The 113520-nt window shown below is 64.6% G+C and carries 108 protein-coding genes and 1 pseudogene (1 of these 109 only partly in view); 51 read left to right on the top strand and 58 right to left on the bottom strand.

Translation table 11 applies throughout. The features are described from left to right. The 5 genes from ASG57_RS00540 to ASG57_RS00520 form a co-directional block, all read left to right on the top strand. Positions 1-2177 carry the 3' portion of an RNA degradosome polyphosphate kinase gene (locus tag ASG57_RS00540; protein ID WP_024338093.1) on the top strand. 13 nt of this gene lie to the left of the window's left edge, so the window shows 2177 of its 2190 coding nt (coding positions 14-2190); the start codon falls outside the window, past its left edge; its stop codon occupies positions 2175-2177. A gap of 15 nt (positions 2178-2192) precedes the next feature. Then, a complete protein-coding gene (gene ppx, locus ASG57_RS00535; protein ID WP_057195491.1) occupies positions 2193-3695 on the top strand; it encodes an exopolyphosphatase in 1503 nt (500 codons plus the stop codon). Positions 3696-3902: 207 nt separating this feature from the next. Further along, positions 3903-5036, top strand: coding sequence for an efflux RND transporter periplasmic adaptor subunit (locus ASG57_RS00530; RefSeq protein WP_024338095.1), 1134 nt, complete (start codon positions 3903-3905; stop codon positions 5034-5036). Then, positions 5037-8111 carry an efflux RND transporter permease subunit gene (locus ASG57_RS00525; RefSeq protein WP_024338096.1) on the top strand — a complete coding sequence of 1025 codons (3075 nt, stop codon included), beginning with the start codon at positions 5037-5039 and terminating at the stop codon, positions 8109-8111. Next, positions 8108-8419: a DUF3240 family protein gene (locus ASG57_RS00520; protein WP_024338097.1), complete on the top strand. Its 312-nt coding sequence runs from the start codon at positions 8108-8110 to the stop codon at positions 8417-8419. The genes ASG57_RS00525 and ASG57_RS00520 overlap by 4 nt, the downstream gene beginning before the upstream one ends. A 377-nt stretch (positions 8420-8796) precedes the next feature. On the opposite strand, the gene ASG57_RS00515 is transcribed toward ASG57_RS00520, so the two are convergent. Continuing rightward, positions 8797-9657: a TerC family protein gene (locus ASG57_RS00515; protein ID WP_024338098.1), complete on the bottom strand. Its 861-nt coding sequence runs from the start codon at positions 9655-9657 to the stop codon at positions 8797-8799. A gap of 44 nt (positions 9658-9701) precedes the next feature. Beyond that, positions 9702-10124: a nucleoside-diphosphate kinase gene (ndk, locus tag ASG57_RS00510; RefSeq protein ID WP_024338099.1), complete on the bottom strand. Its 423-nt coding sequence runs from the start codon at positions 10122-10124 to the stop codon at positions 9702-9704. A gap of 306 nt (positions 10125-10430) precedes the next feature. Here ndk and ASG57_RS00505 point away from each other — a divergent pair, with 306 nt between their 5' ends. From ASG57_RS00505 to ASG57_RS00500, 3 genes are all read left to right on the top strand, one after another. Beyond that, the gene (locus ASG57_RS00505) at positions 10431-10676 is read left to right on the top strand and encodes a hypothetical protein (RefSeq protein ID WP_024338100.1); all 246 of its coding nucleotides are present in this window, start codon (positions 10431-10433) and stop codon (positions 10674-10676) included. Positions 10677-10886: 210 nt separating this feature from the next. Then, entirely contained in the window at positions 10887-11060 is a 174-nt protein-coding gene (locus ASG57_RS38515; protein ID WP_196232359.1) for a hypothetical protein, read from the top strand. Positions 11061-11106: 46 nt separating this feature from the next. Beyond that, positions 11107-12966: an ABC-F family ATP-binding cassette domain-containing protein gene (locus tag ASG57_RS00500; RefSeq protein WP_024338101.1), complete on the top strand. Its 1860-nt coding sequence runs from the start codon at positions 11107-11109 to the stop codon at positions 12964-12966. Positions 12967-13036: 70 nt separating this feature from the next. Here ASG57_RS00500 and ASG57_RS00495 read toward each other — a convergent pair whose 3' ends face one another. The 3 genes from ASG57_RS00495 to ASG57_RS00485 form a co-directional block, all read right to left on the bottom strand. Beyond that, the gene (locus tag ASG57_RS00495) at positions 13037-13522 is read right to left on the bottom strand and encodes a hypothetical protein (RefSeq protein WP_024338102.1); all 486 of its coding nucleotides are present in this window, start codon (positions 13520-13522) and stop codon (positions 13037-13039) included. A 165-nt stretch (positions 13523-13687) separates the two neighbouring features. Further along, positions 13688-14140, bottom strand: coding sequence for a DNA polymerase III subunit chi (locus tag ASG57_RS00490; protein ID WP_024338103.1), 453 nt, complete (start codon positions 14138-14140; stop codon positions 13688-13690). Positions 14141-14146: 6 nt separating this feature from the next. Next, entirely contained in the window at positions 14147-15646 is a 1500-nt protein-coding gene (locus ASG57_RS00485) for a leucyl aminopeptidase (protein ID WP_024338104.1), read from the bottom strand. Between the two features lie 334 nt (positions 15647-15980). On the opposite strand from ASG57_RS00485, the gene lptF reads away from it, so the two are divergent. The 9 genes from lptF (at position 15981) to ASG57_RS00440 (ending at position 25923) form a co-directional block, all read left to right on the top strand. Beyond that, a complete protein-coding gene (gene lptF / locus ASG57_RS00480; protein ID WP_024338105.1) occupies positions 15981-17150 on the top strand; it encodes an LPS export ABC transporter permease LptF in 1170 nt (389 codons plus the stop codon). Next, the gene (lptG, locus tag ASG57_RS00475; RefSeq protein WP_024338106.1) at positions 17147-18244 is read left to right on the top strand and encodes an LPS export ABC transporter permease LptG; all 1098 of its coding nucleotides are present in this window, start codon (positions 17147-17149) and stop codon (positions 18242-18244) included. The genes lptF and lptG overlap by 4 nt, the downstream gene beginning before the upstream one ends. Continuing rightward, positions 18244-20730 carry an LPS-assembly protein LptD gene (locus ASG57_RS00470; protein WP_024338107.1) on the top strand — a complete coding sequence of 829 codons (2487 nt, stop codon included), beginning with the start codon at positions 18244-18246 and terminating at the stop codon, positions 20728-20730. Before lptG ends, ASG57_RS00470 begins: the two co-directional genes overlap by 1 nt. 59 nt (positions 20731-20789) lie before the next feature. Then, positions 20790-21725, top strand: a complete 936-nt coding sequence (locus ASG57_RS00465) for a peptidylprolyl isomerase (protein ID WP_024338108.1) — start codon at positions 20790-20792, stop codon at positions 21723-21725. Further along, entirely contained in the window at positions 21725-22750 is a 1026-nt protein-coding gene (gene pdxA, locus ASG57_RS00460; RefSeq protein ID WP_024338109.1) for a 4-hydroxythreonine-4-phosphate dehydrogenase PdxA, read from the top strand. The genes ASG57_RS00465 and pdxA overlap by 1 nt, the downstream gene beginning before the upstream one ends. Further along, positions 22750-23604: a 16S rRNA (adenine(1518)-N(6)/adenine(1519)-N(6))-dimethyltransferase RsmA gene (gene rsmA / locus ASG57_RS00455; RefSeq protein WP_024338110.1), complete on the top strand. Its 855-nt coding sequence runs from the start codon at positions 22750-22752 to the stop codon at positions 23602-23604. The genes pdxA and rsmA overlap by 1 nt, the downstream gene beginning before the upstream one ends. Positions 23605-23629: 25 nt before the next feature. Beyond that, entirely contained in the window at positions 23630-24688 is a 1059-nt protein-coding gene (locus tag ASG57_RS00450) for an alcohol dehydrogenase (protein ID WP_024338111.1), read from the top strand. A 76-nt stretch (positions 24689-24764) separates the two neighbouring features. Continuing rightward, positions 24765-25001, top strand: coding sequence for a hypothetical protein (locus ASG57_RS00445; RefSeq protein WP_024338112.1), 237 nt, complete (start codon positions 24765-24767; stop codon positions 24999-25001). Positions 25002-25206: 205 nt separating this feature from the next. Beyond that, positions 25207-25923: a Crp/Fnr family transcriptional regulator gene (locus tag ASG57_RS00440; protein ID WP_024338113.1), complete on the top strand. Its 717-nt coding sequence runs from the start codon at positions 25207-25209 to the stop codon at positions 25921-25923. 13 nt (positions 25924-25936) lie between these two features. Here the strand turns inward: ASG57_RS00440 and ASG57_RS00435 are convergent, their stop codons facing one another. After that, positions 25937-26674 (bottom strand): Crp/Fnr family transcriptional regulator, encoded by a 738-nt coding sequence (locus tag ASG57_RS00435; protein WP_024338114.1) that lies wholly within the window; start codon positions 26672-26674, stop codon positions 25937-25939. Positions 26675-26828: 154 nt separating this feature from the next. On the opposite strand from ASG57_RS00435, the gene ASG57_RS00430 reads away from it, so the two are divergent. Further along, a complete protein-coding gene (locus ASG57_RS00430) occupies positions 26829-27068 on the top strand; it encodes a hypothetical protein (protein WP_024338115.1) in 240 nt (79 codons plus the stop codon). 17 nt (positions 27069-27085) lie between these two features. Next, entirely contained in the window at positions 27086-27787 is a 702-nt protein-coding gene (locus ASG57_RS00425) for a Crp/Fnr family transcriptional regulator (protein ID WP_057195490.1), read from the top strand. 18 nt (positions 27788-27805) lie between these two features. Here ASG57_RS00425 and ASG57_RS38510 read toward each other — a convergent pair whose 3' ends face one another. Together ASG57_RS38510 and ASG57_RS37455 are read right to left on the bottom strand one after the other, a co-directional pair. Continuing rightward, a complete protein-coding gene (locus ASG57_RS38510) occupies positions 27806-28093 on the bottom strand; it encodes a hypothetical protein (protein WP_024338117.1) in 288 nt (95 codons plus the stop codon). An 82-nt stretch (positions 28094-28175) separates the two neighbouring features. Then, entirely contained in the window at positions 28176-28367 is a 192-nt protein-coding gene (locus ASG57_RS37455; RefSeq protein ID WP_155251388.1) for a hypothetical protein, read from the bottom strand. A 174-nt stretch (positions 28368-28541) separates the two neighbouring features. Between ASG57_RS37455 and ASG57_RS37450 the strand changes: the two genes are divergently transcribed. Together ASG57_RS37450 and ASG57_RS00410 are read left to right on the top strand one after the other, a co-directional pair. Then, positions 28542-29210 carry a helix-turn-helix transcriptional regulator gene (locus ASG57_RS37450; RefSeq protein ID WP_155251389.1) on the top strand — a complete coding sequence of 223 codons (669 nt, stop codon included), beginning with the start codon at positions 28542-28544 and terminating at the stop codon, positions 29208-29210. A gap of 762 nt (positions 29211-29972) precedes the next feature. Then, a complete protein-coding gene (locus ASG57_RS00410; RefSeq protein WP_024338119.1) occupies positions 29973-31217 on the top strand; it encodes a hypothetical protein in 1245 nt (414 codons plus the stop codon). On the opposite strand, the gene gmk is transcribed toward ASG57_RS00410, so the two are convergent. From gmk to ASG57_RS00365, 9 genes are all read right to left on the bottom strand, one after another. Further along, positions 31150-31809, bottom strand: coding sequence for a guanylate kinase (gmk, locus tag ASG57_RS00405; RefSeq protein ID WP_024338120.1), 660 nt, complete (start codon positions 31807-31809; stop codon positions 31150-31152). The two genes, ASG57_RS00410 and gmk, sit on opposite strands and share 68 nt — an antisense overlap. A 3-nt stretch (positions 31810-31812) precedes the next feature. Then, on the bottom strand, positions 31813-32700 hold the full coding sequence (locus tag ASG57_RS00400) for a YicC/YloC family endoribonuclease (RefSeq protein ID WP_024338121.1): 888 nt from the start codon (positions 32698-32700) through the stop codon (positions 31813-31815). Positions 32701-32814: 114 nt separating this feature from the next. Beyond that, on the bottom strand, positions 32815-34092 hold the full coding sequence (mltG, locus tag ASG57_RS00395) for an endolytic transglycosylase MltG (RefSeq protein ID WP_024338122.1): 1278 nt from the start codon (positions 34090-34092) through the stop codon (positions 32815-32817). Positions 34093-34219: 127 nt separating this feature from the next. Continuing rightward, positions 34220-35485 carry a beta-ketoacyl-ACP synthase II gene (fabF, locus tag ASG57_RS00390; RefSeq protein ID WP_024338123.1) on the bottom strand — a complete coding sequence of 422 codons (1266 nt, stop codon included), beginning with the start codon at positions 35483-35485 and terminating at the stop codon, positions 34220-34222. Between the two features lie 109 nt (positions 35486-35594). Further along, complete coding sequence (locus ASG57_RS00385) at positions 35595-35834, bottom strand: acyl carrier protein (RefSeq protein WP_008551805.1); 240 nt, start codon at positions 35832-35834, stop codon at positions 35595-35597. A gap of 311 nt (positions 35835-36145) precedes the next feature. Continuing rightward, a complete protein-coding gene (gene fabG / locus ASG57_RS00380; RefSeq protein ID WP_024338124.1) occupies positions 36146-36883 on the bottom strand; it encodes a 3-oxoacyl-[acyl-carrier-protein] reductase in 738 nt (245 codons plus the stop codon). Positions 36884-36896: 13 nt separating this feature from the next. Continuing rightward, a complete protein-coding gene (gene fabD / locus ASG57_RS00375) occupies positions 36897-37856 on the bottom strand; it encodes an ACP S-malonyltransferase (protein WP_057195594.1) in 960 nt (319 codons plus the stop codon). A 174-nt stretch (positions 37857-38030) separates the two neighbouring features. Then, a complete protein-coding gene (locus tag ASG57_RS00370) occupies positions 38031-38963 on the bottom strand; it encodes a fatty acid desaturase family protein (RefSeq protein ID WP_230646522.1) in 933 nt (310 codons plus the stop codon). 96 nt (positions 38964-39059) lie between these two features. Then, positions 39060-39764 carry a TetR/AcrR family transcriptional regulator C-terminal domain-containing protein gene (locus tag ASG57_RS00365; protein ID WP_024338127.1) on the bottom strand — a complete coding sequence of 235 codons (705 nt, stop codon included), beginning with the start codon at positions 39762-39764 and terminating at the stop codon, positions 39060-39062. A gap of 335 nt (positions 39765-40099) precedes the next feature. Here ASG57_RS00365 and rpsF point away from each other — a divergent pair, with 335 nt between their 5' ends. The 4 genes from rpsF to rplI all read left to right on the top strand — a co-directional run bounded on the left by rpsF (position 40100) and on the right by rplI (position 42580). Further along, positions 40100-40567, top strand: coding sequence for a 30S ribosomal protein S6 (rpsF, locus tag ASG57_RS00360; protein WP_024338128.1), 468 nt, complete (start codon positions 40100-40102; stop codon positions 40565-40567). Positions 40568-40572: 5 nt separating this feature from the next. Beyond that, positions 40573-40812, top strand: a complete 240-nt coding sequence (rpsR, locus tag ASG57_RS00355) for a 30S ribosomal protein S18 (RefSeq protein WP_007592020.1) — start codon at positions 40573-40575, stop codon at positions 40810-40812. 134 nt (positions 40813-40946) lie between these two features. Then, positions 40947-41933: a DUF2232 domain-containing protein gene (locus tag ASG57_RS00350; RefSeq protein WP_024338129.1), complete on the top strand. Its 987-nt coding sequence runs from the start codon at positions 40947-40949 to the stop codon at positions 41931-41933. A 47-nt stretch (positions 41934-41980) separates the two neighbouring features. After that, positions 41981-42580: a 50S ribosomal protein L9 gene (gene rplI / locus ASG57_RS00345; protein ID WP_024338130.1), complete on the top strand. Its 600-nt coding sequence runs from the start codon at positions 41981-41983 to the stop codon at positions 42578-42580. A gap of 127 nt (positions 42581-42707) precedes the next feature. Here the strand turns inward: rplI and ASG57_RS00340 are convergent, their stop codons facing one another. The 3 genes from ASG57_RS00340 to ASG57_RS00330 all read right to left on the bottom strand — a co-directional run bounded on the left by ASG57_RS00340 (position 42708) and on the right by ASG57_RS00330 (position 44816). Next, positions 42708-43175, bottom strand: coding sequence for a PaaI family thioesterase (locus ASG57_RS00340; RefSeq protein ID WP_024338131.1), 468 nt, complete (start codon positions 43173-43175; stop codon positions 42708-42710). Positions 43176-43186: 11 nt separating this feature from the next. Further along, positions 43187-43783 carry a TetR/AcrR family transcriptional regulator gene (locus ASG57_RS00335; protein ID WP_024338132.1) on the bottom strand — a complete coding sequence of 199 codons (597 nt, stop codon included), beginning with the start codon at positions 43781-43783 and terminating at the stop codon, positions 43187-43189. Between the two features lie 100 nt (positions 43784-43883). Then, positions 43884-44816: a hypothetical protein gene (locus ASG57_RS00330; RefSeq protein ID WP_024338133.1), complete on the bottom strand. Its 933-nt coding sequence runs from the start codon at positions 44814-44816 to the stop codon at positions 43884-43886. A gap of 277 nt (positions 44817-45093) precedes the next feature. On the opposite strand from ASG57_RS00330, the gene ASG57_RS00325 reads away from it, so the two are divergent. The 3 genes from ASG57_RS00325 to alr all read left to right on the top strand — a co-directional run bounded on the left by ASG57_RS00325 (position 45094) and on the right by alr (position 49934). Next, positions 45094-46344: a cyclopropane fatty acid synthase gene (locus ASG57_RS00325; protein WP_024338134.1), complete on the top strand. Its 1251-nt coding sequence runs from the start codon at positions 45094-45096 to the stop codon at positions 46342-46344. A 769-nt stretch (positions 46345-47113) separates the two neighbouring features. Then, the gene (locus tag ASG57_RS00320) at positions 47114-48619 is read left to right on the top strand and encodes a replicative DNA helicase (protein WP_024338136.1); all 1506 of its coding nucleotides are present in this window, start codon (positions 47114-47116) and stop codon (positions 48617-48619) included. A gap of 67 nt (positions 48620-48686) precedes the next feature. Then, positions 48687-49934, top strand: a complete 1248-nt coding sequence (gene alr / locus ASG57_RS00315; RefSeq protein ID WP_024338137.1) for an alanine racemase — start codon at positions 48687-48689, stop codon at positions 49932-49934. A gap of 24 nt (positions 49935-49958) precedes the next feature. Here alr and ASG57_RS00310 read toward each other — a convergent pair whose 3' ends face one another. Next, complete coding sequence (locus ASG57_RS00310; RefSeq protein WP_024338138.1) at positions 49959-50177, bottom strand: hypothetical protein; 219 nt, start codon at positions 50175-50177, stop codon at positions 49959-49961. A 40-nt stretch (positions 50178-50217) separates the two neighbouring features. On the opposite strand from ASG57_RS00310, the gene ASG57_RS00305 reads away from it, so the two are divergent. Then, positions 50218-50988 carry an exodeoxyribonuclease III gene (locus ASG57_RS00305; protein WP_024338139.1) on the top strand — a complete coding sequence of 257 codons (771 nt, stop codon included), beginning with the start codon at positions 50218-50220 and terminating at the stop codon, positions 50986-50988. Positions 50989-51209: 221 nt separating this feature from the next. Here the strand turns inward: ASG57_RS00305 and ASG57_RS00300 are convergent, their stop codons facing one another. Then, positions 51210-52016: a potassium channel family protein gene (locus ASG57_RS00300; protein ID WP_422867487.1), complete on the bottom strand. Its 807-nt coding sequence runs from the start codon at positions 52014-52016 to the stop codon at positions 51210-51212. Positions 52017-52143: 127 nt separating this feature from the next. Here ASG57_RS00300 and ASG57_RS00295 point away from each other — a divergent pair, with 127 nt between their 5' ends. Further along, complete coding sequence (locus tag ASG57_RS00295) at positions 52144-52869, top strand: sulfite exporter TauE/SafE family protein (protein WP_057195489.1); 726 nt, start codon at positions 52144-52146, stop codon at positions 52867-52869. Positions 52870-52879: 10 nt separating this feature from the next. Here ASG57_RS00295 and ASG57_RS00290 read toward each other — a convergent pair whose 3' ends face one another. After that, entirely contained in the window at positions 52880-54949 is a 2070-nt protein-coding gene (locus ASG57_RS00290; protein WP_024338142.1) for a putative bifunctional diguanylate cyclase/phosphodiesterase, read from the bottom strand. Continuing rightward, a complete protein-coding gene (locus ASG57_RS00285; protein ID WP_029673992.1) occupies positions 54949-56097 on the bottom strand; it encodes an ABC transporter substrate-binding protein in 1149 nt (382 codons plus the stop codon). The genes ASG57_RS00290 and ASG57_RS00285 overlap by 1 nt, the downstream gene beginning before the upstream one ends. 193 nt (positions 56098-56290) lie before the next feature. Between ASG57_RS00285 and radA the strand changes: the two genes are divergently transcribed. From radA to ASG57_RS00260, 5 genes are all read left to right on the top strand, one after another. Then, positions 56291-57736, top strand: a complete 1446-nt coding sequence (gene radA / locus ASG57_RS00280) for a DNA repair protein RadA (RefSeq protein ID WP_024338144.1) — start codon at positions 56291-56293, stop codon at positions 57734-57736. Positions 57737-57905: 169 nt separating this feature from the next. After that, on the top strand, positions 57906-58535 hold the full coding sequence (locus ASG57_RS00275) for a CvpA family protein (RefSeq protein ID WP_024338145.1): 630 nt from the start codon (positions 57906-57908) through the stop codon (positions 58533-58535). A 28-nt stretch (positions 58536-58563) separates the two neighbouring features. Further along, positions 58564-60087, top strand: coding sequence for an amidophosphoribosyltransferase (gene purF, locus ASG57_RS00270; protein ID WP_024338146.1), 1524 nt, complete (start codon positions 58564-58566; stop codon positions 60085-60087). 148 nt (positions 60088-60235) lie between these two features. Continuing rightward, positions 60236-60976 carry an SDR family NAD(P)-dependent oxidoreductase gene (locus ASG57_RS00265; RefSeq protein ID WP_024338147.1) on the top strand — a complete coding sequence of 247 codons (741 nt, stop codon included), beginning with the start codon at positions 60236-60238 and terminating at the stop codon, positions 60974-60976. Between the two features lie 282 nt (positions 60977-61258). Next, entirely contained in the window at positions 61259-62485 is a 1227-nt protein-coding gene (locus tag ASG57_RS00260) for an ABC transporter substrate-binding protein (protein ID WP_024338148.1), read from the top strand. Positions 62486-62601: 116 nt separating this feature from the next. Here the strand turns inward: ASG57_RS00260 and ASG57_RS00255 are convergent, their stop codons facing one another. From ASG57_RS00255 to ASG57_RS00220, 8 genes are all read right to left on the bottom strand, one after another. Continuing rightward, complete coding sequence (locus ASG57_RS00255; protein WP_024338149.1) at positions 62602-63855, bottom strand: TCR/Tet family MFS transporter; 1254 nt, start codon at positions 63853-63855, stop codon at positions 62602-62604. Beyond that, the gene (der, locus tag ASG57_RS00250; protein WP_024338150.1) at positions 63852-65234 is read right to left on the bottom strand and encodes a ribosome biogenesis GTPase Der; all 1383 of its coding nucleotides are present in this window, start codon (positions 65232-65234) and stop codon (positions 63852-63854) included. The genes ASG57_RS00255 and der overlap by 4 nt, the downstream gene beginning before the upstream one ends. Before the next feature lie 49 nt (positions 65235-65283). Continuing rightward, positions 65284-65811: a hypothetical protein gene (locus ASG57_RS00245; protein WP_024338151.1), complete on the bottom strand. Its 528-nt coding sequence runs from the start codon at positions 65809-65811 to the stop codon at positions 65284-65286. A 42-nt stretch (positions 65812-65853) separates the two neighbouring features. Next, entirely contained in the window at positions 65854-66507 is a 654-nt protein-coding gene (locus ASG57_RS00240; protein WP_057195488.1) for a tetratricopeptide repeat protein, read from the bottom strand. Positions 66508-66675: 168 nt separating this feature from the next. Next, positions 66676-68268, bottom strand: a complete 1593-nt coding sequence (locus ASG57_RS00235; protein WP_057195487.1) for a class I adenylate-forming enzyme family protein — start codon at positions 68266-68268, stop codon at positions 66676-66678. Between the two features lie 73 nt (positions 68269-68341). Beyond that, positions 68342-68926, bottom strand: coding sequence for an NnrU family protein (locus ASG57_RS00230; protein WP_024338154.1), 585 nt, complete (start codon positions 68924-68926; stop codon positions 68342-68344). A 197-nt stretch (positions 68927-69123) separates the two neighbouring features. Next, positions 69124-69702 carry a UCP034077 family protein gene (locus tag ASG57_RS00225; protein WP_024338155.1) on the bottom strand — a complete coding sequence of 193 codons (579 nt, stop codon included), beginning with the start codon at positions 69700-69702 and terminating at the stop codon, positions 69124-69126. Between the two features lie 100 nt (positions 69703-69802). After that, positions 69803-71425 (bottom strand): peptide chain release factor 3, encoded by a 1623-nt coding sequence (locus tag ASG57_RS00220; protein WP_024338156.1) that lies wholly within the window; start codon positions 71423-71425, stop codon positions 69803-69805. Between the two features lie 157 nt (positions 71426-71582). Between ASG57_RS00220 and sugE the strand changes: the two genes are divergently transcribed. Then, complete coding sequence (sugE, locus tag ASG57_RS00215) at positions 71583-71897, top strand: quaternary ammonium compound efflux SMR transporter SugE (RefSeq protein ID WP_024338157.1); 315 nt, start codon at positions 71583-71585, stop codon at positions 71895-71897. On the opposite strand, the gene ASG57_RS00210 is transcribed toward sugE, so the two are convergent. The 7 genes from ASG57_RS00210 to ASG57_RS00180 form a co-directional block, all read right to left on the bottom strand. Further along, positions 71890-72894, bottom strand: coding sequence for an inorganic phosphate transporter (locus ASG57_RS00210; protein WP_024338158.1), 1005 nt, complete (start codon positions 72892-72894; stop codon positions 71890-71892). The two genes, sugE and ASG57_RS00210, sit on opposite strands and share 8 nt — an antisense overlap. A 99-nt stretch (positions 72895-72993) precedes the next feature. Further along, entirely contained in the window at positions 72994-73638 is a 645-nt protein-coding gene (locus ASG57_RS00205; protein ID WP_024338159.1) for a DUF47 domain-containing protein, read from the bottom strand. Between the two features lie 156 nt (positions 73639-73794). Continuing rightward, a complete protein-coding gene (locus ASG57_RS00200; RefSeq protein WP_024338160.1) occupies positions 73795-74763 on the bottom strand; it encodes a branched-chain amino acid ABC transporter permease in 969 nt (322 codons plus the stop codon). Between the two features lies 1 nt (position 74764). Further along, entirely contained in the window at positions 74765-75628 is an 864-nt protein-coding gene (locus ASG57_RS00195) for a branched-chain amino acid ABC transporter permease (RefSeq protein WP_008551982.1), read from the bottom strand. A gap of 72 nt (positions 75629-75700) precedes the next feature. Further along, a complete protein-coding gene (locus tag ASG57_RS00190; protein ID WP_024338161.1) occupies positions 75701-76924 on the bottom strand; it encodes an ABC transporter substrate-binding protein in 1224 nt (407 codons plus the stop codon). A gap of 35 nt (positions 76925-76959) precedes the next feature. Next, the gene (locus ASG57_RS00185) at positions 76960-77706 is read right to left on the bottom strand and encodes an ABC transporter ATP-binding protein (protein WP_024338162.1); all 747 of its coding nucleotides are present in this window, start codon (positions 77704-77706) and stop codon (positions 76960-76962) included. After that, positions 77699-78454 (bottom strand): ABC transporter ATP-binding protein, encoded by a 756-nt coding sequence (locus ASG57_RS00180; protein ID WP_008551999.1) that lies wholly within the window; start codon positions 78452-78454, stop codon positions 77699-77701. Before ASG57_RS00180 ends, ASG57_RS00185 begins: the two co-directional genes overlap by 8 nt. Before the next feature lie 306 nt (positions 78455-78760). On the opposite strand from ASG57_RS00180, the gene ASG57_RS00175 reads away from it, so the two are divergent. Next, the gene (locus ASG57_RS00175; protein WP_024338163.1) at positions 78761-79441 is read left to right on the top strand and encodes a PAS domain-containing protein; all 681 of its coding nucleotides are present in this window, start codon (positions 78761-78763) and stop codon (positions 79439-79441) included. A 3-nt stretch (positions 79442-79444) separates the two neighbouring features. On the opposite strand, the gene ASG57_RS00170 is transcribed toward ASG57_RS00175, so the two are convergent. Further along, positions 79445-79804: an ArsC family reductase gene (locus tag ASG57_RS00170; protein ID WP_024338164.1), complete on the bottom strand. Its 360-nt coding sequence runs from the start codon at positions 79802-79804 to the stop codon at positions 79445-79447. A 103-nt stretch (positions 79805-79907) separates the two neighbouring features. Here ASG57_RS00170 and ASG57_RS00165 point away from each other — a divergent pair, with 103 nt between their 5' ends. Continuing rightward, entirely contained in the window at positions 79908-80279 is a 372-nt protein-coding gene (locus tag ASG57_RS00165; protein ID WP_024338165.1) for a tRNA-binding protein, read from the top strand. 7 nt (positions 80280-80286) lie between these two features. Here the strand turns inward: ASG57_RS00165 and ASG57_RS00160 are convergent. After that, a pseudogene (locus ASG57_RS00160) lies at positions 80287-80990 on the bottom strand (glutathione S-transferase family protein). 293 nt (positions 80991-81283) lie between these two features. On the opposite strand from ASG57_RS00160, the gene ASG57_RS00155 reads away from it, so the two are divergent. Then, positions 81284-81601, top strand: a complete 318-nt coding sequence (locus ASG57_RS00155) for a hypothetical protein (protein WP_155248329.1) — start codon at positions 81284-81286, stop codon at positions 81599-81601. 5 nt (positions 81602-81606) lie between these two features. On the opposite strand, the gene ASG57_RS00150 is transcribed toward ASG57_RS00155, so the two are convergent. Continuing rightward, a complete protein-coding gene (locus tag ASG57_RS00150) occupies positions 81607-82275 on the bottom strand; it encodes a DUF429 domain-containing protein (RefSeq protein WP_024338167.1) in 669 nt (222 codons plus the stop codon). Between the two features lie 1224 nt (positions 82276-83499). Here ASG57_RS00150 and ASG57_RS00140 point away from each other — a divergent pair. Both ASG57_RS00140 and ASG57_RS00135 read left to right on the top strand, forming a co-directional pair. After that, on the top strand, positions 83500-84825 hold the full coding sequence (locus ASG57_RS00140; RefSeq protein ID WP_057195486.1) for a TROVE domain-containing protein: 1326 nt from the start codon (positions 83500-83502) through the stop codon (positions 84823-84825). 113 nt (positions 84826-84938) lie between these two features. Further along, positions 84939-86279, top strand: a complete 1341-nt coding sequence (locus ASG57_RS00135) for an RtcB family protein (protein WP_024338170.1) — start codon at positions 84939-84941, stop codon at positions 86277-86279. An 81-nt stretch (positions 86280-86360) separates the two neighbouring features. On the opposite strand, the gene ASG57_RS00130 is transcribed toward ASG57_RS00135, so the two are convergent. From ASG57_RS00130 to ASG57_RS00115, 4 genes are all read right to left on the bottom strand, one after another. Next, the gene (locus ASG57_RS00130) at positions 86361-87548 is read right to left on the bottom strand and encodes a serine hydrolase domain-containing protein (RefSeq protein WP_024338171.1); all 1188 of its coding nucleotides are present in this window, start codon (positions 87546-87548) and stop codon (positions 86361-86363) included. 69 nt (positions 87549-87617) lie between these two features. Then, positions 87618-88310, bottom strand: coding sequence for a GNAT family N-acetyltransferase (locus ASG57_RS00125; protein WP_024338172.1), 693 nt, complete (start codon positions 88308-88310; stop codon positions 87618-87620). A gap of 4 nt (positions 88311-88314) precedes the next feature. Then, a complete protein-coding gene (locus tag ASG57_RS00120; RefSeq protein WP_024338173.1) occupies positions 88315-88662 on the bottom strand; it encodes a Lin0512 family protein in 348 nt (115 codons plus the stop codon). Positions 88663-88842: 180 nt separating this feature from the next. Then, positions 88843-90507 (bottom strand): acetolactate synthase large subunit, encoded by a 1665-nt coding sequence (locus ASG57_RS00115; protein WP_024338174.1) that lies wholly within the window; start codon positions 90505-90507, stop codon positions 88843-88845. 158 nt (positions 90508-90665) lie between these two features. Here ASG57_RS00115 and ASG57_RS00110 point away from each other — a divergent pair, with 158 nt between their 5' ends. Together ASG57_RS00110 and ASG57_RS00105 are read left to right on the top strand one after the other, a co-directional pair. Then, positions 90666-91538, top strand: coding sequence for a bifunctional helix-turn-helix transcriptional regulator/GNAT family N-acetyltransferase (locus ASG57_RS00110; protein ID WP_024338175.1), 873 nt, complete (start codon positions 90666-90668; stop codon positions 91536-91538). A 55-nt stretch (positions 91539-91593) separates the two neighbouring features. After that, complete coding sequence (locus ASG57_RS00105) at positions 91594-91980, top strand: ester cyclase (RefSeq protein WP_024338176.1); 387 nt, start codon at positions 91594-91596, stop codon at positions 91978-91980. Positions 91981-92001: 21 nt separating this feature from the next. On the opposite strand, the gene ASG57_RS00100 is transcribed toward ASG57_RS00105, so the two are convergent. The 3 genes from ASG57_RS00100 to ASG57_RS00090 all read right to left on the bottom strand — a co-directional run bounded on the left by ASG57_RS00100 (position 92002) and on the right by ASG57_RS00090 (position 94801). Then, positions 92002-93219 (bottom strand): MFS transporter, encoded by a 1218-nt coding sequence (locus ASG57_RS00100; protein ID WP_024338177.1) that lies wholly within the window; start codon positions 93217-93219, stop codon positions 92002-92004. Positions 93220-93563: 344 nt separating this feature from the next. Next, positions 93564-94136, bottom strand: a complete 573-nt coding sequence (locus ASG57_RS00095) for a hypothetical protein (protein ID WP_057195485.1) — start codon at positions 94134-94136, stop codon at positions 93564-93566. Between the two features lie 80 nt (positions 94137-94216). Then, positions 94217-94801, bottom strand: coding sequence for a TetR/AcrR family transcriptional regulator (locus tag ASG57_RS00090; protein ID WP_024338179.1), 585 nt, complete (start codon positions 94799-94801; stop codon positions 94217-94219). A gap of 77 nt (positions 94802-94878) precedes the next feature. On the opposite strand from ASG57_RS00090, the gene ASG57_RS00085 reads away from it, so the two are divergent. Further along, positions 94879-95388, top strand: a complete 510-nt coding sequence (locus ASG57_RS00085) for a peptide deformylase (RefSeq protein ID WP_057195484.1) — start codon at positions 94879-94881, stop codon at positions 95386-95388. Between the two features lie 54 nt (positions 95389-95442). Here the strand turns inward: ASG57_RS00085 and ASG57_RS00080 are convergent, their stop codons facing one another. Both ASG57_RS00080 and ASG57_RS00075 read right to left on the bottom strand, forming a co-directional pair. After that, the gene (locus ASG57_RS00080; RefSeq protein WP_024338181.1) at positions 95443-95805 is read right to left on the bottom strand and encodes an ArsR/SmtB family transcription factor; all 363 of its coding nucleotides are present in this window, start codon (positions 95803-95805) and stop codon (positions 95443-95445) included. Further along, positions 95805-96467, bottom strand: coding sequence for an SRPBCC family protein (locus tag ASG57_RS00075; protein WP_024338182.1), 663 nt, complete (start codon positions 96465-96467; stop codon positions 95805-95807). The genes ASG57_RS00080 and ASG57_RS00075 overlap by 1 nt, the downstream gene beginning before the upstream one ends. 175 nt (positions 96468-96642) lie before the next feature. Between ASG57_RS00075 and ASG57_RS00070 the strand changes: the two genes are divergently transcribed. Beyond that, positions 96643-96987, top strand: a complete 345-nt coding sequence (locus tag ASG57_RS00070; protein WP_024338183.1) for a EutQ-related cupin domain-containing protein — start codon at positions 96643-96645, stop codon at positions 96985-96987. A 105-nt stretch (positions 96988-97092) separates the two neighbouring features. On the opposite strand, the gene ASG57_RS00065 is transcribed toward ASG57_RS00070, so the two are convergent. From ASG57_RS00065 to ASG57_RS00035, 7 genes are all read right to left on the bottom strand, one after another. Continuing rightward, a complete protein-coding gene (locus ASG57_RS00065) occupies positions 97093-98352 on the bottom strand; it encodes a serine hydrolase domain-containing protein (RefSeq protein ID WP_024338184.1) in 1260 nt (419 codons plus the stop codon). Positions 98353-98524: 172 nt separating this feature from the next. Then, positions 98525-99568 carry a linear amide C-N hydrolase gene (locus ASG57_RS00060; RefSeq protein ID WP_024338185.1) on the bottom strand — a complete coding sequence of 348 codons (1044 nt, stop codon included), beginning with the start codon at positions 99566-99568 and terminating at the stop codon, positions 98525-98527. A gap of 189 nt (positions 99569-99757) precedes the next feature. Next, positions 99758-100825 (bottom strand): linear amide C-N hydrolase, encoded by a 1068-nt coding sequence (locus tag ASG57_RS00055; protein ID WP_035697904.1) that lies wholly within the window; start codon positions 100823-100825, stop codon positions 99758-99760. Between the two features lie 236 nt (positions 100826-101061). Continuing rightward, entirely contained in the window at positions 101062-102168 is a 1107-nt protein-coding gene (locus tag ASG57_RS00050; RefSeq protein WP_230646506.1) for a thioredoxin domain-containing protein, read from the bottom strand. Positions 102169-102628: 460 nt separating this feature from the next. Next, positions 102629-103639, bottom strand: coding sequence for a cytochrome d ubiquinol oxidase subunit II (gene cydB, locus ASG57_RS00045; RefSeq protein WP_024338188.1), 1011 nt, complete (start codon positions 103637-103639; stop codon positions 102629-102631). Further along, positions 103636-105084, bottom strand: coding sequence for a cytochrome ubiquinol oxidase subunit I (locus tag ASG57_RS00040; protein WP_024338189.1), 1449 nt, complete (start codon positions 105082-105084; stop codon positions 103636-103638). The genes cydB and ASG57_RS00040 overlap by 4 nt, the downstream gene beginning before the upstream one ends. A gap of 258 nt (positions 105085-105342) precedes the next feature. Continuing rightward, positions 105343-106650 (bottom strand): cation:proton antiporter, encoded by a 1308-nt coding sequence (locus tag ASG57_RS00035; RefSeq protein ID WP_024338190.1) that lies wholly within the window; start codon positions 106648-106650, stop codon positions 105343-105345. 563 nt (positions 106651-107213) lie between these two features. Here ASG57_RS00035 and ASG57_RS00030 point away from each other — a divergent pair. The 6 genes from ASG57_RS00030 to ASG57_RS00005 all read left to right on the top strand — a co-directional run bounded on the left by ASG57_RS00030 (position 107214) and on the right by ASG57_RS00005 (position 113410). After that, positions 107214-107807 (top strand): DUF6088 family protein, encoded by a 594-nt coding sequence (locus tag ASG57_RS00030; protein ID WP_057195593.1) that lies wholly within the window; start codon positions 107214-107216, stop codon positions 107805-107807. Beyond that, positions 107800-108834 (top strand): nucleotidyl transferase AbiEii/AbiGii toxin family protein, encoded by a 1035-nt coding sequence (locus ASG57_RS00025; RefSeq protein WP_057195483.1) that lies wholly within the window; start codon positions 107800-107802, stop codon positions 108832-108834. The genes ASG57_RS00030 and ASG57_RS00025 overlap by 8 nt, the downstream gene beginning before the upstream one ends. A 103-nt stretch (positions 108835-108937) precedes the next feature. Next, a complete protein-coding gene (locus ASG57_RS00020; RefSeq protein WP_057195482.1) occupies positions 108938-109750 on the top strand; it encodes a restriction endonuclease in 813 nt (270 codons plus the stop codon). After that, positions 109747-111723 carry a Qat anti-phage system ATPase QatA gene (gene qatA, locus ASG57_RS00015; RefSeq protein WP_057195481.1) on the top strand — a complete coding sequence of 659 codons (1977 nt, stop codon included), beginning with the start codon at positions 109747-109749 and terminating at the stop codon, positions 111721-111723. The genes ASG57_RS00020 and qatA overlap by 4 nt, the downstream gene beginning before the upstream one ends. Further along, complete coding sequence (gene qatB / locus ASG57_RS38980) at positions 111723-112622, top strand: Qat anti-phage system associated protein QatB (RefSeq protein WP_057195480.1); 900 nt, start codon at positions 111723-111725, stop codon at positions 112620-112622. The genes qatA and qatB overlap by 1 nt, the downstream gene beginning before the upstream one ends. Continuing rightward, positions 112619-113410, top strand: a complete 792-nt coding sequence (locus ASG57_RS00005) for a hypothetical protein (RefSeq protein ID WP_230646504.1) — start codon at positions 112619-112621, stop codon at positions 113408-113410. The genes qatB and ASG57_RS00005 overlap by 4 nt, the downstream gene beginning before the upstream one ends. Positions 113411-113520: the final 110 nt, after the last annotated feature.

Raw genomic sequence — 113520 nt, 5'->3', positions numbered from 1 at the left:
AAACGGTTGAAACGAAAGAAAAACCCCCGGAAGCCGAGGGCTTGCCGGCGATCGCATCCAGCCCCGAACGGTTCATCAACCGCGAGCTGTCCTGGCTGCATTTCAACCGCCGCGTCCTGGAGGAATCGGTCAATCTCAACCACCCCGTGCTGGAGCGGGTGCGGTTCCTCTCGATCTCGGCGAACAATCTCGACGAATTCTTCATGGTCCGCGTCGCCGGCATCAAGGCCCAGGTGCGCGAGGGCATCGCCGAACGCAGCCCCGACGGCCTGACGCCGTCGGAACAGCTCGCGCTGATCAACCGTACCGTCTCCCAGCTCGCCTCCGACCAGCAGGCGATCTGGCGCGACCTGCGCGCCACGCTGGCCGAGGTCGGCATCGTGCTGGTCGACGGCAAGGAGGTCACCAAGGCGGAACGAACCTGGGTCGAGGACTACTTCCTCAACAACGTGTTCCCGCTGCTGACCCCGCTCGCGATCGATCCGGCCCACCCCTTCCCGTTCATTCCGAGCCTCGGCTTCACCATCGCGCTCCAGCTCACGCGCGCCGCCGACGGCAAGCAGATGAACGCGCTGATCCGCATGCCCGGCAAGATCGACCGCTTCATCCGCCTGCCGGCCGAAGGAACGGTGCGCCTGATCTCGCTGGAGCAGGCGACCACCCTGTTCATCAACCGCCTGTTCCCCGGCTACAATCTGCACGGCCAAGGTTCCTTCCGGATCATCCGCGACTCGGAGCTCGAAATCGAAGAAGAGGCGGAAGACCTCGTCCGCCTGTTCGAGACCGCGCTGAAGCGCCGTCGGCGCGGGTCCGTGATCCGGCTCGAGATCGACGCCAAGATGCCGGAGCAGCTGCGCAGCTTCGTGCAGCATGCACTGTCGGCTGCCGACGACGAGGTGTTCCTGGTCGACGGCGTGCTCGCCATGAACGAGCTCTCGCAGCTCACCCGTCTCGACCGGCCGGATCTCGAATTCACCCCCTACGTGCCGCGCCATCCCGAGCGCGTACGCGAGCATGGCGGCGACATCTTTGCCGCGATCCGGCAGAAAGACCTCATCGTCCATCATCCTTACGAGTCCTTCGACGTGGTGGTGCAGTTCCTGCAGCAGGCGACGCGCGATCCCGATGTGGTCGCGATCAAGCAGACGCTCTACCGCACCTCGAACAACTCGCCGATCGTGCGCGCGCTCGCCGAAGCGGCCGAAGCCGGCAAATCCGTCACCGCCCTGATCGAGCTGAAGGCGCGGTTCGACGAAGAAGCCAATATTCGCTGGGCGCGCGATCTCGAGCGCGCCGGCGTGCAGGTGGTCTACGGCTTCCTGGAATTGAAGACGCACGCAAAACTCTCGATGGTGGTGCGCCGCGAGGGCGGCAGCCTCACGACTTACGTTCATACGGGCACCGGCAACTATCACCCGGTCACCGCGCGCATCTACACTGACCTCTCCTACTTCACTTCAGATCCGACCATCGGCCGCGATGCCGCGCGCGTGTTCAACTTCATCACCGGCTATGCCGCTCCGAGCGATCTGGAGAAGATGGCGGTGTCGCCGCTGACCCTGCGCAAGCGCATCATCGAGCACATTCAGGGCGAGACCGCGCATGCCCGGCACGGCCGGCACGGCGCGGTCTGGATGAAGATGAACGCGCTGGTCGATCCTGACATCATCGACGCGCTCTACGAGGCCTCGCAGGCCGGCGTCCAGGTCGAACTCGTGGTGCGTGGCATCTGTTGCCTCAGGCCCGGCATCCCCGGCCTGTCGGAGAACATCCGCGTCAAGTCGATCATCGGGCGATTCCTGGAACATGGCCGAATCTACTGCTTCGGCATGGGCCAGGGCCTGCCGAGCGCGAAGGCGGCTGTGTATATCTCCTCTGCCGACATGATGCCGCGCAATCTCGACCGCCGCGTCGAGGTGTTGTGTCCGCTGCAAAATCCGACGGTGCATCAGCAGGTTCTCGAGCAAATCATGGTCGCGAACCTCAAGGACAATGAGCAGAGCTGGCAGTTGTTGCCGGACGGGTCCTCAACGCGTATGAAGACCGCGAAGGGCGAGGAGCCTTTCAACGTGCACAACTACTTCATGACGAATCCGAGTCTGTCTGGCCGTGGAAAGTCGCTCAAGGAATCCTCGCCGCGTCGTCTCACGCGCCGGAACGAACGCCATCAATCCTGATCGGGGATCTGCGACGTGAAGCAGCCGCGCAAGCGCGGCTCGAGCGTCGCGGTCATCGACATCGGCTCCAACTCGGTCCGTCTCGTCGTCTACGAGGGGCTTTCGCGGAGCCTCATCCCGATCTTCAACGAGAAGACGCTGTGTGGCCTCGGGCGCGAGGTGCAGAGCACCGGTCTGCTCGCGCCGGACGCCGTCGACAAGGCGCTGACCTCGCTCAAGCGTTTCCGTGCGTTGTGCCGCGTGATGCAGGTCGGACGCGTGTTCGCGATCGCGACCGCGGCCTGCCGCGACGCCTCGAACGGCCCCGACTTCATCGCCAAGGCCGAGCGCATCTGCGCGGTGAACATCGAGATCCTGTCGGGCCCGCGCGAGGCGCGGCTGTCGGCGCTCGGCGTGATCTCCGGCATCCACCTTCCGGACGGCATCGTCGGCGACCTCGGCGGCGGCTCGCTCGAGCTGATCGACGTGCGCCGGAACAGCGTGCGCAGCGGCGTGACGCTGCCGCTCGGCGGCCTCGCGCTCCAGGATCTCGCGCATAAATCGCTCAAGCGCGCCGACCACATCGTGCGCGAGGAGCTCGACGGGGTGCCGCAGCTCACCGCGGGCCGCGGCCGCACCTTCTACGCGGTCGGCGGCACCTGGCGCGCCCTGGCGCGCATCCACATCATCCAGAGCGGCTATCCACTCCAGGTGATGCACGGTTATTCGATCTCGGCCGCCGAGGCGCTGGACTTCTCGCGCCGTCTCCGGCGCCTCGTCGCCGCCGACATGCTCGCCGACATCGAGATCGTCGCCGACGCGCGGCGCCCGCTCCTCACCTACGCCGCGCTGGTGCTCGAGCACATCATTCGGGTCGCCAAGCCGAAGACCATCGTGTTCTCGACCTTCGGCGTGCGCGAGGGTCTGCTGCACGAGAAGCTGTCCGAAACCGAACGCGGCAAGGACGGGTTGATCTGCGCGGCCGAGGAGTTGAATCAGCTGCTGTCACGCTCGGCCAAACACGCCCGCGAGCTGATCGCATGGACCGACCGTCTCGTGCGCGTCGTGAAGCTGCGCGAAAGCGAAGAGGATCGCCGCCTGCGCCACACCGCCTGCCTGCTCTCCGATATCGGCTGGCGCGTACATCCCGACCATCGCGGCGAACAAACGCTGAGCCTCGTCGTCAACGGCAATTTCGGCTCGATCACCCACGTCCAGCGCGCCTTCGTCGGCCTGTCGGTGTTCTATCGCTATGCCGGTCTCAGCGAGGAAAACCAGCCGCCGGCCACGATGCAGGGGCTGCTGCCGCCGGCCCAGCTCGAACGCGCGCGCCTGCTGGGCGCCGCATTCCGCGTCGCGCATCTGATCTCGGCGGCGCGTCCGGGTGTCCTGCCTGCTACCCATTTCCGCAGCCGGGGCCGCAATCTGACGCTTGTGTTCGAGCACCGCCTCGGCGATCTCGTGGCCGACCGCGTCGGCAGCCGCTTCCGCCAGCTCGCCCGCCTGATCGGCCGCACCGGCTCGATCGTGAGGCGCTGAAGTGCGAACGAGTCGCAGATGCTGGCGGCAGATCATCCGATCTGACCGCTGCTCGTGATCCAAGCGGCTCAAGGCTGTCGGACCGATCGGCATCAGTACAGCCGTCGTGAAAACCATCGTGTCCTGACAGCGTCGGTTGATGCAAATCAACCCGCCAGCGGCGCATCCGATTAGCCTGCTGCCACTTGTTCCGGACTCAAGTTCGTCATGCAACTCCAACATGGGATTCGGCTTTCCGTCCGCGCCCGGAAAGCGGCCGTCGGCGCTCTGCTTGCGCTCGCTTTGAGTTCTTGGCCTTCGGCGCCGCACGCGCAGGCCGAACTGAAGCTGAGCGATGCACAGGCGCGCAATCTCGGCGTGCGCCTGACCCATCCAGTCGCGGTCCGGACGGATCTGACGCTGCCCTATCCCGTTCAGATCGTGATCCCGACGCAGCAATTGCGGGTCGTGAGCGCGCCCATGGCCGGCATGGTCGCCAATCTCCTGGTCGGGCGCGGTGACCGCGTCTCCGCAGGCCAGCCGCTGGTGACCCTGGAGAGCCCGAGCTTCGTCTCCCAGCAGCGCGATTACCTGCATGCGCTCGCACAGGAGCATCTTGCCAGCCAGCAGCTCAAGCGCAACATGGATCTGTTCGAGGGCAAGGCCGTGCCACAGCGCGTGCTGGAGGCCAGCCAGGCTGAAGCACGCCAGGCCGCTCTCGTCGTCGCCGAGCGGCGCCAGATGCTGCATCTGAGCGGGATGTCCGACGAGGCGATCCTTCGGCTTGGACAGGAGGCGGCCATCAGCGGTACGCTTACGGTCAATGCGCCGCAGACTGCATCCGTGGTCGAGGTCACGGTATCGCCGGGACAGCGGATCGAACAATCCGCGCCGCTCATCAAACTGGCGCGGCTCTCACCGCTATGGGCGGAAATCGCGGTCCCTGCGACGAATATCCGCGCGATCCGCACAGGCGCGAAGGTCGAGATCACCGGCTATTCCACCCCCGGCAAGGTCGTGCTGGTCTCCGAGACCATCGACCCTGCCACCCAGACCATTCTGGTTCGCGCGGAAATCCCCAACGATGGAGAGCTGCATCCCGGTCAGACCACCGCGGCTCGCATCGGCTTTCTCTCCGCAGGCGAAAGCGCGTGGGAAATTCCCTACAATGGGCTGGTGCGTCGTGGCGAGCAGACATCGGTGTTCGTTGCCACGGCCGGCGGCTTCCGGCTCGTACCGGTCAAGCTGGTTGCGGAGGACCAGGACCATGTCGTCATCTCCGGCCACCTTACGGACCAGGACGAGATCGCGATCGGCGGCATCTCGGCACTTCGCGGCATTCTCTCCGGACTGGGGCAATAAATGCTCCGGCGCCTGGTTGCGTTCGCACTTGCGCAGCGACTGTTCGTCCTGCTGAGCGTGTTGCTGGTGGTCGGCGCAGGCGCCGTCCTCCTGCCCGGTCTACCGATCGACGCGTTCCCCGACGTCTCGCCGATCCAGGTCAAGATCATCATGAAGGCGCCGGGCCTGACCCCCGAAGAGGTCGAGCAGCGCATCACGGTCCCTGTCGAGCTCGAACTGCTCGGATTGCCCAACAAGAAGATCCTTCGCTCCACCACGAAATATGCGCTGGCCGACATCACCGTCGATTTCGAGGACGGCACCGACATCTATTGGGCGCGCAACCAGGTGTCGGAGCGGCTGTCGAACATCGCGCGTGACTTCCCCGACGGGGTGAGCGGAGGTCTTGCGCCGATCACGAGCCCCCTGGGCGAAATGTTCATGTTCACCATCGACAGCCCCGAGCTGTCGCTCGCCGAGCGGCGGACCCTGCTCGATTGGGTGATCCGTCCCGCGCTGCGGACAGTCCCAGGGGTTGCGGACGTCAATTCGCTCGGCGGTTATGTCCGAGCCTTCGAGATCGTGCCGCGCAACGATGCGCTCGCCGCGCGCGGCATTTCGTACGACGTGTTTCGTCGCGCGATCGAGGCCAACAGCCGCAACGACGGCGCCGGACGGGTGAACCAGGGCGAAGACAGCGCTCTGGTCAGGATCGAAGGCAGCATCCGCTCGATCGAAGACATCAAGGCAATCGTCGTCGACACCCGCGATGGCGTACCGATCCTGGTCAACGACGTCGCGAGCGTCAAGATCGGGACGCTGACCCGCTATGGCGCGGTCACGTCGGACGGCAACGGCGAGACCGTTGAAGGCCTCGTCCTCGGCTTACGCGGCGCCAACGCCGGCCAGCTCGTCCGCGACGTGCGTGCCCGGCTCGCCGAGCTGCAGCCGGCACTGCCGAAGACCGTTTCCATCAACGTGTTCTACGACCGCAGCCGCCTGGTCAACCGCGCCGTCGGCACGGTGGTGCGAGCGCTCGGCGAGGCCACCGTCCTCGTCATCGTTCTGCTGCTGCTCTTCCTCGGCAACTGGCGGGCCTCGCTGGTAATCGCTCTCAGCCTGCCGCTGGCCATCGTCATCGCGTTGATCGTCATGCGCCTGGTGGGGATGTCGGCCAATCTGATGAGCCTCGGCGGACTTGCGATCGCGATCGGCATGTTGATCGACGCGCTGGTCGTCGTGGTCGAGAACATCGTCGGCCATCTCGGCAAGCAGGAGCCGGGCAAAACCGTTCCACTGATCCACCTGGTGTACCGTTCGGTTTGCGAGGTGCTGGAACCGGTCGCCTCAGGGGTCCTCATCATCATCATCGTGTTCATCCCCCTCCTGACGCTGCAGGGCCTTGAGGGCAAGTTGTTCATCCCGGTCGCGCTGGCCATCATCTTCGCGCTCACCGGTTCGCTGCTGCTGGCGCTCACCGTGGTGCCGGTCTTGACCTCCTACGTGCTCAAGTCCGCGTCGCATCGCGATCCCATGCTGGTCCGTGCGGCGCAACGGGTCTATGCGCCGGCATTGGACTGGGCCTTGAACAACGAGCGCAAGGTGATGGCTGCGGCGGTGATCGGACTGATCGCCGCGGGATTGGCCTATACGAAACTTGGCAAGACCTTCATGCCGACGATGGACGAAGGCGACGTCATCGTCAGCGTGGAAACGCTGCCCTCGGTCAACCTCGACGAGTCGCTCGCCATGAATGCGAGACTCCAAAAGGCACTGCTGGCCGTACCGGACGTTGCCGGCATCGTCGCACGGACCGGCTCGGACGAGCTTGGCCTCGATCCCATGGGTCCGAACCAGACCGACACGTTCCTCGTGCTCAAGCCAGCCGCCGAGAGGCAGACCGACGACCGCGAGGCCCTGTTGCAGAAGCTGCGCGAGGTTCTGACCGGCTTTCCCGGCATCTCGCTCGGCTTCACCCAGCCCATCGACATGCGGGTGCAGGAGATGATCAGCGGCGTGCGCGGCGACGTCGCCGTCAAGATCTTCGGTCCTGATATCGCCAGGCTGAACGAAGCCGCAGCCAAGCTGTCGGCCATCCTGTCCAGCATCGACGGTGCCGAGGACGTCTACACGACGCTGAACGAAGGCGCTCAATACTACACGGTTGCGGTCAATCGCATGGAGGCCGGCCGCCTCGGCCTGACGGTGGATTCGATCGTCAACTCGCTCCGCACTCAGATCGAGGGCAGGACGATCGGCACCGCGCTCGAGGAAGGACGCCGCACGCCGATCCTCGTCCGCGGCAGCGAGACCACCCGGGAAGCGCCGACGCTGCTGGCAAACCTGCCGCTGACGCTCGCTTCAGGGCAGCATGTCGCATTGTCGCAAGTCGCCCGGATCCAGCGCGTGGATGGCCCGGTGAAGATCGACCGCGAGGACGGAGCGCGCATGAGCGTCGTCCGCGCCAACATCCGCGGTCGCGATATGGTCGGATTCGTCGAGGAAGCGCGCCAGAAGGTTGCGATCGAGCTTCCCCTTCCGAACGGCTACCGACTGACCTGGGGCGGGCAGTTCGAGAACCAGCAACGTGCCGCCGCACGCTTGTCCATCGTCGTGCCCATCGCGATCGGCCTGATCTTTCTGCTGCTCTTCACCACGTTCGGGGCCATCCGGCAGGCCTTGCTGGTGCTGGTCAACATCCCCTTTGCGCTGATCGGTGGCGTCTTCGCACTGGTCCTGACGGGTGAGTATCTGTCGGTGCCTGCTTCGGTCGGTTTCATCGCACTGCTCGGCATCGCCGTCCTCAACGGCGTCGTTTTGGTATCCTACTTCAACCAACTCCGCGCCCATGGGTTGAGCGAGGACCGCATCGTCGTCGAAGGTGCCATGCGCAGGCTCCGTCCGGTGCTGATGACCGCGAGCATCACGGCGCTTGGCTTGATCCCGCTGCTGTTCGCGTCCGGGCCAGGATCCGAAGTGCAACGACCGCTCGCCATCGTCGTGATCGGCGGACTGTTGTCCTCCACCATGCTCACTCTGATTCTCCTGCCGATCCTGTATCGCCGCTATGGCGGAGCGCCGAAGGTGGCGAAATGACCGATCAACCGGTCTGTCTCACCCTGATCGTACCGGACCAGCTCCGCGAGGAGCTGCTCGACTATCTCACCGACCAGACCGATCTCGTTTCGGGATTCACGGCAGCGCCCGGTGCCGGTCACGGCGCCGGGGTTCGATTGCAGACGGCCGCCGAACGCGTGAAGGGGCATGCCGACCAGACGGCGGTGCAGATCATCCTGGCGAGGAGCGATGCCAGCAACTTGCTCGATCGGCTGCGAGCCTCATTTGGCGGTACCAAGCTCGTCTATTGGATCCTGCCGGTGACGGAGTTCGGCACGATCGATTGACCGCCTCAGAAATCCGTCGCCATCGACAAGAGCAGGGTTCGCGGCGCGCCTTGCGCCAGCGCGGAGAAGCTCGCCACGCCGGACCAATAGTTGGTATCACGGAGGCCGCGAATGCCGTCGGGCTGGAGACCCCGGCGAGCGCTTTGACGGCGGACGCCAGAATGGCAATGGGAGGGCAAATGACTCTCGACGACATCTCGCGGCGGCTTCCGGTTTGATTGATACCGGAGCGAGGTGCCGCGGGAACAGCCGGCGAGTCAAAGAAAGTGTGTTTATTTTCAGTAGCTTAGAATAAGATAAGATCTAAACATGGGGAGAAGCGCGCGACTGGCTGCCGAATATAGCCGCGCGGCATCTGTAGATCGCTGCCGTCAAATTCACTCGGCCGAGGCCCTGGCGTGGTGCTCGGAAGATTCGAGGGCTGTCCGCATCAGGCTGCGGCGGCGCCAGATGAAACCGACCACCAGCACGACGATGACGCCGAGCACCGCACAGAAATATTCGCCGCCTCCTCCGCCATGGCCGAACTGCGGCGGAATGCGCAGCGCGCCGAGCATGCCGTCGAGGGAGGCGCCGAGCGGGCCGTCGAACAGCGTGTGCAGCTTCGGCGCGATGCCTGGATCGGTCGCGATCACCTCGCCTGCGACCCAGCCGAGCAGCGCTGCACCGGCCCAGACCAGGACCGGGAGCTTCGCGAGGAGCGCCATGATCAGCGCGGCGCCGGCCACGATCAGCGGTACGCTGATGGCAAGGCCGAGGATCAAGAGCGGCACGCTGCCATTGGCCGCGGCGGCGACGGCAATGACGTTGTCCAGACTCATGACGATGTCGGCGACCACGACGATCTGGATCGCGTGCCACAAATGCGCGCCCGATTCGACGTCGTCCTCGTCCTCGTTTTCCGGCACCAGGAGCTTGGCCGCGATCACGATCAGCGCGAGACCGCCGGCCAGCTTGAGGTACGGCAGGCCCATCAGGCTGGCGACGATGCCGGTGAAGATGATCCGCAGCATCACGGCTGCGCCGGCACCGAAGATCATGCCCCAGAGCCGGTGCCGCGGCGAGAGACCGCGGCAGGCCAGCGCAATCACCAGCGCGTTGTCGCCGGAGAGCAGGATGTTGATCCAGATGATTTTGCCGACCGCAATCCAGAAGGTCGGTTCGGCCATCTCGTTGCGAAACTGGGTGAAGAATGCCCCGATCGTAGCGGGATCGAAGATCTGCCAGAGCCAGCCCACAATTAATCCTTTCGCCCCGTCGTCCTAACCTGTCGCCTGACGGATCAGCCCACGATCTCGTTGCCCGAGAAGAACTGCGCGATCTCGATCGCGGCGGTCTCCGGCGCGTCCGAGCCGTGCACGGAGTTCTCTCCGATCGACTTCGCGTAGAGCTTGCGGACGGTGCCCTCGGCGGCCTTGGCTGGATCGGTGGCGCCCATCACCTCGCGGTACTTGGCGATCGCGCCCTCGCCTTCCAGCACCTGCACCACGACCGGACCCGAAGTCATGAAGTCCACGAGCTCGCCGAAGAACGGGCGCGCCTTGTGGACGGCGTAGAAGGTCTCGGCCTGCTCCCTGGTCATGCGGATGCGCTTCTGCGCGACGATGCGCAGGCCGGCCTTCTCGATCACGGCATTGACCGCACCGGTCAGATTCCGCTCGGTCGCGTCGGGCTTGATGATCGAGAAAGTGCGTTCGATGGCCATAATCTTGTCCTTGGGAGAAAAGCGGTGGTTCGGAGTTGCGGGGCTTATATCGGCGCCTTTGCCATCCGGCAAGCGACCGCCCGTACGGCCGCAATCGCTTCCGTCGGAGGACGGACGCTCGATTCAGCATGGATGACAACAATTTCACCAAGATGAACCCAGTCTGAAACCGCCGTCAGGGTTCGGTTCAGCTTTAGTGGCATAAGGTCGGCCCATCGAAACCGAAGCCTGATCGTCAGGCGGACCGTTTCGGCGGCTTTCCCTTCGGCGCGATGGCCCCGCGCCGGCAGTCTTGAGGAGATCACCATGTGGAGGAAACTTTCGCTTGCCGCCGTCGCCGCGGTCGCGCTGGGTGCCGCACTGGCGCCGACCTCCGCATCCGCTCATTGGCATGGCGGATGGCGTGGCGGCTGGCACCATGGCCACGGCTGGGGCGGACCGCGCTTCTATGTCGGAGGTCCCGTCTCCTACGGTTATGGCGGCTGCTATGTGCGCCGGTTGGTCCCGACCCCGTGGGGACCCCGCTGGCGGCTGATCAACCGCTGCTACTAAGACCGTCAGCACCTTCCCGAGGTACCTGAGCCCCCCGGGTACCTCCAAGAGAAGCCCCGGCGCCCCCCTCGCCGGGGCTTTGCCTTGCACGGACAAGGTGCGCTTCATACAATTTTTGCGAGAATGCCCACCATTCCCCACAGTCGGCGAAACCAATTGGCTAGCAATGACTTGGTACGGTGTCCTTACTTTGAGAACACGGAACCCGCGATGGCTGGCCTTTTTGCCAACGACAGCGAACAGATCGACCGGCGCACCAGCCGCTCGATTTGCGACGCCGTGGGCGAACGGCTCCAGCAGAGTCTGCGACCCGAGCCTCGCCTTCCGACGCACCTCGAGCAGCTCCTCAACGCCTTGAGGCAGCGCGAGCGCGAGCCGCATTGACGGAAAAACGAGTTGCGTTCGAGGCGCCTTGCGGTGACAAGGCCGCATGCTTCTCATCACCGACCTCTCCATCCGTCTCGCCGGACGCCTTCTGATCGACCAGAGTTCCGTGCAGATCACGCCCGGCGCGCGCGTCGGCTTGGTCGGACGCAACGGCACCGGCAAGTCGACGCTGTTCAAGGTGATCCGTGGCGAGCTCGCTGCCGAGCACGGCTCGGTGACCCTGCCCCCACGCTGGCGCATCGGCAGCCTCGCGCAGGAAGCGCCGAACGGCCCCGAGAGCCTGATCTCGGTCGTGCTCAAGGCCGACCTCGAACGCGACGCGCTGCTAACTGAAGCCGAGCACGCGACCGATCCGCACCGGATCGCCGAGATACAGACCCGCCTCGTCGACATCGACGCGCATTCGGCGCCATCGCGCGCCGCCGCGATCCTCTCCGGCCTCGGCTTCTCCGCCGCGGATCAGCTCCGCCCCTGCGCCGAGTTCTCCGGCGGCTGGCGCATGCGCGTCGCGCTTGCCGCAACGCTGTTCGCTGCGCCCGACCTGTTGCTGCTCGACGAGCCCACCAACTATCTCGACCTCGAAGGCACGCTCTGGCTGGAGGATCACCTCGCGCATTATCCGCGCACGGTGATCGTGATCAGCCACGACCGCGACCTCCTGGAAAGCTCGGTCGACCAGATCCTGCATCTCGAGCGCGGCAAGCTCACGCTCTACAAGGGCACCTATTCCTCCTTCGAGGAGCAGCGCGCTGCGCGCGAATTGCTCGACGCGAAGGCGATCAAGCGCCAGGAGGCCGAGCGCGCGCGCCTGCAGGCCTTCGTCGATCGCTTCAAGGCCAAGGCTTCGAAAGCGCGCCAGGCGCAATCGCGTGTGAAGATGCTGGAACGGCTGAAGCCGATCACCGCGCTGGTCACCGAGGACGTGCGCGAGATCAGCTTTCCCGCGCCCGAGAAGATCCTGTCGCCGCCGATCATCGCCGTCGACAATGCCTCGGTCGGCTACGATCCGGCAATGCCGGTGCTGAACCGCGTCACCCTGCGGATCGACAATGACGACCGCATCGCGCTGCTCGGCGCCAACGGCAACGGCAAGTCGACGCTCGTCAAGCTGCTGGCCGGACGTCTCGCGCCGTTCTCCGGCAAGGTGACGCGAGCGGACAAGCTGTCGATCGCCTATTTCGCGCAGCACCAGCTCGACGAGCTCAACGAGGACGCCTCGGCTTACGACCATGTCCGGAAGCTGATGGGCGATGCGCCGGAGGCCAAAGTGCGCGCCCGCGCCGGCGCGATCGGCTTCTCCGGCAAGGCCGCCGACACCAAGGTCGGCAAATTGTCGGGCGGCGAGAAGGCCCGGCTGCTATTGGGCCTTGCGACCTTCTTCGGCCCCAACATGATCATCCTGGACGAGCCGACCAACCATCTCGACATCGACAGCCGCGCGGCGCTTGCGGAAGCGATCAACGAATTTCCCGGCGCGGTGATCATGGTTTCGCACGACCGCTATCTGATCGAGGCCTGCGCCGACCGGCTCTGGATTGTCGCCGACCGCACCGTCACCAACTACGATGGCGACCTCGACGAGTACCGCCGCCTCGTGCTGTCCGCGCGCAACGCGGAAGCGCCGCGCGAACGCAGCGCGGCAAACGACAAGCCGCAGCGACCGAAGTCCGACAATCGCGGCTCGCTGAAGAAGCGCATCGCCGAAGCAGAAACCGAGATCGCCCGCGTGAGCGAGATCATCGCGAAGATCGACACCGCGCTCGCCCTGCCCGACATCTTCACACGCGATCCCAAGCAGGCTGCGCAGCTGTCAAAGGCCCGCGCCAATGCCGCGGAGGCGCTCGCACGAGCTGAAGAGCAGTGGCTCGAGGCGAGCACGCAATTTGATGAGGCGGCGGGGTAGCTAGCGCTTGGTGCCCCGGAGCGGAGGCAAAGCGAAAGCGACGCGCCGCAGAGCCCGGGACACAGAGAGCCTAAGCAGACTTCTTCCTCGGCTTCGCTGCCCTCGGCACCGGCTGCGGTTCGGGATTGCCTTCGATCGAGGACAGGCGGCCGGAGGTGAACGTGTAGATGCCCGCGCGCGGGCCGGTGGCCCAGGTGACGACCGCGACGCGCCGGCCCGCGGCATCGTTGGAAAGATTGACGGTCGAGGGCGCACCGATGCCGCGCACCACGTCGCATTCGGTGTGGCCGAGCGCGACTGTTCCCCCCATCGGCGCGGGTGCAGTCGTCGAGGCATTGGCATCGGCCGGTCCGGGAGGCGGCGTCATGCCGGGACAGGCGCCGTCGGCGCTGACGAGGTCCTCGGGTCCGACCGGCTTATCGGGCGTCAGCGGCGGCGACTCGATCGAGATGTTCTTGATGAAGAGCCGGCCGGGCTTCTGGAACCATGCTGCGTCCTTCGACAACAGATCGGTCCCGCCCGAGCAGCCCGCGACCAGCGGTGCCACGGCGGCCAACGTAATCATGAGCGAGCCGGGAAGCTTTTGATGTCGCACGATAAACTAATTCCCCGCGTGAAGGACCAGCCCTAAACGATTGTCCCAACATCCCTTTGCGGCACGAAGGTGGCCGAAGCCAGCATCGCTCGAAAAGTGCAAATTATCATTAATTGCGAACGGCGGCTAATTGCGCTTCTGCCACCGGCCGCGCTCGTCGGCCTGCCAATAGGTGACATCAAATCCCCGCGCCTTGCAATCCGTCCAGACCGTGCGGGCAATCGCCAGCGCGTCCGGATCGTCGCCATTGAACAGCAGCACCATGCGCTCGTAGCCCTGTGCGTCCTCGGGCAACGCGGCGTTGTCGATCAGGAAGCGGACATTGGCGCCGTTGGGATTGCCCCCCTCGATCGCCAGCACGATGGGCTGATCGGCGGCGTCGTTCACCCGCCACGTCGCGTGCGGCAGGAAGGAATCGTCGCGATAGGTCCACAGATGCGCGTCGAGCGCATCGGCGCGCTCCTCAGAAGTCGACTGCACCACGACGCGCCAGCCGCGCTCGAGCGATTTCTCGAGAAGCGGCGGCAACACATTCTCTACCGTCATGTCTTGCAGATGGTAGAACAGCACTTCAGTCATTTCAGGTCATTTGCGCTCATAATGGTCGGAGACCAGGCGATCGAGCAGGCGGACGCCGTAGCCGCTTCCCCAGCTCTGGTTGATGTCGGTCTTCGGCGCGCCCATGGCGGTGCCCGCGATGTCGAGATGCGCCCAAGGCGTGCCGTCGACGAAGCGCTGGAGGAATTGCGCTGCCGTGATCGAGCCGCCGTGGCGGCCGCCGGTGTTCTTCATGTCGGCAAACTGCGAATCGATCAGCTTGTCGTATTCGGGACCGAGCGGCATCCGCCAGACCTTCTCCCCGCTCTCGATGCCGGCCGTGAGCAGCCGGTCGGCAAGCTCGTCATTGTTGGAGAACATGCCGGCACGCTCGGTGCCGAGCGCCACCATGATCGCGCCGGTCAGCGTCGCCAGATCCACCATGAATTTCGGCTTCACCTTTTTCGCCACGTACCAGAGCACGTCGGCCAGCACGAGGCGGCCCTCCGCATCGGTATTGATGATCTCGATGGTCTGGCCCGACATCGAGGTGACGATGTCGCCCGGCCGCTGCGCGTTGCCGTCGGGCATGTTCTCCACGAGGCCGATGGCGCCGACCACGTTGACCTTGGCCTTACGCGCAGCGAGCGCATGCATCAGGCCGACGACGCAGGCCGCGCCTCCCATGTCGCCCTTCATGTCCTCCATGCTGCCGGCCGGCTTGATCGAGATGCCGCCCGTGTCGAAGCAGACGCCCTTGCCGACGAAAGCAACCGGTGCCTCGCCTTTCTTGCCGCCGTCCCAGCGCATGATCACGGTGCGGCTCGGCCGTGCGGACCCCTGCCCGACGCCGAGCAGCGCGCCCATGCCGAGCTTCTGCATCGCCTTGACGTCGAGCACCTCGACCTTGACGCCGAGCTTGCGGAGCTGAGCCGCGCGGCGCGCGAATTCTTCGGGAAAGAGCACGTTCGGCGGCTCGTTGACGAGATCACGCGCGATGATCACTCCGTCGATGACGTGGCCGGCCGAGACAAACGCCCTCTTCGCTGCACCGGCATCCCCAACCGCAAGCGAGATGTCGGCGCGCAGGCCGCCCTCCTCGCCGTCCTTCTTCCTGGTCTTGTAACGGTCGAACTTGTAGCTGCGCAGCCGCAGGCCCGAGGCGATCGCAACGGCCTGCTCGCTGGTCATGGCACCGCCGGGCAGCTCCGCCATGATGGTCATGGCGCTGGCGCCGGCGGGCAGCTTGCTGGCGGCCACGCCGCCGAACTTGAGGAAATCGTTCGCCTTCAGGCCGGTCGCCTTGCCGGCCCCGATCACGATGAGCCGGGTCGCCTTCACGCCCTCCGGGGCCAGAATGTCCAGCGCAGCCCCGCTCTTACCTTTGAAGGCGGCGGCGGCGGCCGCGCGCTTCACGATCTCGTTGGCGCCCCCCAGCGCCTTGGTCGTGGCCGGGCCGAGTTTCAGGCCATCGTCGCAGAACACGACCACGATGCCACGGGGGGCGGCAGACAACGGGACAAAGCCGACCTTGATGGCATCGGACATGGATAGCTCCTCCAAAACATGGGCTTATCGCGATCGGACGCCCCGCGCGCAGGCGTAGCTGAACGGCGATTCACTGGACATTGTCCACTATGGGCCACTCGCCCAGCAGATGCCAAGCACCCCCGTGGCCGCCGGGCCACAACACGGGAAATATTAACCATATAATGACGGCGCCACGGGGCAGCCATTTTGTTGACGGATCAAAGGGATGCTAGTGAGAGAATAGCGTGGCGGAAGAGGTTTCGCCCAACCTTGGGGATCCCCGTCGGGGATTGGTTGGGCGGCACGGGTTCCGGCCGGCATCGGGGTCTTGGTGGGATTCGTGCGGTAGCGCATGGGGTCGATCGACAGGTATATCTTCCGCACGACGCTGGCGTCGTTTGCGCTCGTCCTGGTCAGCCTCACCGGCGTGATCTGGATCACGCAGGCGCTGCGCGGCATCGACCTGATGACGAGCCAGGGGCAGACCATCCTCACCTTCCTCGGCATCACCAGCCTCGTTATCCCGGCACTGGTGCTGATCATCTCGCCGATCGCGCTGATGATCGCGATCTCGCACACACTGAACAAGCTCGCGACTGATTCCGAGATCATCGTGATGAACGCGGCGGGCTTCTCACCCTTCCGGCTGTTCTATCCGTTCTTCTACGCCACCTGCGTCGTGGCGCTGCTGGTCGCCTTCATCGCGGCCTATCTCGCCCCCGACGGCATGCGCCGGATCAAGCAGTGGGATGCCGAGATCACCGCCGACGTGCTCACCAACATCTTGCAGCCCGGTCGCTTCGCTCAGCTCGACAAGAACCTGACGATCCGGATCCGCGAACGCCAGCCCGGTGGCATTCTCGCCGGCATCTTCATCGACGACCGCCGCGACCCGAACGAGCGCGTTTCGATCGTGGCCGAGCACGGCGAGATCGTGAAGAACGAGACCGGATCGTTCCTGGTGCTGGAGACCGGCAATCTCCAGCGCTTCGAGGCCGGCAAGCGCGATCCGGCACTGGTGGCCTTCGGCCGCTATGGCTTCGACATGTCGAAATTCTCGGGCCAGGGCCGCGACGTCACCCTCGGCATCCGCGAGCGCTATCTGTGGGAGCTGTTCTCGCCCTCCGAGGACGATCCCGTCTACAAGCAGATTCCCGGGCAGTTCCGCTCGGCGCTGCACGACAGCATCCTCGCACCGGTCTATCCCTTCGTTTTCGCGGTGCTGACGTTCGCGTTCCTGGGCGCGCCGCGCACCACCCGCCAAAGTCGCAATTTCTCGATCGGCTCCTCGATCCTCGCCGTGTTCGGCCTGCGCATGGCCGGCTTCGCCTGTTCGGTCATGGCGGTGAAGTCGCCGGGCGCGGTGCTGGTCCAATACGCGATGGTCGCAGGCGGGATCGGCATCGGGCTCGCCATGATCATCGGCGGCGTGGTGGTCGAGCCGCCTCCTGGCCTGATGGAGGCGATCAACAGATCGAATGCACGGATCGCGCGGCTGTTCGGACGTCCGGCCGCCGCATGAGCATGCTCACCAATACGCTCGGGCGCTATTTCGCCGGCCGCTTCGTGGTCGCGGCGCTCGGCGTGTTCGGCGGCATTTTCCTGCTGCTGGTGCTGGTCGACTACATCGAGATGGTGCGCAAGACCTCGGGCCTGGCATCCGCCTCGGCGATCATGGTGGCCGAGACCTCGCTGTTCCGGGTGCCGCAGCTCCTGGAGAAGCTGACGCCGTTCTGCATGCTGATCGGCGCCATGACGTGCTACCTCGCCCTCTCCCGCCGGCTCGAGCTCGTGGTGGCGCGCGCCGCCGGCATTTCCGCCTGGCAGTTCATCGCACCGGCGCTCGGCAGCGCGCTGCTGATCGGGGTGATCGCCACCGTCGCCTACAATCCGATGTCGGCGAACCTGCGCGAGCTGTCCAAGCGCATGGAGGCCGAGCTGTTCGGCTCGGCGCCCGGCGGCGGCATCCAGGACGCCTCCGGCTTCTGGCTCAATCAGGTGACCAGCGACGGCCAGACCATCATCAATGCGGCGCGCAGTGAGCAGCAGGGCATCCGACTCACGGGGCTCACGCTGTTCCGGTTTGACCCGGACCAGCACTTCAAGGAGCGGGTCGAGGCACGCGAGGCGACGCTCGAGGCCGGCCGCTGGGTGTTCAAGGGTGTCCGCCGCTTCTCGCTGGACGCACCGCCCATCGACCAGGCCAGCCTGGAGATTCCGACCACGTTGACCGAGGCACAGGTCCGCAACAGCTTTTCCACCCCCGAGACTGTGTCCTTTTGGCAACTACCGAGCTACATCCGCTCCTCCGAAAGCTCAGGCTTCGCGACAGCCGGATACCGACTCCAGTATCAGAAGCTGCTGGCGCAGCCGTTTTTGCTGGCGGCCATGGTGATGCTGGCGGCTTCCGTATCGCTGCGCTTCTTCCGGATGGGCGGCGTGCAGAAGATGGTTTTGAGTGGCGTGGGCGCAGGCTTTCTGCTCTACGTTCTGTCGAAAGTAACTGAGGATTTGAGCAAGGCTGAGTTGATGCATCCGATCGCTGCGGCGTGGCTGCCCGTTGTGGTGGGCGGCCTCACCGGCTTTTTGGCCTTGCTCTATCTGGAGGACGGATAGTGACTGCCGTCCGCCGAGGGCTCGTGTCTCGTTTGACGCGGCGCACATCAGTGCGCGCGAACGGGTGCGGTTTGTCCGTCCGCAGACTCCTGATTGCTGCCGTCGCTGCGGCCTCGCTCGGCGGGCTGATCGACGTTGCAGCCGTGACGCCGTCCCACGCCCAGTACACGTATAACCCGCTGCCGCCGCGTCCGAAGCCGCCGAGGGCCCCCAACGACAACCAGATGCTGGTTCAGGCGACCGAGGTCAATTACGACTACAACAACTCGCGCGTCTCCGCGGTCGGTAACGTCCAGCTGTTCTACAACGGCACGAGCGTCGAGGCCGACCGGGTCATTTACGACCAGAAGACCAAGCGGCTGCACGCCGAAGGTAACATCCGCATGACGGATGCCGACGGCAAGATCACCTATGCCGAGATCCTGGATCTCTCCGACGATTACCGCGACGGTTTCGTGGATTCGTTGCGCGTGGACACCGCCGACCAGACCCGCATGGCCGCGAGCCGCGCCGACCGCTCCAGCGGCAACTACACCGTGTTCGAGAACGGCGTCTACACGGCTTGCGCGCCGTGTAAGGACGACCCGAAGAAGCCACCGCTGTGGCAGGTCAAGGGTGCGCGCATCATCCACGACCAGCAGGAGAAGATGCTGTATTTCGAGACGGCACAGATCGAATTCTTCGGCGTGCCGCTCGCCTACATGCCTTATTTCTCGACGCCCGACCCGACCGTGAAGCGTAAGTCCGGCTTCCTGATGCCGGGTTATATTTCCGGCACCGACAACACGGGCTATGGCGTCGAGGTTCCCTATTATTGGGCGATTGCGCCCGACATGGACGCAACCATCACCCCCCGCTTCTTGTCTCGGCAAGGCGTGCTGATGCAGGGCGAATTCCGCCAGCGCCTGATCGACGGCGCGTACCAGATCCGCGCTTACGGCATCAACCAGCTCGATCCCGGAGCATTCGCCGGGCAGCCCGGCGACCGCGATTTCCGCGGCGCCATCGACACCAAGGGTCAGTTCGCGCTGAACGACAAATGGGTCTGGGGCTGGGACGGCGTCCTGATGTCCGACTATTATTTCTTCTCGGACTACCGGCTCTACCAGTACCGCGATCCGCTCGGCTCGTTCCTGTTGCTGCCGACGGAAGCGCTGTCGCAGCTCTATCTGACCGGCGTCGGCAACCGCAGCTTCTTCGATGCGCGCACGATGTACTGGCTGAGCTATTCGGGCAACCAGAGCCAGGTGCCGATCGTCTATCCGGTGATCGACTACTCCAACGTGCTCAATTATCCGGTCTTCGGCGGCGAGTTCAGCTACAAGACCAATTTCGTGAACCTGTCGCGTGACGAGGCGGTGTTCGATCCGATCACGACGGTCGCCAACACCAACAGCCTCTGCACCACGGCGTCGGCCGATCCGCTGGCCCGGATGCCCTCGCAATGCCTGCTGCGCGGCTTCCCGGGCACCTACACCCGCCTCACGGCGGAAGCGCAGTGGCGCAGATCCTTCACCGATCCGTTCGGCCAGATCTGGACGCCGTTCGCCAGCCTGCGCGCCGATGCGATCAACTCCTCGGTCTCCAACCAGCCCGGCGTATCGAACTACCTGCCCGTCGGCGACACCCAGGCGTTCCGCCTGATGCCGACCGTGGGCCTGGAGTACCGCTATCCCTTCATCAACATTCAGCCCTGGGGCTCGACCACCGTCGAGCCGATCGCGCAGGTCATCATCCGGCCGAACGAGACCTATGCCGGCAGGCTGCCGAACGAGGATGCCCAGAGCCTGGTGTTCGACGCCTCGAACCTGTTCAGCGTCGACAAGTTCTCCGGCTACGACCGTGTCGAGGGCGGCGGGCGCGCCAATGTCGGCGTGCAGTCCACCACGCAGTTCGATAGGGGCGGTGCCGTCAAGGTGCTGTTCGGCCAGTCCTATCACCTGTTCGGCCTGAACTCCTTCGCGGTCCAGGACACCATCAACACCGGCCTCAATTCCGGCCTTGACAAGCCGCGGTCCGATTACGTCGCGAGCGCAAGCTACTCGCCCAACAGCACCTACACATTCAGCATCCGCTCCCGCATGGACGAGCAGACCTGGAACGTGCAGCGCTTCGAGGCGGAGGGCCGCGCCAACTTCAATCGCTGGTCGGTCAGCATGCTCTACGGCAATTACGCGCCGCAGCCGGAGCTCGGCTATCTGACGCGCCGCGAGGGCATCCTGACCACGGGCTCGCTGAAGGTCGCTGCCAACTGGGTGGTGTCGGGCTCGGCGCGCTGGGACCTCGAGGCCAACAAGATCAACCAGTATGTGCTCGGTGCCGGCTATGTCGACGATTGCTTCGTGCTGGCGGCGAACTATGTAACTTCGTATAGGTATTCCGCGGGTACCGCACCGCCCACGCTGAGCCACGCGTTCATGTTCCAAATCGGTCTGCGCACGCTGGCGAACTCGTCGACGACCAGCAGTTCCGCCGGCCTCCAGTGAACGGTTTGAGGTGCCGGCCGCGTTTGCCCCGTCAACGCGACTGACATGCGAGCGACATCATGATGATCCCATTGCCTGTCTTCCGCCTCCTTCTCGCTATCTGTGCCGGACTGATGCTGACCGGCCTGCCCTCGCCATTGCGCGCGCAGAACATCGTCGTCATGGTCAATGGCGATCCGATCACCGATTTCGACATCGAGCAGCGCACCAAGCTCACCCAGCTGACGACGCAGAAGACCCCGAGCCGGCAGGAGGTCATCAATTCGCTGATCGACGACAAGGTGAAGCTCAAGGAAGGCAGAAAGTACGGTGTCGATCCCGGCGTTTCCGACATCAACCAGTCCTACGAGGGCATGGCGCAGCGCATGCGCATCACGCCGGAACAGCTCACCAAGTCGCTCGAATCCAAGGGCGTCCGCCCGGAGACGCTGAAGGGCCGCATGAAGGCCGAGATGGTCTGGACCAGCCTGGTGCGCGGCCGCTACAAGGAGCGCCTCCAGGTCGGCGAGCGCGACGTCGCGCAAGCCGTGCAGGCCCAGACCGGCGAGAAACTCCAGATCGAGGGCACCGAGTACAAGATGCAGCCGATCGTCCTGATCGTGCCGCGCGGCTCGTCGGCGACGTTCCTGGAAACGCGGAAGAAGGAAGCCGAGGCCTATCGCGCCCGGATCGGAAGCTGCGAGGAAGCCAACTCGCTGTTTCGCTCGACCCCGAACGCCACCATCCGCGACACCGTCACCAAGACCACGGCTGAACTGCCCGAGCCGCTGCGCAAGGTACTCGACGATACGCCGATCGGCCACCTGACCGCGCCCGAGATGACCAAGAACGGCATCGAGATGGTGGTGCTGTGCTCGCGCAAGCCGACCATGATCGACACGCCGAAAAAGCGCGAGGTTCGCGAGAAGATGTATCAGGAGAAGTACGAGAAGACCCAGAAGGCCTATCTCGAAGAGCTCCGCAAGGCGGCGATGATCGAATATCGCAACCGCTGATGGCCGAGCCTTCTTCAGAGCGCCCGGCAAAGCCCCTTGCCCTGACCCTGGGAGAGCCCGCCGGGATCGGCCCCGACATCACGATCGCGGCCTGGCTCAAGCGCCGCGAACTGAACCTGCCGGCCTTCTACCTGCTCGGCGACGAGGACCTGATCGCGCGGCGTGCCAAGGTGCTCGGCGCCAACATCAGGATCGCCGGGGTGAGCCCCAGCGATGCCGCTTCCGCTTTCACTGACGCCCTTCCCGTGGTCGCGACCGGCGAGCGCGCGAGCGCCGAGCCCGGCAAGCCCGACACTTCCAGTGCGCCGGCCGCGCTCGCCTCGATCCGGCAGGCGGTCACCGACGTTCGCGCGGGTCGCGCCGGCGCCATCGTCACCAACCCCATCGCAAAGAGCGTGCTTTACCGCGCCGGCTTCCGTCATCCCGGGCACACCGAGTTCCTCGCCGAGCTCGCGGCGGAGAACGGCCGCGTGCCGCAGCCGGTGATGATGCTGTGGTCGCCACAGCTCGCCGTGGTGCCCGTCACCATCCACGTCTCGATCCGCGATGCGCTGGGAGAACTCACTAGCGAGCTGATCGTCTCGACCGTTCGCATCGTCGCCACCGCACTGAAAGCCCGCTTCGGCATCGCAAAGCCGCGCATCGCGGTCTCGGGCCTCAATCCGCACGCCGGTGAGGACGGCTCGCTCGGCCACGAGGAGCAGACCGTGATCGCCCCGGCGCTGAAGGTGCTGCGCAACGACGGCATCGAGGTCAGGGGCCCGCTGCCGGCCGACACCATGTTCCACGCGGCCGCGCGACAGACCTACGACTGCGCGGTCTGCATGTATCACGACCAGGCACTGATCCCGGTCAAGACGGTCGCCTTCGACGACGCCGTCAACGTCACGCTCGGCCTGCCCTTCGTCCGCACCTCGCCCGATCACGGCACCGCCTTCGACATCGCGGGGACGGCCAAGGCCAATCCCGCCAGCCTGATCGCGGCGCTCAAGCTTGCGAGCCGCATGGCCGCTTCCCAAGGCTGATGAGCGCGATCGACGACCTCCCGCCGCTCCGCGAGGTCATTCGCCAGCATGCCCTCTCGGCCCGGAAATCGCTCGGCCAGAACTTCCTGCTCGACCTCAACCTGACCGCACGCATCGCGCGCGCCGCCGCACCGCTGGACGAAGCGACCATCGTCGAGATCGGCCCCGGCCCGGGCGGGCTGACGCGCGCCTTGCTCGCGCTTGGTGCCCGCCGCGTCATTGCCATTGAGCACGACGAGCGCGCAATTCCGGCGTTGCAGGATATTTCCACACGCTACCCCGGTAGGCTCGAGATCGTGCATGGCGATGCCATGACCTTCGATCCGCGCCCGCTGCTCTCGGGCGAACGTACGAAGATCGTCGCCAATCTGCCTTACAACATCGCAACCCAGCTTCTCATCAACTGGCTCACCGTCGAGCCGTGGCCGCCTTGGTACGAGATGATGGTCCTGATGTTCCAGCGCGAGGTCGGCGAGCGCATCGTGGCGCGCGAGGACGAAGAGGCCTATGGCCGGCTCGGCGTGCTCGCCAACTGGCGCTGCGAGACCAAGATCCTGTTCGACATTTCACCGTCCGCCTTCGTGCCGCCGCCGAAGGTCACCTCTTCCGTCGTGCGTCTCGTGCCGCGCCCAGAACCCCTGCCGTGCGATCGCAGGCTGCTGGAGCAGGTCGCAGCCGCGGCGTTCGGCCAGCGCCGCAAGATGCTGCGGCAGAGCCTGAAGCCGCTGGGCGTCGATCCCGCGCGGCTCGCGCAAGCTGCGGGCGTCGATGCGACGCGGCGCGCCGAGACAATTCCGATCGCCGGCTTTGTTGCCATGGCGCGTGAATTGGCGGATATACGCAGCGAAACGTGACAATCAGAATTTCGGAGGAAGAAATATGGCGCTGATGCGCAGGCAATCCCTGGTCAAGTTCGATGCGCCCTTGTGCGAGACCATCGTCGACACGCCCAAGCCGCAAGGCCGCGAGGTGCTGGTTCGCATCGAACGCTGCGGCCTTTGCCATTCCGACCTGCACATCCAGGACGGCTATGCCGATCTCGGCGGCGGCAAGAAGCTCGACACCACGCGCGGCATGACGCTGCCCTTCACGCTCGGCCACGAGATCGCCGGCATCGTCGATGAAGTCGGCCCCGACGTGCCGGCAAGCCTCGTCGGCGCCAAGAAGGCCGTCTTCCCGTGGATCGGCTGCGGCCAGTGCCGCGACTGCGCCAACGGCGACGAGAACCTTTGTGTGAAGCAGCGCTTCCTCGGCGTCTCCATTGACGGCGGCTTCGCCACCCACGTGCTGGTACCCGACGCGAAGTATCTGCTCGACTACGATCCCCTCCCCGTCAACCAGGCCGCGACACTGATGTGCTCCGGCGTCACCGCCTACGGCGCACTCAAGCGCCTGGTCGATCGCCCGCGCCAACGCAATCTCTTGCTGATCGGCCTCGGCGGCGTCGGCATGATGGGCCTGTCGTTCGCGCAGGCCATGTTCAAGCAGCCGATCACCGTCGCGGATCTCAGCCCGGCCGCGCGCGACACCGCGCTGAAGAACGGCGCCGCCGTCGCGTACGACCCAGCCGAGCCCGACGTGATCAAGCGCATCCTCAAGGAGACCGAGGGCGGCTTCGACGAGATCGTGGATTTCGCGGGCAACGAGAAGTCGATGGCCTTCGCGGTCGCAGTCGCCGCGCGCGGCGGCAAGATCGTGGTCTCCGGCCTGATGGGCGGCCAGTTTACCCTGCCCATGGTGCAATGGGTCTATAAGCGCATGACCATCGAAGGTTTCATGGTCGGCACGTTGGCCGAGGCGCACGAGCTGATGGCGCTGGCACGCGCCGGCAAGATCAAGCCGACGCCGATGCGCGAGGAGCCGATGGGCGATGTCCAGAAATGGATCGACGAATTGCGCGCCGGCAAGGTCGTCGGCCGCATCGTGCTGAAGAACTGACTGACGCCAGCGGCGGGCCTGGCACAAGTCTCGCCCGCCGCACGGAACGCCTGCGGGCCCGCCGCGTTGGCAGCGCATGTCTATTCGCTGTACCGTCGAAAGCGCATTCTTTATCGCCTGGGGCTGCCTGGAGAAGAGCGGCGAGCTCGGCCCCCCCGACGCGAGCGCAAATCTTCTGCTCGATGCCATCGAAGCGCAGCTCCGGACCGGCGAGCGCCGAGACTTGATGCTCGCCAACAAGGCCATCGATGCCTATCGCGCGCACGCGGCACAAGACCGATCCTTGCGGGACTGCGAAGCGCACTTCGGATAATGTTCGTTGCCGCCCGTCGGGCCCTCCGGCCCTAGCGGCGTTCGGCTGTAGCCGTGATGTCAGCGATCGCCCAAGATCCCGGAAGCCGAAAGCGAAAGTTTTGTAACGGCTGAACATCCGTTGTGTGCACTTTGGAACCGTCGGTTCCGCCGCGGAAACGTAGGTTGCACGCTGGCGCCGATTCCCGGCCCCAAGAGAACCCAACGTGACCGGTCGGCCCCAGAACGATCTGCTCCGGCAGCTCAACCATCAGGATTTCGAGCTGCTCGCGCCTCACCTCCAGCCGGTCGAAGTCGAAACGAGCCATATCCTGCACCACGCCGGAGACGGCATGGCTGCAGTTCATTTTCCCTGCGGTCCCACGCTCGTGTCGTTCGCCGTGCCAGTCGAGGACGATCGCGAGGTCGAGAGCCTGCTGGTCGGGCGCGAGGGAGCGGTGGGCATTGCCTCCGGCCGCACCCCTTCGCTCGCCTATTCGCGCATCGTCGTGAAGCTCGGCGGCACGCTCTTCCGTCTGCCGCTCCGCGCATTCGAGCAGGCGCAGCAGAGGTCGGCGACACTCCAGGAGTCCTTCTCGCGCTATGCCGACTGCCAGTTCGCGCAGTTGCTGCAGACCGCAGCCTGCAACGCGGCACACTCGATCGAGCAGCGCGCTGCCAAGTGGATCATCTCGGCCCAGGAACGTGTCGGTGGCGCCGAAATTCCCCTCACCCATGAGCAGCTCGCAGGCATGCTCGGCGTCTCCCGCAGCTATGCCAGCCGCGTCATCCAGATGTTCAAGGCAAGGCGCATCCTCGCGACCCGCCGCGGCGCCATCCTGATCCTCGACGCGGCAGCGCTCGAAGCAAGAGCCTGCTCCTGCAACGACTGGGTGAAGAAGCATTTCGACGAAGTGCTGGGCGCGGCAATTGCCGGCGGTTAGCAATCCTCCAACGTCACGCCCGCGGCGACGACTGCCGCTTAAGGTGCAGATAGGCCGGACTGAAATCGCCGAGCCGCTGCAGCTCGCGCCATTTCAGCACGACGAGCTCGCCCTCGCGCAGGTCCATGGCTCCGCTCCGCCGAAGGTCGGCGAGTGTCCGGTTCACCGTCGCGATCGCCATGCCCAGCGTCTCGCCGAGTTGGCCCAGGCTGATCGGCACGGGGCAGCGATTGCCGCGGACCAGTTGCGCCGCGCGGGCGCGGTAGAACAGCTCGCAGAAGAGGTGCGCCATCCGCGTCTGCATGGACCGGGCGCTGTTGTTGGTGATGGCCTCCCGAAAGATCGCTGCGTCGAGCAGCGTCTCACGCCAGACGGCCAGCCCAAAGTTCGGCCGCCGCCGGAACGCGACGAACAATTCGCGATGCGGGATGAACGCGACCGTGGCCGGGCCGAGCGCACTGAGCCCGTGATCCATCTGGTCGATGAACAGGCCCTGCGCATCCGGCAGGTCGCCGGTGAGGTGAAACGCCAGGTATTGCCGCCGCCCGCTGCCGAGCAGGTGGTAGCGCGCGACCATGCCAGAGACCACCAGCGCCGAATGCTCGGGTTCGTCGCCCTGGCGGATGAAATCCTCATTGGGGTCGAAATCGCGCAGCGTGAAGGTGAGCGCGCGGATCTCCGCGATATCCTCCTGTGCGAGTTCGGTGTGCTCGCCGAGGTTCCGGATCAGCACGTCTTGGGCTCTTTCCATGGGGCCGCCAAAATGGCGCCGGTCTATCAAATGATACGTCCGGCTCGGGTTCAGCGGACTAGAACGCGGATCGGAAGCACAGGTTGCTAGCCGACCAGCGCCCCATCAGTCGCATCCCGTTCCGTTGCCCTCGACGCGAGCCGAGCCGCCCTTCATGAGCCCTACGACGATCCTGGAGCGCATCCGTAGCCTGTTCCCGCCCCGGGCGAGCGAGCACCTCGACAGCATCGGCGATGCCTTCGAGAACGGCATGATGAAGGAGCCGATCCGGCCGATGTCCGATCAGGAACTCGCCCGCGCCATCCGCGAGTTCCGCGCCGCGCCGGCCTCCGACTGGACCATCGCAAAACTCTCGCGGCGCTCCGTCGGGGCGTCGGTGCCGCGGGACGCCTGAACCAGCACGCGAGACTCATGCCGTATTCGAAGTTCATCGCGCGTCTCCAGGCGATCGAAGGCCTATCGGAGGAGGAACGCCGGCAGGTGGCCGCCCTGCCTTCTGCGCTGCGCCAGGTCGCCGACGGCGAGATCGTGCTGCGCCAGGGCGAGTCTGCCTCGCGCTGCGTGTTCGTCGTCAGCGGCTTCCTCTACCAGGCGCGCATCGTCGGCGACCGCAGCCAGATCCTCGCGTTCCACGTTCCCGGCGACATGCCCTGCCTGCACACGCTGCTGGTCTCGCCGATGGATGCGGATCTGGTCGGACTCGGACCGACCATCGTCGGCACGGTCGCACACAGCCAGCTCAAGCAGTTGCTCGACGACTCCATCCATCTGACCCGCGCCTTCTGGCGCGAGACGCTGATCGACGCGGCAATCTCGCGGCAATGGATCGCGCGCCTCGGCGCACAGGCAGCGCTGCCCAAGGTGGCACATCTCATCTGCGAGCTCGCCGCAAGGCTGGAGGTCGTCGGCCTTGTCAAGGACGGCTGCTTCCAGATGCCTATGACGCAGCGCCACGTTGCGGACGCCTGCGGATTGTCGATCGTCCACGTCAATCGCACCATCCAGGAGCTGAGGCATCGTGAATTGATTGCCTGGGAAGGCAGCGAAATCGAGCTGCTTCAGTCGGATGAGCTGCGCAGGTTAGCGGATTTCAGGCCTGACTATCTGAGCTGAGCGCGCGTAGACGTGTGATTACCCCCCTCCACGCGGCTTTGTCCGCCAGGCGCTGAGCAGCGTGCCGCCGCTCCCCATCACGGGATCCGTCTTCGGCCTCCGAACCTTCGCGATGCCGCCCGGCGGGGCAATGAAGAAATCCGGCTCGAAGACAATCGTGTAGCCGAACCGCGGCTCGCCGCCGCGCCGGCGAGCCGAACATCGCGGCAAGGATGCAAATGGCCGACTCATCCCATAGGAGAGCTTGACGCCCTTCTCGTATCGCTGATGATTGCGTCGCGTGGTCATTTGGCTATAGTTGGCCATTGGCTCTTTCGCACTGCGCATGAGTGGATCTGAGCATCTCGATCATCTGATTGGCCGCATCTACGAGGCCGGGCTGGTACCTTCATTGTGGCCCGAGGTCCTCAATGAAATCGGTATCGCCGTCGGCGGGAATGGCGGCCTGCTTTTTGCCGTACGCGACGGCTATGTCAGTGGGATCAATTCCGCCAACCACGACCAGACCATGCCGCTTTTCCTGAAGGAGGGATGGAGCGAGCGTGATCCGTTGCTGCCGCGTGCGGCCGCACTCAACCACGCCGGCTTCCTCGTTGATGGAGACCTTCTATCGGAGCACGAGATTGCGACCAACGACGTGTATTGCAGTTTCTATCGCAGGCACGGGATCGGCTACAGAGCCGGGACAATCATTCCAATCCCGAGCGGCGATTCGATAGCGATCGTCATGCCGCGGCATCAGGACAATGGGCCGGTGCCGCGCGACGTCGTCTTGTTTCTGGATGACTTGAGGCCGCATCTGGCTCGGGCGTCCATGACCGCAAACCGCCTTGGTTTCGAGCGCGCTCGCGCGCAGGCCGATGCTTTGCAGGCGATCGGCCTGCCCGGAGCGATATTGCGCGAAGGCGGCCGATTGCTCGCGGCAAACCGCCTGTTCGAAGCGCTGATGCCATCGCTATTTCATGACCGCGCCGAACGGTTGACTTTGACCGATGCTGCCGCGGACGGGTTGTTCTTGGCAGCGCTGGCGACTTCGTCCGTTGCTGGCAGTCGGATCGTCAAGTCCATCGCCATCGCAGCGGCGATGGATCGCGTACCGATGGTCCTGCATGTCATCCCGGTGCGCGGATCGGCGCGCGATATCTTCACGCGAGCCACTTTCATGCTCGTCGTGACTCCCGTCGATCGCGGCGCGGTACCGAGTGCGGAAGTCCTCCAAGGGCTGTTCGACCTGACGCCGGCAGAGGCCCAGGTGGCGCGTCGCGTTGCACAAGCGGAATCGCTCGACGCGCTCGCCGCGGCAATCGGCGTTGCGCGAGAGACAGTCCGCACGCAGCTCAAAGCCGTGCTTTCAAAAACCGGTCTTTCGCGCCAGCAGGAGCTCGTCAGCCTGCTCGCAGGCAAGGCATTGCGCGGCGACTAGACAGATGTTGCTGTGCATCAAACCGGGATGATTTTGCACCGGCTTCTCGCGGGTTGCGAAGTCCGCTGGCTTTGAAGTCTGTCCGGTCTGATCCCAGCACGCGTCAGTCTGGACTAGGTTTGCCTTGGTAGACCAAGCCACTTCTTCACCCAAATGGGTGAAGACACAACCCGGCGCTGTGGATCAAGTCTGTCCATGCTGAATGTTTGACGAGAAGCGGCGGCGATGGTCAGACCCGAGTTCCCGACATTTGAAGTGGTCCTGGTGCAGCGCAGGAGGAAGTGGGCCTGGAACATCTGCACCAGCCAAGGAGTGGTCGTGGTGCACGGGCGTGAACCAAATCGACGTGCCGCAAAGTACCAAGCCGAAAGAGCGCTCTTCATGCTGCTTCTGACCGCGCCCTACCGGTCGCGACTTCCTGTCTAGCGAGGCTCGCATTCAAGTCCCCGGTTGGCGGTCGTCCAGGCTGAATGGGGCAGCGGGGCATAGATCGGCGGCCCCAGCTTTCCGCGCCGCTCGGCCTTGATCGGACAATGAACCACAGCAGGCGGAACCTGCCGCGCGCCTGTGGGAAGTCATGGCCGTCGACGAGCGATCGGAGGTGGAAACCTATTGGCGACGAGCATCATCCCGCTGAGGAACCAAAGCCGCGCAGGCCCGATTCAAGCCACATCGTCTCCGGATTTGCGGCTCATTGCCACCCAACTCTTTGACCAGAAGGGGCTGGTTGAGAGTTGCGTCATGCGTAACCGGGAGACCAGGATGGGCAACCGCGCCGCAAAGTTGATTTCTACCCTCGTCGCCAGCATCGTTGCGGGCGCGCCATTAGCCGCGGTGTCGCAGAATGCGCCAACTGCTTCGAGCATGGCCAACGCGGCCCCCGACTGTCTCGCCGCGCCGAAGGACGCTGCGCCTCAGGGGCAGCACTGGTACTACCGCCTGGAGCGCACGACCAAGCGGAAATGTTGGTATCTGCGCGCTGCGGGCGACAAGGACAGCGCGAGGACCGTGCAGACCGCGCAGGTCGCGAGCGATAATGCGACGACGGATGCGCCAGTCGCGCAGCAGCAGCCGCAGCAGCAGCAGCAAGCGGTGCAGGACGCCCGGGCCGAATATCTGACCCCGCGGAGCGGCGCCGCCTCGAAGGCGCCGAACGCACCTCCGCAGCCTGCCGCCATAATGCCGGTCCAACAATCGACGGAGCAGGCCGCTGACGGCAACGCCCAGCAGCCCGCCGCCACCACGCCCTGGCCCGATGTGTCCACGGCGCCCGCTCCGCCCGCGCCGCCGCCGGCACCAACCGTGGTCGCGGCAGCTGCGCAGCCGAGCGCAAAGCCGTCAAAATCCCTGCCCCTCAGTGCGCCCGCTGCGGCGGACATCGCCGCGGACAAGTCGAACGGCTCGCTCCAGATGCTGCTGCTCGTGATCGGCGGCGCGCTTGCGCTCGCCGGAATCCTCGCCAGCGTCATCTACCGCTTGGCCGGGGCGCGCGTCCGTCTGCAGTCCACTGACCGTCACGCCTATTGGGACGATTGGGAGCCGCAGGATCAGGACGCCAGCCGCGCGCCCTGGCGCGATGCGGCTTCGGCGAACACGCTGCCACCGCGCCCCGTCGACTTCGATGCGGCACGTCCGCGAGCGGCAAAGCAGGCGACAAAGCTCGCCGCGATCAGCCGCGAGATCGCGCTTGTCGACGCGCGCAAGCGCCATGCTGCCGCCCCGACCGCAGAGCCGGAGCAGACGAGAAGCGAGGAGATCGAGGTCAAGCGGCTCGAACGCGAATTCGAGATCGGGGCTGCTTCCCCCAAGCTCGCCGCAAATGAGAGAGGCGAGAATCGCAATGAGGCGCCGACAGCTCGCGGCGCCGAGGCCGTCGACATCGACGTGATCACGACGATGCTGGAACAGCTGGCGAAGGAAGGGCCGCGCCTGTCGCGACCTAACCTTGAAGCTGACCTTGCAAACTTCGAACGAAGCCTACGAGGCCGATCCGCCGCTCGCGCTTGAGGCGTTCGGCCTTCAGGATCGACTGCACCTCGGCAAAGGCCTGGTCGACGTCGTGATTGATCACGATGTAGTCGTACTCGGCCCAGTGGCTCATCTCGTGGCTGGCGCGGCTCATGCGCTTGCGGATCACCTCGTCGGAATCCTGCGCCCGCGAATGCAGGCGCTTCTCGAGGTCGGCCGCCGAAGGCGGTAGGATAAAGACGCGAACGACGTCGACGCTCGCTTTCTGATGCAGTTGCTGTGTGCCTTGCCAGTCGATGTCGAACAGCACGTCCTGCCCAGCCGCCAGCGCCGCTTCCACTGGTGCACGCGGCGTCCCGTAGAGATTGTCAAACACGATGGCCCATTCGAGCAGTTCGCCCTGCTCCACCATCATCTCGAACTTGCGCTTGTCGACGAAGAAATAGTCACGCCCCTCGACCTCTCCGGGCCGCTTTTCGCGCGTGGTCGCCGACACCGACATCTTCAGGCCGGGCTCCCGCTCGAGCAACATCCGCGACAGCGTCGTCTTGCCCGCGCCCGAGGGCGAGGACAGCACGAACATCAATCCGCGCCGCTCGACACCGTCAATTCCGTGACCGCCCGTCGTCATCGATCACTCCAGATTCTGGACCTGCTCGCGGAACTGCTCGACAACATTCTTCAATGCGAGTCCCGTGTTGGTGAGCTCGATGTCGTTCGACTTCGAGCAGCAGGTGTTGACCTCGCGGTGAAACTCCTGCGCCAGGAAGTCGAGCTTGCGGCCGATCGGGCCGCCCCTGCCGATCAGCTCGCGCGCCTGCGCGATATGCGAAGCGATGCGGTCGAGCTCCTCGCGGATGTCGGCCTTGGTGGCGATCAGGATCGCCTCCTGCATCAGGCGGTCGGAATCGAAACGATCGGAAGTGTCGAGCAGTGCGGCAATCTGCTCGGCGAGCCTGGCCTTGATCGCCTCCGGCTTTCGGCCGGGCGAACCTTCCGCTTTCTTCGCCAGCTGCTCGATCTCGTCGACGCGCTGGGTCAGGATCTGCCCGAGCGAGGTACCCTCGCGCTTGCGCATCTCGACGAGCTCGACGAGCGCCTTGTCGAAGGCGTCGGCCGCAGCGGCACGCGCGGCCCTGTCCTCTTCCTCATCGCCCTCGGGCTCGGCAACTTCGACCACACCCTTGATGGCGAGCAACCCGTCGATGCTCGGTGCGACGGCGTCGACCTTTCCGGCGATCAGCGCGGCGGCCTTCAGGACGGCGTTGAGCACGTCCTCGTTGACGCGCACGCTGGCGGCGGCGTTGGTGCGCTTGACGTTGAGATTGGCATAGACGGTTCCGCGCGAGAGCAGCTCGCCGGCGCGCTTCTTGGCGTGGGCCTCGAGTTCGTCGAAGCCCTGCGGCAGCCGTACCCTGAGGTCAAAGCCCTTGGCATTGACCGACTTCAATTCCCATTCGAACGTGTACGGCCCGCTCGCACCGTGGCTTCGGGCAAAGCCGGTCATGGACGACAGCGCCATCAGTTCAGATTCTCCAGGAACACGGGATTCGCGAGGCCATCAAGGCACGCGAATCTTAAGACTATTTTGCCGGAAAGTGGAATCCGCAATGTCCGCAGGTAAGGGGCCGCAGACCTAGCGCTGCACCACGGGTGGCGAGGACTGCACCGCGCCCTGCCGAGCCGGTGCAGGATTGGCCGGGCGCGCCGCCGGCGGCCTCTTCTGCTGGTTGGGTCGCGCCGGCGTTGTCGCCGTCGGCGCATCGGCGGCGCCGCCCGGCGCGGCAGCGGCCGGCGGCTGCGCCTCCTCGGCCGGTTCGACCGTGTCGTTCTGGATCTGCTTCTCTATTGCGCGCAGCTTCGCAACGTTCTTCTGGTGCGCATCGTAGGTCTCGGTGAACGCATGCCCGCCGGTGCCGTCCGCGACGAAATAGAGGTCCCGGGTGCGGGCCGGGTTGGCGGCGGCCTCGAGCGAAGCGCGGCCTGGGTTGGAGATCGGACCCGGCGGCAGGCCCTCGATCACGTAGGTGTTGTAAGGCGAAGGCTGCGTGATCTCGCTGCGCTTGATCGGCCGGCCCAGGGTGCCCTTGCCTCCGACGAGACCGTAGATGATGGTCGGATCCGACTGCAGCTTGATCCTCTGCTTCAGGCGATTGACGAACACCGCGGCGACCCGGCTGCGCTCATCCGGCTTGCCGGTCTCCTTCTCGACGATCGAGGCCAGCGTCACCAATTGCTCCGGCGTCTTGATCGGAATGTCCTGATTGCGGCGTTCCCAGATCTCGGCCAGCACGCGCTTGTGCGCCTGCTGCATGCGCTGGATCACCTGCTCGCGCGTGGTGCCGCGCGGGAATTTGTAGGTCTCCGGCAGCAGCGTGCCTTCGCGCGGCAGCTCGCGCACGCTGCCGGTGAAGATCTCGTTGTCGGACAGACGCGCCACGATCTGCTCGGAGGTCAGGCCTTCGGGGATCGTAACCGCATGCTGCACCACCTTGCCTTCGACAATGGTTGCGATGACGTCGCGCAGCGAGGCGTTCTTCTGGAAGGAATATTCACCCGGCTTAAGGTCCGAGCTCGCCTTCAGCGCGGCGACGCTCGCGATGAACACCCAGGGATTGACGTCGGTCACGCCTTCCCGGTTCAGCGTCTCGGCAATGTCACGCTTGCCGGCACGCTGCGGGATGTTGACGATCTTGTCCTCTTGCAGCGGCCCGGGGGCTTCCAACACCTGCCGGCCGTAATAATAGACGCCGCCGGCACCGAGCATGGCGATCAAGAGAAGGGTGATGATGGCGTTGCCGACGACCACGAGCGGATTGCGTGCGCGGTCCGACCGCTTGGGCGGCGGCGGAAGCTGCTCAGGCTCGAGCGCTGCCCGCGGGCTCCGGGGCGAAATGGGCGGCCTTTCACTCATCGAAACAACCTGAATCCTGCCGGTTCAATCGCGGCCTGACAAACCCGCTTGCCCTGCCAAAATGCACGCGCCCACGTCCATGACTATCGCCGAATACGGCAAAACGGTGGATTCGTCTCAAACGCAACTAACTTGCCAAGCGCCGGACGATGACCGACGCATTGGTACCGCCAAAACCAAAAGAGTTCGATAATGCGACATTGACCTCACGTTGCTTCGCCTTGTGCGGCACGAGATCAATCGCAGTCTCGACCGAGGGATTGTCGAGATTGATCGTCGGCGGCACGACATTATCGCGAATCGCGAGAATCGCGAAGATCGCTTCGATAGCACCGGCCGCACCGAGGAGATGACCTGTCGACGACTTGGTCGAGGACATCGCAACTTTCGATGCGGCGTTGCCGAGCAGACGCTCGACCGCGCCGAGCTCGATCTCGTCGCCGAGCGGCGTCGAGGTGCCGTGCGCGTTGATGTAGTCGAGATCGGAGGCCGTGAGTCCGGCGCGCTTGAGTGCTGCCGACATGCTGCGGAAGCCGCCATCGCCGTCGGGCGATGGCGAGGTGATATGATAGGCATCGCCGGAGAGGCCGTAGCCGATCACCTCGGCGTAGATCCTCGCGCCGCGGCGCCTGGCATGATCGAGTTCCTCGAGTACCAGGACGCCCGCGCCCTCACCCATCACGAAGCCGTCACGGTCCTTGTCATAGGGGCGCGAGGCCTTCTCGGGCGTCTCGTTGAAACCTGTCGACAGCGCGCGCGCGGCGTTGAAGCCGGCAATGCCGATGCGGCTGATCGGCGACTCGGCGCCGCCAGCAACCATCACATCGGCATCGCCAAGCGCGATCAGGCGAGCGGCATCGCCGACCGCGTGCGCCCCGGTCGAGCAGGCCGTGACCACCGAATGATTCGGCCCCTTCAGCCCATGCGCGATCGAGACATAGCCGGAGGCGAGATTGATGAGGCGGCCCGGAATGAAGAACGGCGAGACCCGGCGCGGCCCGCGTTCCTTGAGCAGGATCGCGGTCTCGGCGATACCGTTGAGACCGCCGATGCCGGACCCGATCATCGTGCCGGTCGCGCATTTGTCCTCTTCAGTCTCCGGATGCCAGTTGGCATCGTCGAGCGCCTGGCCGGCCGCGGCCATGCCGAAGATGATGAAGTCGTCGACCTTGCGCTGGTCCTTCGGCTCCATCCACTTGTCGGGATTGAAGCTGTCGTTGGTCCCGTCGCCGCGCACCACCGTGCAGGCGATCTTGGTCTGCAGATCGGAGACGTCGAAGCTCTCGATCCTGCGCGCACCGCTTTCGCCGTTGAGGATGCGTTTCCAGGTCGGCTCGACGCCACAGCCGAGTGGCGAAACCATGCCGAGACCTGTGACGACGACCCGCCTCATATCCGAAAACTCCGCATCGAAAGATTCACGGCCAATAACAAGAAACCGGCTGACCGCTGCGAAGCGGCCCGTCCGGTTTCAATGTTCTTCCCCGCGAAATGAAAGAGCCTTAGCTCTTCGCGTTCTTCTCGAGAAATTTCGTGGCGTCGCCGACGGTGAGAATCGTTTCCGCGGCGTCGTCCGGAATCTCGCAACCGAATTCCTCTTCGAACGCCATCACTAGCTCGACGGTGTCCAGACTGTCGGCGCCGAGGTCGTCGATGAAGCTCGCGTTGTCGACAACCTTCTCGGGTTCAACACCAAGGTGTTCGACCACGATCTTCTTAACCCGCTCGCCAATGTCACTCATTGCTTAACCTCGTGTTGTTCCCTGTAGACCCGACCCCCCGGGACGATACGAGCCGTCGTGGTCGTTTGACTGCCTTCGCTTACGAACTTTGATTGGCCCATCCCAACCGATGCAGGCCCGGGCGAACGACGGCCAAAGGCTCCGCATCGCCAATATACAGGGTTTCAAAAACCTGCAATGGCGTTCTTTGCCCATCCGTTGATGGTCCGGTTATCATACTTCAATTGCCTTGACTACAAGCCTCATTTCGCTCCGGAAACGGCCGTTTGCCGCATCCCGCCCCGCCCCGACGCGCGAGACGGCACGAAGCATCAGATCATGGCCATGCCGCCGTTGACGTGGATGGTTTGGCCGGTGACATAGGACGCCTCGTTCGAACTCAGGTAGACGGCGGCCGCCGCGATGTCCTCGGGCGTCCCCAGGCGGGCGGCCGGAACCTTGGTCAGAATCGTTTCACGCTGCTTGTCGTTGAGCGCATCCGTCATCGGCGTCTTGATGAAGCCCGGCGCGATGCAGTTCGCGGTGACGCCACGCTTGGCGTATTCGGCACCCAAGGTCTTGATCATACCGATCAACCCCGCCTTCGACGCGGTGTAATTGCCCTGCCCGGGATTACCGGTGACGCCGACCACCGAGGTGATCGCAATAATGCGACCGAAGCGCTTGCGCATCATCAGCTTGGTCGCAGCGCGCGCCAGGCGGAAGGTCGCAGTCAGATTGACGTTGATGACTTCGTCCCAGTCCTCGTCACGGAGTTGCACGAAGAGATTGTCGCGCGTGATGCCGGCATTGGCGATCAGAATGTCGACCTGGCCCATTGCCGCTTCCGCAGCCGGCACCAGCGCCTCGACCTCATCGGCCTTGGAAAGATTACAGGGCAGCACATGCGCGCGTTCGCCGAGCTTGCCGGCAAGCTCGTCCAGCACTTCCTTCCGCGTTCCTGATATCGCCACGGTGGCGCCTTGCGCGTGGAGCGCCTGTGCGATTGCGCCGCCGATGCCGCCGGTCGCGCCGGTAACGAGCGCCTTTCGGCCAGTCAGGTCGAACATCGATACAACTCCTCTAGGCCTGCTTCGCAGCGGCCAATGCATCCTTGGCGGCGGCAATGTCGTTGGGGCCACCGACCGCAACGCCAACGGCGCCGTCGGCAATACGCTTGACGAGACCGGTCAGCACCTTGCCCGCGCCGATCTCGAAGAAATGGGTGACGCCCCGCCCTGCCATATAGGCAACCGACTCGCGCCAGCGCACCGTGCCGGTGACCTGCTCGACCAGACGACGCCGGATCTCGTCGGGATCGTTGATGGCGCTCGCCAGCACGTTGGACACCAGCGGCGCGGCCGGTGCCTTGATCGCGACCTTCGACAGCGCCTCTGCCATGGCGTCCGCAGCGGGCTGCATCAGCTTGCAATGGAACGGTGCGGAGACGGGCAGCAGCATCGCGCGCTTGGCGCCCTTGGCTTTGGCAATCTCGACGGCGCGATCGACCGCTGTCTTGTCGCCGGAGACGACCACCTGCCCGCCGCCATTGTCGTTGGCGGCCTGGCAGACCTGCCCTTGCGCCGCCTCGCCTGCGACCTCCATGGCGGCCTCGTAGTCGAGACCGAGCAGCGCGGCCATGGCTCCGGCACCGACCGGGACGGCCTTTTGCATTGCGAGACCGCGCGTGCGAAGCAACCGGGCGGTATCCGAAACCGTCAGGCTGCCGGCCGCGGCCAGCGCCGAATACTCGCCGAGCGAGTGGCCGGCGACGAAGGCTGCGTCTCGTCCCACGGAAAAACCAGCCTCAGCCTCGAGCACGCGGAGGGTGGCGATGGATACCGCCATCAGCGCCGGCTGGGCGTTCTCAGTCAGCTGGAGAGTTTCAGCCGGACCGTCCCAGATGACAGCCGTCAGTTTCTCCCCGAGCGCGGCATCGACCTCGTCGAACACGGCGCGCGCGACCGGGAAGGCGTCGGCCAGGGCCTTGCCCATGCCGACCGCCTGGGAACCCTGCCCCGGAAATGTGAATGCAGCCGTCATCGGCGCTCCCTGCTTGTCAGGCATGATCCCTGCGAGAACCAGCAGCCGATTACGCACGGCCTCGGACCATGGTTCCGGATCATGCTCCAGAGGGGGCCGTAGACACCGTCCGGGGCCGCACTGTCAAGCCGAGACGGGAGCTTGGCCCCTCGTTCAACGGGGGAATGCGCCCGCTCAAAACCCGCCGGCGGTCTGGTTGGCGTCGACCTCTGCCCCGGCCTGTGCGCGGCGCGCACTGCTGACAAGTTGCCCGGGCCGATCTTCGCGGTTCGGCTTTGCCGTCGCCAGCCGCAGCACCGCGGCGTAGTTCGGCTGGACTTCCATACGACCTGCGTACCGGCTCGCACTCAGCAGACGATGCACCTTCGGCAGATTGTAGCAAGGCACGTAGAACAAGAGATGATGCTCGAGGTGGTAGTTCACGTAGTAGGGCGCGATGAACAGGCGCTCAAGAAAATTGGCATGCGTCGTGCGGGTGTTGCGCAACGGGTCGCTGCTGTCGGGAACAACGGCATGCTCTGCGATATTGCGGATCCGGGTGATGACCATCATCCAGGTCAGGAGCGGCACCAGCCAGAGCAGTGGATAGGCCCACCAGACGCCCGCCGCGGCGAGCGCCACAAGCATGATCGCATTGACCACACATTGCGGGCCAAGCTTCTCCCAGAAATGCGCCGCACGCTGGCGCCAGGGCCAGTCTTTCGGCCCAAGCGCGTTGAGCAATTGCGCCTTGCGCTGCTGATAACCGGTCTGGCCGGTGATGTCGCGAATGAACTTGCGGCGGTAGCTGATCTTGGTGATGGGAAACGGCGCCGACAGCACGAGGTCGGGATCGTCCTCCTGCTGCGTGCGCGCATGATGCTGCAGGTGATAGCGCCGGTAGCTGCGCGTCTCCGCAAACAGCGGATATGCGCAGAACCACTGGCTCAGCGCCAGATTGGTCTTTTCGTCGGCGGACAGGCAGCCATGCGCACCGTCATGCATCAGGATCGCAAGGCCAAGCTGGCGCGAGCCGATGATGGCGACGGCGACGATGTAGGTGATCGGATTGGGCCACCACGCAACCAGAGCGATCGCACCAATGATCAGCGCCCAGGCGTGCGCAATGAGTGCGACGCCCTTCTAGGTGACGCGCTGGCGCACGTCGGCCAGTTGATCATCGGTCAGGAAATCCCGGGCACGCATGCGAAGCGCGGTCATGGCCTAACCCTCTCCGTTCGAATTGCTTGATGCATCAGGCTCCTCGACGAGACGCAGGCGCCCCGTGTCGTTCGCGGATTTCGCCTGCTCTCCGAGCACGCGCAACATCTCGGCACAAAGCTGCTCGGGCGAACGGCCCATCGCGTAACCCTCGAGAATGACGCCGATGGCGACGGCCCAGAATCTCCGCGAACTTTCGTCGGGCGCCCGGAGCGAGCGCCAACCGTGCCGTGCGACCTGGCTCGCATAGGCGCGCGCGCCTTCGCCGTGCAGGCGCTCGATGGTACGCTCGACCAGGGGTGCGAGATCCTGGCGCCGACGCGTCAGTGTCAATGCTTCCGCGAAGAAGGCGACCGAATCGCTCGCCGTCACGGTCTCCGCCAGCGTGCGTGTGTATTCCTGGGGCGAGCACGCCTGCAGCGCCGTCCGCTCTGTGGCGCGCGCCAGGTACAGCAATTCGCGGCAGGCGCATTCGACGAACAGCGCCTCCTTGGTGCGGAAATAATAGGTGATCTGGCTAGGGAAGGCGTTCGCGGCGGTGGCGATATCGGTGATCGCCGTCCCCGACAACCCCCGCTCGCGAAACAGCGGGCTCGCCGCATCCAAGAGCAGCGATCGCATCTTGCGCCCGGCCGAGCGCGTCGCGCGCGCGGTATGCTTAGGATCACCCGCCGCCTGGAGCGGCTCCTGGGCCGAGGTTTCCGCCATGAAATTCTCTTTGCTGCATTATTTGTATGATATACAAACAAACAGGTCAAGCGCCGATCCGCATGAAGGAAGGTCCGGTGTTGAGCGACGAGCGGGCCGAAAATGCCCGCCCAACCTTGCAAAGCCGGCCAAAATCCGTATAAGGCGCGCATCCGCAGACCCCGGCCGGGAGCTGAACGGACGGTCTCAGCAAATCATTCGTGATTTTGGTGTGGCAGGGCCAGTCGGCCCGTCGTCCCGTGTTTCCGCCTTCTGAGCTTGATCCCAGAGTCCTTTCCGAAGGTCTCTTAAGGGCTTGACGCCGGGTGATGCGCCAACATGAGGAAAGGACGTCCATGCCTCTTTACGAGCATGTCTTTCTCGCGCGTCAGGACGCGAGCCCGCAGCAGGTCGAAGAGCTGACTGCGCAGATGACCGGTATTGTCGAGGGTCTCGGCGGCAAGGTCACCAAGACCGAGAATTGGGGCGTGCGGTCCCTCACCTACCGCATGAACAAGAACCGCAAGGCGCACTTCGTGCTGCTCAACATCGACGCGCCGTCCGCGGCGATCGCCGAAATCGAGCGCCAGGAGCGCATCAGCGAAGACGTGATCCGTTATCTCAGCGTCCGCGTCGAGGAGCTCGAGGAAGGCCCGTCGGCCATGATGCGCAAGGCCGATCGCGATCGGGAACGTGATGACCGTGGCGGCGGCTTCCGCGGCGAGCGCGAAGGCGGCTTCCGGGGCGACCGCGAGGGCGGCTTCCGCGGCGATCGCGGTCCGCGCCGTCCGCGCGACGAAGCTGAAACCACGGATGGGGAGTAAGACCAATGGCTGAAGCTGGTGCACGTCGCCCGTTTTTCCGTCGTCGCAAGAGCTGCCCGTTCACGGGCGCCAATGCGCCTAAGATCGACTACAAGGACTCCAAACTGCTGATGCGTTACGTGTCCGAGCGCGGCAAGATCGTGCCGAGCCGCATCACTGCCGTGTCCGCGAAGAAGCAGCGTGAACTCGCCCGCGCCATCAAGCGCGCGCGCTTCCTGGGCCTGCTGCCCTACGTCATTCGCTGATACAAGCCGATCCGACCGGCGGCCGCTCGGCCGCCGGTCGTCACTTTCTGAACTCATAAGGCTTCCGGGTCGTCCGGTCGCCGATGGTTGGGGCGAACGATGCCTCTAACCGCTCGAAGGGAGCGGGACAGCTGATGATGGCGTTTGCACTGATAGCCCTGATCGCCGGCGCGGCGTCGGCCCTGATGTTCGCCTCGATAGCGTCGGGCGCGCTGATCTCGCTCGCCCTGTTCTACCTCGCGCCGCTGCCGCTCATGGTCGCCGCCATTGGCTGGGGGCCGCTCTGTGCCAGCCTCGGCGGCATTGCCGCCGCGATCGGCCTCGGCGCGCTGTTCGGCCTCCCCTACTGCATCGCCTTCGCCGTTACCGTCGCGTTGCCGGCCTGGTGGCTCGGCCATCTCGTCCTGCTCGGCCGGCAGTTGGGAAGTGCCGCGCCGGAGGGCACAACCGCCGGGCCGCCGACGGAGGCGAAGGTCGAGATCGAGTGGTACCCGGTTGGCCGCATCCTGCTCTGGATCGCAGGCTTCGCCACGCTGACGACGATGGCTGCCTTGCTCACGCTCGGCACCGACGCCGAAACCATCATCGGCACGCTGCGGCGCGGCCTGATGCGCCTCCTCCGCACCACCGATCCGCAAACCTCGGGCGAGGCCAGCCAGTTGGTGGACGCGCTGGTGCGCATCGCCCCAGCCGCCGCCACCATTGTCGCGATGATGACGCTAACTCTCAACCTCTGGCTCAGTGCCAAGGTAACCGCGACGTCGGGCCGGCTGCGCCGTCCCTGGCCCGATCTGATGGCGGCCGAGCTGCCGCCGATGACGCTGGTGGCGCTCTGCATCGCGCTCGCCTTTTCCTTCACCGGCGGGCTGCTCGCCATCGTCGCGCAGATCGCCACGGCCGCGCTGCTGATGGCTTACGCGCTGACCGGCTTTGCCGTGCTGCATACGCTGACGCTTGCGTTGAAGGGCCGCACGTTCTGGCTCAGCTCGGCCTACGCCGTCGTCGTCGTGTTCGGATGGCCCATGATCGCGGTGGTGATCCTCGGCCTTGCCGATTCCGTCTTCGGCTTCCGCGAGCGCTTCCTGCGCAGCCGGCAGCCGCCACCCCTGCCGACCCCTTAAGTCACCCCGAAACTCAACCTACAGAACACTTCAAAAGGAGAACGGATATGGAAGTCATTTTGCTGGAACGCGTCAACAAGCTGGGCCAGATGGGCGAAGTCGTGAAGGTTCGCGACGGCTACGCGCGCAATTTCCTGCTCAAGCGCGGTAAGGCGCTGCGCGCCACCGCCGATAACCGGGCCAAGTATGACGGCATGAAGGCCGAGCTCGAAGCCCGCAACCTCAAGGCCAAAGGCGAGGCGTCCAAGGTCGCCGAGAAGATCGAAGGCAAGAACATCATCGTGATCCGCCAGGCATCCGAAGCCGGCCAGCTGTTCGGCTCGGTCACCGTGCGCGACATCGTCATGGCGTTCGAAACCGACGGCGTCCACCTCGACCGCCCGCAGGTGCAGCTCGACGCGCCGATCAAGACCATCGGCAAGCACACGGTCACGGTTGCGGTTCACCCCGAGGTCGAGGTCGAGATCACCGTGACGGTCGCCCGCAGCCAGGACGAGGCCGAGCGCATCAACCGCGGCGAGGACATCTCGACCCGCAACGAGGACCGCGACGCAGCGGCCGAAGCGATTGCCGCTGCCGGCGAGTTCTTCGATCCGGAGGCCCAGCAGGACGAAGTCGAGCCGGCGCCGGCCGCGGACGAGAAGTAAGCGGCACGTAGAACTCGTCATGCGCGGGGTTGACCCGCGCATCCATCACGCGAGCGTCCGCCCAAGAAGATGGATTGCCGGGTCAAGGCCCGGCAATGACAACAGAGAATGGATCAGCCCGGCTGCCTCAGGCGGCCGGGCTTTTCGTTTTGCCGGCAACGTCCTCGTTCAGCATCGCGATGGATGCCAGCGCGGTGGCCGTATGCTTCTCGACACCATCCTTGACGCAGAACACATCGGCCGCCACCACCGCGACCTGACGGCCCGGCTTGATCACCCGGGCACGGCAGATCAGCTTTTCGCCGACTGCCGGCGACAACAAATTGAGCTTGTATTCAGCCGTCAGCGCCGGCTGGCCGCGCGAAGTGGCCGCAGCGATCGTCGTGGCGTTATCGACCAGGAAGGCCGTAACGCCGCCATGGAAGAAGCCGTGCTGCTGCAGCAGCTCCGGCCGCCGCTCCACTGCGATCGTGCAGGTCCCGCGTGACAATTCTGATAGCTCCGCGCCGACCAGGTTCATGAAGCCCTGCCGGCCGACATTGGCGTGGATGCGCTCGGAAATATGCGCGAATTCCGGATCAGCTTCGGCTCGCATGCAGTCTCTCCTCATTGCTTGATGATGCGGTCGAATGGCCGGAGCGCACGGTTGGCGCAGGCGATCAGCGTGTCGACCCCGTTGCGCGGATCAGTGCGGTCGCGTCCCGAGAGGAAGGCGCGGCAGAAGATCTGCGCCGGGCCAATCAGCTGGCTTATGAACATCATCGGCGGCATCGGCAGGAGTTCCCCCCTCGCGACCAACGGCGCACGCCAGCGCTCGATCCCCTCGGCAAGTCGCGCATTCTGTGCGCGCTGGGCGTCGCGCACGTCGTCGGCCCATTCGCCACGCGAAATCTCGAAGAGGTACCGAGCTTCGCGCCGGCTGGTGACGACCCAGTCAAGGTGCGCCCGGATCAGGCGATCGATACCCTGCTCAGCATCGGGAATGGGATCGAGCGCGGCCAGCATCGCGGCATGATAGTGCCGCAAGACTTCCAGAAGCAGCGCACCGGCGAGCTCCTTCTTCGAGCCGAACGCGTGAAAGAAGCTGCCATTGGAGGCGCGCGCACGGGTGCGGATAGCGGCCACGGTCGCTGCCTCGAAGCCGACGCGGTCGAACACCATCAGTCCGGCTGCCAAAAGATCGTCACGCACACTCGTCCGCATCGACGCCTCCTAGAGTTCAACTCTAGAGCAGTACTCTAATGGCGGTCAAGACAATATGGAGGCCGCGATCAAGCGGCCTCCACATGTCAATCCAGAGAACTTAGCGCGAAATCGGCGGTGCCGGCGGACCGGATGACGCAGCCGGCGCCGCGGGCGGGGCGGCAGGAGCCGCGGGCTCCGCCTGCGCCGGCTTGGCCGCAGGTTCGGAGCTTGCCGCAGGTGCAGCCGGCTTGGAAGCAGCCTCATCCGCCGGCTTGGGTATCGCCGGTTCGGCGGGCTTCGCTGCGGCAGGTGCAGCCGGCGTCACTTGCGGGGCCGGCTCGGATCGCAAAGCCGGAGGCTCGCTGCCGCGCGGCTCGACTCTCGGGCTCTCCGGCTTGGTCTCCGCTGGCTTCTCGGCAGCCTTGCCGCTGTCGGGCTCGACTTTGGCGCCGTCGGGCTTGACGGTCTCTGGCTTCGGCTCGCTCTTCTTGTCCTCGGTCGCCGGCGCGGCGGCATCGGCCTTCGGAGCATCTTGGGTGCCCGGCTTAACCCGCCGCTTGCCCTTACGTGCCTCGGGCGCTTCCTGTCCCTCCGGCTGCGAGCCGTCCTCTGCCGGTGGCCGTGCAGCGCGCTTCGGTCGCGGGCCATCACCGGCCGGAGCGGCACCCTCGCCCTCCGGCCTGGCCTCCTGCGAGCGCTGGCGGCGGCCCTGATGCTCAGGCGACTGACCCGCAGCGGCGCCGTCCTTCTTGCCGTCCTTGGCCTGGTAGCGGGTGTCGGTGGCGCCGTTGGAGATCAGATAGGTCGCAAGGACGCCCGCCATGTCCGAGCTCGTCGTGTAATGCTGACGCAGGAAGCCCGGCAGCGAGCCCGGCGCCACAGACTTCAGAAGTCCGCGTGGGCTCTTGTGGCAGACATTGCAGGTCTGAGCGAAAAGCTGGGAGGGGGTCTTGCCGGCTTCGAGATTCGTCGGCTGCGCTAGAACGGAATCGGCCACTGCGAAGCCGATCAGAAGCAATACCGTCGCGAGGCTGAGCGCTCGGCTCGACATCCCATGATCTCCAATGAATTCCGCAAAACGCAGCCGGCAAATGGCGCGGCGCGGTCACCTTTTAACCGATTGAGCCGCGAATGGAAGCAGGCTTCCCCCGCGCGAGGATGTGATCGAGGCATTTTCGAATATCGGCTTTGAATACCGCGCAATGGCGCGGCCCCAACCGCCTCGCTAGATTTGCATGCAAACGCATAGGAACCGCTGCGGCGCCTGGGCGTGGGATGTGAAAGCCGGGTTAGTCGCATCTTTCGGGTTCGCTCGAGAGGAAATGTCGATGGACCGTTTGTTGCGTAAATTCCTGTCTCAATTCATCCGCCGCGGGTCGATGACGGTGACCTGCGCAAGCGGATCGAAGTTCACCGTCGGCGACGGCTCTGGCGAGCCGGTCGCGGTCCGCTTCGTCACCGCGGACGCCGAGCGGAAGGTCCTCGTCAATCCAGAGCTCGGGCTCGGCGAGGCCTATATGGACGGCGAGTTCGTCGTCGAGCGCGGCACGATAGCAGATGCCCTCGCCATCCTGCTCGATCAACCCGACCTATTGCCGCAGTGGGCAAAACCGTGGTGGCACCTGCGCTACCTGACGCGGCACCTCAAGCAGTTCAATCCCCGCGCCCGCGCCCGCCACAACGTTGCTCATCACTACGATCTCGACGGCCGGCTCTATTCGCTCTTTCTCGACGCCGACAAGCAATATAGCTGCGCCTATTTCGAAACGCCCGAGATGTCACTGGACGACGCGCAGCTTGCCAAGAAGCGGCACATTGCAGCGAAGCTTCTCATCAGGGACGGCCAGCGCGTGCTCGACATCGGCTCCGGCTGGGGAGGTCTCGGCCTCTATCTCGCCGAGATCGCGGGCGCCGACGTGACCGGGGTAACGCTGTCGACCGAGCAATTGCAGGTAGCCAATGCTCGCGCGGCTGAGAAGGGCCTGAGCGGCTCGGCCCGATTCCTGCTCCAGGACTATCGCGACATCGACGGTACGTTCGACCGTATCGTCTCGGTGGGAATGCTGGAACACGTCGGGGCAAGGTTCTATGATGCCTATTTCCAGCGCTGCGCCGAACTGCTGGACGAGGACGGCATCATGCTGCTGCACGCGATCGGCCGTTCGCAGGGTCCGGATTCGACCAATCCCTGGATCGCCAAATACATCTTTCCCGGCGGCTACATTCCCGCCCTCTCGGAGGTGCTGCCGGCGATCGAGCGCGCGGGCCTGCTGGTCACCGACATCGAGATCTTGCGCCTGCACTATGCCGAGACGCTGAAGGCCTGGCGAGAGCGCTTCATCGCCCGGCGCGAAGAGGCCGTGCAGCTCTACGACGAACGCTTTGCCCTGATGTGGGAGTTCTATCTGGCGGCCTGCGAGATGACGTTCCGCAAGCAAGCGATGATGAACTTCCAGATTCAGCTGACACGCCGTCAGGGCGTGGTGCCGATGACCCGCGAGTACCTCCCCCGGGAGGAAGCACTGCTGCGGGCGCGCGAAGGCGCGACCCAGCCCAGGCTCAAGCTCGCTGGTGAATAGGCCCAGGCCCCTTGTTGAAGGCGCCAATGGTCGAAATCCGAGAGGACCGCAAAGAGGCCGTTAACGCCAGCTGCGCCCGCAACTCCAACAGGATTTCGGGGGCGACCGGCTGACGACGCACCTCGGGGCGTTCTGCTTGCTTCATGGCCGCGATCAACCCGGACAGCCAATGCCGGCTGCCTGCCTCGCTTCGCCAGTTCTGGTGCTGCCGTTCTGGCCGCATCGCTCGCCTCGTGTTCGTTCCGGCGGGATTGGGACAACCTCCGGCCCGCCTGCCGGTTCCGGCATAATCCCCGAAAGAATCCGGGGAGATGTGATCTGCTTCACATAAATCGGGTCGGGCTTGGCTTAGACCGTCGCCATGAGCAAAGAGACCCGATCCTCCTTCGATGTGCAGGACGACCTCCGCACCGATTTCGCCCTGATCGTCACCGGCGTCGGGGCTGCCGTGGTTGCGCTCGTCTACCTCCTCCTGGTCTGAGCTGGAGCCGAACGCGGCCAGCGGGCCTCGTTTCACGCGCTTCTGATAGGTCTGCGCGCCCGTCTACAGGGTTCATGGGTTTCAGGATTTTTCCGCGGCCCACCGCAGCTTCCGAGACCGGCGAGTTCCACGAAAGTCCGTCAAGCACGGCGCGTGCCGGGACTGCCAGTCATCCACCATTTTCACTGAGCGGTTGATAGCAGTCAGCTTTCGCTTCCGCTTTCGCCTGCGTCGGCGCTTTATCCCGGCCCCGCATCCGCCCAAGAAAATTGCTAACTACGTCCGACCATGGCCCTGACTGATTCGAACGTTCTCAAACTCGCGCCCGATGCCGGAACTCCGACCTATCGGAGCGCGCCGCACAATATTGAGGCGGAACAGAGCCTTCTGGGCGCGATCCTGGTCAACAACGACGCCTTCTACCGCGTCTCCGATTTCCTGGAGCCGAAGCACTTCTTCGAGCCGCTGCACCAGACAATCTTCGAGACCGCCGGCAGCCTGATCCGGATGGGCAAGATCGCGACGCCCGTCACGCTGAAGACGTTCCTGCCCGCCGATACCGACGTCGGCGGCATGACCATCGGGCAGTATCTGGCCCGGCTCGCCGCCGAAGCCACCACCATCATCAACGCCCAGGACTATGGCCGCACCGTCTATGACCTGTCGCTCAGGCGTGACCTGATCGGCATCGGCGAGGACATGGTCAATGTCGCCTATGACGCCCCCGTTGACTTCCAGCCGCGGGCGCAGATCGAGGACGCCGAACGCAAGCTCTACGAACTTGCCGAGTCCGGCCGCTATGACGGCGGCTTCCAGAAGTTCTCGCAGGCGCTGACGGTCGCAGTCGATCTTGCGGCGAAGGCATTCCAGCGCGACGGCAAGCTGTCGGGCATCTCGACGGGCCTGCGCGACCTCGACACCAAGATGGGCGGCCTGCAGGCCTCCGACCTCATCATCGTCGCCGGGCGTCCCGGCATGGGCAAGACGTCACTTGCCACCAACATCGCCTACAATGTCGCGCAAGCCTACGTTCCAGAATTGCAGGCCGACGGCACCATGAAGGCCGCCAATGGCGGCGTGATCGGCTTCTTCTCGTGCGAAATGTCGGCCGACCAGCTCGCCACGCGTATCGTCGCCGAGCGCACCGGGATCCCCTCCTCCCACATCCGCCGCGGCGGCATCTCGGAAGCCGATTTCGAGAAGATCCGCCAGGTCTCGATCGAGCTGCAATCGCTGCCGTTCTACGTAGACGCGACCGGCGGCCTTTCGATCGCGCAGCTGATGGCGCGCGCGCGCCGGCTCAAGCGCCAGAAGGGCCTCGACCTTCTGGTGATCGACTACATCCAGCTGCTCTCGGGCTCGGGCAAGCGCGCCAGCGACAGCCGCGTGCAGGAGATCACGGAGATCACGACCAGCCTGAAGGCGCTCGCCAAAGAGCTCAACGTCCCCGTGATTGCGCTGTCCCAGCTGTCGCGTCAGGTGGAATCGCGCGACGACAAGCGCCCGCAACTCTCGGACCTGCGCGAATCCGGCTCGATCGAGCAGGACGCCGACGTCGTGCTGTTCGTGTTCCGCGAGGAATACTACCTCGCCATGAAGGAGCCGCGCCCCGGCACCGAGGAGCACGCCAAATGGCAGGCCGACATGGAGCGCACGGTGGGCCGCGCCGAAGTCATCATCGGCAAGCAGCGACACGGCCCCACCGGCACGGTGGAGCTGCACTTCGATGCATCGGTCACGCGCTTCGGCGATCTCGCGCATGACGGCCAATTGCCGGATCGCACCGACTATTAATCTCGTCGTGCTCAGAGTTCCGCGGGTTGAACCGCGCTGGCCTCTTGCGTAAAACGGCGCCATGACAATGGCGTCCGACCCGAAAACGAACCCGCAATCCGGGCCTCTCTCCGCAGAGGCCAATCAAGCCGCTGCGCTCGCGGCCTATGGTGGCGTGCTGACCGTCGATCTCGACGCAATCATCGCCAATTGGCGCAAGCTCGAGAAGACCGCGGTGCCGGCCGAATGCGCGGCGGTGATCAAGGCCGACGCCTATGGCTGCGGGGCCGAGCAGGTGTCGCGCGCCCTCAGCCAAGCGGGCTGCAAGACCTTCTTCGTCGCCACCATCGAGGAAGCGCGCAAGGTGCGCGCGGCGGTTCCGGAGCCCACGATCTACGTGCTGGGCGGGTATTTCCAGAACACCGGCGAACACTATGCGAAGATCAACTGCCGTCCCGTGATCGGCGATCTCAACGAGCTTGCCGAATGGGACGTATTCTGCCGTCGCACCGGCTGGAACGGAGGCGCCGCAATCCACATCGACACCGGCATGAACCGGCTCGGGCTGACGCTGTCGGAAGCGCAGGCCATCATCCCCCGCATCAACGCCGGCGACCACGGCATCACGCTGGTGATGAGCCATCTGGTTGCGGCCGAGCAGCTCAACAGCCCGGTCAATGCACGACAGCTTGCGGCCTTCCGCGCCATCGCCAGCGAATTCTCGGGCGTGCCGGCGGCGCTCGCCAATTCCTCCGGCATCTTCCTCGGCGCGCCGTTCCAGTTCGACATGGTGCGGCCTGGCGCCGCGCTCTACGGCGTCAACCCGACGCCGGAAGCCGACAATCCGATGCAGCAGGTCGTCGACCTCAAGGCGCGCATCGTGCAGATCCGCACCATCGAGCGCGGCGAGACGGTCGGCTATGGCGGCACCTGGACCGCAAGGCGGCCGACCAAGCTTGCGATCATCGCGGTCGGCTATGCCGATGGCTATTTCCGCGCGGCCAGCTCGAACGATGGCACCCGCGGCGCCGAGGTCATCGTCGCCGGCAAGCGCTGCCCCGTGGCGGGCCGAATTTCAATGGACCTGATCGCCATCGACATCACCGACCTGCCGCCGAACGCAGTGCGGCGCGGCCATATGGTGACGCTGCTCGGTGAGGGAATCACCGTCGACGAGCTCGCACATCATTTCGGCACGATCGGCTATGAGGTGCTGACCAGCCTCGGCCGCCGCTACGCCCGCATCTACAAGGGCGGCAATGTGGAGGAGCCGCTGGTGAGGCTCGCTGCAGTGACGGGAGAGCAGCCGGCCGCTCCGCAGTCGCTACCCAGCTGATCCGTGTGACGACCCTCGAGCGGCTTACTTCTTCTTCCGGCTGTCCAGCGCCGCCTTGCAGGGCGCACTGAGCTGGTCGCGTTTGCCGTTCAGGCATGCGACGATGCCGCCGCCCGGTGCGATGCCGGCGCAGAACTTATCATAATCCGCCTTGCACGCGCCGCGCTGATCGGACGATTGTGCAGATGCGCCTCCGGAAAACGCGAGGGCGAGTGCGATGGCAACAAAGCTCGACTTGGACATTGTAACTCCGGTGGCGGAAGGCAGGAGCCGGTAGCTCTACATGAAGATCGCGACATTCAACATCAACAACATCAATCGCCGCCTGCCCAATCTGTTGGCATGGATGCGTATCGCGAAGCCCGACGTCGTCGCACTTCAGGAGTTGAAGGCAAGTGATGGCGAATTTCCGGCGGCGCCGATCGAAAAAGCCGGCTACGGCGCGGTGTGGCGCGGACAAAAGACATGGAACGGCGTCGCCATCCTCGCTCGCAACGCCGAGCCCGTGCTGACGCGCGACCGATTGCCGGGAAGGCCCTCGGATCACGAAGCCCGCTACATCGAGGCCGCCGTGCGCGGGGTCATCGTCACCAGCATCTATTTGCCCAACGGCAATCCGCAGCCGGGGCCGAAATTCGACTACAAGCTGGACTGGTTCGCGCGCCTCAAGCGCCACGCCAAGAGCTTGATCAAGCAGGACCTGCCGGTCGTGCTCGCCGGCGACTACAACGTCGCGCCAACCGAGATCGACATCTATCCGACGCGGTCATGGGACATGGATGCCCTGATCCAGCCGAAGAGCCGCGCGGCGTTCGCCTCGCTGGTCGAGCAAGGCTGGTGCGACGCCATCCGCGAGCTGCACCCGGGCAAGCGCATCTACACGTTCTGGGACTACAAGCGGAACCGCTGGCCGCGCGATGCGGGGCTGCGGCTGGACCATCTCCTGCTGAGCCCTGCCCTCGCTCAGCGCCTCGCCAAGGCCGGCGTCGACAAGAAGATCCGCGGCGAGGACGGCGCGAGCGATCACGCGCCGGCCTGGGTGGTGTTGCGCTGACTCCCTAAAAGCTCCCGCGATCCACCGCGGCCCTAGCCGGCCGAGAGGCCGTCCGCAGCGGCCCGCCTGACAAAACGTGCAAAACAACCCCATGCACAGTAGCCGACCCAGTCCGGCCAATGACTTACGGATATCCCGAAGAAGAGTTGATCCGTCGGGCAAAACACTGGCATAATGTCACCATTGAAGCCATGACCTATGTTGCCGGCAGCGAGCGCTCTTCAGACCGCTCCTTCGTCTGGAATGTTGAGAATGGTGCCACAGGCCTTGCAATGCACGGCGTCGGCATCGTGCCTCTGCAGCCCGCAAGTCGGACACGGAAATCGCACCTTGCTGGGACTGAGGAGCGCGCGGGCAAGATTGAAGAACAGCGTGACACCGAAAATCATGATCACGACGGAGATCAAGCGACCGATCGTGCCCGGCAGGGTAATGTCCCCGAAACCGGTCGTCGTCAGTGCCGTGACGGTGAAATACAGAGCATCGGCGTAGTTCCGGATCTGATCGTTCCGAAACTTCTGAGTCTCGTAAACGAGCCCGGTCATGACGAATATGAAAACGGCCAGGTTCGTGACGGCGAAGACGACGTCTTCGTTGCGCCGAAAGAATGGAGAATCGATGCGCAACCTCACCAGCATCTGGTAGTCCCGAAGCAGCCCCAACGTCCGCAGGATCCGGAGGAAGCCGGCCGCCTCGCCGGCAAGCGGAGCCAGGAAGGATACGATTGCAACCATGTCGGCCCACGTTGCGAGCTGGGTGAACTTGCGAAGCGGATGCCGATCGACCAGGAGCCGCGCCGAGAAGTCCGCAAGCAGCGTTACGCCGAACAGGACATCGAGCGTTTCGATGATCTCGCTGGGATGCACGAACGAGGTCGCGATGATGAACAGCACCGTCACAATGTCGAAGGCGAGCAAAGCATAGCGGAATCGCACGCCGCTCGGCGTTGCGCCCTCGTAGAGGTCGCGAACGCTGCTTCTGAGGGATGTGAGGGTCACGGCATCATGATCGCGGTTTGCGCAGATCATTGCAACTCGGACGGCGCGCCGCAACATCGAACCCGATTGCCGATGCGCCGCGCGAAGGTTCCGATGCCTGCATGGATCGCTCCAGTTGTTGCCGGGGGCTAAACTCTCCCGATTCGTGGAGAATGTATTGGCCTTTCTCTTCGTCCTCAGCGTCGGCCTCGCCGCCGGTACCGTTTCAGGCATCGTCGGCACCGGCTCGTCGATCATGCTGATGCCGGTGCTTGTCTATGCCTACGGGCCGAAGGAGGCCGTGCCGATCATGGCGGTGGCCTCCGTCATGGCAAATTTCTCGCGAATTCTGGCGTGGTGGCGCGAAGTCGACTGGCGAGCCTGCGCAGCCTATTCGATCACGGGCATTCCGGCGGCCGCGCTCGGCGCGCGGACATTGCTGGCACTGCCCTCGCACGTCGTCGATCTCGCCATCGGGACCTTCCTGATCGCAATGGTGCCGGTGCGGCACTGGCTGGCGCGGCATGACCTCAAGGCCGGCCTCTGGCATCTGCTCATCGGCGGCGCAGTCATCGGCTATCTCACCGGAATCGTGGTCTCGACCGGCCCGCTCAGCGTGCCGCTGTTCCTGTTCTACGGCCTGTCCAAAGGCGCCTTCCTCGCCACCGAAGCGGCCTCCTCGCTCGGCCTCTATTTCGCCAAATCGGTCACCTTCGAGCGCTTCGGCGCGCTGACCGGCGACGTGTTCATGAAGGGCCTGATCGCGGGCTCCTCGCTGATGTCAGGTGCCTTCATCGCGAAACGCTTCGTGCTGCATCTGAAGCCGGACGTGTTCCGCCTGGTGATGGACGCGATCATGATCGCAGCCGGGCTCTCGATGCTCTGGAATGCGGCCCTGCCGTAGTCGCGTGCGCTCAGGCCGCGAATTCCGGCGCGATCGACGGGCTCTCGGCAAGGACGCAGCTCGCCTCCGCCGCCTGCCTGTCGAGCCATTGCAGCACGGCTTCGAGCGGCTGCGGCCGCTGATAGAGGAAGCCCTGTCCGAATCTGACGCCCATCTCGCGCATGGCCTCGGCCTGCTCGGGGCGCTCGATGCCTTCGACGACCAGAGTCAGCCCCAGCGTGCCGGCGAGCGAAGCGATGACCCCGACGATGGCCTTGTCTTCGGCGCTGTCGGGAATTTCCCGGACAAAGGCCTTGTCGATCTTGACCTTGTCCAGCGGGAAGCGCCTGAGATGAGCGAGCGAGCTGTAGCCGGTGCCGAAATCGTCGAGCGCGATCGTGGCGCCCAGGCGCCGCAGGCGATGCAGCGTTTCGGAGGCGCTGGCCATGTTGTTGATCAGCGATCCCTCGGTGATCTCGAGTTCGAGCGACGAGGCCGAAACATCGAAGCGGGCGCAGGTCGCGCCCAGCTCGGCGGCGAGCGAATGGTCGGCAAGCTCGGACGGCGGCAAGTTGATCGCGATCCGGATCTGCGGCTTGCCCGCAGCGGCCAACCGCTGCAAGGCCCAGCAGGCATCGGTCAGCACGTAGCGCGTCAGCCGCGCATTGTTGCCGCTGCGCTCGATCAGCGGCAAGAATTCGCCGGGGCCGATTACGCCGTGTTCAGGATGGCGCCAGCGGATCAGCGCTTCCAGACCGACGATCTCATGAGTTCGGAGATCGACCTGGCTCTGGTACCAGACCTCGAACTGCCGCTCGGCGAAGCCGGCGGGAATGGCAAGCTCGAGATCCCTGCGGCGGCGATAGTCACGCTGAAGCGCCTCGTCCAGCACGGCGACCGTGCCGGGCGCTTTGCTCTTGGCATGATAGAGCGCGATGTCGGCGAGCGTCGGCAGATGCGACAATTCCGGATCGTCGGCGCGGCGCACGGCAAGGCCGATGCTGGCACGCGGCACGACCTGCTTGTCGTGGAGGCGGATCGGCTCGGAAATGGCGTTCAGCACCCGCTGCGCGAATGCGTGCGCCGACGCTTCGTTGCTGACCTCGGGACGAATGACGACGAATTCGTCGCCGCCGAGCCGCGCAACCCAGTCCTCCGCTTCGACCTCGTTGCGAAGACGCTCCGAAATCTGAACCAGGAACTTGTCGCCGGCCTCGTGGCCGAAGGTATCGTTGATGCCCTTGAAGTCGTCGAGATCGATGAAGCAGAACGCGACCAGCGTATCCGGCGAGCCTCCGTTCCGGCTTGCCACGGCCAGGCGCTCGGTCAGCGAGCGCCGGTTCGGCAGTCCGGTGAGCGGGTCGTGCGTCGCCATGTGTCCGAGCCGGTCCAGCGCGCCTGACGTCGTGTGCTGCATGGCGTTGAAGGCCCGCGCGAGCTGACCGAATTCGTTCGATGACGTGACGTCCGCCGGATAGGCCCGTCCGTCATCCTTGCTGCGCTGGATCGCCGACATCATGGCGGCCAGCGGCCTGCCGATGAAGATGTTGGCGGAGATCCGCATGGCAATCAGGGTCGCAAACGTTGCGAGCAGGCCGACGACCAGCAGCAGCAACAGGCGGCTGCCCGCATCGGCGTAAAGCGTCGCACGGGAATAGGCGATCGAGATGCGGCCGGCCTGAACGGCCATGTTGCCGTTGCTGTAGTGGATCGGGCGCGAGACCTCCGCGACCGCCTGGCCTTCGGGCCGCGCGATCGCGCGGGCAATCGCGGCACCGGTATCGTCATAGACCGCCGCAGCCGCAATGGTCTCGTCGTGCAGGATTTCGTTGAGTACGCCCGTGACCTGATCGTAGCGCATCTTCCAGAGCGGCTCGGCGATCAGCGCGGCCCGGCTCTCGGCGAGGCGGGCCATGCGGGCATCGATCTGCCTGAGCTGCGACCAGAAGCTCGATGCCTCGACGCCGGCGGAGGCGAGCAGTTGCACCAGCAGCAGGACGGGCACGGTCGCCCAGATCATCGCGTGGACGACCGAGCGCAAGCGCGGCGTCCCCGCCTGCTCGCTGCAATCCGGATCGGTCATCGCCTCATCCTTTCGCATCAGTTCGCCGCGCCTTCCGGAAGCGGCAGCGACGAGATGAGCGCATCAAGGGAGAAGTCGTATTGACCGCAGCGTCCGGGCTTGGCCTGGAAGCGCGTAAAGTCGATCCGCTCGAACGCACGCGTCCTGACGAGATCGCCGACGGAAGCGAGATTGTCGCGCGTGATCGCGGATGTCTTGACCTCGACACGAGGGGAAACGGCCGCGAAATCGCAGCCATCGGCATAGTCGCGCAGGAGAACAATCGACCAGCCGCCGAGCAGGAAATGCCCGCCGTCGGTCAAAAGCAGGCGACCCGCCTTGACCTCGCGCAGCGCCTCATCTGACCAGTTGAGGCCCACCACCTGGATGTTCCGGCCGGGCACGAGGCCGGCAGCGGTCACCGCGCGCAGTGCGCCGAGCGCCATCGGATCGTTTCCCGCCCATATGCCGGCAGGCCGGATCTCCTTGCGAGAAGCCCAGCCGAGGTAATTTGCCGTGACCCGCTCGGCCTCGGACTGCGTCCAATTGGCGAACAGCAACCGGTCCACCACGACGTCAGGCGCGGCATCCACGGCCAGCTTGAGGCCGGCGTTGCGGGCGATCGAGGCGGGCGTGATCTCGTCGCCGCCGATGCCGAGAATGTGGATCTTGCCGTCGGAGCTCTGCCATTTCTCGGCACGCGCCGCCGCGATCAGGGCGTTGGCCATGCGCGCGCCCGCAGTCCGAAGATCGGTCGTGATGTCGCCGAGCCAGGTCTTGAGCTTCTGGCGCGGCGGCCCAAGACGCGCCGCATCCTCGCCGATCAGCGTGTTCGAAAGCAGCAGCGTCTTGACGCCCGCAGCCTCGGCCGCCTCCAGGATCGGAACGGCGGCAGACTCCTCGTTCGACAGGATGAGGAAATCGGGCTTGTCGGGACGCGCCACCACGCCGAGGCCAAGCTCCTGCATGGTGCGGTAATTCCGCTGGCTGGTCAGCACCTCGACGCGCGCATCGAGCTTGCGGCCCGCAGCCTGCATGGTCTGCGCGACCATGTCCCAATAGACCTCGCCCGTCTTGCCGGGATTGACGAACACGATGTCGAGGGGCTTGGCAAGGCTGCGTCCAGCCGATGCGAAAACGCCACAGACCATGCCCGCAGCGAGCAACACGCGCAGGAATCTTGTCATTTCTCTTCCGCCCCCGATGGTTCCGAGAGTGGACCCGCGACCGCTAACACTTTGCAAAGCCCAGCGATCACAGCGGCACAGAGCTAATGAAAAGTATATCGGACGTGCCGGATTGAGATAATCGAAGCGCCGGCGATCCGGGGCCGCCATTCCGTGCTATCAGCAAATCCGCAATCCGCGACTCGTAGTCCCCATGGCCAAATCCACCCTCTCCTTCGTCTGCCAGAACTGCGGCGCGGCCTATAACCGCTGGCAGGGCAAGTGCGAATCCTGCGGCGAGTGGAATACGCTCGCGGAAGAAGACACCAGCGGCAGCGTGCCGGTGTCGATCCGCTCCAAGCGCAAGGGCCGGACCTTCGCGCTGGAGAGCCTTTCCGGAAAGAGCCCGGATGCGCCGCGCCTGTCCTCCGGCATGACCGAGCTCGACCGCGTCACCGGTGGCGGCTTCGTCCGCGGCTCCGTGCTTCTGGTCGGCGGCGATCCGGGCATCGGCAAGTCGACGCTGCTGACGCAGGCGACCAGCCTGCTGGCGCGTGCCGGCCACCGCGTCGTCTACATTTCCGGCGAAGAAGCCGTCGCCCAGGTGCGCCTGCGCGCCGAGCGGCTCGGGCTGTCGGATGCGCCGGTCCAGCTCGCCGCGGAGACTTCGGTCGAGGACATCGTCTCGACCCTGTCTGAGGGCGCGGTGCCCCGGCTGATCGTGATCGACTCGATCCAGACCATGTGGACCGATACCGTGGAATCGGCGCCCGGCACCGTGACGCAGGTGCGCGCCTCGGCGCAGGCGCTGATCCGCTTTGCCAAGAAGACGGGCGCGGCCATCATCCTCGTCGGCCACGTCACCAAGGACGGCCAGATCGCCGGCCCCCGCGTGGTCGAGCACATGGTCGACGCCGTGATGTCGTTCGAGGGCGAAGGCTCGCAGCAATTCCGCATCCTGCGCGCCGTCAAGAACCGTTTCGGCCCGACCGACGAGATCGGCGTATTCGAGATGACGGGCCTCGGTCTGCGCGAGGTCACCAACCCCTCCGAGTTGTTCCTGTCCGAGCGCGATCTCGGCACGCCCGGCACCGCAGTCTTTGCGGGAATCGAGGGCACGAGGCCCGTTCTGGTCGAATTACAGGCGCTGGTGGCGCCGACCTCGCTCGGCACGCCGCGCCGGGCCGTGGTTGGCTGGGACCCGAGCCGGCTGTCGATGGTGCTGGCGGTGCTGGAGGCGCATTGCGGGGTCAAGCTGTCCGGGCACGATGTTTATCTCAACGTTGCGGGCGGCCTGCGCATCCAAGAGCCGGCGGCTGATCTCGCCGCCGCCGCCGCACTGGTGTCGTCGTTGGTTAATGCGCAGTTGCCGACCGATGCCGTCTATTTCGGCGAGATCTCGCTGTCCGGCGTGATCCGCCCGGTGGCGCAGACCCCGGCCCGGCTGAAGGAAGCGGCGAAACTGGGCTTCCAGCGCGCCGTGCTGCCCGAATCAGCCCGCGGCGAGAGCGGCGGCGATGCGGGATTGTCGCTCAATGCGGTCAACAGCCTGACGACATTGGTGGCCGAGATCGCCGCCCGCGGCTCCCGCAGCGGCGAATCGAACGCGCCGGCAGAGAAAAATGCCACACCGGCAAGATTCCGCCGTGGAGAGGGCTAGGCGGAGGTGACGACGGAAGCCGCCGCCGCTATACAGCCGTCACAAAAGCAGCATGGGATTGCGTGGTTGCGGCCTTGCCGGGAACGCCGTCTGCCCCTCTTTTAGGGCAGCGGCCAAGCACCGATTCGGCTAGAGCACCTTTGAGAGTACCAGCGGACCCGACCAGCCGATGCCAGTAACCATCCTCGACCTGATCCTGCTCGGTGTGATGCTGATCTCAGGCCTGCTCGCCATGGTGCGCGGCTTCATGCGGGAAATCCTGTCGATCGCGGCCTGGGGCGCCGCCGCGATCGTCACGCTTTACTCGTTCTCGAAGCTGCTGCCGACCGCCAAGGCCTATTTCAACAACGACACGGTCGCCAGCGTGGTCGTGGTCGCGGGCGTGTTCATCGGCACCCTTGTCGTGGTGTCCGTGATCACGGTGCGGATCTCCGACATGATCCTGGATTCGCGCATCGGTGCGCTGGACCGCACACTTGGCTTCCTGTTCGGCCTGGCTCGCGGGCTTTTGATCGTCGTGGTCGCCTTCCTGTTCTTCACCTGGCTGGTGCCGGACAAGCAGCGCCCGGACTGGGTCACCGGGGCCAAGTCCCGCGTCGTGCTCCAAGGAACCGGGGATTGGCTGATGGCCCTCTTGCCTGACGACCCCGAGAACACCATCTTGAAGAGATTCAAGAAAAACAAACCAGATGATGATCAAGCTGAATCCGAGCAGCAGCCTTCGGGCAGTGGCGACGGGTACAGCAAGTCTGCTCGTGACGGCATGAAGAAGCTGATCGAGAAACCTGCGGCGCGTTGATAGAGCCCTAAAGAGAGGCGCGGACGAGATGCGACACCCTGACCAGGACGCCCAACTTGATCTCGATCCAAACGCCGGTCCGGGTCCGGCCCCGCTGGAGGTTCAGGACGATCTGGAAGGCGATACGCTGCGCGAGGAATGCGGCGTCTTCGGCATCTACGGCCATCCCGACGCCGCTGCCATCACCGCGCTCGGCCTCCACGCCCTCCAGCACCGTGGCCAGGAAGCCGCCGGCATCGTCTCCTACGACGGCAGCCGCTTTCATTCGGAACGCCGCCTCGGTCTCGTCGGCGACACCTTCTCCCGCCGCGAGGTGATCGACCGCCTGCCCGGCAATGTTGCGGTCGGCCATGTCCGCTATTCCACCACCGGCGCCACCATCCTGCGCAACGTGCAGCCTCTGTTCGCCGAGCTCAATGCCGGTGGCCTCGCGGTCGCCCATAACGGCAACCTCACCAACGGCCTGACGCTGCGCCGCGAGCTCGTGAAGCACGGCGCGATGATGCAGTCGACCACCGACACCGAGGTGATCCTGCATCTGGTCGCGCGCTCCAAGCGCGCCCGCTTCATCGAGCGCTATATCGACGCGCTGCGCGAGATCGAAGGCGCCTACGCGCTGGTCTCGCTGACCAACAAGAAGCTGGTCGGCGCGCGCGATCCGCGCGGCATCCGCCCGCTCGTGCTGGGCGAACTCGACGGCTGCCCGATCCTGACCTCCGAGACCTGCGCACTCGACATCATCGGCGCGCGCTTCGTGCGCGACATCGAGCCGGGCGAAGTCATCGTGTTCGACGAGAACGGCCAGGACATCCACAAGCCGTTCCCGCCGATGGCTCCGCGCCCCTGCATCTTCGAATACATCTACTTCTCCCGCCCCGACTCCATCGTCCACGGCCGCTCGGTCTACGAGGTGCGCAAGGCCTTCGGTGCGCAGCTTGCGCGCGAGAGCCACGTGCCGATCGACGTCGTCGTCCCGGTGCCGGATTCCGGCGTGCCGGCGGCAGTCGGCTACAGCCAGTATTCCGGCGTGCCGTTCGAGCTCGGCATCATCCGCAACCACTATGTCGGACGCACCTTCATCCAGCCGACCCAGGCGATCCGCGAATCCGGCGTGCGCATGAAGCACTCGGCCAACCGCGCCGCGATCGAAGGCAAGCGCATCATCCTGATCGACGATTCCCTGGTGCGCGGCACCACCTCGAAGAAGATCGTGCGCATGATGCGCGATGCCGGCGCCACAGAAGTCCATTTCCGGCTCGCCTCGCCGCCGATCCTCTATCCCGATTATTACGGCATCGACCTGCCCGACCGCGGCGGCCTCCTGGCGGCGACGCATTCGCTGGAGGAGATGCGCGAGATCATCGGCGCGGACTCGCTGGCGTTCCTGTCGATCGACGGCATGTACCGCGCCATGGGAGAGCCCGGCCGCGACCCGGCCAACCCGAAATTCTCGGATCATTGCTTCACCGGGGCGTATCCGACCCACCTCACCGACCAGACCCAGACCGAGCCGCAGCCGCGGCAACTGTCGCTGCTGGCCGAGGCGAGCTGACGCGAACGGCGTCATCCCGGGGCGATGCCAAGCATCGAACCGGGAATCCAGATGTCGTCTCCGGATCCGGTTCGGTCCTCACGGACCGCCCCGGAATGACAGGGATCATGGGGCTTGTCCCGGCCATCCACGCCTGTAAAACCCCGCCATGACCAAGCCCCTCGCCAACCGCATCGCTCTCGTCACCGGCGCCTCGCGCGGCATCGGCTATGCCACCGCAATTGCGCTGGCCAAGGCCGGCGCGCATATCGTTGCGACGGCCCGCACGCAAGGAGGGCTCGAAGAGCTCGACGACGAGATCCGGAAGGACGGCGGCAGCGCCACCCTGGTGCCACTCAACCTCACCGATTCCGACGGCATCGCGCGATTGGGCGCCGGCCTGCATGAGCGCTACCGCAAGCTCGACATCCTCGTCGGCAATGCCGGCGTGCTCGGCCCCTCCTCGCCGATCGGCCATATCGAGCTGAAGACCTTCAACGACGTGATGGCGGTCAACGTCTCCGCGAACTTCCAGCTGATCCGCTGCATGGAGCCGCTGCTGAAGCAGTCTGACGCGGGGCGCGCCGTCTTCATTACCTCCGGCGCCGCCAACAAGGCCACCGCCTATGTCAGCCCCTATGCCGCGTCCAAGGCCGCGCTGGAAACGCTGGCCCGCGCCTGGGCGCAGGAGACCGCCAACTCGAAGCTGCGCGTCAACCTGTTCAACCCCGGCCCGGTCCGCACCCGTATGCGCGCGACCCTGATGCCGGGCGAGGATCCGGAGACGCTCGACACGCCCGAGCAGGTGGCCGAATTCATCGTGCCGATGTGCGCGCCAGACTGGACCGAAACCGGCAGATTCTACGATTACAAGACCCGCACCTTGATGAGCTTCCGCGCACCGGCCTGATCGATCGCGTCCCTCCCGAGCGCCAATCGAGGCGAAGGGTAACGACTATACCGCCGGGCCGATATCGGAAAGCGCGCAGCCAGAGACTCAAGCCGAGATCGGAGGCGCCGAAATAGCGACTCAACGCATTTTGCCCAATAGTTAACCGACAGATGACGCTACGACGCAGCATCATCCGGCTTTAGGTGCATTGCCGCCGGCTGTGGGACAGGCTAGAGCGATCAACCGGAACAAGGCTCCGCAAGAGAGCCGTCCGCATATTTGACAATGGAGGAAGCTTTTATGACGACGACGTTCGCACGCCGCTCCGCGGCCCTTCTGGCCTGTGCCGCTTTCGGTCTTGCCACATCCGCCTACGCCCAGGACAAGACCATCAAGATCGGCGTGCTCAACGACATGTCGAGCCTCTATGCCGACATCGGCGGCCCGAATTCGGTCGTGGCCATCAAGATGGCGGTCGAGGATTCCGGCCTGCTCAAGAAGGGCTGGAAGATCGACGTCATCAGTGGCGACCATCAGAACAAGCCCGACGTCGGCGTCAACATTGCCCGGCAGTGGATCGACAACGAGAAGGTCGACGCAATTGCGGACACGCCGAACTCCGGCGTCGCCCTTGCGGTCAGCAACCTCGTCAAGGAAAAGAACGCGGTGCTGCTGAATTCCGGCGCCGCCTCCGCCGACCTGACCGGCAAGGCCTGCACGCCGAACACGATCTCGTTCACTTACGATACCTACATGCTGGCCAACGGCACCGGTAAGGCGCTGACCAAGGCGGGCGGCGATACCTGGTTCTTCCTCACTTCCGACTATGCCTTCGGCCACGCACTGGAGCGCGACACCTCGGCGGTCGTGACAGCCAACGGCGGCAAGGTGCTCGGCAGCGTCAAGCATCCGATCAACACCGCGGACTTCTCGTCCTTCCTGCTGCAGGCGCAGTCTTCGAAGGCCAAGGTGGTCGGCCTTGCCAACGCCGGCGGCGACACCACGAACTCGATCAAGCAGGCGGCCGAATTCGGCATCGTCTCCGCCGGCCAGAAGCTCGCCGCGCTGCTGCTGTTCATCAACGACGTGCACTCGCTGGGCCTGAAGACCGCCCAGGGCCTGACCTTCACCGAATCCTTTTACTGGGACATGAACGATCAGACCCGCGCCTGGTCGAAGCGCTTCTCGGCGCTTGCCAGCAAGAACGCGATGCCCTCGATGACCCAGGCCGGCAATTACGCCATGGTGCTGCATTATCTCAAGGCGATGGAAGCGCTCGGCGGCAATCCCCATGACGGCGCCAAGGTCGTCGCCAAGATGAAGGAGTTGCCGACCGACGATCCCCTGTTCGGCAAGGGCCCGCTGCGCGCCGACGGCCGCCGCCTCATCCCGGCCTATCTGTTCGAGGTGAAGAAGCCCGAGGAGTCGAAGGGACCGTGGGATTATTACAAGCAGATCGCCACGATCGCCCCGGAAGACGCGGCCAAGCCGCTCAAGGACAGCGATTGCCCGCTGGTGAAGAAGTAATCGCGTAGCACTCGCGCACCCTTCAACGACGTCATGCCCGGGCTCGTCCCGGGCATTCACGTTGGGGCCAAAGAAAAGAACGTGGATGGCCGGGACAAGCCCGCCATGGCGAACATTCAAGCGTTCTTCGTCGCACCCAGCGTCCGCACCGCAATCGCCACGCACACCACCATCAGCGCCGCTGCAAGCAGGAACGGCGCGCCGGGCAGATGCAGCGGCGCGCCGGCGCCGATGAAATAGGAAAACGTCAGCGTGAACAGGAACGGGCCGACCAGCTGCGACACGCTCTGCACGCTCGCCGTCGCGCCCTGCAGCTGGCCCTGCTGATGGGGCGCAACCAGCCGCGTCATCAGCGATTGCGAGGCCGCGCCGGAGATGCCCCACAGCGACAGCACGGGAATGCCGAGCCAGGACAACGGTCCGGTCGGTGCTGCGCCCAGGATCACGAAACCGAGCGCGCCGCAGCACAGGCCGAGCAGGAGCGCGTTGCGCTCGCCGAGCACGCGCACGATCGGGCCGATCGCGAGCCCCTGCACCACCATGGCGCAGATGCCGACCATCGCGAGCGTCAATCCAACCGTCCTGGAATCCCAACCGTAGCGATAGGTCGCGTAGAGGACAAAGGTCGACGGCAGCACGACATGGGCGACCTGAGCAATGAAGTTGACGATCGACAACGCCGCCAGCGCCGCGTTGGATCGCAGCAGATGCAGCGCCCCGACCGGATTGGCACTTCGCCAGCGAAACGGCGCGCGCTTGTCGGGCGCAAGCGACTCCGGCAGGACGAAGAGTCCATAGAGCGCATTGGCGAAGCTCAGGGCCGCCGAGGCCCAGAACGGCAGGCGCGGATCGACGTCGCCAAGCAGACCGCCGAGCGCCGGCCCCAGGATGAAGCCGGCGCCGAAGGCCGCACCAATCCTGCCGAAGACCGCCGCGCGCCGCTCCGGCGGAGTGACGTCCGAGATATAAGCAAATGCCGTGGAGATGCTGGCCGAAGTAATTCCGGAGATCACACGGCCGATGAACAGCCAGACCAGCGAAGGGGCGAACGCCATCAGCACGTAGTCGGCCGCAAGCCCGAAATTCGACAGCAGCACCACCGGCCGACGCCCGAAGCGATCCGACAGCGCGCCGAGCAGCGGCGAGAACACGAACTGCATCAAAGCCCAGGCGGTGCCGAACAAGCCGAAGAGGCGGGCCGCGTGCGCGGTATCGTTGTCGACGAAGCTCTCGATCAGCTTCGGCAGGATCGGCATGATCACGCCCAGCGCGAGCATGTCGAGCAGGATGGTGACGAAGATGAAGGCGACCACACCGCGCCGGGCCGGCGCAGCACTTGCCGCCACCGCCTCGCCGGCGCCATCGCTCACGACGGCCGCTTGCGCTTGTGCGCGAAAGGATTGGCCTTCTCGCGCAGGGTGATGCGCACCGGCGTGCCCGGCAGATCGAAGGTCTCGCGCATGGAGTTGGTGAGGTAGCGCAAGTAAGACTGGGGCACCGCATCGGCACGCGAGCAGAACAGCACGAAGCTCGGCGGGCGCGCCTTGTTCTGGGTGATGTAGTTCAGCTTCAGCCTGCGGCCGGACACCGCCGGAGGCGGATTGGCCTGGATCGCCTGCTCGAACCAGCGATTGAGCGCGGCCGTCGGCACGCGTCTGTTCCAGACCGCATAGGCATCCTGGATCGCCTGCATCAGGCGGTCGATGCCCTCGCCCATCAGGCCCGACACGGCAACGATCGGCACGCCCTTGAGCTGCGGCAGCCAATGGTCGGCATCACGGCGCAGGCTCGAGATCGCGCCGCCGCCCTTGGTCTCCATCAGGTCCCATTTGTTCACGGCGAGCACCACGGCGCGGCCCTCGCGCTCGATCAGATCGGCGATGCGCAGGTCCTGCTCCTCGAAGCGGTTCTGCGTGTCCATCATCAGCACGACGACCTCGGCAAAGCGCACCGCGCGTAGCGCGTCCGCGACAGAGAGCTTTTCCAGCTTCTCCTCGATCCGCGAGCGCCGGCGCAGGCCCGCGGTGTCGAACACGCGGAAGTCGCGGCCCCTCCAGTTGACCTCGACCGCGATGGAATCGCGCGTGGTGCCGGCCTCAGGGCTCGTCAGCAGGCGCTCCTCGCCGAGCAGGTGATTGATCAGCGTCGACTTGCCGGCGTTGGGCCGGCCGACGATGGCGACCCGGATCGGGCGCGTCGCCGCCTCTTCCTCGGAGATCGGCGCGTCGTCTTCATCGTCGTTCTCTTCGACCGGCTCAGGCATAAGCTTGGCCAGCGCGTCATAGAGTTCGCCCATGCCCTCGCCGTGCTCGGCAGAGATCTGGATGGGATCGCCGAGGCCGAGCGCGAACGCCTCCATCGCACCGGCATCGCCATGCTTGCCTTCGCTCTTGTTGGCGATCAGCAGCACCGGCTTGTTGGCCTTGCGCGCGAAATCGGCGAAGGCGCGATCGGTGGGCGTAAGACCGATGCGGGCATCGATGACGAAGAACAGCGCGTCGGCCTGCCCGATCGCGGTCTCGGTCTGCTCCTGCATGCGCGCGGTGAGCGAACCCTTGACGCCCTCGTCGAGGCCGGCGGTGTCGATGATGGTGAACTCGAGGTCGCCGAGCCTGGCCTCGCCCTCGCGGCGGTCGCGGGTGACGCCGGGCAGGTCATCGACAAGCGCGAGCTTCTGCCCAACCAGGCGGTTGAACAGCGTCGACTTGCCGACATTGGGCCGGCCGATGATGGCGATCGTGAAGGACATCGGTCATTCGTGCGCTGCCGGGGCTGCGCCTGTCAATGCAGTGAAAAGATCAGCGCGAGAAGCTGCCGCTCGGCAGCGGCGCCGGGAAGACGCTCTGCGTTTGCTGCTGCGGGGGCTGGGCGGGTTGCGCCTGCTGGACGGGCTGGTCCGGCGGCGGCGCGGTGGTGCGCCTGCGGACGATCTTGTGCTTGGGCGGCGGAGCGGCCGTGGGCGGCGCGGCCTCCGGCTGGGCCTCGCCGTCGATTTCGCCGGCGGGCGCTTCGGCAGCGGCCGGTTGTCGCGATTTCGCAGCCTTGGCGCCTTGGGCCGGCTCCGGCGGGGGCTCCGCGGGCAGAGCGGCGACGGCAGGCGCGTTCGGATCCGGCTGCTGCTGCGCGCCCTTGTACAGCTCTCTCGGCACGCCCTGCTCGAGCCCCGGCACGCCCTCCGGGAAGACCGGCTTGCGGTCGCCCGGCAGCTTCTTCTTGGTGTCGAGGAAGTCGAGCATATCGCTTGGATCGAAGCTGGAGCAGCCGCCGAGGACGCCCGTGAAGGCGATCAGGACGGCGGCGGCGATCAAGCGTGGCGTACGGCGCATCTTGTGTCCCGTCTCGAATCGGAGGTCCGTCGTCAGCTCTTGTCAGCTCTTGGCAACGGGCGGCAGCAGGGCCTGCAGCGCCTCGGCGCGCGAGCGCAGGCCTGGCGGCGTTTCGCCGTCCTCGCCGATCGCGTCGAGCCATTTGCGGGCTGCGGTCATGTCATTGTTGCGCCAGGCGGACAGAGCCAGCATCTCGCGGGCGCTGTGGCGGAAAGTCGATTTGGGCGCGGCGGAGCCCTCCAGCCGCTGCTGCATGTCGGCGTAGCTCGCGCTGTCGAGCACGAGACCCGCGGCGCGGATCTTCGCCAGATCCTGCCACTCGCCGCCGATGCTGCGGTCAGCGGCAATGTCGTCGTACATCTTCGCGGCGGCTTGGGGATCGCGGTTCGCGGCCTCGGCGGCAGCGCGCAACCGTGCCAGGGTGCGATAGCCGGACGGAGCCTTGGCGGCGAGCTCGGTGAAGGCCTTCTCGGCGTCGGCGTGCTTGTCCTGCTCGGACAGCTCGACGGCCTTCTCGAAGGCGGCGCCGGCCTCTGCGGCCTTCTTGGCCTCCAGATATTGGTAGCCGCGCCAGCCACCGACGGCGGCCACGACCAGCACCATCAGGGCGATGAAGTAGATCGAATACTTGTCCCACAGCTTCTTGAGCTGTTCGCGACGTAGTTCCTCGTCGACTTCATTAAGTAATTCAGACACTTATGCTAATCCCATGCCCGTCCGGATGCGTGCGCGAAGGCGTTCGCGTCAGGAATCCCGTCCCCACGTGGCGGCGAGGTACCCTAACGATATGGCGGTGGCAAGGCAAAGCCAGCCCGATCAAGGCGTTAACCACCCGGGAGGCAGGCCCGGAGAACTCCGTCCGCCTCAGCTTCCGAGCAGCTCCCGCAGCTGCCGCTTCAGCACTTTGCCATTGGCGTTGCGCGGCAGCGGCTCGGTCGTGATCGCCAGGGTTTCGGGAACCTTGTAGTCGGACAGCCGCTCCGCGCACCAGGTCCGCAAGTCCGTGTCAGCCACCGGCATGCGTGTCACGACCACGGCGTGGACGCGCTCGCCGAGGACCGGGCAGGCCTTAGCCACAATCGCGCTCTCAACCACGGCGGGGTGGCCCGCCAGCACGGACTCGACCTCGGCAGAGTAGATCTTCAGGCCGCCGCGATTGATCATGTCCTTCTGCCGGTCGAACACGCGGACAAACCCCTCCGCATCGACCGAGCCGAGATCGCCCGAGTGCCAGAATCCGCCAGTGAAGCTTTCGACAGTGGCCTTCGCATTGTTCCAGTAGCCCTTGATGACGGAGGCGCTCTGGATCCAGAGCTCGCCGATCTCGCCAGGCGGCAGCTCGCGCCCATCAGGCCCCATCGCGACAATGCGTGCACCAGGACACGGCAGACCGACGCTGTCGATATGGCTCTCGGTCAGTTCGCCCGGCATGATCGTGGATGGCGACGTCGTCTCGGTCGCGCCGTAGCAGTTCATCAGCTTGAGGCCGGGGATCTTCGCCTTGAGCTTCTCGATGGTCGCGACCGGCATCGGCGCGCCGCCGAAGCCGCCGATGCGCCAGCTCGAGAGGTCGTAGCCGTCGAAATCCGGGTGGAGCAGGCAGAGATTGTACATCGCCGGCACCATCACCGTGTAGGTGACGCGTTCACGCGCGGCGAGCTTGAGGTAATCGGAAGCCTTGAATTCCGGCATGATGATCAAAGCGCCGCCGCAGCGGACCATCGTCGTGATGTTGGCGACGACACCGGTGACATGGCCGAGCGGCACGGCCGCGATCGAACGATCGGCCTGCGTCAATTGCAGGCATGACACGAAGACCATCGAGGAATGAACGATGTTGCAATGGGCCAGCATCGCGCCTTTCGGCTTGCCCGTGGTGCCCGAGGTATAGAGGATCATCGCGGTGTCCTCTTCGTTCACTTCGACCGGCGCGGGCGCCGGTGCATTGTCGGCAAGGACGGCGAAGCGAGATCCGGCGGGATCGTCATCGACGGCGATGCGGTGGATTACAGCAGGCACGTCCTGAGCATCGGGCAGCCGCTCGGCGAGCGCCGCCTCGTGAATCAGGATTTTCGCGCCGCAATCAGCCAGGACATAAGCGATCTCCGGCTTCTGCTGGCGCGTGCTGAGCAGCACGGTGACCAGCCCTTCATGCGCGGCGGCGAACAGCAGCAGCGGAAACTCCATGCGATTGCCGAGCAGGATGGCGACACGGTCGCCGCGCTGGAGGCCGAGCCTGCGAAATCCGGCAGCGATGCGCGCTGACTGCTCAACGGCCTGCTGCCAGCTCAGGCGGACATTGGCGCAGATCAGCGCCTCGCCATCAGCATTGCGATCGCGCGCCTCCGCGATCATCGCCCAGACGCTCGCAGGCCGATCCGAAAATGCCGGCACCACCCGATCGCCAAAGCGCGCCTCGAGACGCATCGGCGGGATCTGAGATTGCGACCAATCCATCGAAGGGCCCTCGGCTTGTTGCTCTTGTCAGCTTCCGCGCATGGACAGCCGGGTTGCGTCTTGTGCTGACCGGCTAGACCCCGATCACGGGAACGCCGATCACGACCGGATGGAACGCGAAGGCCAGTGCGAGATAGGCCACGATGCCTACCGCGACCGCGATCAGATCGTTGCTGACGCCGCCGACCGGTATCGGCGGCGCGCCGCTGTCGGCGCGATGCTTGAGGGTGATGCGATCAAACACCGCCCAGCCCAGGAACGAGCCGAACAGGATGATGGAGCCGAGATCGCCATTGGCGAGCAGGTGCGCGGCGGCCCATAGCTTGATCCCGGCCAGCATCGGGTGCTTCAACGTCGCATAGATGCGGCCGCGCAAGTAAGAGGCCACCACCAGGATGACTGCGGGCAGCATCAAGGCGAGCGTGATGTGCTTCATCGCCTTCGGCGGATACCAGACGTCGATCCATCCGGTGGCGCGATAGTGGGCATAACCCCAGATGATCAACGCGAGCCCCGCAAGAGAGATGAGCGAATAGAGGATCTTGTAGGTCCCCTCGCCCAGCCTTGCGATCGCCTGCGCACGCGCCTCACGTTTCGTCGTGAAAACATGGATGCCGAAGAACAGCACCAGCCCCAGGATCATGACCAGCAGACCCACGACATCCTCCCCGCAAAGCAGCCCCCCGGCCCTGAGGTATCATCGATTGGCTGCCGCTCGCAACTCTCAGGCCCTCATGGTGAGGAGCGCGCCCTTGCGCGCGTCTCGAATCATGCAGGCCCGGCTGCCGCAGCAACGGGGGCTTTCATCCTTCGAGACGCGCGTGGAGAACGCGCTCCTCAGGATGAGGGATAGCGCTAGTGTCCGAGCTTCCGATTATCAACATAGCGGATCGCGATCGGCCGCCCGGCCAGCGCACCGCCGAGACCGCTGGTGAATTTCAGCGGCAGGCAGGCGTTCAGCGATGCATTGATGGCATCAAGATAGATCGTGCGGGTGGCGGCCGGCACGCCCGCTGTCGCAAAGGTCAATCGCGGGGGGCCGACCAAGCCGCCCACCTTGTTGAAGCTGAATCGCACCGCCATCTGCATGCCCTCCCGCGCATTGTCCGCCGGCGGCGACCAGCAGCTGCGCAGCTCGGCGAAGAGGTCGCCGATGGTGTCGAGATCGTGATCCGGTTTCCGGTACTTGACGCGGTCGGCCTCGGACGGAACGCTCTGAATGGTGAGCTGGAGGTTCTGGCCGTAGGGATAGCCGATCTCGGGGATGCAGGGGCCGGACTCGAGCGGGCTGCAATAGGACGGCGTGCAGGGCCGGCCATCGAGCACGCTGCACGGTTCATGCGCGAACGGGATCGGATTGATCTGGCGACGCTGCGCGTCCGCTGCGATCGTTGAGATCGTCAGCAACAGAAAAACAACGATGCCACGCCACATGGAATGAGCTCGCAATGCCACGAGAAGAAGTGGCATTGCCCATGAATACGTCAACCCCGCGTGCATTCACATGCTCGCGCGTGAAGGGGCGTGTTGCGCCCTACCCCTTCTTCTTGACGTCCTTCACGTTGCTGAACTCGATGCCCTCCGCGCGCTCCTTGGTGTAGCCAAGATAGAACTCATTCCGTGCCAGATACACGGGATCGCCATCGACGTCGTCGGCGATGCTGGAGGTGTTGGCGGCGATGAAGGTGTCGAGCTTCTTGCGGTCCTCGGAGGAGACCCAGCGCGCCAGCTGGAACTCGCTGACCTCGAACTCGACCGGCAGCGAATATTCGGCCTCGAGACGCGCCTTCAGCACATCGAGCTGCAGCGCACCGACCACTCCGACAAGCGCCGGCGCGCCGTCGCGTGGGCGGAACACCTGTACCACGCCCTCTTCCGACATCTGCTGGAGCGCTTCCTTCAGCTTCTTCGCCTTCATCGCGTCGGTGAGCCGTACGCGGCGGACAATTTCCGGAGCGAAGCTCGGCACGCCGACGAAGTTGAAATCCTCGCCTTCCGTCAGCGTATCGCCGATGCGCAGCGTGCCGTGATTGGGGATGCCGACGACGTCGCCGGCGAAGGCCTCGTCCGCCACCGAGCGGTCCTGCGCGAAGAAGAATTGCGGGCTCGACAGCGGCATGCTCTTGCCGGTGCGCACGAGCTTGGCCTTCATGCCGCGGCTGAGCTTGCCGGAGCAGAGCCGTGCGAAGGCGATGCGGTCGCGGTGGTTCGGATCCATGTTGGCCTGGATCTTGAACACGAAAGCGCTCATGCGCGGATCGGTGGCCTCGACCTTGCGCTGGTCGCTGTCCTGAGCGCGCGGTTCGGGTGCGAACCTGCCAAGGCCCTCCAGGAGGTCGCCAACGCCGAAATTGCGCAGCGCGCTGCCGAAATAGACCGGCGTCAGATGGCCCTCGCGGAACGCCTCGAGCTCGAACGGCTTTGACGCCTCGGTGACGAGCTCGAGCTCGTCCTTTACCGCGGAGACATCGAGATTGGCGCTGAGCTTGGCGAGCTCTTCGATCGCGATCTGCTGTGCCGCGCCGGTCTTGGCGCCGCCGCCTTCCAGCAGCCGCACGCCACCATTGATCACGTCGTAGGTGCCGAGGAAGTCGCGACCGCGACCGACCGGCCAGGTCATCGGCGTGGTGTCGAGCGCCAGCGTCTTCTCGATCTCGTCGAGCAGCTCGAACACGTCGCGGCTCTCGCGGTCCATCTTGTTGATAAAGGTGATGATCGGAATGTCGCGCAGACGGCACACCTCGAACAGCTTGCGGGTGCGCGCCTCGATGCCCTTGGCGGCGTCGATCACCATCACGGCGGAATCCACGGCTGTCAGCGTGCGATAGGTGTCCTCCGAAAAGTCCTCGTGGCCCGGCGTGTCCAAGAGGTTGAAGACGAGGCCCTCGAACTCGAAGGTCATCACCGAGGTCACCACGGAGATGCCGCGCTCGCGCTCGATCTTCATCCAGTCAGAGCGGGTGTTGCGCCGCTCGCCCTTGGCCTTGACCTGACCGGCCAGATTGATCGCGCCGCCGAAAAGCAGCAGCTTTTCGGTCAGCGTGGTCTTGCCGGCGTCAGGATGCGAGATGATCGCAAAGGTGCGCCGCCGCGCCACTTCGGCGGCAAGCGGGGAACGGGCCGGCGATTCGGCTGTAGGGGTGGCGATGTCGGACATGGCGGGAGCGTGTGGCAGGGAAAGCGGGCCTGATCAAGCCTCATGTGGTGATTGCGGAGGCTTCCGGCCAGCCCCATATCGGCTTTCGGGAAGGACGGCCTTCCCCTTTCTCAGCACCTCGCCGCGGGGACGACCCTGCCTTGATTGGAGGGTCGTCATGGCCTGGAGCATCCTGTTCGTCGCCGGTCTCCTCGAGATCGTCTGGGCGATCGGCCTGAAATATACCGAGGGCTTCACCCGGCTTGTTCCGTCCGTGATCACGCTGGCGGCGATGGCCGGGAGCGTCATTCTGCTCGGGCTTGCGCTCAGGTCCCTGCCCGTGGGAACCGCTTACGCGGTCTGGACCGGCATCGGCGCGGTCGGCACCGCGGCGCTCGGGATCTTTCTGTTCGGCGAGCCGGCTAGCGCGCTCCGGCTTGCCAGCATCGGCCTGATCGTTGCCGGCATCATCGGGCTGAAGCTCGTCACTTGACGAGCTGGACCACCCACCAGGTCAGCGCGGCCACGATGGCCGAGGCCGGGATCGTGATCACCCAGGCATAGACGATCGAGCTTGCGACGTTCCAGCGCACCGCCGAGACGCGGCGCGCAGCGCCGACGCCGACGATGGCGCCGGTGATGGTATGGGTGGTCGAGACGGGAACGCCGAGATAGGTCGCCATGAACAGGGTTGCCGCGCCGCCCGTCTCGGCGCAAAAGCCCTGCATCGGCGTCAATTTGGTGATGCGCAGGCCCATGGTGCGGACGATCCGCCAGCCGCCCATCAGCGTGCCCAGCGCCATCGCCGCCTGGCAGGACAGCACCACCCAGAACGGCACCGAGAACTCGCTGCCGAGATGGCCCTGCGAATACAGCAGCACCGCGATGATGCCCATGGTCTTCTGCGCGTCGTTGCCGCCATGGCCGAGCGAATAGAGCGAGGCGGACGCGAACTGCAGGATACGAAAGGCGCGGTCGACCGCGAACGGCGTCGAGCGCACCGACGCCCAGGACACGACCGCCACCAGCAACATCGCGAGCAGGAAACCGACCAGCGGCGACAGCACGATCGCCAGGACCGTCTTGGACAGGCCGCTCCAGACCGCGGCCGAGATCCCCGCCTTGGCCATGCCGCCGCCGACGAGCCCGCCGATCAATGCGTGCGACGATGAGGACGGGATACCGAGCGCCCAGGTCACGAGATTCCAGACGATGGCCCCGACCAGCGCCGCGAAAATCACCTGGGCATCGACGACCGCGGGATCGATGATGCCGGTGCCAATGGTCTGGGCGACGTGCAGTCCGAACACCAGAAAAGCGATGAAATTGAAGAAGGCGGCCCAGAACACGGCGAATTGCGGCCGCAGCACGCGTGTCGAGACGATGGTCGCGATCGAATTGGCGGCGTCGTGGAGGCCGTTCAGGAAGTCGAACAGCAGCGCGACGGCGATCAGGCCGACCAGGACAGGAAAAGCCAACGCGGCATCCACAGCGCGGCCCCCGCTCTAAGCTCTGCGCACGACCTCCGCGCGAACGCGTTCCGCGTTCGTCGCGAAGGAAGACCGCTGCACGCCTGTCCGGATCATGCGCTACACTTGCTCGATGACGATGCTGTTGATCTCGTTCGCGACATCATCGAAGCGATCGGCCACCTTCTCGAGATGATCGTAGATTTCGGCGCCGACGATGAAGTCCATCGCATTGCCTTCGCGATGCTTCAGAAAGAGCTCCTTGAGGCCGATGTCGTGGAGATCGTCGACCCGCCCCTCGAGCTTGCCGAGCTCTTCGGTGATGGCAGTCAGCATCGCGACGTTGGGTCCGATCGACTGCATCAGCGGCAGCGCACGTCCCACCAGATTGGCGCATTCGATCAGGAGCGCGCCGATCTCGCGCATGGGCGGCTCGAAGCTGCGAACCTCGAACAACATGACGGCCTTGGCCGTCTGCTGCATCTGGTCGATCGCATCGTCCAGCGAGGTGATGAGGTTCTTGATGTCGCCGCGGTCGAACGGCGTGATGAAGGTGCGCCGCACCGCTGTCAGCACCTCGCGAGTGATGTTGTCGGCCTCGTTCTCGAACTGGTTGACGCGCTGGCAATAAACCGGCGTCTCCTGCCCCCCGTTGAGCATACCCTGGAGCGCGATGGCCCCCTGGATCACCGTCTGGGCATGCCGGTCGAACAGGTCGAAGAACCGCTCTTCCCTGGGCAGGAACGCACGAAACCATCGCATCATCGAGGTAGGCTACCGGTTGGAAATGGCCAGGCCCCAAGGGGCCGTCACAAAACTGTCATAGACCATTTTCGATCCGCGCGCGTGTCATCTCACGCCCGCGGAGCCGGATCATCCACCGCTTTCACGCAGCAAGTAAATTGAACTGGAATCAATTACTTAGAGCGATCGTCGGAAGTAGTGCGCGATTTCGCCGACGACGCCGCGACGGAAGGTGAGCACGCAGGTCACGAAGATCACGCCCTGGATGACCGTCACCCACTGGCCGAAGCCCGCCAGATATTGCTGCATGGCGATGATGACGAAGGCGCCGACCACCGGACCAAAGATGGTGCCGAGACCGCCGACGAGCGTCATCAGGACGACCTCGCCCGACATCGACCAGTGCACGTCGGTGAGCGAGGCATTCTGCGCCACGAAGACTTTGAGCGCTCCGGCAAGGCCGGCCAGCGTACCCGACAGGACGAAGGCCAGGAACTTGTACTGGTCGGTGCGGTAGCCCAGCGAGATCGCGCGCGGCTCGTTCTCGCGGATGGCCTTCAGCACCTCGCCAAACGGCGAGTTGATGATGCGGAAGATCAGGAGGAAGCCGGCAAGGAAGCCGACCAGCACCACGTAATACAGCACCGTCGGCTGAGACAGATCGAGGAGGCCGAACATGCGCCCCTGCGGAATGCCCTGGATGCCGTCCTCGCCATGGGTGAACGGGGCCTGGAGATAGATGAAGTACAGGAGCTGCGACAGCGCCAGGGTGATCATCGAGAAATAGATGCCCTGGCGTCGGATCGAGATATAGCCGGTGACGATCGAGAGCACGAAAGCCGCCGCGACGCCGACGAGAATGCCGAGCTCCGGCGGCAGCGCCCACACTTTGAGCGCATGCGCGCTGCAATAGCCGGCCGTTCCCAGGAACATCGCATGGCCGAACGAGAGCAGGCCGCCATAGCCGATCAGCAGATTGAAGGCACAGGCGAGCAGCGCGAAGCACAGCGCCTGCATCACGAAGAACGGATAGACTCCCGTGAATGGGACCGCCGCAAGCAGCAGCGCCATCACCACGAACACCGTCATCTCGTCGCGCATCGCGCGCGGGGTTGCCGGCAGCGTGTCGTCCGTCAGGGTTGTCATCTCAGGCCGCCCTTCCCGTCAATCCCGTTGGCTTCACCAAGAGCACCAGCACCATCAGCACGAACACGACGGTGTTGGAGGCCTCGGGGTAAAAATACTTGGTCAGGCCCTCGATCACGCCGAGCGCGAAGCCGGTGATGATCGAGCCCATGATGGATCCCATGCCGCCGATCACGACCACCGCGAACACGACGATGATGAGGTCGGCGCCCATGAGCGGCCGCACCTGGTTGATCGGCGCCGAGAGCACGCCGGCCAGCGCGGCAAGGCCGACGCCAAGACCGTAGGTCAGTGTGATCATGCGCGGCACGTTGATGCCGAAGGCGCGAACCAGGGTGGGGTTTTCAGTGGCGGCGCGCAGATAAGCGCCGAGCTGCGTCTTCTCGATCAGGAACCAGGTGGCCAGACACACCACCAGCGAGAACACGACGACCCAGCCACGGTAGATCGGCAGGAACATGAAGCCGAGATTCATGCCGCCCTTGAGCTGGTCCGGAATCGCGTAAGGCAGGCCGGAGGAGCCGAAGTAGTTCTGGAACACGCCCTGAACGATCAGCGCGATGCCGAAGGTCAGCAGCAGCCCGTAGAGATGGTCGAGCCCGGTCAGCCATTGCAGCATGGTCCGCTCCAGGATCATGCCAAAGATGCCGACGATGATCGGCGCCAGCAGGAGCGCCCACCAATAGTTGATCCCGCCCAGGTTCAACAGGAAGTAGGCGACGAAGGCGCCCATCATGTAGAGCGCGCCATGGGCGAAGTTGATGATGTTGAGCATGCCGAAGATCACGGCGAGCCCGAGACTGAGCAGCGCGTAAAACGAGCCGTTGATCAGTCCCACCAGTAGCTGAGCGTATAGAGCCTGCATCGATCCCGCACCCGGTCCCTTCGGCGTTCCCTGAAACTTGCCCGCAGGCCTCAAGACCTGCGCGACGTTATCTTACTTCTTCAAGAGCGCGCACTTGCTCTCGGATAGCGGCGTGAAAGCCTGGTCGCCCGGCACGGTGCCGACCAGCTTGTAGAAGTCCCATGGTCCCTTGGACTCCGAGGGCTTCTTCACCTCGAACAGATAGGCGTTGTGGATGGTGCGCCCGTTCGGCTGGATCTCGCCCTTGCCGAACAGATCGTCCTCGGTCGGCATCGACTTCATCTTCTGGACGATCTTGACGCCGTCATGCGGGTTGCCGCCGAGGGCTTCCAGCGCCTTGAGATAATGACGCACGCCGGCATAGACGCCGGCCTGCACCATGGTCGGCGGCGCATTGTTCTTCATCCTCGCGGCAAAGCGCTTGGAGAACGCCCGGGTCTGGTCGTTCATGTCCCAGTAGAACGTCTCGGTGAAGTTGAGGCCCTGGGCCGTCTCCAGGCCGATCGCCTTGACGTCGGTGAGGAACAGCAAGAGGGCCGCGAGCTTCTGGCCGCCCTTGCCGATGCCGAACTCGGCCGCCTGCTTGATCGTGTTGGTGGTGTCGCCGCCGGCATTGGCAAGACCGATGATCTTGGCCTTGGACGACTGCGCCTGGAGCAGGAAGGAGGAGAAGTCCGGCGTATTCAGCGGATGCTTGACGCCGCCGACCACCTTGCCGCCGTTGGCGGTGACGACCGCGCTGGTGTCGCGCTCGAGCGCCGCACCGAAGGCATAGTCCGCGGTCAGGAAGAACCAGCTGTCGCCGCCGGCCTTCACCAGCGCCTGTCCGGTGGTGTGGGCCAGCATGTAGGTGTCGTAGGTCCAGTGCACGGTATTGGGCGAGCACTGCGCGTTGCTGAGGTCGGAGGTCGCCGCGCCCGAGTTGATGTAGACGCCGTTCTTCTCCTTGATGACGTTGTTGACGGCCAGCGCCACGCCGGAGTTCGGCACGTCGACGATGACGTCGACCTTGTCGACGTCGAACCACTGCCGCGCGATCGCGGTGCCGATATCGGGCTTGTTCTGGTGATCGCCGGAGATGATGTCGATCTTCCAGCCCTTCGCGGCGAGGCCGGAATCCTCAACGGCCATCTGCGCGGCGAGCGTCGAGCCCGGTCCGCCGAGGTCGGCATAGAGGCCGGACTGATCGGACAGCGCGCCGATCTTGACCGTCTTGTCCTGCGCGAAGGCTGCGCCTGTCACCGCGACGGCAAGAGCAGTGGTCAGCAGCAATGACGCAATCGACATGGTCTTCATGCAACTTTCCTTTTTGAATCTTCTTGTCGGCAATATCAGACACCGAGATAGGTGTGGAGCTTGTCCATGTTGGCGGCAAGCTCCGCGTTGGAAAATCCGTCAATGATCTTGCCGTGCTCGACCACGTAGTAACGGTCGGCGACGGTGGACGCGAAGCGGAAATTCTGCTCGACCAGGAGGATCGTGAACCCCTCCTTCTTGAGCCGCGCGATGGTGTGGCCGATCTGCTGGATGATGACGGGCGCCAGACCTTCGGTCGGCTCGTCCAGCATCAGGAAGCTCGCGCCGGTGCGCAGGATGCGCGCGATCGCCAGCATCTGCTGCTCGCCGCCGGACAGCTTGGTGCCCTGGCTGCCGAGCCGCTCCTTCAGGTTCGGAAAGAGCTCGAAGATCTGATCGAGCGGCAGTCCGCCCTCACGGACCACCGGCGGCAGCATCAGATTCTCCCGCACGTCGAGGCTGGAGAATATGCCCCGCTCTTCCGGGCAGAACGCGATTCCCATGCGCGCGATCTTGTCGGAGGTCGCGCGGATGATCTCTTGGTCGTTGAATTTCACCGAGCCGGAGCGCTTGCCGATGATGCCCATGATCGACTTTAGCGTGGTCGTCTTGCCGGCGCCGTTACGCCCGAGCAGGGTGACGACCTCGCCCGCATTCACGTCGAAGTTGATCCCGTGCAGGATGTGGGACTCGCCGTACCAGGCTTCGAGGTTGCGGACCTGGAGGATGTTTCCGCCGGTCGTGGCCATGGCCGGGGCCTCGGCGATCGCAGTGTCAGGCATGACCGGCTCCCAGATAGGCTTCCTTGACGCGCTCGTCCTTGGTGAGCTCGGAATAATGGCCCTGCGCGAGCACCTGACCGCGCGTCAGCACGGTGATGATGTCGGAGAGGTTGGCCACGACGCTCAGATTATGCTCGACCATCAGGATGGTATATTTCGCGGAGATGCGCTTGATCAGCGCCGCGATCTTGTCGATGTCCTCGTGGCCCATGCCGGCCATCGGCTCGTCGAGCAGCATCATCTCTGGGTCGAGCGCCAGCGTCGTTGCGATCTCAAGTGCGCGCTTGCGCCCATAAGGCATCTCGACCGCGGGCGTGTTCGCGAACTCGCTGAGGCCGACATCGTTCAGCAGCTCACGCGCCCGGTCGTTGAAGCGATTGAGCACCGACTTCGAGCGCCAGAAATCGAACGAAGAGCCATGCTGGCGCTGAAGCGCGACGCGGACGTTTTCCAGCGCGGTGAGATGGGGAAACACCGCTGAAATCTGGAACGAACGCACCAGACCCATGCGGGCGACGTCCGCCGGCGCCATCGCCGTGATGTCCTGCCCCTTGTACAGGATTTTTCCGGCTGACGGTTTGAGGAACTTGGTCAAGAGATTGAAGCAGGTCGTCTTGCCGGCCCCGTTCGGGCCGATCAACGCGTGAATGCTCCCACGGCGAACCTTGAGCGCAACGTCGCGTACGGCGAAGAAGCCCGCGAACTCCTTGGTCAAGCCTTCCGTTTCGAGAATGAACTCATCGGCCAAACAGATTTCCCCCTGCCCGCGCCAGGCGCGTGGCTGTCCTTGTTGCTTCGGCTGTCCGGAGGCCTTGGAGCCCACCCGGGCCGCCGCCTCCGGGCGCGGAATATGCCGGAGGTGACGGGGGTTAGGCAAGGCGGAAAGCTGAGCAGATCACGCCTCCGGCTGGGACAAATGCTCCCTTGGTCGGAGGTGTTTTGATGCGTGCCTGCCCGGCCTCCCGGTTCGCAAGGCACCGGCCATCAAGCCGTCGTTAACGGTCTTTCGCGCCGTGCGCCAGCCTTCATCAAAAATTTTCCCGCAGGCTGGATCATGCGGGGGTCTTCACGTGCGGAGAATATTGCTTTGGATTTTGCAGGCGCCGCTCCCTCCGTCGTCAAGTCGATCCGGCAACGCGATCTCCTGAACACGTGGCTGCGACTTTATGCGCGCCAGCAGATCGCGCCGGCGATCTGGGAGTATCAGCCCGCGCGGCTCGAGGAGGAGCTGTCGGATCTCATCTACTATACGGTGGATTTCTCGGCCCCGACGCCGCGCCTCATCATCCAGAGCGAAGGCACACGCATCTCCCGTGCCTATGGACATACCGGCAAGGGCGTTCCGCTGGATGACTATATCGGGCCGCAACTCGCGCCCCTCGTGATGCCGATCTACCATCAATGCGTGGCACGCGGACTGCCCGTCTACAGCGTGGCCGACGTCGAGGACATCTATGGGCGCAACGTCGCCTATGAAAGGCTGCTGCTGCCGTTCCAGACCGACGGCAAGGTCTGTCACGTCATCGCTTCGGTCAAGACCTTCTGCGAGGACGGGGGCTTTGAGATCAAGAACCTGATGCGCGGAAATGACGCGCTGCCGCGTCCAAAGATGCGCGCCGTAATTGATCGCGAGCTGTTTCATCGCGCTCCCGGCCGCATCTCCCCTGCGGAAGTGGTCGAGCTATCCGACCAGCCGGATTCCGGCATCGTCACCGAGATCATCGAGTTGAACTAGCAGTCAGCGCGCCTTGCCGCCGACCTCCTTGGCATAGATCTCCGGCTTGAAGCCGACCAGCAGCTTGCCGCCGACTTCCAGCACCGGCCGCTTGATTATCGATGGCTGCGCCAGCATCAATGCCAGCGCCTTTTTCTCGGTGAGCCCGTCCTTGTCGGAATCGGGCAGCTTCTTGAAGGTCGTCCCTGCGCGGTTGAGCAGCGTCTCCCAGCCGACCTTGCCGCTCCACCGCTCGAGCCGATCCTTCTCAACGCCCGCCGCCTTGTAGTCGTGAAACTCATAAGGCACACCATGGGCATCGAGCCAGGCGCGGGCCTTCTTCATGGTGTCGCAATTCTTGATGCCGTAGATGATGTTGGGCAAGACGGTCCTCGCGCATGGCGTATCGTGCTGGGGCCAACGTTGTACGAAACTCCGCTTCGCGCGACAATATTGCGAACCACCCAACTCTCCGAACGGACATCCCATGCACGTGACGCACGATCCCGCAGCCGCCGCCTCGCCGACCATCGACTTCAACAGCTTCCTCGCGGTCGATGTCCGCGTCGGCACGATCGTCGACGCCAAGCCGTTTCCGGAGGCGCGCAAGCCGGCGTGGCGGCTGTGGATCGATTTCGGCCCCGTCATCGGCGTGCGCAAGAGCTCGGCCCAGATCACCGAAAATCACCCACTCGATAGTCTCGTGGGGCAGCAGGTCGCGGCCGTCGTCAACTTCCCGCCGCGCCAGATCGGCCCCGTCGTCTCCGAGGTGCTGACGCTCGGCTTCCCCGATGCGAACGGCAAGGTCGTGCTGGTGCAGCCGAGCAAGCCCGTGCCGAACGGCGGCCGGCTGTTCTAATGAAGCATCACGGCCGCTGCGGAATGCTCAACCCGCGCTGCACCGCCGGACGCGCAAGGCCGCGTTCGAGCCAGGCACCGACGGTCTTGAACTGGCTGAACTCGACGAGATCGCCCGCCCCGTAGAAGCCGATGAGATTGCGCACCCAGCCGAGCATGGAGATGTCGGCGATAGTGTAGTCGTCATCCATGAACCATTGCCGGATGGAAAGATGCGTCTCCATCACGCCAAGCAGGCGCTTGGCTTCCGCGACGTAGCGGTCACGGGGCCGCTTGTCCTCGAAATCCTTGCCGGCAAATTTGTGAAAGAAGCCCACCTGGCCGAACATCGGCCCGATGCCGCCCATCTGGAAGTGCACCCACTGGATGGTCTGGTAGCGGCGCACGGCGTCTACCGGCAGCAGCTTGCCCGTCTTCTCCGCGAGGTATTGCAGGATCGCGCCGGACTCGAACAGCGGCAGCGGCCTGCCGCCGGGGCCGTCGGGATCGAGAATTGCGGGAATCTTGCCGTTCGGATTGAGCGAGAGGAATTCGGCCGTCTTCTGATCGTCCTTGCCGAAATCGACGAGATGAACCTCGTAAGGCAGCCCGATCTCCTCCAGCATGATCGAGACCTTGACGCCGTTCGGCGTGGGCAGGAGTAGAGCTGAAGCAGCTCGGGAGGCCTGGCCGGCCAGCGCTTGGTGATGGGGAAAACGGATAGATCAGACATCGGCACTCCGGCTGCATCGCACGATGTGGTCTAATCTAGGCGAGCCGGCGAACGGGGCAAGGTCAGCGCTCGAGGCGGAGCGTCGCTCAAGGCGACCTACAGCGGCACCGTCGCGGAAGCCACGACCGGAGTCCTTGTCTCATGCTGCAATCGATAGTCGATAAACCATCGGCCTGTCACCAGCAGCATGGCCGTGAATGAAATCGCAAGCATCGCAGTCGCCCACTGGCGAACATCATACATGATCGTTCTTCCCACTGACGTCTTTTGCCCTCAACGTCAGCTCCAGCACCATGTTCCGCGCCTTCTGCGAAAATATTGCCTATTTTTCCCGATTAATGACAAGCCGACAAGGTGATTGGATGGGAGCATCGGCGATGCTTGCGCGTTGTAGGCAGATGAACATCGAGAAGCGCGCCCTGCTCGACCACGCCAAACGCTGTCGCCGCGTCGCGAACAATCTCGCCCATGACGCAGCCGCGCGGCGGCTGCGGGCAATGGCCGAGACGTACGAAGCCAGAGCGGCAAGATTGGATGACGAGAGCGACTCCTTGGACCCGAGCCGAAACGGTCGCAGGCATTTCGGAGCTGAGATCGATCGGGAGAATTGATCGATTCAGTAGTTGATCTCCATCCGCAATCCGCGCGGATCGAATTCCTTGCCGCCGACGCGCTGCCTGCTGTCGCGCGCCGCGACCGCGCAGGCGCACGCGTCGATGAGGTCGTCGCGGGCGATGCCAGTGCCGTGACGCAGCTTCAGCCATTTCGGCAAACGCGTGAAGCCGCGTTGCTCAAGCAACGAAATGCGCTGTTCGAGCCCCTGCGCTGACGTCTTCTTTGCAAGACGGACTTGCCCAGCGAGATTCCAGAAGATCAACTCCGGATGCGCCTCGCCGATCGTCGCCTGTCTGGTCGGCGTCATGGCGTCGTCGACCTCTCTCAGCTTGTCCCTGATGTTCCAGAGCTGCACCGATATTCCCCTCCCCTCGCCTTCGTGCGCCCAGTAATGGCGATTGGCTGCGGCCATGTCGGGAAAGGTCCAGAGGTCGCGGCGTGCACCGAGAAAGACGGCGGGTCCTACCAGTTCGCGAGCCCGCAGATCGCAAGCGCGGTAGCCGCTCGATTTCAATCCGATCGGCATGTCGATCATCGCGCGCGCATGCCGCATCGCGAGCAGGCGCGTCAGGCCCGGTGAATAATCGAAGCCGTGGTCGCCACGATCGTCGATCCAGGCTGAGACCCAGCCGAAACGAAATCCATCGAGACCGAGAAAATTCGACGTCATGCGTGCGTCATCTTAATTTGCTCGAGCAGCTTCGCTTGACATTCACAAGTCGCGGGCGTATGTCCCGCGCCCTCGCAAACACTTCCGTTTGCGACAGACACCATGAACCGAGCGATGTTGCACCGCTACGAAAGAATTGTCCGCATGCCGAATAGCCCAGAGCTATTCGATGTTGCATGCCCGGCTCATGGGAGCGATCTTGCCTGACCGCAAGATCGACCGTCCGCTTCTCACGGACCCTCCCGAGCCTGCCGCTCCGGAGGGTTTTTTGTTGCCCGCCGCGCGGCCCAACCGAACAACCCGGCATCGGCCGGAACGGGAGACCCGGATCCCGGGGCTCGCGCTGAGAAGGCGCGTGCCCAAGTGCGCGGGGCCTGCCGGAGGGAACGAGGCGATGAGCCGGACACCGATGGCAGAGCGAACCCAACGGGTTCGCAAACGGCGGCGCGTCGACAGCGCCGCGATAGATTTTTTTTAACTCGGTTTGCCGCGAGTGGTCGCGGCTCAACCGACGCTGGTGGTGAAGATGTCGGATACTTCTCCGCAAGGCAAAGCGGGTGATGCCTCCTGCCTTTGACACACGCACCGGGATGCGGCCTCGGAAAAGGTACGCACGCGGCCCGGCGCAGGTCCCTCCGCAAGGACGGCCCTGCGTTGTCGTCACTGAAAGCCGATATCGCCCGTTCCCCAGCGTACCCATCAACGGCCAGTGCGACAGCATCGGCCCGGCGGTGGTGAAGATGTCTGTTACTTCGGTAGAGCGCCGTCCTGGCCTGCCAGGACGGAGGTCGCGGGTTCGAATCTCGCCGGCTGAAATGCCGTAGCTCAGTTCTTGCTCCTCGGAGCGGCAACAGCATCGCCCGTTCCCCGCCAACCCCATCACGATCCGTGGTGAAGATTTCTGTTACTTCGCCTGCAACGCGAGAGGTCGCGGGTTCGAATCCCGCCCGGTGTCCCATGCACCGGTAGCTCAGCGGATAGAGCGCTTTCCGGCAAGCTTGCGCTTGCCGGGTCACAGAATCGCCTGTTCCCGGATCGTGTCCCTTTCGCGCCGGTGGTGAAGAGCGCTGTTACTTCGTGAATCACACTGTCGAAGGTTCGACTCCTTCCGGACGCAAGTCCGTAGCTCAGCGGTAGAGCATGTGGAGCCCCTCGTGGGCAGGACAGCCTCGCTTGTTCCCCGGCACCCCGTTTCATTCACAATCAACCCAAGAGGAGGCCGTCATGGTCAGGCTCAACAAGATCGTTCGCGCCTTCACGCGGGAGGGCGCGCGTGCGAGGCGCTTCACGCCCGAGATGGAGCTGAAGCGGGCATTGATGAACTGCCTCCTGTGGGAGGACCAGTTCTACGAGGACGGCGTTGCGATCGCCGACCGCATCAAGGCCCTGGTGCCCAAGGTCGCGCCTGCCAAGGTCGCAGAGCTTGCGATCGAGGCGCGCGAGGTGATGAAGCTGCGGCACGCGCCGCTGCTCGTCATCCGCGAGATGGCGCGGAGCGAGAAGCACCGCGGCCTTGTCGCGGACACGCTCGCCCGGGTGATCCAGCGTCCCGACGAGATGACGGAGCTGCTCGCGATCTACTGGGCGGATGCGCTGGGGCCGATGCAGCAGCGCAAGCGTCAGCCGGTTTCGGCGCAGGTGAAGAAGGGCCTAGCCCGGGCGCTGACCAAGTTCGACGCCTATCAGCTCGCCAAGTGGGATCGCGACGGCGCGGTGCGGATCAGGGACGTGCTGTTCCTGGTCCACGCCAAGCCGAAGGATGCCGGGCAGGCCAAGGTGTGGAAGCAGTTCGTCGATGGCGAGCTCGCCTCTCCCGACACCTGGGAGGTTTCGCTCTCGGCCGGCAAGAACAAGCGCGAGACCTTCGAGCGGCTGATCGCCGAGCGCAAGCTCGGCGGCCTGGCGCTGCTGCGCAATCTGCGCCTGATGCAGAATGCGCTGGTCCCGCGCGAGACCATCGCAGGGGCGATCGAGGCGATGCGGACGGATCGACTCCTTCCCTATCGCTTCATCACGGCGGCGCGCTACGCGCCGGACTTCGAGCCCGAGCTCGAGGCTGCGATGCTCAAATCGGTCAAGGACCATGTACGGCTTCCGGGCCGCACCCGGCTCCTGATCGACGTGTCGGGCTCGATGTTCGCGACCCTCTCCGCGCAGTCGGAAATGACGCGCGCGGAGGCGGCGTGTGGCCTTGCCATCCTCGCGCGCGAGATCTGCGACGAGGTCGAGATCTTCACCTTCTCAAACGAGGTCGTGAAGGTCCCGCCCCGCCGCGGCTTCGCGCTTCGAGATGCGATCATCAACTCGCAGCCGCATGGCGGAACCTATCTCGGCAAGGCCGTGACGGAGATCGACCGCAAGGGCGATCGCCTCATCGTCTTCACCGACGAGCAGAGCCACGACCAGGTGCCCGAGCCGAGGGCGCGCGGCACCATGGTCAACGTGGCCTCGTATCAGCACGGTGTCGGCCACGGCGCCTGGACCCGCGTCAACGGCTTCTCCGAGGCCGTGGTCGCGTGGATCGCAGCGTCGGAGACGGCGTTGAACTGATGCGGAACGACAGCGGCCCCGGACGCAGGAGACTGCGCCCGGGGCTTTAGAACTCACCGGATTGATCCGCCCGCCCGAGGATTGTGCGAGCGGAATGACAAGGACCCACCACCATGCGACGACCCGATCCCTACATGGAACGCGCCCGCGAGCTCTGCCTTGCCGCCGGCGTCGATCCCGACTCGCGCGTCGGCGAAGGACGCGGCCAGCCCGCCTGGTGCCTGTACAAGGATGCCGCGCGCAAGGAGCATCTTGCCCGCGAGGCCAATGCCACCGCAGACTCCATCGCCGAGTTCCGCACCCAGGACGCCCGCTTCCAGAATGCGCCGCTGAAGGTGTTCGGCCCGCACGAGGACGCGACCATCGCGCAGATGCGCAACTGCATGGCGGTCGGCAACGTCGTATCCGGCGTGATCTGCGCCGACGGCCATCTCGGTTACGCCCAGCCGGTCGGCGGGGTCATCGCCTATGAGAAGCAGATCAGCATCTCCGGCGTCGGCTTCGACATCGGCTGCGGCAACATGGCGGCCCGGCTCGACACCCGCTTCGCCGACATCGCGCAGATCGCTCCAACGATCATCCGCGACGTCGCCAAGGTGATCTCGTTCGGCGTCGGCCGTGCCAACGCCGAACGGGCCGAGCACGAACTGTTCGACGACGGCGACGCCTGGCGCGAGAGCGACATGGAGGATTACCGCAAGAAAGCGGTGAGCCAGCTCGGCACTGTCGGATCGGGCAACCATTATGTCGACCTCATGCGCGACGAGGAAGGCTTCGTCTGGATCGGCGTCCATTTCGGAAGCCGCGGTCTCGGGCACACCTCCGCGACGCGCTACCTCAAGGCTGCCGGCGGCAAGGACGGCATGAACGTTCCGCCGGCCGTGGTTGACGAGGACAGCGAGCTCGGCCGCCGCTACATCGCGGCGATGCAGCTCGCCGGGCGCTATGCCTATGCGGGCCGCGAATGGGTCGTCGAGCGCGTCCGCCAGATCATCGGCGGCAGCGTGACCGAGACGGTGCACAACCACCACAACTACGCCTGGCGTGAGACCCACGACGGCAAGGATCTGTGGGTGGTGCGCAAGGGCGCGACGCCGGCGTTTCCCGGCCAGAAGGGATTCGTCGGCGGCTCGATGGGCGACGATGCCGTCATCCTCGAAGGCGTCGACAGCCCGGAGGCCAGGGCCTCGCTCTACTCGACCGTGCACGGCGCCGGCCGCCTGTTCGGACGAAGGGAGGCGAAGCGGCGCTTCTCGCGGGCGGAGATGGACCAGTGGCTCAACGAGCGCGGCGTCACCTTGATCGGTGCCGACCTCGACGAGAGCCCGATGGCCTATCGCCGCCTGCCGGACGTGCTGGCGCAACATGCGGGCACCGTGAAGGTGCTGCACACGTTGCGGCCGTTCGCGGTCGCGATGGCCGGCGAAGGCGAGTTCGATCCCTGGAAGGACTGACAACGACGAGCGGGAGGCCCAACCTCCCGCTCGCTTTGCCCTTGTCGCAGCCTGAGACAGACGAACGAGCCGACTCTCGCGTCAGTTCGCGCCTACGGCCTGGTAGGCCAGCCGCTTGAACTCGAAGAAGAACGGATTCCAGAAGCCCATGTAGCGCTGGGCCATCAGCACACCCGCAGTATTGGCCTCCGGGCAGATCCACCAATGGGTGCCGGCAAGACCGCCCCACTGGAATTCGCCGGTCGAATTCGGAGGGTCGAACGGCGTCGGCGCGAAGGTGACGGCGCCGCCGAGACCGAAGCCCTTGCCGGGGATCGGCCCGAGAGTTGCGAAACGGATGGTCTGCCCCGCTCCTAGCTGGTTCGTCATCATCAGCCGCAGCGTCGCCGGCTTCAGCAGCGCATCAGACCCGGGCAGCAGCGCACGCACCAGTGCGAGCATATCAGGCAAGGTAGAGACCAGACCGCCGCCGCCCGAGAGCCTCGGGAATGGCCGCCGATAGGCCTGCGGAAAGGGAAGATTGTCGGCACGCGTGAGACCCGGCTTCATAGGGTCAAGCACGTCAGCACCATTGTAGAGCGCGACCAGCCTGCCCTGCTGCGCCTCCGGCACGTGGAAGCCGGTATCGATCATGCCGAGCGGGTCGAAGATGCGCGCTTTGAGAAAGACGTCGAGCGGCTGGCCCGAGACGACCTCAACGACACGGCCGAGTACGTCGGTCGCCACTGAATATTCCCAGGCCGTGCCTGGATGATAGGACAGCGGCAGATCGGCAAGCTTGTCGATCAGGTCCGAGAGCGGGGTCAGAGGATTGAGCACACGCGCATCGTTGTACCCCTTGAACAGCACCGTGCCGGGATCGAAGATGCCGTAGCTCAGGCCGGAGGTGTGGGTCAGAAGCTTGCGGATCGTGATCGGGCTTGTTGCGGGCTCGACGTCCGAGAGACTTGCCGCGCCCTGCTTCAGCACCTTGCGATTGCCAAGCTGCGGCAGGACCTTTTCGACGGGGTCATCGAGCCCGATGCCGCCTTCCTCGACCAGCAGCATGATCGCGCAGGTGACGAAGATCTTGGTGTTGGAGAACGCGCGGAAAATATGGTCCGGCCGAAGCGCTGTGTTCGCCTCGCGATCGGCAAAGCCGACGCATTGCTGATCGAGCACTTCGCGCCCGCGCAGCACCGCCCAGGATGCGCCTGGAATGATCTCCTGATCGACGTAGCGCTGCATCGCCGTCCGTGCGGCGGAAAAATCAGGTGTCCTGGCGTCCATGTAATCCCCCCTGTTATGGTTGGAATCGATATAGCGCGAATTCGTGCAATATGAAGCCCTACGCGCGGCTCATGCCTGTTTCATTAGCGCAGTGACGTGCAGGCGCCGGCGAATCCACATGCCCTGCCGTTCGTAGAGCGCGATCGCCGACGTGTTGCTGGAAAACACGTGCAGGAACGGAATCTCGCCGCGAGCCTCGATCCGGCGCGCGACCGCCGCGAGCAACGCCTGCGCGTAGCCCCGCCCACGGTAGTCCGGATGCACGCAGACGGCGGTCATCTCGACAAACTTTCCCGGCTTCATGCGCTCCCCCGTCATCGCAACCAGTTCGCCGCCGGAGCGAATGCCGAGGAACGTGCCGAGCTCATGAGTACGCCGCGCGAATGGACCGGGCTTCGTCAGCTCGGTCAGTGCCATCATCGCGGGCACGTCGGCCGCCCCCAACGTGACGATCTCGGCATCGCGCAACGGGCTGTCGGCCGGCGAGCCGATCATCTGCTCACCTGTATCGGCGAGCACCACCTTGAAGCCCGCGGGAACCTCGACCGGCTCCGGCGTGAACAGCGCAGCCACCTGAGAACCGGACAGCAGATCACCGAGCGCAGCAAAGCTTTCCGCCGACATGTCGGCCATGTCGGCAAACGGCGTCATGTCCACGGGATAGCGCAGCGCCCGTGGGCCGCCTTCGGCCAGGTGCCTCTGGCTCGTCGTCAACGCGCTCCAGATCGGACGATCCAGCAGCGCCAGATCGGTGTCGGACATTGGCCTAGTCCTTGTCGAAGCTGACGATCACGGCCGCATTGGCGATCAGGATCGGATCGTTGGCCGCTTCCGTGGCCGAGGGAATCTCCAGCCCGCCTTTGACCGCCGTAACCGTTACGGTGCCGTAAGGCAGCTCCTTGGCGACGGCTTCCTTGTCGACGGCCTCCGGGTTGGGCACCGCAATCGTGACGTCGACGAACATGTCGTTCGCGGTCTTCCCGATCATCCGGAAGAAGCCGAGGCTCGAATGTCGGATCGCATCGGACACCGCGCGCTTTGCCGCCTTGGTAGCGTCCCTGCCGTGAACGTCGACGCCCATGCCCATCTCGGTGACACAACGAACGCGGGTCATTTCATAGTCCTGTGGTTGGGTTGGTAATGCTCAAGCGGATTGTTATCGCATTTGGGCCGATCCGCATACTCCGTCATTGCGACGAGCGGAAGCGACGGACCAATCCAGCCGCCTCTCAAGAACGATTCTGGATTGCTTCGCTGCCCTCGCAATGACGTGTGTAGCGGAGAAGGCCCAGACTCACGCCTTTGCCTTCTCGTGCGCCCTTAGCTCATCCACCAGCACTCGCACGTTCTCCGAATAATCGACCGGGATGGAGACCAGATGCACGCCGCCCTCCTGGAATGCCTCTTCCAGCGTCGGTCCGAAGCGGTCGATGCTCTCGATGCGATGTCCTTTCGCGCCATAAGCCTTCCCGTAGACAACGAAGTCGGGATTGCGGAAGGTCATGCCGTAGTCAGCGAAACGATCGACGGCCTGCTTCCAGCGGATCATGCCGTAGGCATTGTCCTCCAGCACCAGCACGACCAGATTGAGCTTGAGTCGGACAGCCGTCTCCATCTCCTGGCTGTTCATCATGAAACCACCGTCGCCGGCAATGGCGAGCACGCGGCGGTCGGGATATAGCATCGCGGCCATCATCGCCGACGGGAGGCCGGCGCCCATGGTCGCAAGCGCGTTGTCGAGCAGCAGCGTGTTCGCGACTCGGGTGCGGTAGTTGCGCGCGAACCAGATCTTGTACATGCCGTTGTCGAGCGCGACGATGCCGTTCTCCGGGATCACCCGGCGGATGTCGTGCACGATCCGCTGCGGGGTCGGCGGCCAGCGCGCTTCGGTGGCCCGGTCGGCGAGGTGCTTCAATATCTCTTCGCGCAGCGGGAGCAGCGCCGCCGCCTGCGGCAGCCTGCCTTCGATCCGATCCGCGAGCAGCTCCAGACTTGGGCCGACGTCGCCGACGACCTCGGCGTCGGGAAAGTAGACCAGCTCCACGCTCGCCGGCGTGTAGCTCACGTGAATCACCTTCGGGCCCGCCGGCCCCATGATGAATGGCGGCTTCTCGATCGGGTCGTGTCCGATGGCGACGATCACATCAGCCGCATCGATCGCGTCGTGGACGTAGTCTCGCTCGGACAGCGCTGCCGTGCCCATGTAGAGGTTGGTGCCGCCGGGCACGGTGCCCTTCCCCATTTGCGTGGTGAAGAACGGAATCCCGGTCCGCTGCACGAAGCTTGCGATGCCATGCGTCGATCGCGGTCGGCTGGTCGCAGCGCCCATCATCACCAGCGGACGCTTTGCTGCCAAAATCAGTTCGGCGGCCCGATCGAGCGCAACGTGATGGGCAACCGGAATCTCGATCGGATGAACCGGAATCACGGGAGCCGGCGGCACTTCATCGCCCGCGATGTCCTCGGGCAGCTCGAGATGCACCGGCCCGGGCCGCTCCTCCATCGCGACGCGAAAGGCATCGCGCACCACGGTCGGGATGCTGGAGGCGCTGACGATCTGCCGCGACAGCTTCGTCAGCGGCTTCATGGTCGCGACCACGTCCACGATCTGAAAGCGCGCCTGCCGGCTGCTCATGATCGGCTTCTGTCCGGTGATCAGGATCATCGGCATGGCACCGAGATGCGCGTAGGCGGCGCCCGTAGACAGGTTGAGAGCACCAGGACCAAGTGTCGACAGACAGACGCCGGGCTTCCCGGTCAGCCGACCATGGGTAGCGGCCATGAAGGCCGCAGCCTGCTCGTGGCGGGTCAGGATCAGCTCGATTTTGGAGGTGCGGAGGGATTCGACCAGATCGAGATTCTCTTCGCCGGGAATGCCGAAGATTTTGTCAACGCCCTCATTCTCAAGCGCCGCAACGAACAGATCCGATCCCTTGACCTTGCGCTCCTGCCCGCTCATGTCGTCTCCGCTTGCTGTGCTGGCTCGGCCGCGTGTCGCCGCAGCCGGCACATGGTAGCGAGCTTCCGCTCCGGCACAACTCACAATGAGGCGCACAATTGCGCCCGATCGGTTCGCCACCGTTGACAGGTCATTTTATCTGACTAAAGTCAGACATCATGCTCGACCCGGTCTCCCGCGTCCGCCGCTTCAACCGTGCCGTCACCTCCGCCGTCGGCGCGCTCGACACCTCCTTTCTCGGACGCGGCCGGCCGCTTGGTGCGGCGCGCGTGCTCAATGCGATCGGGCACGGGCGTTCCGATGTGGCGGAGATCCGCGACTATCTCGCTCTCGATTCAGGGCTGATGAGCCGCCTGCTGCGCAGCCTCGAAGACGAGGGGCTGATCGAGACCGCCGCGCATGAGGACGATGCGCGGCGGCGTGTCGCAAAATTGACGCGCGCGGGCCGGCGCGAGTTCGCGGCCTACGAAGCGCTGTCGAACGCGCAGGCGGAAGGCCTCCTCGCGCAACATTCGCAGCGCGAGGCCTTATTGGCGGCAATGGACCTGATTGCCTCCGCGCTGACGCGCGAGCGCGTCGCACTTGACGAGGTGGACCCGCGGAGCGAACAGGCGCGCTACTGCCTCGGCGAGTACTATGCCGAGCTCGGGCGCCGCTTCAGCCAGGGCTTCGACGTCTCGCTCTCGCGCGATCCTGATGCCAAGGACATGCGCCGGCCGCGCGGCACCTTCATCGTCGCGATGTCGGACACACTGCCGATCGGTTGCGTCGGGTTGAAGGGAACTGATCACGGCTACGCCGAGATCAAGCGGCTGTGGGTCGCGCCGGCAGCCCGCGGATTGCGGCTCGGCCGGCGCCTGATGGATGCAGCCGAGGATGCAGCGCGGGAACTCGGCATCGGGCTGCTGCGGCTCGACACCAACAGCGCGCTGCCCGAAGCCGGCCAGCTCTATCGCAGCACGGGCTGGCGCGAGATTCCCCGCTTCAACGATGATCCCTATCCGGACCTCTTCTTCGAGAAGCGCCTCTGAGCTGGACCTGTTTGCGGTGCTCGTGCGTTGCGACCCGGACCACAGGAGCCTCGCCATGACGACAGACGAGCTCGCCGAGTTCTACCGCGACTACATCGCCTGCCTGAACCGGCGAGACTGGCCGGCGCTCAGACAATTCGTGCACGAAGACGTCGCCCACAACGCGCGGCCCCTCGGGCTGCCGGGCTATCGCGCGATGCTGGAACGGGACATTCGGGAGATTCCCGATCTGCAATTCCACATCGAGATGCTGATCTCCGCGCCACCCCGCATCGCCGCCCGACTGAAGTTCGATTGCGCACCAGTCGGGACATTCCTGGGTCTTGCCGTCAACGGCAAGCGCGTGTCCTTCTGCGAGAACGTGTTCTACGAATTTCGCGACGGCAAGATCCGGCAGGTCTGGTCGGTGATCGACAAGCTCGCGATCGAGGCGCAACTCTGACGCCCCGCCTTCATCCGGAGCTCACGCCGGCGCCGGCGCCACCTCGCCTTGCGGCTTTGCGAACGGCCGGAACGTCATCGCCATCAGGAACGCACCAAGGCCCATCGCCCACGAGGCGATGTAGAGCCAGGCGTAGCTCGAGAAGGCGTCGTAGATCAGGCCGCCGGCGAGCGGGCCCGTGGCCATGCCGAGGCTGCCGGCCATCGCCGTGCCGCCGATCACCGTGCCCATCATCCTGAGCGGAAAGTTCTCGCGGATGAGGACGGCGTAGAGCGGCATGGTGCCGGCGTAGATGAAGCCGAAGATGGCGCCGACCGCGTAGAACGTGGCAAGCTGGTTGGCGAAGACATAGGCGAGCGCGCCGAAGGCCTGCAGCAGCAGCCCAGAAACCAGCACGCGCTTGGCGCCGAAGCGGTCGCCCATCAGGCCGAAGGCGATGCGCCCGCCCAGGCCGGCAAACCCCTCGATGCTGTAGATCGTCACCGCCGCGACCAGCGGAATGCCGCAGCTCACGGCATAGCTGACGGTGTGGATGATCGGACCCGAATGGGTCGCGCAGCAGAAGAAGTTGGTCGCGAGCAGGATGAGGAATTGCGGCGAGCGCAGCGCGTCGCCCATCGACATCTCGGCCTGCGCAGCGCCCTCGCCCGGTGCGACAGCAGCCTGCGCGAGCGCCGGCGGACGGCGCACCAGGAACGAGACCGGGATCATGATGGCCCCGACCACGAGCGCGATGATCTGCATCGAGGTGCGCCAGTCGTGGCCGGAGACGAGCCAGGCCGCCAACGGCGACATCGTCATCGGCGCCATGCCCATGCCGGCGGAGACCAGCGACACCGCGAGGCTGCGGTTTGTGTCGAACCAGCCGGTGACGGTCGCCATCATCGGCGCGAAGATCGCCGCACAGGACGCGCCGACCAGGAGGCCGAACACGATCTGGAACACGATCAGCGAGGTCGCATGGCTCGCGGCTAACAGGCTGAGCGTGAGCACGATCGATCCCGTCAGCACCACGGGCAACGGGCCGAAGCGATCGGTCAGCGTGCCCCAGGCCATGCTGGTGAAGGCCATCGCCAGGAAGCCGACCGTCATCGCGCTGGAAATGCCGGTCACCGACCACCCGGTGTCCTTTGCGATCGGCTGCAGGAACACCGGCAGCGAAAACATGCCGCCGACTGCGACGCAGCCGAGCAGGCCGCCGGCGGCGACGATCACCCAGCGATAGTTGGAAGAAGTCATTTGGGTCTCCCGTCAGATCTGTCTGGGTGAAAGACGAACGGGAACCGCCGCAGTCGACAAGCTGATGCATATTGTGTGGCATCGTTTGCGAGCTGCCAACAAGCCTGCGAAAACAACCCCATGCACAGTAGCCGGTCGCTGCAGGATCAATGACTTACGGCGTCAGCAACGTGCAAGGCCTGGACCGTCCTTTGACTCGTCGGGCAAAACACCGGCACAAATGCCACATCCCGCCGATCCTGATCTCGTCCACGACTCCGATCGTGACCACGGCTGGTCCGTTCGACGGCCGGTTCCCGCACAGGGACGTCACGCCGTATGCGGCGTGACGTCCCTGCGAATTTTCATGTGGCGGCACGACGCCGCCAATCCGTGACGGTCAACCAGACCGCCGAGACCAGGAAGTAGAGCGCGCCGACCGCGGCATAGCCCGCGACATTCGAGATCGACGGGATTGCTGGCATCGAGGCCTGAAAGATGAAGAAGCCGCCCGCCAGCGCCGACTGGCCTCCGCTGAGAACCATGGCCCATTGCGCGCCAAACAGCTTCCAGCGCCGCAAGGCAGTGCCGAGTTGGAGCAATCCGGACAGGATCGCCCAGGCGCCGAAGATTCCGAGCACCCAGTTCATGCTGACCTGCAAGGCCAGGATGACCGCAATGGTGGTCGCCAGGCTGACGAGCACGTTGAGGCCCTGCGTGCGGTTCTGGTTCAACCCGCCGTTCGAGAGCGCGTCGAGATAGTTGGCCGCGGCGTCCCATGCCGGATACGCAACGAGTAGCGTCGCCGCGATCACCGCAGATGACGGCGCGATGGCCAAGGCCAGAACGACCCAGCCAACGGAAAACGCCGCCCGCAGGAAGTAGTACTGCTTCAGCCATTGATCGGCCGTATCCGAGGTCAGTTCATGAGCTCTCACTTCTTTTTCCTTACCTACTAGTTGGTAGATTACGAAGCGGATGCATGCCCACCGCGCGGGCTTGCACCGCGTCGATCTCCTCAGTGCCTGCTGGAAAGCCGATCCAGCAGCGGCCGCGTGATGGTCCCGAACATCTTGGGATCGCCATAGGCGCGCGCCGACAGCATCGCGCCGTGAACGGTTGCCATAAACGATTCCGCCTCGATCCTTGCCGTGCTGGCGAGTTGCAATCGTCCCTGCCGCTTGCCGCGCTCCATCGCCGAGGTCAGCCACGAGGCCAGCGCGCGGAAATGAGCTCGCACTTCAACGGCGACTTCCTCGGGCAAGATCGGAAGCTCGCTTGCCAGGAGCGCACACACGCAGAACGGAGCCGTCGCGTCCTTGATACATACCTCCCAGTACGCGATGTAGCTTCTGAGCTGCTCGCCGGGATCCGCAACGTTGCGTTCAAGCGCCGCCAGTCCGGCTTGCGCCTCCTCGCGATAGCGCGACACGAGGGTCCGGACCAGATCGACTTTGCTGGCGAAATGGTGGTGAATGCTCGGCTTGCGGATGCCGACGACATCGGCGATGTCGGCGTAGCTGAAGCCGTTGTAGCCGCCCGCGATGATCAGGGTGCGCGCGCAGGCGAGAATGTCGTTGGCTGTGGATGAAACGTTGCTCATGGCCAGTCATCTACCTTCCAGTTGGTAGATACTCAAGATGAGAGTGCTTCAATGATCCGTGAGTGGTAGGAGCCTCCATGACCATCCGCCCTGTCCTCCGCTACCCCGACCGCCGGCTTGCGAGCCCTGCCCGTCCGGTCACTGATTTCGACGACGCCTTGCGCGAGCTTGCGCTGGACCTGCTTGATACGATGCGCGCTGCGCCCGGCATCGGCATCACGGCGCCGCATATCGGCGTGCCCTTGCGTGTCGTCGTGCTGGAGCTCGATGCCGAGGCCGGCCCGCAGACCTACGTCAACCCGGAGATCACATGGAGGTCGCCCGAGATGATCCTGCATCGCGAGGGCAGCGTCTCCATGCCGGGGATCAATGACGAGGTGCAGCGTCACGCCCGCGTGCGGATCAGCTATCAGGATCTCGACGGCAACATGCACGCCGAGGAGTCGGAAGGTTTGCGCGCGGTCTGTCACCAGCACGAAATTGACCAGCTTGACGGCATGTTCTGGATCCAGCGGCTGTCGCGGCTAAAGCGGGAGCGGCTGATCAAGAAGTTCGAGAAGATGTCGCGGAGTTCACAGGCTGGATGAGAGAAGCGGAGCGGCACCATATACGCTCCCGCAGTCCGGACTGTGCTGCGACGCTCAAGCCCTCTTCCCGCCGCGCTTGGTCATTGGCGCGGTGCGACGTTCGCGTTTGCCTCGCGCGATCTCGGTCGCCAGCGCATCGAGCTTCGGCTCCCAGAACGTCCTGAACTGGCCGATCCACGAATCCACGGCGCGGAGGCCCGCAGCGTCCACCGAATAGAGGCGCCGTTGCGCCTCCGCCCGCACGGTCGCAAAACCGCTCTCGCGCAGCACCTTGAGGTGCTGCGAGACTGCCGCCTGCGTGATGCCGAACTCGGCCCCGATCGCTTCGACGACCTCACCGGATGCCATTTCCCCGGGCGCGAGCAGCTCGAGGATGCGACGGCGCACGGGATCGGCGAGGACTTCGAAGGCGTGCATCAGCTTCCTGTGCCGGGATGCGTGATATCGGGCGGCGTCTCGCCGCGATAAAAGGCGATGGTGCGGTCCGACCGCTCCTTCGCCGTGGCCGGATCGACCCCGCCTGCCACATGCGCCGCACGCCAAGATTCGCCGCTTGTCGTCATAAAGTCCTTGCCCTCCGGCGAGACCATCCAGGCCTCGGCCGTTTCATGATCGACCGATGCTCCGGTCGCAAGGTAGCGCTCAAGACCCGCAAGCGCGAGGTCCCAACCGATGCCCACCGCACCCGGGCCGAACTGGTCCCAATGATCCCCAATGATCGCGGTGTGCTCAAGCGTCAAGCGCGCCTGGCTTCGCTCTGCGCTCAGAGTGACGTCGATCCAGCTCGTGGCGCCGCCGAATTCCCACGTCGCTGCAAAATGGGTCGGCGGCGTGCAGGAGGTGATGGTGCCGCCGGCATTGCCCTTGACCTGGTAGCGTCCACCGAGCCGAAGGTCACCCTCGACCGGCGCGAACCAGCGCGGGATGCGCTCCCTGCTGGTCACGGCGTCCCAGAGATCGTCGACGCTGGTGTCGTAGAGCCGCGTCAGCGTCACCGCACTCGCCGGCTTGCCGTCCTTGTCGAAGCTCCTCACCGAGCGCGTCACAAGCCCCAAGACCCGGGCGACGTCGATCTGCATTTTCGGTTCTCCCTGGCGTTCTCCTGTCGAACCAATATCGATTTCCAATTATATAAGTCAATACTTATATTATGAATGCTCCACTGCGTCAAACCGCCTCGCGCGGCGAGGCGAACCAAACAACGGCCACGGCGTCTATTCGTGCCTCCCCAGCCACACAAGACGGAACGATGTCATGAAAGTTCGCAAATTCGCCCTCGCCGGCGCTTCGCTCGAACGCTCGCCGGGACAAGACGGCGATATCTTCGCCGGCAATGTGATCGACCAACGCCACGGCGGCCCCATCACGATCGGTTTCGGCCGCTACGCGCCGAACCAAAATCTCGATGAGACGATGAAGGTCGACGATGTCATGATCGTCCTCGAAGGCAAGCTGTCGGTCACGAGCGACGGCAACACCGTGACCGCGGGGCCCGGCGAGATCGTCCATATGCCGAAGGGCGAGACCGTCACGATCCGCTCACACGAGCAAGGCGCCGTCACCGCCTACGTCACCTATCCGCATTGGCAGGAGGCGTGACGACGCCGCTTGAGGGGTGACGGGGCAGTCGCGCAACTCACTTCGTTCGTCCCGGATCTCGCTTTCGCTCCATCCGGGCTACGAAGAAGCCAGTCTTGACGCGCCCTACCCGCCCGCCATCAGCGCCTTCGCCAGCGCCATGTAGGCCGGCAGCGTCAGCGGGTCGTTGGCGGCGTTGCCGGCCATGGGATGCGAGGCGTAGCGCGCGATCACCATCTCGGCCTTGGGGTCGATGTAGATGCCTTGACCGTAAACGCCGCGCGCCATGTAGGCGCCATGTTCGTTGTGGGTGACCCACCACTGATTACGGTATGACGCGCCGGGCAGTGTGGTGTAGCCGGCCGGCTTGAATTTTTCGGGATCGCCGCCGCGCGCGATATCCTCGACCACCCTCGGCGGCACGATCTGGCGGCCGTTGAAGCGGCCGTGATTGCGCATGGTCTCACCGAAGCGGGCGAGATCGCGCAGCGTGGTGGAGAGACCGCCGCCCCCGCTCTCCGTGCCGATGCGATCGACGTGATAATGCGCGTCCTCCTCCGCTCCCATCGGCTGCCAGATGCGCTCGGAGAGCAAATCGGAGAGAGACATGCCGCTGACGCGCCGGCAGATCCAAGCGAGCACGTCGGTGTTGACGGTCTTGTAGGCGAAGGCCTTGCCGTGCTCGCCCTGCTTCTTCTGCGCGATGAGGAAATCAAAGATGGTGGTCGGGCCGTCGTAGTCGGGCGGGATGGGAGCCATGCCGTTGGCACGCCGCAGGCCCCACACGTCCGAATTCTTGTCGGTGTAGACCTCGGTGTAGAGGAGCCCCGTGGTCATATCCATGACCTCATGCACGCGCGCATCGCCAAACGCGCTTGCCTTCAGCTCCGGCACGTAGTCCGTCACCGGTGCCTGCGGATCGATCTTGCCCTCGGCGACCAGCATGCCGGCGAGCACGCCGGTGAACGACTTCGTCACCGACATGCCGATATGCGGCTTGTGCGGCTTCAGCGCGCCGAAATAGCGCTCATAAATCAGCGTGCCCCGGTGCAAAACCGCGATGCCATCGGCATAGGTCTCCTCCAGCATCTTCGCGAACGTCATTGGCCGGCCGTCCATCGTGGTCGAAGCGACCGTGCCGATGTCATGGTCGTCCCGCGGCAGCACCGACGCCGGCCCCGCCCCGCGCCACACATTCACCGTCGGCACCAGCTGGCGGATGTTGCTCCAGGCCCAGCGCAGTTCGGGGAAGCTGCGGAACGAGCCGTCCTGGAAGGTGATGGTGCGGTCGGGCGAGGGCGGAAAGCCGCGCATCCAGCCGAGGGCTTCGGGGTCGGTTTCAACGGCAGTGGCGGGAGGCTGGCTGGCGGCAGTCGCGACGGGCATCAAGGCGGGCTCCGGAGGGGGCGATACGGATGTCGTATCACGAGAGGACGTGACGGAGATCCGACGTTTGCGCCGGGCGCCTACGCGCGGTCGGGACGGCAGCAGCGGCCGGCTGCGACCAGGCAGAGGCCCGATCTGCTTATGCCACAGCGACGCTAGTCGCCCTCTCCTTTCACTGCGACAGGAATTTGAAGGGCTCGGCCGGTGCGAACTTGTCCGACACTTCTCCTGCATAGATCGGGCGGCTGGTGAGATCGAGGCGGCGGGGCTTGGAGCCGGCGGCCAGATCGAGCTTGGCGAGGTCAACCCAGAAGATCGAGGGATTGTAGGACGACTCGAAATAGTACCGCTTGGCCTGAATATCGGAAACCGAGCGCCAGATGGTCCCGGCGATATTCGGCTTGCCCGCCTCGGCAAGGCCGAGCGGCACCGAGATCGCGCGGATCATGGAGAAGGACGTGGCCACTGCCAGCCTGTTGTCCTTCTCCTTCGGAGCATACTGGAGAGCCCAGCTCGCGCGCACGAAGCGGTCGGAAGAATTGATCGTGCCCGGCAGGAACGAGAGGCCGTCGATGTTTTTCCAGTAGGTCGAGATCGCCAGCTGCTGGTCGAAAGGCGGCGAGTTCGTCATGACCGTATAGGATCGGTTGTGGTGAATGACGAGCTTGCCTTTCACGTACTCGAAGATCGCGCTGTCCCCGGAGGCGTCCGCCAGGGACAGGTGCCCGCCTGCGGCGTTGCCATCGGGAAGCGCTGGCGCGACAATGGCAAACGGCTCGCGCGAGAGGGCTTCGACGGCCTCGGCCACTGTCGCGAAGTTGTCGAGTGCATATTGAGTCCAGGCTCCGACCGACATCAGCGGCTTGCCCGAGGCCTTGGCGTCGCCATAGTCGGTCTCGACGAGGTAGAGCGTGTTGGCGACGAGGCCGGCGGTGTTCATGCCTTCGACGGTCGCGATGTTGTAGAAGGATGCGACCACGGACCCGTATTTCGACGTCCAGGAGACGGAGCCACGCCCCACGCCTCCGTCGCGCGCCATCCCTTGCGGGAACGCCCAGAGATCGGTCCTGGGATCCTCCATCCAGTCCATCGACCGCGCAACGATATAGGTCTTGTTTCCCGTCTCGTAGACGAATCGCGTGCAGGCATCGGCGGCCGCGCTCGTGAGTGTGAGGGCGATACAAACCACCCGCCCAAAGATCCGGATCTTCTTCATAAGACAACCTGTTACCGTGCAACGATCGGCAGACTGTCGGGGCAATATAAGCTGAATGTCAACGCCCTCACCGCCTACCACACGGATCGAGCCACTTCCCCGGTTCGGGCTTACATCGGTCCTCGCAGAATTTGCTCGAACCGTGGAAATCGAATCGGCCCCTGGCGCCGCCGTCGCAGCGGGTGGCGCTCACATCGGCAGACCCAGGAACTTGAATGGCTCGGCCTCCTGGAAATTCGCGGTCGCATCGCCGGCAAAGATTCGCGACTGTTGGGGGCCAAGATCGAGCTTCTTCACTCGCCCCTTCTCCGGTGAAAAATCGATTGTCTTGAGATCCACCCAGAATGTGTTCGGAGTCAGCACGGACTCGAAGAAGTAGAGCTTGCGTTGATGGTCGGCCACCGTGCGCCACCGCGTCGAGGAAATGTTGGGCTGATCCGGCGTCGAAATGCCGAACGGCACCGACACGTTCCGGATCACGCTGAAGACGCTGGCCAAGGCACGGTCGGGATTTTCATCTTTTGGAACCGCGTTGACGTAAAAGGATGCCCGCGCAAACCGGTCTGCGGCGCGGTTGGTGCCCGGCAGCATCACCGTGCCGCCGATCTCCTTCCAATATTCGTTCAGCGCCAGCTGCTGTTCGAAGACCGGGGAATTCGTCATCACCTGGTACTTGCGGCCGTGATGAATGACCGGCCGGCCATTGACGTATTCGATGATCGCGCTGTCGCCCGTGGCGTCCGAAAGAGACAGATGAAGCGTGGCGAGCAATTTCTGTCCGGGCACGTTGTCGGTGACGATCATGAATGGATCCGTCTCGAGTACCGCAACCGCATCCTGAACGGTGGCGAAATTGTCGAGCACGTATTGGGCCCAGGCGGCAATGGACAGGCCGGGCTTGCCGGGACCGAACTTCGGGTATTCGGACTCGGTGAGCCAGAGGACGTTGGCGACCAGTCCCGCCTCGTTCATGCCGTCCGACGTCGAAACGTCGTAAGCGGAGGCAACCACGCTGCCGAATTTGGATTTCCATTTCAGCGAGTTCGGCCCGACCTCGCCGCTGCGCGCCATGCCTCTCGGGAATATCCAGAGATTGGTCGGCATCTCAAACCGCCAGTCCATCGACCGCGCAGTGACGACCTGATTGTTGGCGCCGAGATAGACCAGTCGCGTACAAGCGAGCGAGAGCGATGGCGCGATGGCGATCACAGCCGCCAGGCTCGCCGAGAAAATGCGCGATAGGGCCGGACTCTTCATTGTCATCGACCTCGCAACAGCGTTTGAACCGACAGGAACACGCTACCAGCTTCGAGGATCGTCACAATGACGTAGGTCAAACAAACCGTCGCGGAGCGGGAACGAGAAGAACGCCCTCCGACACCACTTCATCCGGCGATACGACCGACTTTCGCCCCTTGCTCCCGCTCTATGCAAGTATTGGTAGTACATTGACTTCAAGAGATAACAAGTTCGCTTCCCGGGACTCTCCATTCTCAGCGCGCCAGCATCCAGAGGCCAAGCCCGATCAGGACCACGCCACCGGCGCCGCGGCTCAACGCGGCATAGCGCGTATCAATGACCTTCTGCACGGTGAATGCCGCGAGTCCAAAAATGACGAGATCGTCGAGCATGAAGAACGTTACGTACAATCCGATGTAGGCGTAGTATGCTCCGGTCGAGAGGTCTGCCAGCGCGAGCATATGAGTGTAGATCGCCGGCAGCGCCGCCGAACACGCGAACTCGATCGCGTTGACGGTAAACGCCAGACCGACGATCAGCAGCAGACTTACCAGGCCGACGGGCGCGGCGACGATCTTGCGGATTCGTTGCATCGTCTGCTGCCGCTGTTCGGTATTGCCGACGTCGCAGACGGTCACGCCACGCGTCACGGCAAGCTCATAGAGATGATCGATGCCGATCCCGATCGCCACCAGCCCAACGATCTGTGTGAGCGGGCGGATATGACCGACCACGAGGAATGTGTTCAGCCACGCCGTCATGAACAGGAAGTAGAGCACGCCTGACGCGAGGACGAAGCTCCCCACCAGCCACCAGATCTTGCCGTAGTCCTTGATGCCCGCGATCAGCGAGATCAAATAGACGAGGACCCACATGGCGCAGGGATTGAAGCCGTCGGCGAGGCCCATCAGAATGCCCAGCGTCGGAAGGGAATAACCGACGGGGTCAATGTCTCCCAGCCACGGCAAGCTTATTTTGCGGGCGGCGTCCTCCGGACGCGCAATCGCGGTCTCATCAGCCACAAGAGCCAGCAGGTCCCTGCCCGTTTTCTCCGCCGACTCGAAGCCGAGCAGGTAGCGCGAGCCGCGCACGAAGAGGGGAACGCCAAGTTCGTGCTCCGGTATGGCGTGCTGACGAGCAATGGCAAGGAACAGGGTTTCGTTGGCCGAATTCGACACATCGTGAAGGACGAAATCGACACGCGGTTGTGTCCTGAGAAACTCGATGGCCCTGTGGCAATGAGGGCAGTCCGGATGAAAGAAAACGTGAAGCCTTCCATCGTGCTGCCAAGCAGACGTGCTTTCAGGCGACGGCGCAACATTTGCAGTGAGTTGCAGGGCCGCAAAGATCAATCCGAGCACGATGACCAGCGCAATGCGCAGCCGTGTCGAACTTAGTGCCGAGAGACGGATCATTCAGGCAGGCTCCGAGAACGCGAACAGCCTGAGCTACTGCCTGGCGGTGCCCCTTGAAGTTGATCTTTGTCAAACCACGCCAGTTCGACTCCCGCTACGAGAGAGCACGTCGTGCGGAGTGAAGCCTACTCGATCGGTTGGCCAGCGTGCTTGCGCTGGTCGCGCTCGGTATGGCGATGCACGGGCTTCCCGAGGGGATCGTCGCTGCACTCTGCCGCTTCGCAGCGGTCCTTTCTGCTCGCGTTCCTTGCCGCAGCCTTGACCAAGGCCATCGATCGGCAGCTTCTCTACCCCGTCTTCAGCAGCCATCGGATAGGCATTGCGATCGCCAGCAGCGTAATCACACCCGCCGCCCACAGCGCCACGAACCATAACAGCTGCCTCCAGGTTCGAGACACACGCAGCATCAGTGATACCCCTCGCCGTGCCGCACCTTGCCGCGAAATATCCAGTAGACGTAGCCAGTATAGACGAGGATCACCGGCACCAGCACCGCCGCGCCGACGAGCAGGAACAACTGGCTGCTGGGATGCGTGGCTGCCAGCCAGATCGTAATGGAGGGCGGCACGATCATCGGCCACATGCTGATGCCAAGCCCTATGTAGGACAGCACGAAGAAGCCAAGCGCGCACAGGAACGGCACCACATCCTCGCCCTTGCCGAGCGCGCGATGAAAGCGCCATGCCAGCAGGGCCACGAGAACTGGCACAGGCGCTGCGTAAAGCATGTTTGGCAGCGTCAGCCATCGCTCCCGGAACGCCGGGCTCTGGATGACCATCATCACGGATATGACGGCAATGAAGCCGAGCGTCGCAAAGCCGAGAACGCGTGCATAGTTGCGGCAGCGTGCCTGAAGCGCGCCGTCGGTCTTCCAAACCAGCCAGCACGCGCCGAGCAGGCCGTAGCCGACAACCAGGGCAATACCGGTCAGAACCGAGAAAGGCGTCAGCCAGTCCCACCACCCGCCGGCGTAAGCACGCCCCTCCACACGAATGCCCTGCACGATGGCGCCAAGGCAGACGCCCTGGAGGAATGCGGCGGCAAAGCTGCCCCACGAGAAGGCGCGGTCCCACCATGTTTCACCGGCGGGCGTCCGCGCTCGAAACCGCATTTCGAAGGCCACTCCGCGAAACACCAACGCGAGCAGCATCAGAATAAGCGGCATGTAGAGCGCGGGAAAAATCGTCGCGTAGGCCAGCGGAAACACCGCGAACAATCCGCCGCCGCCGAGGACGAGCCAGGTTTCGTTGCCGTCCCAGACCGGTGCCACGGAATTGACCATGACGTCGCGGTCGGCTCTCGCCACCTCGGCCGGAAACAGGATGCCGACGCCAAGGTCGAAGCCGTCCATCATCACGTAGAGCAGCACGGCCGTGGCGATCAGCAGGGCCCATATCAGTGTGAGGTCGATGCTCATGGCCTGATCCCCGCTTGACGCGACTCTGCTCTGTGTGTCGCCGGCGCCCCGGCTATCAACGCTGGGGCCGGCGTAATGCCGGCCGTGCGGACCGGCTGGCCCTGTGGCGGTCCGTGCTCGCCGGCTTCAGGCGTCTGGCGGAAGAGGTGAAACAGATACGCGATCCCCGCGCCGAACACGACGAAGTACACGACTACGAATGCCGCCAGTGACGCGGCCACGGCCGGCGCGGCGATCGGCGCGACGCTATCGGCAGTCCTCAGGAGTCCGTAAACCGTGAATGGCTGGCGTCCCGCCTCCGTCACCGTCCATCCGGCCGTCACCGCGATCAGCCCCGACGGCCCCATGGCCACGGCAAAGCGGTGCAGCCACGGGGTGTCGTACAGCCCGTCGCGCCAACGCAGAACGAGCGAGGCCATGCCGAGCACGATCATCAGAATTCCCAGGCCGACCATGATGCGGAACGCCCAGAAGACGAGTGGAATGTTGGTCGGCCATGTATCTTTCGGGAAAGCCTTGAGCCCCTTGACCTCTCCATCAAGGCTGTGCGTCAGATAAAGGCTCGCGAAGCCAGGAATGGCAATTTGGCCGCGCGTCACCCCGGCTTCGGCATCCGGCATGCCGAACAGGATGGAGGACGCACGGCGTTCGGTCTCGAAGTGGCCTTCCATGGCCGCGACTTTGACCGGCTGATGGTGGTACGAATTCACGCCATGCAGATCGCCGATCAGGAGCTGCATCGGCGCCACGATCGCCGCCATCCACATCGCCATTGAAAACATGATGCGAGCGCGTTCGTTCATCCTGTCCCGCAGAAGGTGCCAGGCGCCCACGGCCCCCACGATCATCGCGGTCGTCAGGTAGGCCGCGGTGACAGTATGGGCGAACCGATAGGGGAACGACGGATTGAAGATGATTGCGAGCCAGCTCTCGGGAATGAACTGGCCGTCCGGCCCCGTCCCATGTCCCGTCGGCGTCTGCATCCAGGAATTCGCGGCGAGAATCCAGAAGGCCGAGAGCAAGGTGCCGCCCGCGACGAAGCAGGTCGCGACGAAATGCAGGCGCGGACCAACGCGGCCAAGGCCAAAGAGCATCACGCCAAGGAAGCCGGCCTCGAGAAAGAATGCCGTCAGCACTTCATAGCCGAGGAGCGGTCCGAGCACCGGCGATGTCTTGTCGGCAAACACCGACCAGTTCGTGCCGAATTGGTACGACATGACGATACCCGACACGACGCCCATGGCGAAGGCGACCGCGAAAATCTTCAACCAATAGCGGTAGGTATCGAGATAGGCGCCGCGGCCCGTCCACAGCCACAGACCTTCGAGCACGGCAAGATAGCTCGCGAGTCCGATGGTGAAGGCCGGAAACAGGAAGTGCCAGACCACCGTGAAGGCGAACTGGAAGCGCGCAAGATCCAACGCGCTGGGCAGTAAGTCGGACATAGCTCCGCCCCCGACATCAATTGCGGCCCGCAGCTAACGCTTTCAACCTGCGCTGGTTCCAGCTGCCTCGATCATCAGATGTCGAGAGTCTTAAGCATTCTGCGAGCACTGTCTGGAGGGTATCCTTGGCACACTACGGTCTCAAGACGTCGGAATGTCCTACCCCCCGCACGGTCTGCAGCCGACGAGCTGCGAGTGCGTTCGACGCAAATGCGTTCTCGCGGCGTCGAAGCTGCCAGTGCCGGGCATCGTTCGATCCTAAGCCGACGCCGGTCTCTGCACGTTTGGCGGTGGAGCAGCATCATCGGCGTCTGGATCCCGACCCTGACTCCTGTCGAGTTGTCGCATGACCGGCGTGACAGTCAGTCCGTGAAGCAGAATCGACAACAGCGCTACGAGGCCAACGATAGCCCACAGCCGCTCGCCGACGGTCAACTCCATATGGTTGAGCCCATAGGCCAGATAGTAGAACGAGCCCACACCTCGGATTCCGAAGAAGGCCAGCGTCATCTTCTCCGAGAAGCGAGCCTTGAATCCAGCCAGCGCAATCAAACCGCCGATCGGCCGGATGACGAGCAGAATCGCCGCCGCCGCCGCCACGTCCACCAACTCGAGCGGGCGCAGCAAACCGCTGACCAATGCCCCGCCGAACAGCAGCAGCAGGACCATCATGGCCAGCCGCTCGACCTGCTCGGTGATGTCGTGCATTTGCCTGTTGAATTCGTGGTCGCGGTGCGATCGGCGCAGCGTCAGTGCGGTGACGAAAACGGCAAGGAAGCCGTAGCAGTGGATGAGTTCTGTCACACCGTAAGAAACGAACGTGGCCGCGATCGCGATGAGACCGTCTCCCGTCCTCGACAGCTTCGTGTCGGCGGGAACGTGAAACGTGAGCCAGCCGAACAGCCGGCCAATGAGCCAGCCACCGATGAGGCCGGCGCCAATCTCCCACAGCACATTGTGGAGCAGCCACTGCCCTGCCCAGGGTTCACCCGTTGCCATCGCCAAACCGAGCGCGATCGCAAGATTCACGAACGGGAAGGCGAAGCCGTCGTTCAAGCCTGCCTCGGATGTCAGCCCGAAGCGAACCTCATCCTCTTCCCCGGTCTTGGGAGGCCCGACCTGGACGTCGGACGCGAGCACCGGATCGGTCGGCGCCAGACTCGCCGCCAGCAACAGCGCCGCGATCCAGGGCAGGCCCAGCATCCATCCCCCCAATGCAGTGATTGCAAGGATTCCGATCGGCATCGTGATCGCCAGCAACCGCCAGGTTACGCTCCACTTTCGCCAACTGAACGGGCGATCGAGCTTCAAGCCGGCCCCCATCAGCGCAATGATCACGACGAACTCGGTGAAACGCTCGGTGAAGTCCGGGTAGTTGAGCGGCAGTGGCCGGAGCGAGACTGCCGGCAGCGAGAAGATCGCAGCACCAATCCCGATGCAGACGATCGGCAGAGACAGGGGAAGCCGCTTTAGGGCGAGTGGTAGCCAGGCAACGAGCGCGATGAGCAGGCCCGCTCCTGTCAGGATCAGGATGTATGGCTCTGGGGCAAAGGAGGAGACTTGCACATCCCTTTAACGCCGCAGAGCCGTGAACGGTTCACACGCGGAGAGCAGCCGTGAACTGTCGACACCTGCGATTGTTTCGGCGCACGCGAACGACGCGGTGAATCTCACCGTTCGACAAAGGACCGCCGTCCCCCTAAATCAATACGGCTCTCTCATTCCCACTCGATTGTTCAAATCACACCTAACATACTGATTTAACTGGGAAATGTTCCCTGCTGCCCGCCAAAGTGCCGCCATGGGGGCCGTCAAAAACTTACCGTTTTGATTTTAAAGGGAAATATGCCCCGAAAATTTTTTTGGGGGTGCCGGCATCTATCGGGACCAATCGCCCTTCAGAAGCTGGATTTCTCGCTCGGCTTCCGCAGTCTCGCCTCCCGAGAAAGTACCGTCAGCCTCTGTAGCAGATCTGCCGAACGAAGGCGAGATGTGCGCCTGGGCACCGCTGTGGCTCGGGCAGAAGGGTTCTCGGGCCCGGCGCACAAGACCCCCACTTGAATGTCAGAAAAAGATAGCCTATTTTCTGACGCATGAAAGCCCAACTGACCTCGGTTCCTGATCGGATCATGAAGCGCGCCCGTGCTCGCGGGCGTGGCGGCGTCTTCACGCCCAGTGACTTCCTAGACGTGGCGGGGCGGTCGGCGATCGACCAGGCGCTGTCCCGACTGGCCAAGGGTGGTCAACTCCGCCGCCTGGCCCGCGGCCTGTACGACTTCCCGAAGGTTCATCCGAAGCTCGGCCCGCTTTCACCGACACCTGACGACGTGGCCCAGGCGCTGGCACGCGAGACGGGATCGCACGTGCAGATCGCTGGCGCTCGCGCAGCCAACGCGCTCGGCCTCTCAACTCAGGTTCCGGCGAAGAGTACATATCTGACCGACGGACCTTCCCGGCGCGTCGTGCTTGGCAAGCGCGTAGTCGATCTTCGCCATGCTTCGCCCAAGCACCTAATCGCTCCGGGCAGCCCGGCTGGCACCGTAGTACAGGCTCTTCGTCATGTCGGGCCCGTCCGTGCTGCGGACGTGGCGCAGGTCGCAGCCCATCGCCTGTCGGCCAACGACAAGAAGACGCTTGCCTCCACCGCCGTCCAGGCGCCTGCCTGGATGCGGCCAACGCTCGTCTCCATCGCAAACACGGTGTCAGGCGAGCTGGATGGATAAGGTCGCCCTGCTTCCCGCCCGAGACCGTGCCGCCCTGTTCGGGGAAACCGGCGCGAGTCGGGGCGTCGCGGACACGATCATCGAAAAGGACTTCTGGGTCTGCTGGACCCTACGCCGCCTGTTCGAACAGTCCGAGGACGCACCCAGCCTCGTTTTCAAGGGTGGCACATCGCTCTCCAAGGCTTTCGATGCCATCCGCCGCTTCTCGGAGGACATCGACCTGTCCTTCGATCGAGGCGACCTTGGCTACACCGGGGACCGAGATCCCGAGAAGGAAGGCCTGAGCAGAAAAAAGGTCCGGCAGCTCATCGACGACCTGGTTCGCGACGTAGAGCTGCACATCGCCGAAAAGCTTCTTCCCGCACTCCGCGCTTCGATCGTCCGGCAGCTCGGCGAGCCGACCAATGGCGAATGGTCGTTGGAGATCGACGGCGCCGACGCGCAGACGGTGAACTTCCACTACCCCACCGCGCTCGCCGCCGCCGAATACGAGAGCATGGGGTACATCACGCCTCGAGTGAAGCTCGAACTCGGGGCTCGCGGAGATCCTTGGCCTACGGAGGAACGGGTCATCCGCCCCTATGCCGCGGATGACTATCCCGACTTCTTTGAGAACCCCGACAGCACCGTCGTCGTCCTCTCCGCACGCCGCACCTTCTGGGAGAAGGCGACCGCACTGCATGCCGAGGCGCATCGTCCGACCGACTCCCCAACACCGCAGTATTTCTCGCGGCACTACTACGATCTCGCCATGCTCCTCGATACCGACGACGGCAAAGCCGCCGCCACCGATTTCGAGCTTCTCGCACAGGTCGCCAAGCACAAAGCCATCTTCTTCCGGTCCGGCTGGGCCAGCTACGACACCGCCCGTCCTGGCTCGCTACGGCTCTTGCCTGACGAGGCACGGCTCAAGGATCTCCGTGCGGACTACAGAGCAATGGCCCCCATGATGTTCGATGAACGCCCGCCGCCCTTTGACGACATACTTGCGAAAATCGCGGCGCTCGAAGAAACAATAAACAAATAGCACAAGGCGACCTGCTAGGGGGGAAAAGTCCATTAGCTCGATACGATCCATCGACCTGCGCCTGATTGAAGATCTCGTCGAGTTCGCTCGAGGCCGCGGCTATGTGCTGGATTTCTCGGATCCGAGCTTCTCGGAATTCTTCGCCGCCGAGTTGGACGTCGACATCGACGACCCGATCTATGCCGAACACGGCGGCTCGAAGGGGAAGCGGCTGCGCTGCTTCCTTCAGAAGGTCGACGACGCCACCGCTGCTCGCACCCTGCAGGCCCTCTGGGAGCATCGTGCGGAATTGCTGGCGCGCACGGGCCAGCAAGATCCCGTACTGAACGCCGAGGGACGATATCTGGGGCTACTAGCCCGGCTTACCGGTCATCCGGCGGACGGTGGGATGCCGCCGCGACCGGCGTTCGATTGGCGGCTGCTCACCGAGCTGCGGGACGAACTCGTGCGTGTCGCATCGCTGCAAGCGCACGAGCGAGGCTATGCCTTCGAGGCCTTCCTGAAGCGGAGCTTCGACATGGCGGGCCTGACTGCCCGCGAACCGTTCCGCAACACCGGCGAACAGATCGACGGCAGCTTTCTGCTCGGCGAAGAGACTTACCTGTTCGAGGCGAAGTGGCATTCGGCGCCGACCGGTGTCGCCGACCTCCATGTCTTTCATGGCAAGCTCGAACAGAAGGCTGCCTGGGCCCGCGGGCTCTTCGTCAGCTACAACGGTTTTACACCTGACGGCCTCTCTGCGTTCGGCTCGGGCAAGCGGCTCATCTGCATGGATGGCCGTGACATCTATGACGCACTTGATCGTCAGATCCCGCTCAAGGCGGTTCTCGAACGCAAGGTGCGCAGGGCCGCTGAAACGGGGCGCCCCTTCATCCCGGTAAGGGAGCTTTTCGATCAAAACGGGGGGAGCCGATGATCCTGACTGACAACGAAACCAAGGTCGACCTCCTCAACAACGAGGCGATCGCAACAACGATCATCAAGCTCCTGAGGGACCGACCGGATCGACCGGTGACGATCGGCGTGCATGGCGACTGGGGCGCGGGCAAATCGAGCGTCCTGGAGATGATCGAAGCCGGCTTCGAGTCGGAGTCGAAGGTCCTGTGCCTGAAGTTCAATGGATGGCGGTTCCAGGGGTTCGAAGATGCCAAGATCGCGCTGATCGAGGGCATCGTTACAGGGCTGATCGAGAAACGGCCGGCGCTGACGAGGGCCGGGGAAGCCGTCAAGGACGTCTTCCGCCGCATCGACTGGCTCAAGGTCGCCAAGAAGGCAGGAGGCCTCGCCTTCACCGCGTTCACGGGCATCCCGACTCCCGACCAGATCAACGCGATCGTCGGCACGTTGGAGGGCGTGCTGGCGGACCCCGCGAAGCTCGCCACCAAGGATAACGTCCAATCAGCCATTGATGGCGTGAAGGGTCTCCTCAAGGAGAAGGACGGCGAAAGCGCGAACGTTCCCGAAGAGATCAATGCCTTCCGGAAAGCGTTCGACGAGCTCTTGGAGAAGGCAGGCGTCGAGCAGCTCGTCGTCCTCATCGACGACCTCGACCGCTGCCTCCCAGACACCGCCATCGAAACCCTTGAGGCGGTCCGTCTCTTCGTCTTCACCTCGCGGACCGCGTTCATCGTCGCGGCCGACGAGGCGATGATCGAATACGCTGTGCGCAAGCATTTCCCCGACCTGCCGGACACGACCGGCCCACAGACTTATGCGCGCAACTACCTGGAGAAACTGATCCAGGTGCCGTTCCGGATTCCTGCCCTGGGCGACACCGAAACCCGCATCTATGTGACCCTGCTGCTCGTGGGCGCCGAACTCGGCGACGACGATCCGGAGTTCAACACTTTGATCGGTGTCGCGCGCGAGCGCCTGAAACGCCCGTGGACCTCAGGCGCACTGGACTCGGCTGCAGTGAGGACCGCGCTCGGCGAGAAGGCCTCCCGCGCGAACAACGCGCTGGCCCTCAGCGACCAGATCGGGCCGATCCTGGCCAGCGGCACGAAAGGCAATCCCCGCCAGATCAAACGCTTCCTCAATACCCTCGTCCTGCGACAACGCACGGCGGAGGCGCGCGGGTTCGGCGACGACGTGAAACTCCCGGTTTTGGCGAAGCTCATGCTTGCCGAGCGCTTCATACCGCGGCTGTTCGATCAGATCGCTGCCGCGGCGGCCGCGGCGCCCGATGGCAAATGCCCGGACCTGGCCGCCCTGGAAGCCGCCGCGACCGCCAAGGAGGATGACAAGCCGAAGGCCAAACCGGTGAAGTCGGCCGGCAAGGACGGCGACGCGGCGAAGCCTGCGCACAAACTCGAAGCCGTGAAGACGACCGAGAGCGCGCTGCTCGGCGAGTGGCTCTCCTCCCCGGCGATCAAGGCGTGGGCGACGGTCCCGACGATGATCGGCGACGAAGATCTCCGCCCCTATCTGTTCGTGGCCAAGGACCGGAAGGACTATTTCGGCGCGGCCTCGGTGCTGGGGCATCTGGCAGCTGTCGTAGAGCAACTCTTCGGAGGCAAGTTCGCCGTCCAGGGTCTCGAGGCCGATCTCAAGCGGCTGGCACCGCCAGAAGCGGCCCAAGTGTTCGAGGCGGTGCGCGGGCGCATTGTCGGCGCCGACGCATTCGAGACCGAGCCGCCGGGCGCGGCCGGCCTGGCGGTCCTCATCAAGGCGCATCCTACCCTCCAAGGTGAACTTGTCGACTTCCTCGATGCATTGCCACGGGACCGGCTGGGCCCGTGGGTCTGCGGTGGCTGGGAGGGCGTCCTCAAGGACGACGAAGCCGTCCAGCGCTTCGATCGCCTGCTCCAAACCTGGGGCAAGGAAGGCGGCCCCATGCTGAAGGCCGCGGCCAACGGCGTGCTGCGCACCCGGCAAGGAGGACGCTGATGGGCACCTCCAGCGCGTTCGGTGGCCAGGCCGGTGGCACACCCCTCGTTCCAAGCTGGCTCGGCGACGACGGCGCGCCACCGGCCGCGCCCGACGGCGCCCCACCCGATCCGAGTCAGCCGCCGGACGGCACGCCTGGTGACGAGGCCCCGCCCAATGCTCCGCCTGCGCCGCCACCCAGACCTCCCGTGCCCCCCGTTGCCGATCCCACGCGCTTCTCGGCCGCACGTAACAATTTCTCACGCTTCGCCGGTTCCGGAGGCGACGATCGCCGGAGCCTTGGCCGCGCCGTCTCTCACTATGTGGGTTCATCCTCTGGAGGCGCGCGGACGGCGGCAGCCAGGATGGGGTCGGCTCGCGGCGCGGGAAGCCGTCTGCTCGGTTTCCTGTCCGACGCGGTCAACCGGGGCGCCACCGAAGCGCTGCGCGCGCTCAATCTCGACGGCTTGGCAGGCCGGCCGATCGAAGAAATCTTTCTCGGACTCGCAGATTATGTCTGCCCCGACGGCGGCTCGATCGATGAGGGCATCGCCCGCGAAGCGTTCATCGAGACCATTGCCGACCTCGCTGGAGCGGGTATCACGGATCTCGACGGCCTCAGCGCCGAGCAGATGCAGGCCGTGTTCGAACTGTACGCGACGAATGCGATCGAGGCCCGGCTGTGCAATGACATCGGGGCGAAAACGGTGACGCTGCCGAGCGACAGTCGAGAAGCGGCGCGCGTTCAGGCACAGCTCAACGATTTCATCAGGCGCGGCGTCGCTGACGCCCTTACGACCGCGCGCGCTGCGGCCGCGGCGTTAACACCCGATCGCGTGCTGACCTTCGTCGGACGCATCTACGAGCAGGCGTTCGGAATCCTGCAGATCATGGGCGATGCGGAGGCAGAGGGCGCATGAGACGACATCTCATCACTGGCCGCTACGGCCCTGGCGACCGCAGCCGAATGCCGCTCGGTGAAGACGAGGTAGAAACCCGTCTCGATCTCGTCGCCGGCGAGCGGTCGCTCGGCCATGGCATCGGGCGGGCAATGGCCGACCTCTCCCGGCTCGGCGTCTTTCCCTCGGAAATGGGCGTCGATGTCCTGGTGCTGGCGGCGCACGTGCACGCTGCCGACACGCGCGTTTCGCGCGACAGTGAATCGCAGGATGGTTGGACCCGCGAGCTGCGCCTCATCGTCCCGGTCTCAGATCCCGACCGCTGGCACGCCGCCGCCCCGATCTTTGTGCGATTGCTGAATTTTCTTACCGGCGATCGCTGGTCCTTGGGGTTTCGACCCCGACCCCGCCGCTTCGCGCGCGTGGCGCCGACACCGCCGCCGCGGCTCATCGGTCCTCCCTTCGATGATCTCGCTCTATTCTCGGGCGGTCTCGATAGCTTGATCGGTGCAATTGACGCCCTCGAGGCAGGCCGTACCCCGCTCCTCATCAGCCACGCCGGAGAAGGCGCCACCAGCGACGCGCAGGCGACGATCTTCGAGGCTCTCAAGGCGAACTATCGCGGTAGGGCGTTCGATCGGCTGCGTCTCTGGATGGCCTTTCCTGAAGGCTTCGTCCGCGGATCGGCGGGGGAGAACACCACGCGGGGACGATCCTTCCTCTTCTTCGCCCTCGGCGTCTTCGCTGGCACCGGACTGGACGGGACGTTCACACTGAAGGTGCCAGAGAACGGCCTGATCGCCGTCTGAACTTCCTCCGAATGAGTGGACACCTGTAGTAGGCTCGTTGAGCCTGGAGGTGTTGAATGGAACGTGCACGTCGGTCGTTTACTGAAGAGTACAAGCGCGAGGCGGCGGGG

It is taken from the genome of Bradyrhizobium sp. Leaf396 (genome assembly GCF_001424605.1).
GTDB classification, from domain to species: Bacteria; Pseudomonadota; Alphaproteobacteria; order Rhizobiales; family Xanthobacteraceae; genus Bradyrhizobium; species Bradyrhizobium japonicum_C.
This window is presented reverse-complemented; position numbering and strand designations above follow the sequence as displayed.

Coding starts and splice junctions, on each gene's coding strand:
- ASG57_RS00090 (WP_024338179.1), bottom strand. CDS start 94,801: ATGAGCAACGTTTCATCCACAGCCAACGACATTCTCGCCTGCGCGCGC.
- ASG57_RS00435 (WP_024338114.1), bottom strand. CDS start 26,674: ATGGAAAGAGCCCAAGACGTGCTGATCCGGAACCTCGGCGAGCACACC.
- ASG57_RS00430 (WP_024338115.1), top strand. CDS start 26,829: ATGAGCCCTACGACGATCCTGGAGCGCATCCGTAGCCTGTTCCCGCCC.
- ASG57_RS00185 (WP_024338162.1), bottom strand. CDS start 77,706: ATGCCTGACACTGCGATCGCCGAGGCCCCGGCCATGGCCACGACCGGC.
- ASG57_RS00130 (WP_024338171.1), bottom strand. CDS start 87,548: ATGGACGCCAGGACACCTGATTTTTCCGCCGCACGGACGGCGATGCAG.
- ASG57_RS38515 (WP_196232359.1), top strand. CDS start 10,887: ATGGCTGGCCTTTTTGCCAACGACAGCGAACAGATCGACCGGCGCACC.
- ASG57_RS00305 (WP_024338139.1), top strand. CDS start 50,218: ATGAAGATCGCGACATTCAACATCAACAACATCAATCGCCGCCTGCCC.
- ASG57_RS00175 (WP_024338163.1), top strand. CDS start 78,761: ATGCGGGGGTCTTCACGTGCGGAGAATATTGCTTTGGATTTTGCAGGC.
- lptG (WP_024338106.1), top strand. CDS start 17,147: ATGAGCATGCTCACCAATACGCTCGGGCGCTATTTCGCCGGCCGCTTC.
- ASG57_RS00225 (WP_024338155.1), bottom strand. CDS start 69,702: ATGTGGCGTGGCATCGTTGTTTTTCTGTTGCTGACGATCTCAACGATC.
- ASG57_RS00490 (WP_024338103.1), bottom strand. CDS start 14,140: ATGACTGAAGTGCTGTTCTACCATCTGCAAGACATGACGGTAGAGAAT.
- ASG57_RS00530 (WP_024338095.1), top strand. CDS start 3,903: ATGCAACTCCAACATGGGATTCGGCTTTCCGTCCGCGCCCGGAAAGCG.
- ASG57_RS00450 (WP_024338111.1), top strand. CDS start 23,630: ATGGCGCTGATGCGCAGGCAATCCCTGGTCAAGTTCGATGCGCCCTTG.
- ASG57_RS00445 (WP_024338112.1), top strand. CDS start 24,765: ATGTCTATTCGCTGTACCGTCGAAAGCGCATTCTTTATCGCCTGGGGC.
- ASG57_RS00465 (WP_024338108.1), top strand. CDS start 20,790: ATGATGATCCCATTGCCTGTCTTCCGCCTCCTTCTCGCTATCTGTGCC.
- ASG57_RS00505 (WP_024338100.1), top strand. CDS start 10,431: ATGTGGAGGAAACTTTCGCTTGCCGCCGTCGCCGCGGTCGCGCTGGGT.
- cydB (WP_024338188.1), bottom strand. CDS start 103,639: ATGAGCATCGACCTCACACTGATATGGGCCCTGCTGATCGCCACGGCC.
- ASG57_RS00220 (WP_024338156.1), bottom strand. CDS start 71,425: ATGTCCGACATCGCCACCCCTACAGCCGAATCGCCGGCCCGTTCCCCG.
- ASG57_RS00195 (WP_008551982.1), bottom strand. CDS start 75,628: ATGCAGGCTCTATACGCTCAGCTACTGGTGGGACTGATCAACGGCTCG.
- ASG57_RS00040 (WP_024338189.1), bottom strand. CDS start 105,084: ATGTCCGACTTACTGCCCAGCGCGTTGGATCTTGCGCGCTTCCAGTTC.
- ASG57_RS00235 (WP_057195487.1), bottom strand. CDS start 68,268: ATGGATTGGTCGCAATCTCAGATCCCGCCGATGCGTCTCGAGGCGCGC.
- pdxA (WP_024338109.1), top strand. CDS start 21,725: ATGGCCGAGCCTTCTTCAGAGCGCCCGGCAAAGCCCCTTGCCCTGACC.
- qatA (WP_057195481.1), top strand. CDS start 109,747: ATGATCCTGACTGACAACGAAACCAAGGTCGACCTCCTCAACAACGAG.
- ASG57_RS00265 (WP_024338147.1), top strand. CDS start 60,236: ATGACCAAGCCCCTCGCCAACCGCATCGCTCTCGTCACCGGCGCCTCG.
- ASG57_RS00070 (WP_024338183.1), top strand. CDS start 96,643: ATGAAAGTTCGCAAATTCGCCCTCGCCGGCGCTTCGCTCGAACGCTCG.
- ASG57_RS00190 (WP_024338161.1), bottom strand. CDS start 76,924: ATGAAGACCATGTCGATTGCGTCATTGCTGCTGACCACTGCTCTTGCC.
- der (WP_024338150.1), bottom strand. CDS start 65,234: ATGTCCTTCACGATCGCCATCATCGGCCGGCCCAATGTCGGCAAGTCG.
- ndk (WP_024338099.1), bottom strand. CDS start 10,124: ATGGCCATCGAACGCACTTTCTCGATCATCAAGCCCGACGCGACCGAG.
- rplI (WP_024338130.1), top strand. CDS start 41,981: ATGGAAGTCATTTTGCTGGAACGCGTCAACAAGCTGGGCCAGATGGGC.
- gmk (WP_024338120.1), bottom strand. CDS start 31,809: ATGACGACGGGCGGTCACGGAATTGACGGTGTCGAGCGGCGCGGATTG.
- ASG57_RS00290 (WP_024338142.1), bottom strand. CDS start 54,949: ATGCGAAAGGATGAGGCGATGACCGATCCGGATTGCAGCGAGCAGGCG.
- ASG57_RS00425 (WP_057195490.1), top strand. CDS start 27,086: ATGCCGTATTCGAAGTTCATCGCGCGTCTCCAGGCGATCGAAGGCCTA.
- ASG57_RS00400 (WP_024338121.1), bottom strand. CDS start 32,700: ATGGCGCTGTCGTCCATGACCGGCTTTGCCCGAAGCCACGGTGCGAGC.
- ASG57_RS00165 (WP_024338165.1), top strand. CDS start 79,908: ATGCACGTGACGCACGATCCCGCAGCCGCCGCCTCGCCGACCATCGAC.
- ASG57_RS00275 (WP_024338145.1), top strand. CDS start 57,906: ATGCCAGTAACCATCCTCGACCTGATCCTGCTCGGTGTGATGCTGATC.
- ASG57_RS00520 (WP_024338097.1), top strand. CDS start 8,108: ATGACCGATCAACCGGTCTGTCTCACCCTGATCGTACCGGACCAGCTC.
- ASG57_RS00085 (WP_057195484.1), top strand. CDS start 94,879: ATGACCATCCGCCCTGTCCTCCGCTACCCCGACCGCCGGCTTGCGAGC.
- radA (WP_024338144.1), top strand. CDS start 56,291: ATGGCCAAATCCACCCTCTCCTTCGTCTGCCAGAACTGCGGCGCGGCC.
- ASG57_RS00025 (WP_057195483.1), top strand. CDS start 107,800: ATGGATAAGGTCGCCCTGCTTCCCGCCCGAGACCGTGCCGCCCTGTTC.
- ASG57_RS00320 (WP_024338136.1), top strand. CDS start 47,114: ATGGCCCTGACTGATTCGAACGTTCTCAAACTCGCGCCCGATGCCGGA.
- fabF (WP_024338123.1), bottom strand. CDS start 35,485: ATGAGGCGGGTCGTCGTCACAGGTCTCGGCATGGTTTCGCCACTCGGC.
- ASG57_RS00110 (WP_024338175.1), top strand. CDS start 90,666: ATGCTCGACCCGGTCTCCCGCGTCCGCCGCTTCAACCGTGCCGTCACC.
- ASG57_RS00060 (WP_024338185.1), bottom strand. CDS start 99,568: ATGAAGAAGATCCGGATCTTTGGGCGGGTGGTTTGTATCGCCCTCACA.
- ASG57_RS00485 (WP_024338104.1), bottom strand. CDS start 15,646: ATGTCCGATGCCATCAAGGTCGGCTTTGTCCCGTTGTCTGCCGCCCCC.
- fabG (WP_024338124.1), bottom strand. CDS start 36,883: ATGTTCGACCTGACTGGCCGAAAGGCGCTCGTTACCGGCGCGACCGGC.
- ASG57_RS00325 (WP_024338134.1), top strand. CDS start 45,094: ATGGACCGTTTGTTGCGTAAATTCCTGTCTCAATTCATCCGCCGCGGG.
- ASG57_RS00125 (WP_024338172.1), bottom strand. CDS start 88,310: ATGTCCGACACCGATCTGGCGCTGCTGGATCGTCCGATCTGGAGCGCG.
- ASG57_RS00205 (WP_024338159.1), bottom strand. CDS start 73,638: ATGATGCGATGGTTTCGTGCGTTCCTGCCCAGGGAAGAGCGGTTCTTC.
- ASG57_RS00340 (WP_024338131.1), bottom strand. CDS start 43,175: ATGCGAGCCGAAGCTGATCCGGAATTCGCGCATATTTCCGAGCGCATC.
- ASG57_RS00335 (WP_024338132.1), bottom strand. CDS start 43,783: ATGCGGACGAGTGTGCGTGACGATCTTTTGGCAGCCGGACTGATGGTG.
- ASG57_RS00105 (WP_024338176.1), top strand. CDS start 91,594: ATGACGACAGACGAGCTCGCCGAGTTCTACCGCGACTACATCGCCTGC.
- ASG57_RS00410 (WP_024338119.1), top strand. CDS start 29,973: ATGGGCAACCGCGCCGCAAAGTTGATTTCTACCCTCGTCGCCAGCATC.
- qatB (WP_057195480.1), top strand. CDS start 111,723: ATGGGCACCTCCAGCGCGTTCGGTGGCCAGGCCGGTGGCACACCCCTC.
- ASG57_RS00080 (WP_024338181.1), bottom strand. CDS start 95,805: ATGCACGCCTTCGAAGTCCTCGCCGATCCCGTGCGCCGTCGCATCCTC.
- ASG57_RS00350 (WP_024338129.1), top strand. CDS start 40,947: ATGATGGCGTTTGCACTGATAGCCCTGATCGCCGGCGCGGCGTCGGCC.
- ASG57_RS00120 (WP_024338173.1), bottom strand. CDS start 88,662: ATGACCCGCGTTCGTTGTGTCACCGAGATGGGCATGGGCGTCGACGTT.
- ASG57_RS00030 (WP_057195593.1), top strand. CDS start 107,214: ATGAAGCGCGCCCGTGCTCGCGGGCGTGGCGGCGTCTTCACGCCCAGT.
- sugE (WP_024338157.1), top strand. CDS start 71,583: ATGGCCTGGAGCATCCTGTTCGTCGCCGGTCTCCTCGAGATCGTCTGG.
- ASG57_RS00200 (WP_024338160.1), bottom strand. CDS start 74,763: ATGACAACCCTGACGGACGACACGCTGCCGGCAACCCCGCGCGCGATG.
- ASG57_RS00300 (WP_422867487.1), bottom strand. CDS start 52,016: ATGATCTGCGCAAACCGCGATCATGATGCCGTGACCCTCACATCCCTC.
- rsmA (WP_024338110.1), top strand. CDS start 22,750: ATGAGCGCGATCGACGACCTCCCGCCGCTCCGCGAGGTCATTCGCCAG.
- ASG57_RS00525 (WP_024338096.1), top strand. CDS start 5,037: ATGCTCCGGCGCCTGGTTGCGTTCGCACTTGCGCAGCGACTGTTCGTC.
- purF (WP_024338146.1), top strand. CDS start 58,564: ATGCGACACCCTGACCAGGACGCCCAACTTGATCTCGATCCAAACGCC.
- ASG57_RS00115 (WP_024338174.1), bottom strand. CDS start 90,507: ATGAGCGGGCAGGAGCGCAAGGTCAAGGGATCGGATCTGTTCGTTGCG.
- ASG57_RS00365 (WP_024338127.1), bottom strand. CDS start 39,764: ATGGCGGAAACCTCGGCCCAGGAGCCGCTCCAGGCGGCGGGTGATCCT.
- ASG57_RS00005 (WP_230646504.1), top strand. CDS start 112,619: ATGAGACGACATCTCATCACTGGCCGCTACGGCCCTGGCGACCGCAGC.
- fabD (WP_057195594.1), bottom strand. CDS start 37,856: ATGACGGCTGCATTCACATTTCCGGGGCAGGGTTCCCAGGCGGTCGGC.
- ASG57_RS00135 (WP_024338170.1), top strand. CDS start 84,939: ATGCGACGACCCGATCCCTACATGGAACGCGCCCGCGAGCTCTGCCTT.
- ASG57_RS00285 (WP_029673992.1), bottom strand. CDS start 56,097: ATGACAAGATTCCTGCGCGTGTTGCTCGCTGCGGGCATGGTCTGTGGC.
- ASG57_RS00260 (WP_024338148.1), top strand. CDS start 61,259: ATGACGACGACGTTCGCACGCCGCTCCGCGGCCCTTCTGGCCTGTGCC.
- ASG57_RS00500 (WP_024338101.1), top strand. CDS start 11,107: ATGCTTCTCATCACCGACCTCTCCATCCGTCTCGCCGGACGCCTTCTG.
- ASG57_RS00100 (WP_024338177.1), bottom strand. CDS start 93,219: ATGACTTCTTCCAACTATCGCTGGGTGATCGTCGCCGCCGGCGGCCTG.
- ASG57_RS00075 (WP_024338182.1), bottom strand. CDS start 96,467: ATGCAGATCGACGTCGCCCGGGTCTTGGGGCTTGTGACGCGCTCGGTG.
- ASG57_RS38510 (WP_024338117.1), bottom strand. CDS start 28,093: ATGGCCAACTATAGCCAAATGACCACGCGACGCAATCATCAGCGATAC.
- ASG57_RS00385 (WP_008551805.1), bottom strand. CDS start 35,834: ATGAGTGACATTGGCGAGCGGGTTAAGAAGATCGTGGTCGAACACCTT.
- ASG57_RS00065 (WP_024338184.1), bottom strand. CDS start 98,352: ATGCCCGTCGCGACTGCCGCCAGCCAGCCTCCCGCCACTGCCGTTGAA.
- ASG57_RS00150 (WP_024338167.1), bottom strand. CDS start 82,275: ATGACGTCGAATTTTCTCGGTCTCGATGGATTTCGTTTCGGCTGGGTC.
- lptF (WP_024338105.1), top strand. CDS start 15,981: ATGGGGTCGATCGACAGGTATATCTTCCGCACGACGCTGGCGTCGTTT.
- mltG (WP_024338122.1), bottom strand. CDS start 34,092: ATGAGTGAAAGGCCGCCCATTTCGCCCCGGAGCCCGCGGGCAGCGCTC.
- ASG57_RS00330 (WP_024338133.1), bottom strand. CDS start 44,816: ATGTCGAGCCGAGCGCTCAGCCTCGCGACGGTATTGCTTCTGATCGGC.
- alr (WP_024338137.1), top strand. CDS start 48,687: ATGGCGTCCGACCCGAAAACGAACCCGCAATCCGGGCCTCTCTCCGCA.
- ASG57_RS00245 (WP_024338151.1), bottom strand. CDS start 65,811: ATGCGCCGTACGCCACGCTTGATCGCCGCCGCCGTCCTGATCGCCTTC.
- ASG57_RS00310 (WP_024338138.1), bottom strand. CDS start 50,177: ATGTCCAAGTCGAGCTTTGTTGCCATCGCACTCGCCCTCGCGTTTTCC.
- ASG57_RS00055 (WP_035697904.1), bottom strand. CDS start 100,825: ATGAAGAGTCCGGCCCTATCGCGCATTTTCTCGGCGAGCCTGGCGGCT.
- rpsR (WP_007592020.1), top strand. CDS start 40,573: ATGGCTGAAGCTGGTGCACGTCGCCCGTTTTTCCGTCGTCGCAAGAGC.
- rpsF (WP_024338128.1), top strand. CDS start 40,100: ATGCCTCTTTACGAGCATGTCTTTCTCGCGCGTCAGGACGCGAGCCCG.
- ASG57_RS00155 (WP_155248329.1), top strand. CDS start 81,284: ATGTTCCGCGCCTTCTGCGAAAATATTGCCTATTTTTCCCGATTAATG.
- ASG57_RS00140 (WP_057195486.1), top strand. CDS start 83,500: ATGGTCAGGCTCAACAAGATCGTTCGCGCCTTCACGCGGGAGGGCGCG.